Annotated in this window: 83 protein-coding genes (2 of these 83 cut by a window edge); 31 read left to right on the top strand and 52 right to left on the bottom strand. The window is 51.5% G+C overall.

The window, feature by feature from the left end:
- The 9 genes from ACTJJS_RS06365 to ACTJJS_RS06325 form a co-directional block, all read right to left on the bottom strand.
- Positions 1-106: the beginning of a glycoside hydrolase family 2 TIM barrel-domain containing protein gene (locus tag ACTJJS_RS06365; RefSeq protein WP_440662913.1), read on the bottom strand. Its footprint begins 1,955 nt before the window's first position; 106 of the gene's 2,061 nt are visible here — the first part of the coding sequence; it begins with the start codon at positions 104-106; the stop codon falls past the left edge of the window.
- A gap of 6 nt (positions 107-112) precedes the next feature.
- On the bottom strand, positions 113-1,699 hold the full coding sequence (locus ACTJJS_RS06360; protein ID WP_440662912.1) for a RagB/SusD family nutrient uptake outer membrane protein: 1,587 nt from the start codon (positions 1,697-1,699) through the stop codon (positions 113-115).
- 18 nt (positions 1,700-1,717) lie between these two features.
- Complete coding sequence (locus tag ACTJJS_RS06355; protein ID WP_440662911.1) at positions 1,718-4,969, bottom strand: TonB-dependent receptor; 3,252 nt, start codon at positions 4,967-4,969, stop codon at positions 1,718-1,720.
- A 318-nt stretch (positions 4,970-5,287) separates the two neighbouring features.
- The gene (locus ACTJJS_RS06350) at positions 5,288-6,448 is read right to left on the bottom strand and encodes a FecR family protein (RefSeq protein WP_440662910.1); all 1,161 of its coding nucleotides are present in this window, start codon (positions 6,446-6,448) and stop codon (positions 5,288-5,290) included.
- Positions 6,449-6,518: 70 nt separating this feature from the next.
- Entirely contained in the window at positions 6,519-7,112 is a 594-nt protein-coding gene (locus tag ACTJJS_RS06345; RefSeq protein WP_168868798.1) for an RNA polymerase sigma factor, read from the bottom strand.
- A 185-nt stretch (positions 7,113-7,297) separates the two neighbouring features.
- The gene (locus tag ACTJJS_RS06340; protein WP_440662909.1) at positions 7,298-9,019 is read right to left on the bottom strand and encodes an FAD-dependent oxidoreductase; all 1,722 of its coding nucleotides are present in this window, start codon (positions 9,017-9,019) and stop codon (positions 7,298-7,300) included.
- 117 nt (positions 9,020-9,136) lie between these two features.
- On the bottom strand, positions 9,137-10,831 hold the full coding sequence (locus ACTJJS_RS06335; protein WP_440662908.1) for a RagB/SusD family nutrient uptake outer membrane protein: 1,695 nt from the start codon (positions 10,829-10,831) through the stop codon (positions 9,137-9,139).
- Between the two features lie 3 nt (positions 10,832-10,834).
- Entirely contained in the window at positions 10,835-13,915 is a 3,081-nt protein-coding gene (locus ACTJJS_RS06330) for a SusC/RagA family TonB-linked outer membrane protein (RefSeq protein ID WP_440662907.1), read from the bottom strand.
- 485 nt (positions 13,916-14,400) lie between these two features.
- The gene (locus ACTJJS_RS06325) at positions 14,401-15,117 is read right to left on the bottom strand and encodes a DUF459 domain-containing protein (RefSeq protein WP_440662906.1); all 717 of its coding nucleotides are present in this window, start codon (positions 15,115-15,117) and stop codon (positions 14,401-14,403) included.
- A 107-nt stretch (positions 15,118-15,224) separates the two neighbouring features.
- On the opposite strand from ACTJJS_RS06325, the gene ACTJJS_RS06320 reads away from it, so the two are divergent.
- The 6 genes from ACTJJS_RS06320 to ACTJJS_RS06295 all read left to right on the top strand — a co-directional run bounded on the left by ACTJJS_RS06320 (position 15,225) and on the right by ACTJJS_RS06295 (position 25,407).
- Positions 15,225-15,890: an RNA polymerase sigma factor gene (locus ACTJJS_RS06320; RefSeq protein WP_440662905.1), complete on the top strand. Its 666-nt coding sequence runs from the start codon at positions 15,225-15,227 to the stop codon at positions 15,888-15,890.
- Positions 15,891-15,895: 5 nt separating this feature from the next.
- Positions 15,896-17,422, top strand: coding sequence for a DUF6630 family protein (locus ACTJJS_RS06315; protein ID WP_440662904.1), 1,527 nt, complete (start codon positions 15,896-15,898; stop codon positions 17,420-17,422).
- A 109-nt stretch (positions 17,423-17,531) separates the two neighbouring features.
- Positions 17,532-18,731 carry a FecR family protein gene (locus tag ACTJJS_RS06310; protein WP_440662903.1) on the top strand — a complete coding sequence of 400 codons (1,200 nt, stop codon included), beginning with the start codon at positions 17,532-17,534 and terminating at the stop codon, positions 18,729-18,731.
- A gap of 264 nt (positions 18,732-18,995) precedes the next feature.
- Entirely contained in the window at positions 18,996-22,190 is a 3,195-nt protein-coding gene (locus ACTJJS_RS06305; RefSeq protein ID WP_440662902.1) for a TonB-dependent receptor, read from the top strand.
- A gap of 14 nt (positions 22,191-22,204) precedes the next feature.
- Positions 22,205-23,593: a RagB/SusD family nutrient uptake outer membrane protein gene (locus tag ACTJJS_RS06300; RefSeq protein ID WP_440662901.1), complete on the top strand. Its 1,389-nt coding sequence runs from the start codon at positions 22,205-22,207 to the stop codon at positions 23,591-23,593.
- Positions 23,593-25,407, top strand: coding sequence for a redoxin domain-containing protein (locus ACTJJS_RS06295; RefSeq protein WP_440662900.1), 1,815 nt, complete (start codon positions 23,593-23,595; stop codon positions 25,405-25,407). The genes ACTJJS_RS06300 and ACTJJS_RS06295 overlap by 1 nt, the downstream gene beginning before the upstream one ends.
- Here ACTJJS_RS06295 and ACTJJS_RS06290 read toward each other — a convergent pair.
- The 5 genes from ACTJJS_RS06290 to ACTJJS_RS06270 form a co-directional block, all read right to left on the bottom strand.
- On the bottom strand, positions 25,393-26,130 hold the full coding sequence (locus tag ACTJJS_RS06290) for a hypothetical protein (protein ID WP_440662899.1): 738 nt from the start codon (positions 26,128-26,130) through the stop codon (positions 25,393-25,395). The genes ACTJJS_RS06295 and ACTJJS_RS06290 overlap by 15 nt on opposite strands.
- Positions 26,131-26,321: 191 nt before the next feature.
- On the bottom strand, positions 26,322-26,708 hold the full coding sequence (locus ACTJJS_RS06285) for a DUF3037 domain-containing protein (protein WP_168868809.1): 387 nt from the start codon (positions 26,706-26,708) through the stop codon (positions 26,322-26,324).
- Positions 26,686-27,489, bottom strand: coding sequence for a HipA family kinase (locus ACTJJS_RS06280; protein ID WP_440662898.1), 804 nt, complete (start codon positions 27,487-27,489; stop codon positions 26,686-26,688). Before ACTJJS_RS06280 ends, ACTJJS_RS06285 begins: the two co-directional genes overlap by 23 nt.
- Positions 27,490-27,562: 73 nt before the next feature.
- Complete coding sequence (locus ACTJJS_RS06275; RefSeq protein ID WP_440662897.1) at positions 27,563-28,564, bottom strand: HAD family hydrolase; 1,002 nt, start codon at positions 28,562-28,564, stop codon at positions 27,563-27,565.
- Positions 28,561-29,106, bottom strand: a complete 546-nt coding sequence (locus ACTJJS_RS06270; RefSeq protein WP_440662896.1) for a hypothetical protein — start codon at positions 29,104-29,106, stop codon at positions 28,561-28,563. Before ACTJJS_RS06270 ends, ACTJJS_RS06275 begins: the two co-directional genes overlap by 4 nt.
- A gap of 145 nt (positions 29,107-29,251) precedes the next feature.
- Here ACTJJS_RS06270 and ACTJJS_RS06265 point away from each other — a divergent pair, with 145 nt between their 5' ends.
- The 6 genes from ACTJJS_RS06265 (at position 29,252) to ACTJJS_RS06240 (ending at position 40,423) form a co-directional block, all read left to right on the top strand.
- A complete protein-coding gene (locus ACTJJS_RS06265) occupies positions 29,252-29,821 on the top strand; it encodes an RNA polymerase sigma factor (protein WP_343746932.1) in 570 nt (189 codons plus the stop codon).
- 144 nt (positions 29,822-29,965) lie between these two features.
- Positions 29,966-31,162, top strand: coding sequence for a FecR family protein (locus ACTJJS_RS06260; RefSeq protein ID WP_440662895.1), 1,197 nt, complete (start codon positions 29,966-29,968; stop codon positions 31,160-31,162).
- Positions 31,163-31,414: 252 nt separating this feature from the next.
- Complete coding sequence (locus ACTJJS_RS06255; protein ID WP_440662894.1) at positions 31,415-34,693, top strand: SusC/RagA family TonB-linked outer membrane protein; 3,279 nt, start codon at positions 31,415-31,417, stop codon at positions 34,691-34,693.
- A gap of 28 nt (positions 34,694-34,721) precedes the next feature.
- A complete protein-coding gene (locus ACTJJS_RS06250; RefSeq protein ID WP_343746929.1) occupies positions 34,722-36,359 on the top strand; it encodes a SusD/RagB family nutrient-binding outer membrane lipoprotein in 1,638 nt (545 codons plus the stop codon).
- Positions 36,360-36,596: 237 nt separating this feature from the next.
- Positions 36,597-37,544 carry an endo-beta-N-acetylglucosaminidase H gene (locus ACTJJS_RS06245; RefSeq protein WP_440662893.1) on the top strand — a complete coding sequence of 316 codons (948 nt, stop codon included), beginning with the start codon at positions 36,597-36,599 and terminating at the stop codon, positions 37,542-37,544.
- Between the two features lie 665 nt (positions 37,545-38,209).
- Complete coding sequence (locus tag ACTJJS_RS06240; protein WP_440662892.1) at positions 38,210-40,423, top strand: glycosyl hydrolase family 8; 2,214 nt, start codon at positions 38,210-38,212, stop codon at positions 40,421-40,423.
- A gap of 128 nt (positions 40,424-40,551) precedes the next feature.
- Here ACTJJS_RS06240 and ACTJJS_RS06235 read toward each other — a convergent pair whose 3' ends face one another.
- Complete coding sequence (locus tag ACTJJS_RS06235; protein ID WP_440662891.1) at positions 40,552-40,962, bottom strand: PQQ-dependent sugar dehydrogenase; 411 nt, start codon at positions 40,960-40,962, stop codon at positions 40,552-40,554.
- Between the two features lie 198 nt (positions 40,963-41,160).
- Here ACTJJS_RS06235 and ACTJJS_RS06230 point away from each other — a divergent pair, with 198 nt between their 5' ends.
- On the top strand, positions 41,161-41,568 hold the full coding sequence (locus ACTJJS_RS06230) for a response regulator (protein ID WP_168868820.1): 408 nt from the start codon (positions 41,161-41,163) through the stop codon (positions 41,566-41,568).
- Here ACTJJS_RS06230 and ACTJJS_RS06225 read toward each other — a convergent pair.
- From ACTJJS_RS06225 to ACTJJS_RS06210, 4 genes are all read right to left on the bottom strand, one after another.
- A complete protein-coding gene (locus ACTJJS_RS06225) occupies positions 41,561-42,055 on the bottom strand; it encodes a DUF421 domain-containing protein (protein ID WP_440662890.1) in 495 nt (164 codons plus the stop codon). The genes ACTJJS_RS06230 and ACTJJS_RS06225 overlap by 8 nt on opposite strands.
- 1 nt (position 42,056) lies before the next feature.
- Positions 42,057-42,530, bottom strand: a complete 474-nt coding sequence (locus ACTJJS_RS06220; protein WP_168868822.1) for an inorganic diphosphatase — start codon at positions 42,528-42,530, stop codon at positions 42,057-42,059.
- A gap of 97 nt (positions 42,531-42,627) precedes the next feature.
- Complete coding sequence (locus ACTJJS_RS06215) at positions 42,628-46,842, bottom strand: PAS domain S-box protein (protein WP_440662889.1); 4,215 nt, start codon at positions 46,840-46,842, stop codon at positions 42,628-42,630.
- Between the two features lie 59 nt (positions 46,843-46,901).
- Positions 46,902-48,113: an MFS transporter gene (locus ACTJJS_RS06210; protein WP_168868824.1), complete on the bottom strand. Its 1,212-nt coding sequence runs from the start codon at positions 48,111-48,113 to the stop codon at positions 46,902-46,904.
- A gap of 271 nt (positions 48,114-48,384) precedes the next feature.
- Here ACTJJS_RS06210 and ACTJJS_RS06205 point away from each other — a divergent pair, with 271 nt between their 5' ends.
- Positions 48,385-49,584 carry a sensor histidine kinase gene (locus ACTJJS_RS06205; RefSeq protein WP_440662888.1) on the top strand — a complete coding sequence of 400 codons (1,200 nt, stop codon included), beginning with the start codon at positions 48,385-48,387 and terminating at the stop codon, positions 49,582-49,584.
- Positions 49,585-49,819: 235 nt separating this feature from the next.
- Positions 49,820-51,412, top strand: a complete 1,593-nt coding sequence (locus ACTJJS_RS06200; protein WP_343746924.1) for an ABC-F family ATP-binding cassette domain-containing protein — start codon at positions 49,820-49,822, stop codon at positions 51,410-51,412.
- Between the two features lie 4 nt (positions 51,413-51,416).
- Here the strand turns inward: ACTJJS_RS06200 and ACTJJS_RS06195 are convergent, their stop codons facing one another.
- From ACTJJS_RS06195 to ACTJJS_RS06155, 9 genes are all read right to left on the bottom strand, one after another.
- Positions 51,417-52,604, bottom strand: coding sequence for a M20 metallopeptidase family protein (locus tag ACTJJS_RS06195; protein ID WP_440662887.1), 1,188 nt, complete (start codon positions 52,602-52,604; stop codon positions 51,417-51,419).
- On the bottom strand, positions 52,597-53,652 hold the full coding sequence (locus ACTJJS_RS06190) for a dihydrodipicolinate synthase family protein (RefSeq protein WP_440662886.1): 1,056 nt from the start codon (positions 53,650-53,652) through the stop codon (positions 52,597-52,599). Before ACTJJS_RS06190 ends, ACTJJS_RS06195 begins: the two co-directional genes overlap by 8 nt.
- 29 nt (positions 53,653-53,681) lie before the next feature.
- Entirely contained in the window at positions 53,682-54,701 is a 1,020-nt protein-coding gene (locus ACTJJS_RS06185) for an NAD-dependent epimerase/dehydratase family protein (protein WP_440662885.1), read from the bottom strand.
- Positions 54,698-55,489, bottom strand: coding sequence for a glucosamine-6-phosphate deaminase (locus ACTJJS_RS06180; protein ID WP_440662884.1), 792 nt, complete (start codon positions 55,487-55,489; stop codon positions 54,698-54,700). The genes ACTJJS_RS06185 and ACTJJS_RS06180 overlap by 4 nt, the downstream gene beginning before the upstream one ends.
- 75 nt (positions 55,490-55,564) lie before the next feature.
- Positions 55,565-56,755: an N-acetylglucosamine-6-phosphate deacetylase gene (gene nagA, locus ACTJJS_RS06175; RefSeq protein WP_440662883.1), complete on the bottom strand. Its 1,191-nt coding sequence runs from the start codon at positions 56,753-56,755 to the stop codon at positions 55,565-55,567.
- Positions 56,736-58,112 carry a sugar MFS transporter gene (locus ACTJJS_RS06170; RefSeq protein WP_440662882.1) on the bottom strand — a complete coding sequence of 459 codons (1,377 nt, stop codon included), beginning with the start codon at positions 58,110-58,112 and terminating at the stop codon, positions 56,736-56,738. Before ACTJJS_RS06170 ends, nagA begins: the two co-directional genes overlap by 20 nt.
- Before the next feature lie 105 nt (positions 58,113-58,217).
- Positions 58,218-59,558, bottom strand: a complete 1,341-nt coding sequence (locus ACTJJS_RS06165; protein ID WP_440662881.1) for a Gfo/Idh/MocA family oxidoreductase — start codon at positions 59,556-59,558, stop codon at positions 58,218-58,220.
- Positions 59,559-59,592: 34 nt separating this feature from the next.
- Entirely contained in the window at positions 59,593-60,606 is a 1,014-nt protein-coding gene (locus ACTJJS_RS06160) for a Gfo/Idh/MocA family protein (RefSeq protein WP_440662880.1), read from the bottom strand.
- Positions 60,607-60,897: 291 nt separating this feature from the next.
- Positions 60,898-61,461 carry a hypothetical protein gene (locus ACTJJS_RS06155; protein WP_440662879.1) on the bottom strand — a complete coding sequence of 188 codons (564 nt, stop codon included), beginning with the start codon at positions 61,459-61,461 and terminating at the stop codon, positions 60,898-60,900.
- 388 nt (positions 61,462-61,849) lie between these two features.
- Between ACTJJS_RS06155 and ACTJJS_RS06150 the strand changes: the two genes are divergently transcribed.
- From ACTJJS_RS06150 to ACTJJS_RS06135, 4 genes are read left to right on the top strand one after another with little or no spacing between them, the layout of a single operon-like run.
- On the top strand, positions 61,850-63,115 hold the full coding sequence (locus ACTJJS_RS06150) for an Nramp family divalent metal transporter (RefSeq protein WP_440662878.1): 1,266 nt from the start codon (positions 61,850-61,852) through the stop codon (positions 63,113-63,115).
- 21 nt (positions 63,116-63,136) lie between these two features.
- Entirely contained in the window at positions 63,137-64,687 is a 1,551-nt protein-coding gene (locus tag ACTJJS_RS06145) for a PQQ-dependent sugar dehydrogenase (RefSeq protein WP_440662877.1), read from the top strand.
- A 4-nt stretch (positions 64,688-64,691) separates the two neighbouring features.
- Complete coding sequence (locus ACTJJS_RS06140; RefSeq protein ID WP_440662876.1) at positions 64,692-66,056, top strand: putative oxidoreductase C-terminal domain-containing protein; 1,365 nt, start codon at positions 64,692-64,694, stop codon at positions 66,054-66,056.
- Positions 66,057-66,101: 45 nt separating this feature from the next.
- Entirely contained in the window at positions 66,102-67,172 is a 1,071-nt protein-coding gene (locus tag ACTJJS_RS06135) for a LacI family DNA-binding transcriptional regulator (RefSeq protein WP_440662875.1), read from the top strand.
- A gap of 9 nt (positions 67,173-67,181) precedes the next feature.
- On the opposite strand, the gene ACTJJS_RS06130 is transcribed toward ACTJJS_RS06135, so the two are convergent.
- The 13 genes from ACTJJS_RS06130 to ACTJJS_RS06070 form a co-directional block, all read right to left on the bottom strand.
- Complete coding sequence (locus tag ACTJJS_RS06130) at positions 67,182-68,753, bottom strand: SLC5 family protein (protein ID WP_440662874.1); 1,572 nt, start codon at positions 68,751-68,753, stop codon at positions 67,182-67,184.
- Positions 68,750-70,108: a hypothetical protein gene (locus tag ACTJJS_RS06125; RefSeq protein WP_440662873.1), complete on the bottom strand. Its 1,359-nt coding sequence runs from the start codon at positions 70,106-70,108 to the stop codon at positions 68,750-68,752. Before ACTJJS_RS06125 ends, ACTJJS_RS06130 begins: the two co-directional genes overlap by 4 nt.
- A gap of 12 nt (positions 70,109-70,120) precedes the next feature.
- A complete protein-coding gene (locus ACTJJS_RS06120) occupies positions 70,121-70,885 on the bottom strand; it encodes an SDR family NAD(P)-dependent oxidoreductase (protein ID WP_440662872.1) in 765 nt (254 codons plus the stop codon).
- Positions 70,886-70,895: 10 nt separating this feature from the next.
- Positions 70,896-72,074: a galactonate dehydratase gene (gene dgoD, locus ACTJJS_RS06115; protein ID WP_440662871.1), complete on the bottom strand. Its 1,179-nt coding sequence runs from the start codon at positions 72,072-72,074 to the stop codon at positions 70,896-70,898.
- Positions 72,071-73,393 carry an aspartate aminotransferase family protein gene (locus tag ACTJJS_RS06110; protein ID WP_440662870.1) on the bottom strand — a complete coding sequence of 441 codons (1,323 nt, stop codon included), beginning with the start codon at positions 73,391-73,393 and terminating at the stop codon, positions 72,071-72,073. Before ACTJJS_RS06110 ends, dgoD begins: the two co-directional genes overlap by 4 nt.
- A gap of 37 nt (positions 73,394-73,430) precedes the next feature.
- A complete protein-coding gene (locus ACTJJS_RS06105; protein WP_440662869.1) occupies positions 73,431-74,681 on the bottom strand; it encodes a glycosyl hydrolase family 28-related protein in 1,251 nt (416 codons plus the stop codon).
- 36 nt (positions 74,682-74,717) lie between these two features.
- Complete coding sequence (locus ACTJJS_RS06100) at positions 74,718-76,184, bottom strand: RagB/SusD family nutrient uptake outer membrane protein (protein ID WP_440662868.1); 1,467 nt, start codon at positions 76,182-76,184, stop codon at positions 74,718-74,720.
- An 18-nt stretch (positions 76,185-76,202) separates the two neighbouring features.
- Positions 76,203-79,277: a SusC/RagA family TonB-linked outer membrane protein gene (locus ACTJJS_RS06095; RefSeq protein WP_440662867.1), complete on the bottom strand. Its 3,075-nt coding sequence runs from the start codon at positions 79,275-79,277 to the stop codon at positions 76,203-76,205.
- A 370-nt stretch (positions 79,278-79,647) separates the two neighbouring features.
- Positions 79,648-80,286 carry a GntR family transcriptional regulator gene (locus tag ACTJJS_RS06090; RefSeq protein WP_440662866.1) on the bottom strand — a complete coding sequence of 213 codons (639 nt, stop codon included), beginning with the start codon at positions 80,284-80,286 and terminating at the stop codon, positions 79,648-79,650.
- 95 nt (positions 80,287-80,381) lie between these two features.
- On the bottom strand, positions 80,382-80,960 hold the full coding sequence (locus ACTJJS_RS06085; protein ID WP_440662865.1) for a TlpA family protein disulfide reductase: 579 nt from the start codon (positions 80,958-80,960) through the stop codon (positions 80,382-80,384).
- An 89-nt stretch (positions 80,961-81,049) separates the two neighbouring features.
- The gene (locus ACTJJS_RS06080) at positions 81,050-81,643 is read right to left on the bottom strand and encodes a hypothetical protein (protein WP_440662864.1); all 594 of its coding nucleotides are present in this window, start codon (positions 81,641-81,643) and stop codon (positions 81,050-81,052) included.
- A gap of 55 nt (positions 81,644-81,698) precedes the next feature.
- A complete protein-coding gene (locus tag ACTJJS_RS06075; protein ID WP_440662863.1) occupies positions 81,699-82,160 on the bottom strand; it encodes an SRPBCC family protein in 462 nt (153 codons plus the stop codon).
- A 24-nt stretch (positions 82,161-82,184) separates the two neighbouring features.
- A complete protein-coding gene (locus ACTJJS_RS06070; protein ID WP_168868849.1) occupies positions 82,185-82,514 on the bottom strand; it encodes an ArsR/SmtB family transcription factor in 330 nt (109 codons plus the stop codon).
- 99 nt (positions 82,515-82,613) lie between these two features.
- Here ACTJJS_RS06070 and ACTJJS_RS06065 point away from each other — a divergent pair, with 99 nt between their 5' ends.
- Complete coding sequence (locus ACTJJS_RS06065) at positions 82,614-83,387, top strand: DUF3658 domain-containing protein (protein ID WP_440662862.1); 774 nt, start codon at positions 82,614-82,616, stop codon at positions 83,385-83,387.
- Positions 83,388-83,469: 82 nt separating this feature from the next.
- On the opposite strand, the gene ACTJJS_RS06060 is transcribed toward ACTJJS_RS06065, so the two are convergent.
- The 3 genes from ACTJJS_RS06060 to ACTJJS_RS06050 are packed head-to-tail and all read right to left on the bottom strand — an operon-like array spanning position 83,470 to position 90,899.
- Complete coding sequence (locus ACTJJS_RS06060; RefSeq protein WP_440662861.1) at positions 83,470-86,229, bottom strand: glycoside hydrolase family 78 protein; 2,760 nt, start codon at positions 86,227-86,229, stop codon at positions 83,470-83,472.
- A gap of 18 nt (positions 86,230-86,247) precedes the next feature.
- Positions 86,248-87,753 carry a RagB/SusD family nutrient uptake outer membrane protein gene (locus ACTJJS_RS06055; protein WP_440662860.1) on the bottom strand — a complete coding sequence of 502 codons (1,506 nt, stop codon included), beginning with the start codon at positions 87,751-87,753 and terminating at the stop codon, positions 86,248-86,250.
- Positions 87,754-87,770: 17 nt separating this feature from the next.
- A complete protein-coding gene (locus tag ACTJJS_RS06050) occupies positions 87,771-90,899 on the bottom strand; it encodes a SusC/RagA family TonB-linked outer membrane protein (RefSeq protein ID WP_440662859.1) in 3,129 nt (1,042 codons plus the stop codon).
- Between the two features lie 322 nt (positions 90,900-91,221).
- Between ACTJJS_RS06050 and ACTJJS_RS06045 the strand changes: the two genes are divergently transcribed.
- On the top strand, positions 91,222-91,827 hold the full coding sequence (locus ACTJJS_RS06045; RefSeq protein WP_440662858.1) for a hypothetical protein: 606 nt from the start codon (positions 91,222-91,224) through the stop codon (positions 91,825-91,827).
- 5 nt (positions 91,828-91,832) lie between these two features.
- Here the strand turns inward: ACTJJS_RS06045 and ACTJJS_RS06040 are convergent, their stop codons facing one another.
- The gene (locus tag ACTJJS_RS06040; protein ID WP_440662857.1) at positions 91,833-92,198 is read right to left on the bottom strand and encodes a winged helix-turn-helix transcriptional regulator; all 366 of its coding nucleotides are present in this window, start codon (positions 92,196-92,198) and stop codon (positions 91,833-91,835) included.
- Between the two features lie 81 nt (positions 92,199-92,279).
- Between ACTJJS_RS06040 and ACTJJS_RS06035 the strand changes: the two genes are divergently transcribed.
- From ACTJJS_RS06035 to ACTJJS_RS06025, 3 genes are all read left to right on the top strand, one after another.
- Positions 92,280-92,756, top strand: a complete 477-nt coding sequence (locus tag ACTJJS_RS06035) for a group II truncated hemoglobin (protein ID WP_440662856.1) — start codon at positions 92,280-92,282, stop codon at positions 92,754-92,756.
- Between the two features lie 78 nt (positions 92,757-92,834).
- On the top strand, positions 92,835-94,367 hold the full coding sequence (locus tag ACTJJS_RS06030; RefSeq protein ID WP_440662855.1) for a sulfatase family protein: 1,533 nt from the start codon (positions 92,835-92,837) through the stop codon (positions 94,365-94,367).
- 75 nt (positions 94,368-94,442) lie between these two features.
- On the top strand, positions 94,443-95,726 hold the full coding sequence (locus tag ACTJJS_RS06025) for a hypothetical protein (RefSeq protein WP_440662854.1): 1,284 nt from the start codon (positions 94,443-94,445) through the stop codon (positions 95,724-95,726).
- Here ACTJJS_RS06025 and ACTJJS_RS06020 read toward each other — a convergent pair.
- Positions 95,723-96,127, bottom strand: coding sequence for an Hpt domain-containing protein (locus tag ACTJJS_RS06020; protein WP_440662853.1), 405 nt, complete (start codon positions 96,125-96,127; stop codon positions 95,723-95,725). The two genes, ACTJJS_RS06025 and ACTJJS_RS06020, sit on opposite strands and share 4 nt — an antisense overlap.
- Positions 96,128-96,288: 161 nt before the next feature.
- Here ACTJJS_RS06020 and ACTJJS_RS06015 point away from each other — a divergent pair, with 161 nt between their 5' ends.
- Positions 96,289-98,130: an ABC transporter ATP-binding protein gene (locus ACTJJS_RS06015; protein ID WP_168868858.1), complete on the top strand. Its 1,842-nt coding sequence runs from the start codon at positions 96,289-96,291 to the stop codon at positions 98,128-98,130.
- 182 nt (positions 98,131-98,312) lie between these two features.
- On the opposite strand, the gene ACTJJS_RS06010 is transcribed toward ACTJJS_RS06015, so the two are convergent.
- The 3 genes from ACTJJS_RS06010 to ACTJJS_RS06000 all read right to left on the bottom strand — a co-directional run bounded on the left by ACTJJS_RS06010 (position 98,313) and on the right by ACTJJS_RS06000 (position 101,714).
- On the bottom strand, positions 98,313-99,095 hold the full coding sequence (locus ACTJJS_RS06010; RefSeq protein ID WP_168871432.1) for a glycosyltransferase: 783 nt from the start codon (positions 99,093-99,095) through the stop codon (positions 98,313-98,315).
- Between the two features lie 515 nt (positions 99,096-99,610).
- A complete protein-coding gene (locus tag ACTJJS_RS06005) occupies positions 99,611-101,044 on the bottom strand; it encodes a DNA/RNA non-specific endonuclease (RefSeq protein ID WP_440662852.1) in 1,434 nt (477 codons plus the stop codon).
- A gap of 253 nt (positions 101,045-101,297) precedes the next feature.
- A complete protein-coding gene (locus ACTJJS_RS06000) occupies positions 101,298-101,714 on the bottom strand; it encodes a hypothetical protein (RefSeq protein WP_440662851.1) in 417 nt (138 codons plus the stop codon).
- A 194-nt stretch (positions 101,715-101,908) separates the two neighbouring features.
- Here ACTJJS_RS06000 and ACTJJS_RS05995 point away from each other — a divergent pair, with 194 nt between their 5' ends.
- The gene (locus ACTJJS_RS05995) at positions 101,909-103,411 is read left to right on the top strand and encodes a succinate CoA transferase (protein ID WP_440662850.1); all 1,503 of its coding nucleotides are present in this window, start codon (positions 101,909-101,911) and stop codon (positions 103,409-103,411) included.
- 72 nt (positions 103,412-103,483) lie between these two features.
- On the opposite strand, the gene ACTJJS_RS05990 is transcribed toward ACTJJS_RS05995, so the two are convergent.
- Positions 103,484-107,101: a gliding motility-associated C-terminal domain-containing protein gene (locus tag ACTJJS_RS05990; protein ID WP_440662849.1), complete on the bottom strand. Its 3,618-nt coding sequence runs from the start codon at positions 107,099-107,101 to the stop codon at positions 103,484-103,486.
- A 156-nt stretch (positions 107,102-107,257) separates the two neighbouring features.
- On the opposite strand from ACTJJS_RS05990, the gene ACTJJS_RS05985 reads away from it, so the two are divergent.
- From ACTJJS_RS05985 to ACTJJS_RS05965, 5 genes are all read left to right on the top strand, one after another.
- On the top strand, positions 107,258-108,496 hold the full coding sequence (locus ACTJJS_RS05985) for a multidrug effflux MFS transporter (RefSeq protein ID WP_440662848.1): 1,239 nt from the start codon (positions 107,258-107,260) through the stop codon (positions 108,494-108,496).
- A gap of 362 nt (positions 108,497-108,858) precedes the next feature.
- Positions 108,859-109,866: a hypothetical protein gene (locus tag ACTJJS_RS05980; RefSeq protein ID WP_440662847.1), complete on the top strand. Its 1,008-nt coding sequence runs from the start codon at positions 108,859-108,861 to the stop codon at positions 109,864-109,866.
- A 96-nt stretch (positions 109,867-109,962) separates the two neighbouring features.
- Positions 109,963-111,030, top strand: coding sequence for a serine hydrolase domain-containing protein (locus tag ACTJJS_RS05975; protein WP_440662846.1), 1,068 nt, complete (start codon positions 109,963-109,965; stop codon positions 111,028-111,030).
- A gap of 32 nt (positions 111,031-111,062) precedes the next feature.
- The gene (locus ACTJJS_RS05970; protein WP_440662845.1) at positions 111,063-111,449 is read left to right on the top strand and encodes a TfoX/Sxy family protein; all 387 of its coding nucleotides are present in this window, start codon (positions 111,063-111,065) and stop codon (positions 111,447-111,449) included.
- A gap of 117 nt (positions 111,450-111,566) precedes the next feature.
- Positions 111,567-112,802 carry a cation:proton antiporter gene (locus tag ACTJJS_RS05965; protein ID WP_440662844.1) on the top strand — a complete coding sequence of 412 codons (1,236 nt, stop codon included), beginning with the start codon at positions 111,567-111,569 and terminating at the stop codon, positions 112,800-112,802.
- A gap of 88 nt (positions 112,803-112,890) precedes the next feature.
- Here the strand turns inward: ACTJJS_RS05965 and ACTJJS_RS05960 are convergent, their stop codons facing one another.
- Both ACTJJS_RS05960 and ACTJJS_RS05955 read right to left on the bottom strand, forming a co-directional pair.
- Positions 112,891-113,961 (bottom strand): hypothetical protein, encoded by a 1,071-nt coding sequence (locus ACTJJS_RS05960; RefSeq protein WP_440662843.1) that lies wholly within the window; start codon positions 113,959-113,961, stop codon positions 112,891-112,893.
- A gap of 184 nt (positions 113,962-114,145) precedes the next feature.
- A protein-coding gene (locus tag ACTJJS_RS05955; protein WP_440662842.1) for a glycoside hydrolase family 3 N-terminal domain-containing protein crosses the window boundary here: on the bottom strand, positions 114,146-115,343 show its 3' portion. The gene runs 959 nt beyond the window's last position; the window shows 1,198 of its 2,157 coding nt (coding positions 960-2,157); its start codon lies off the right edge, out of view; its stop codon occupies positions 114,146-114,148.

Genomic DNA, 115,343 nt, shown 5'->3' with positions numbered 1-115,343 from the left:
GAAAAGACCAGCCATCATTGAAAGGCAGTATGCTGCGGCCTTCCTGTGCGTATCCCCGTAAAAACAGGGATACACACAGCATACCGGCCAGTGAAAATTTCTTCATAAAAAATTATTTCTGATAGCCGTCGTTCTGCGTCAGCACCGCATCTTTGTTCACATCGATCTCTGACTGCGGGATGGGCAGGTGTATATTAAAATCGGCGATGGTAGGCGCCACTTTCGGATTGTATTTGCGGACGCGGTCCACCAGTTTTTTAGTGCGTATCAGTGTGAGCCTTCTCAGTTCTTCTGCTGTCAGTTCACGGGCCCTTTCATCGAGCAGGTAGTCCATGGTCACTTCCGCAGGTTGTACCGGCGTAGCTTTGGCACGGCCGCGGATTACGTTGATGCTGGCCGCTGCATCGGCATTACGGCCTTGCAGCAGCTGTGCTTCTGCCATCAGCAGGTATGTTTCACCCAGGCGCATTTGTATGCGGTCTTTGTAGGATTGCGCCCCCTGGATGTCCTGCGGCTGGAACTCGTACCATTTTGTCGTATGTGCGTACATGTTCTGAATAGTGTCAAAGCCGGTAGGGAACACCTGTTGACCGTATTTCGCAAAAGCCGGATCGTTGTAATAGTACGTACGACGGATATTGTAAGGTGAATTACGCATATCGGTTTTCTCGTACAGTTCGTACGTCCACCAGTTGGTAGGCCTGATTCTGCCGATACCGCGGCCACCGAGGGAATCACATACTTTCATGCCCTGCACGTTCACATAGAAAGGTCCCCATTCGCGGCGACGCTGGTCAAATTCGGTGCTACCGCCACCGGGGATATTATACTGCTGCTCAATCACCCATATCGCTTCTGTATTGCCCTGGCTGCGTCGCATATTGCCGTAGGTGAACATGTCCGCGAAAGGATCGCCGGGCATCGATGCTTTGATACCGTACCGAGCGGTGATGAGGGTAAAGAACTTACTGTCAATTACCCGTTTGGCGGCAGCTTCCGCCTCAGCAGGTTTGTTGGCACGCAGCAGCGCTTCTGCCAGCAGCTGTGACGCGGCGAATTTATTGATACGGCCCTGTTTCTTTACGCTGGCCGGATCAGGCAGGTTAGCTTCTGCAAAAGTGAGATCGCTAATAATGAAATCTATCACTTCCGCTTCAGAAGCTCGGGTATAATCCGTACGTGGCACCGTTACCGGCTCTTTGATAATGGGCACGCCACCAAAGAGGATAGACAGCTGGTTATAGGCATATGCCCGGAAGAAGCTGGCTTCTGCTTTGTAAAAGGCGCGCTGCTGGTCGGTGAGCGTAGCCTTTGGATTAGCGGCATTGACGATGATATTGTTCGCTGCGTTGATCACGCGGTAGTTCCAGTTCCAGATGGTAGACAGGGAGCCGGTCTGTGAGTTGAGGTTGCGGTAATCTTCGTAGGGCGCCTGCACTGCGTTGGGCTGACCGGTAATGGCCATGTCTGTGCCTACATAGAAAGTGGCCAGCAGCCCCTGGATGTTGCCATAGTCATTACGCACGATGCTCTGCATGCCGGTGCTGGCCGCTTCAAAGCCCAGTTCGTCCACCAGCGTGTTGTCTGGCGCGTACTTGGATTTCAGTTCTTCATCGAGAAAGTGTTTGCTGCAGGATGTTCCGCCGGTGATCACCAGGCCTGCCAGCAAAATGCCATATATATAAGATGATTTCTTCATTGTCTTACCTGTTTAAAATTACAGACTGATGTTAACGCCAAATACGATAGTGGCTGTCAGCGGATAAAAGTCGGAGCTCTGAGATCCGCCTCCCTGGCCGTTGTTCAGACGGGTAGCGCTGGAGGTGGCTGAGGTAGGCGCTGTTTCCGGGTCCCAGCCAACCCATTTGGTAAAGGTGCCCAGGTTCCGGCCACTGAGGTACATCATCAGGTTACCGATTTTATAGCGTTCCAGCTTTTTCTTATCGAAAGTATAGCTGAAGGTGACGTCTTTAATGCGGATAAAGGAAGCATCGTTGGCATACTTATACCCTTTAGGGTTGTTATAGATCAGTGACGGGTTGGTGTTGATCTTGTTTTCTGACGTCCAGTAGGGTATTTCAGCGGGCAGGTTTACCGTCCCGCCCTGGTCGCGGTTATCCAGGATATAATTGGAACGGAGCACGCCATGTACGTCCTGGATAAAAATATTCAGCGAGAAGTTTTTATAGGTAAACGTATTGGTGAGGCCGGCGATGTATTTGGGTAATTGAGAGCCCAGGTAAGAGCGGTCGGCCGCATCTATTTTACCGTTACCGTCCATGTCTTTGAACTTGATGTAGCCGGCTTTTGCGCCAGGGTCTATCTTCATATCCTCGCCTTCCTGCCAGATACCAATCATGGTATAATCGTATATGCCTAACAGTGATTTACCAATGAACAGGTTGTTGCCGATGTCATCTTTATTATCTCCATAAAGTGATACCACTTTGTTTTTGTTGAAGGAGATATTGAAAGATGTCTGCCATGTGAAATTATCCGATTGGACGTTACGGCTGTTGAGTAATATTTCAATGCCTTTGTTGGCTGTTTTGCCGATGTTGTCGAACACGGAAGTATAACCGCTGACAGCTGGTATCTTCCGGCTCAGCAGCAGATCGTAGGTATTGGTGCTGTAAGCCTCGATGGTACCGCTTAAGCGGCTGTTCCACAGGGAGAAGTCGATGCCCACGTTGAAGCCTTTGGTGGTTTCCCATTTGAGGTTAGGGTTGCCAAGGGTGTCGGGCACTACACCGATGGTAGTTACACCGTCATAGATGTATTGCGCGGTATTCATTCTTGTCAGCGTCTGATAGGCGCCGATGGCCTGGTTACCGGATTTGCCGTAGGAAGCACGCAGTTTCAGCTGGGAGATCACCGGTGCGGTGGCCGCCATGAATTTTTCGTTGTGCACGTTCCACCCTACCGCTACGGAAGGGAATACACCGTATTTGTTGTTTTTGCCAAAGCCGGAGAATCCATCGCGACGGATAGTGGCAGTCACGAGGTAGCGACTGTCGTAGGTATAGTTGGCGCGGAACATCTGTGACAGCAGGCTGCCGCTGGAATAGCGGGATTCTGTTTTCTGTACCTGGCCGGCAGCGAGATTGTTGAAATCGAGGTTATCGTTGATGAACGAATTGGCTTTGAGCCTGGTGGAGAACAGTTCATCGCGCTGTGCACTGTACAGGGCGGTGAAGTCCAGACCGTGTTTATTGAAACTGGTAGCGTAGGACAGCAGGTTCTCCACGATCCACTGTTTGTTCTCTTCGTTGTACACTTCTGCGGAGCCCAGCTGGTCGCCGGCTTTGCGGCCAAAGTAATCCGCCGTGCGGGACGGCCGGTAGCCGTAAGAGCCGTTGACGCGGTATTTGAGGCCTTTCACGAAATCAGGTGCCACTTCCGCGTAACCGCTGACCGCCATGTTTTTGTTGCGGTTCAGGCCAGGGTTGTAGGTGTTCACCAACGGGCTTTGGTACAGCGTCTGTGGCGCAATCGGATACACCTCATAATCACCTTTGGCGTTGTAGAGCGTACCGTAAGGGCTCAGGGAATTGGCATCGAAAAGCGTGGCTTTGCCGCCGTCGCTGTTATTGTTGACGAGGAACATGTTCAGGCCTGTTTTCAGCCAGGAAGTAACATTCGCGTCTATATTGGCGCGGATGCTGCTACGGTTGAACTGGAACCCTTTAATAGTGCCTTCCTGTTTGAGATAGGTGCCGGACACATAGTATTTTACGTTGTCGGTGCCCCCGGATAGGCTCAGCTCATGGCTCTGGATATAGCCCTGCTGGCCGATTTCCTTTTGCCAGTTTACTTCCGGCACTCCGTTGGCGTAGTTCGTTTGTTCGGAGAGGTAAGGCAGGTCAGGCGCAGTAGGACGGCCAGCCTGAATATTGTACCAGTGGTTCTTGGTACGGTATTGTTCCCCGTTCATGTTCTTCATTACATTCGATTGAAATTCCGGGCCGGCATAAGCGTTATAGGAGATCACAGGTTTACCGGACTTCCCTCTTTTGGTAGTGATCATGATCACGCCGTTAGCGCCGCGGGCGCCATAGATGGCCGTAGCAGAAACATCTTTCAGCACATCGATGGCAGCGATATCGTTCGGGTTGATGTCGTTGTAGGTACCGCCGAAAGGCACGCCGTCCAGCACGATCAACGGGGCGTTGCTGGCGTTGATGGATTTCATGCCACGGAGATAAAATGCAGGCGAGCTACCTGGTTTGCTGGTATTGTTCACAATGTTGATACCAGCGGCAGAGCCCTGTACTGCCTGCAGTACGTTGGTCACAGGCAGATTTTTAAGACGTTCGGTAGGTACGGAAGAAATAGAACCGGTGACATCACTTCTTTTTTTGGTGCCATATCCTACTACCACCACTTCGTTCTGTTGTTCCACCGCCATTTTCATGGTGATATTAAGCGTAGCGCTGGCGGAAACCGTTACTTCCTGTGGCACCATGCCCAGGTAGGAAAACTGCAATACCACCGGGCCATCGGCAGGCACGCGCAGGGCGAAGCTGCCGTCAGTGCCGGTAGAGACGCCCTGTGCAGTGCCTTTCACCCTGACAGACACGCCGGGCAGGGGGTTACCGCTTTCGTCGGTAACCTTGCCTTTGATGTCCAGCGGCGCCACCGCCTCCATCGTGATGGAAGCCGTAGCGTGGTTGGTTGTTTTAGGAGAAATGAAAATGGATTTGTTTTCAATCACATACTTCAGCGGCTGGTCTCTTAATACCAGGTCAAGAAATTCCGCTACCGGCATATTCTCTGCCGAGATAGTGACCGGGCGCGCCTTCTGCAGCACGTCCCTGCTGGCAACGATGGTGTAACCCGATTGTTGACGGATGACACCGAAAATTTTTTCCACCGGCACATTCCGGCCGGACCAGGTGATCAGCTGGGCATACCCGGCGGCACTGGCTTGCAACATCACAGCGGTAAGAAAGAAAAAAGTCAGCTTCATGACTAACAGCATTTTGGTTGGCAACCATTGACGGACACGGCTTCCCATTGGTACAGGGGCATAGCACGCCTGGTTGCAAAGAGCAGTTTTTTGCATAACTTTGCAGCGGTTTGGCTTGTAAAAAATGGTGTTCTGGAACACTCAACGTTTTTGCATGGCTGTAACCATCCAGCCGGAAGTGGGTCGAAGCACTTTCGGTTTTCTATTACAGGCAGACATCTGATTGATATTTGAAATTGTTGTTCACTGTTTTTTCCATAACGGCCCGCCAGCGGGCACTATTACCGGTTGATTCAGATTTAGATGTATTTTGATTGTTTACTGTTTCCCTATGATCAATGTTCTGTTCTCCAAACGGAAGGCTACGCCCGATTCCCTTAAAAAAGTTAATACGCTTGACAGATTCACATCACTGCCTATCTCGCCCACAAAAGTAATGTCAGGCGGTGTGGAGGCATAAGTTACTTCTATATCGTACCAGCGCGCTATCATAGCGATAACGGCGGTTAGTTTTTTATCCTGAAAATTCATTACGCCGTTTCTCCAGGCCATCACAGCGGCGGTGTCCACATGGTTGTTCAGCGCAATGGTGCCGGCTTTTTTGTCAAACAACAACTGCTGGCCGGGTTTCAGCACACTGGGATGTTCCGGCACATTCACACGGACAGCGCCCTGCAGCAGCGTGGTGCTGATGCCAGGGTCGTCCGCATAGGCACTCACATTGAAATGTGTTCCCAGCACGGTGACGGATGTTTTACTGCTCAGCGCCACCACAAAAGGCGTTTTGCCTTTCGTTACTTCAAAATAGGCTTCTCCCGTAAGTTCCACTTTCCTTTCCGTACCGGTGAAGGCAGTGGGGAAGGTGAGGGCGCTGGCGGCGTTGAGCCATACCAGCGTACCATCGGGCAACTGCATTCTGAATTTGCGGCCTCTTGGCGTATGCAGCGTATTGTTGACAGGCGTCCCTGTTCCGGACGGCTGGTATTCCACCTGCCCGTTTTTTAATACCACCTGTGTGCCCTGCGCGGTAGTGATCAGGCCATCATCGCGGTTGTCCAGCACTACCTGCTGACCGTTGGCCAGCGTAAGCACGGCGCCGTTTTTACCGGGCAGCACATCGGCAGCTGCTATGGGTGCCGCCGGTGATGCATGCCGCTTATGCAGCAGCCAGTAACTTCCGGCGGCGGTGAGCAACAATACCACGGCGGCAGCGGCAGCCCAGCGGCGTATGCGGCCTATCGGACGTACACGGCCTGTATTCCCCTGCTGCAAAATACTTTGCAACACAGGCTCATACTCCGCCGGATCGTATTGCGGGTCTGCTTCGGTATGGGCATGCAACTCATTGAGCATCGCCACCCATTCCGCATCATCAGACTGTTTCCCCAGTTCGGCAAACAACTCCTCCTCCTCTGCCGGTGTGGCCATGCCAGCGCAATACCGCTGCAACAAAAACCTGTAATACTCTTTTGCTTCCACTGTAGGTCTCCCGCTTTTACTTCATCAGACGCTAAAAAAATAAAGGTGTACTACGCCGCCTGAAAAAAAATTAAAAAATTCTTAACAACATCCCTATCAGGAAGACAGGGAGACAATCACCGGTATGCTTCTCCAGATATTCCCGGATAAACTTCCGGGCGGTGACAAGTTGGTTTTTGACGGTATGCTCGGAGATAGCCAGCGCTTCAGCAATTTCCCGGCGGGACTTGCCCTCCTGCGTGTTCAGGATGAACACCTCGCGGCGCGAAGCCGGCAGCTGATCGATGGCATTCCGTATATGCAACTGTAACTCTTTGACCCGGAACCCCGAGGTCACATCTTCATTATCTTCTATATCATCATGCGTAATGGCTTCTACCCGGTACTTCTCCCGGGCAATTTTTCTGAGAGCGGAGAGGGAATAATTAGAGGCGATGGTGTACATCCAGCCGGCCGGATTGTCGATACCATCCAGCGTATGCCGCAGCTGCCATACCTTCAGGAACACCTCCTGGAGCACTTCTGTGGCGGCTTCTTCGGAACGGAGCATTTTCCGTACAGATACGGACAGCACTGCATTATAACGATGATACAGTATACGAAACGCTGCTTCATCCCCACCTGCAATCCGCGAAAAAAGTATCCTGTCCTCGTGTATTTTCACAGTGCTTCCAGATTTTTCTTTCCGGAAACAAGATAAAACAATTTGATCATTTGGGTATTTTGATATTTTGATATTGGGTGTCTTAGGAGCAGCCATCTGAAAAGCAAGGCTGCTTCTTATCAGGAAGCAGCCTTGCACACGAAAAGGTCAATATCAAAATACTCAAATAAAAAGATAAAAAAATATCACGGCCAGGCTGTCTCCACACCACGGGCACGGATATAATCCTGGAACTCCTGCAATAACGGCGCCTGTTCCCTCACCTGCCGCGGCGTCACGTTTTTACTGCGGGCAAAAGCCACCAGGTTGCCCACGGCCTCACCGATGCTCCATTCTGTTGGGTGAAGACGGTAACAGCCATTGGTGATATGAGTAGTGCCGATGTTCTTATTGGCGGGCAACAGGTTCTCCATCCGTTGTGGCAACAAGGCCCCCAGTGGGATCTGGTAAGGCAGCGAACCGAAGTCTACATAGTTAACGCCGGCACAACTCGGATGCAGGTCTATATGGTAATAGCCTATGCCAACGCTGTCGTGGAAATTGGCGGCAGTCGTTTTCTCTGTCTGGCCGCTTTTCTGCGCCCGTTGCTGGGCGCCTACATGTTCTTCCAGTACGGTGAATACCGCTTTGATACGCCGCGACTCCCGGATGTATGGATATTTGGCCATGCCGTCGGCGGTGCCCATGATATCTTTACGGAAACGGATGCCAGGCCATCCCTTGCCGCCGTCGGGACGGGGCGCTTCGGTCTGCAGCCAGTAGATAAGCGATAAATTGAGCTGCTTGGCCCGCTCCACGTGATAGTGGAATTTCTCCGGACTGGCGCCGATCAGGTTGCCCAGCATATAATCATTCTGTGGCCAGTTAACGATGGTCACATCACCGCTGTAGGTTCCCGCCTCAAAGTTGTCCTTGTTGATAATACGGCGGTAGTTCCACAGGTTCAGCTTATCGCCGGTGGCGATGCCTTCAGGATGGAAGCCCAGCAATTTAGGCTTCAGCATACGCGGATCTGAATAGTGCAGGTCCAGCTGCCTGCCGGACCATGCGGGCGTAAGCGCCGGCACATGGTTCTTCCAGAAATCATACTCCGCCGGCTTCTCAATGATGAAGTTACCGCCAGGCACATAGTCCAGCGCAAAACAAACGGTGAAAGCCTGGTTGTTTTCCGGATTGCCTTTTTCCGGCGCATGCAGTTCGCCCGTTTCCTTTCCGGACTCGGTGCCGGTCACGAATTCGGTGCCGGTCAAAGGCAGCAGGTCCCCCATTTCTGTGGCGTCCGCAAAGTAGCTGCCCTGCAGGGTCAATTCCCGCTGATGACGCAGGTCCTGTGCCGTGAGCGACAGCACTTTGTTGCCAGATACGTTCGCCCGTACGACTTTAGTGTCTGTCAGCAGCACCAGTTTACCGCTGCTGATAAAAGGCGCCAGCATATCCAGCATCACGGCCAATGCCACTTTGGGCTCGTGACAGAGCCTGGACACGGAGCCGTCGCCCGGGTTGAGGTGCGTTCGTTGCCGGGCATCGGCCGTGAGTGGATAGTTGCGGACATAGTATTCACGGATACGGTTTCTCAATTCACGGTAACGGGCAGGCGCTCCATGCGTTTCAATCCACGGATGCTCGTCCGGCGGTACGCCCTGCTGGGTAAGCTGGCCGCCTATCCAGTCTGTCTCCTCGGTGAGCACCACTGTTTGCCGGTTATGCAACGCAGCGAGTGCTGCTGACACGCCTCCCAGTCCGCCGCCGGCAATCACCAGGTCGGCGGTGATAGTTTCCCGTTTAGTGTTTCCCTTTCCTTTGGCGCTCCCCTGCGGCTTCTTCTCCTGTGCCAGTCCCAGCGCAGGCTGTGTGATAACGGCGCCGCTACTCAGCGCCAGCATCTCTAAAAAATTCCTCCGTTTCATTATGTTAATATTTTTTCATGTTGATATTTTGATGTTTTGTTGGGCTGTCACCTATCATTCATCTCTTTAAAATATCATCAACAAAACAACCCTCTTCATCAATCAGCGCCATCACACTTACCAGCCTTCGTTCTGCGTCAGCCCCGGATTAATGTCCCTTTCTGCCTGCGGTACGGGCAGCAGCATCAGCTTTGGCGTCCAGAAGCGGGTTTCACGGGTATAACGCAGGTCCAGTTGCCCAGTGTAATCAGGAATGCTGTTCAGGTCATGCACGGCCGTCTTTTTGAAATTGGGCACGGGCGGCATGGCAGCAGGACTTTTAGCAATGCCCACTACTTTGCCCGGCATCACCAGGTCTGCTATGCCCCAGCGACGGATATCCAGCCATCGGAAACCTTCTACGGCAAATTCCACGGTACGTTCCCGTCGGATAAGTTTCCGCATTTCATTCTGATCTGTTTCGATGGCTGCCGGCACTGGCGGCTGTCCGGCCCGTTGCCTTACCTTGTTGATAGCGGCAGTAACAGTGGCGTCCAGCTGTCCCTGCTCTATTTTGGCTTCGGCGTAGGTGAGCAGTACTTCCGCATAACGCATCAGGATAAAGCTCACTTTGGCGAGAAACACGTTCTCATCGGTCATGGTGTATTTGGTCCACAGGTAACCCACACCGCTCTTCGCCGGACCGAAAGCATTGTCATAGTCAGCATTGCCTTTCACTGACCAGCTGCCATCCGCATTTTTAAAGGAGGTAGACGATTTATAGATGTCGTACACAAACGTGATGTTGTTCATGCTAAGCGTGTCTCCCGGCAGCGCTACGGTGTATTTCAGGCGCAGGTCCCTGTTTTTGGAGGGCTTTTGCGGATCATATAAGGGAGATTCATCAATCCTTTTACCGTCGGTGCATTCAAACTGGTCCACCAGGCGCTGGGTCGGGAAACGGCCCGATTGCCCGCCTGCGGCGCGGGAGCAATTGCCCAGCGGCAGGTAAGTGATAGAACCCGCAAGGGCATCGGTGTACAGTATTTCCAGCATGATCTCGTTACCGGCATTGGGTTTCTGGCCGCTGCGGGTAAACAGGTCCTGGTAACGCGGATTGAGCGACAAGCCGGATTTGTCTATGACCTGCCTGGCAGCATCTGCGGCAACGGCGTAGTCTTTGTTATACAGTGCCGTCCGGGCTTTCAGGCCGAGGGCCACGGATTTGCTGACCCGTCCTCTTACGGCGGGCATCCAGTCGAGCGACTGCGACGCGGCATCCAGCTCGTCATAAATGAACTTTACCACCTCTTGTTTGGGAGCGCGTTTCTGATTGTAAAACTCCGCGGGCTGCAACGGTTTGGTGATCAGCGGCGCATCACCGAACATGGCGGTGAGATAAAAATAAGCCCATGCACGCAACACGCGCGCTTCCGCTTCCATGCGGTTATAGGTGGCCGGCGCCACACTGGGTTTGGCTTTCACCATACCGTCCAGCATGGTGTTGGCCCGCTGGATGGTAGTATAGGCAAACGACCAGATGGCTGCCGGATGTGCGTTGTATGTATCAAAAGTGCCTTCTCCCAGTTCGTTGGCGCGCAGGATGGCGAGGTCTGTCCAGCCCTCGCTGCCCGACTGGTAAGGCACCAGCCCGAATTCCCATTTGATGGAACCATATACGGCCGTCAGGGATACGTTGATTTCATTTTCGTTGTTGAGGAAAGTGCCGGTGGCCGGCGCGCTGAGCGGCGCCCTGTCCAGGAATTTATTACACCCTGACATACCTGTCAGGAAAAAAGTGCAACCGATGATGCTATAAAAAAGTTTTCTCATGGCTTAGAAGTTTGCGTTAAGGCCGATAGTGAAGGTTCTCATGATCGGGTAAAATTCGCCTGCGGTATTTGTCTGTTCCACATCGAAACCGGGGAAGAATTTATCCCAGGTCAGCAGGTTCTGGCCACTGGCGTAAATTCTTACGGAGCGCAACCTGGCATTGCTGGTCACGGTTTTGGGCAGCGTATAGCCGAGCACCACGTTCTTCAGGCGCAAGTAAGCGCCGGAACGCATCCAGAAAGAAGAAGTGACGTAGTTATTGGCGATGCTGTTGGGCGTCAGCCGTGGATAGGCGGCGTTCGGATTATCCGGCGACCATGCGTCTTTCTGATGTTCGAAGATGGTGCCCTGGAAGTTGGCGGAATAGAAAGGCTGCGCGCCGGTGCCGGACATATAGTTGTTCCGTTTGCCTACGCCCTGGAAAAAGATGTTCAGGTCAAATCCTTTGTACTGGCCGTTGAGAGACAGGCTGTATTCATAGCGAGGGAATGAATTGCCCAGCACCACACGGTCATAGGCGTCGATTTTGCCGTCGGGCTTACCATTGGGGCCGCTCATGTCGGCATAACGGATATCTCCCGGTTTGGTGTTGGCAAAATGGAAAGGCGCTTTGTCGATTTCATCCTGTGATTGGAAGAAGCCTTCCGCTCTATAGCCATAATAGGAATTTAGCGGATTTCCTTCGCGCATGATGAGGGCGCCATTGATATATTCTTTACCACCCAGGCTTACCACTTCATTTTTTACATCAGAGAGATTGGCCTGTACGGAGTATGTGAATTCACCGGCGCGGTCTTTCCAGCCGATACCCAGTTCCCAACCGGTGTTGCGCATGGAGCCGATGTTGACAAAAGGAGCGCCCAGCCCTACGTAGGTGGGTACGCCATCCAGCTGCAGCATGTCCGTGATGTTGCGTTTGAAGTAATCGGCCGTTATGGTGAGGTGGTCGTTGATAGCGGTAAAGTCGATACCGGCATCCAGTATTTTGGAAGTCTCCCAGCGGATAAGCGGATTGGCGGCGGTTGTCAGCCCATAGCCACCATTCACCACGTTGTTGAAATAGTAGTCAAACGAGCCGCCGGTGCTGTACATGGCGTAGGTAGGGTAATAGTTGGCCACACCGTTCACCACCAGGTCCTGGTTGCCAAGGGAACCATAAGAACCTCTGATCTTGGCGCTGTTGATCACGTGGCTGATGGCTTTCCAGAAGCTTTCTTCAGAGATGCGCCAGCCGGCGGATACGGAGGGGAACAGCTTCCACCAGTTTTCTTTCCGGAAGCGGGACGACGCATCGAAGCGGCCGTTGAGCTCCAGCAGGTATTTCTCTTTGTAATTGTAGTTGATCCTGGAATAGGCAGATGCCATCGCATATTCACTTTGTGCGCCTGACATGGTTTGTCCCAATGGATCTGCCGCATCCAGGTATGGCAGTGAAGGAGAGATCAGGTTTTGACGTTGTGTGTTGACGTAGCTGGTTTTAAACAGTTCGGTGGTGAAGCCGCCCAGTACTGTGAAGCCGTGCTGTCCCATGTTCCGGTTGTAGCTTGCCTGGGTGCGGAACACGTTGCGCGTGGTTTGTGCGTTGTTGTCGATCAGCGAGTTGTTGGCCGGCCAGTTGCGTGCAAACAGCAGTTTGTTGTTGGCGATGTCCGGTGTATAAATTTTATATTGATTGGTCAGCTGTCTGGCGCGCCCATTGGCGGTATTGGAGCTGTAGCTGGCCAGCAGCTCCATGCCTTTGACGGGTTTGTAGGTGAGTGTACCGGTGAGTATGCGGGAATCGGTGACGCGTTTGTCCCAGCCGCCGTCTTTGGCCTGCGCGGCGGGGTTCATATTGGACCAACCTTCGCCCCATTCGCCGGTATTGAATTGTCCGGGCGCAATGGCCGGCAGGCCTATCATGGCGCGGATAATGCCCTGTGGTGATGATTGGCCGGGCCAGTTGCGTTCTGTTCTGTTCACCACGATATCCGCCGCGGCAGACAGTTTGCTGGTGATGGCAATGTCTGTGTTAAAGCGCAGGTCCAGGCGTTTGAAATTAGTATTGGCGGTTAGGCCGTTCTGGTCCAGGTATCCGCCGGAACCGAACACTTTGATTTTTTCGCTGCCGGCAGACAGGCTCAGGTTGTGGTTGTGCATGATGCCGTTGTTCACCAGTATCAGGTCTTTCCAGTCGGTGTTAAAGCGAGCGAAATTATCCGGTCCCAGTTTTTCATAGTCTGCGATCTGTTGGGTGAAAGCTGGTGGCAGTCCGGCGTTCACCTGTGCGATGTCCCACAGTTTCATATGTTCCAGTCCATCTACTTTTTTAGGCAGATTGGTAGGTGATTGTTTGGCCACGTAGCCGTTATAGCTCAGGCTGACGCCATTGATGCCTCGTTTGGTGGTGACGAGGATAACGCCGTTGGCCGCACGGGAGCCATAGATGGCCGCTGCCGCCGCATCTTTGAGTACAGAGATGCTGGCGATGTTATTAGGGTCTATCGCGTCGAGGCTCATTTCGATGTTGTCGATGAGCACCAGCGGGTTCTGGCCGGCGTTGATGGAGCCGATGCCGCGGATGCGGATGGTGCCGGCGTCGCCGCCAGGCACGCCCGACTGCTGGGTGACGGTCACGCCGGGAGCCGCACCCTGTAAGGCCAGCGATGCAGAGGCCACAGAGCGCGTCGTCATTGTTTTACCTTCAATCACCGAAACGGCGCCGGTAAGGTTTACCTTTTTCTGGGTGCCATATCCTACCACCACCACTTCTCCGATTTGTTTGTTGGCCGGTTCCAGGAGGATGTTGACCACCTGCTGGCTGTTGACTTCCAGCTCCTGTGATTTATAACCCACAAACGAAAAAACGAGTGTAGCCGTTTCCGTTGTACCGGCAAACTGAAAATCGCCGTTGGCGTTGGTTGTGCCTCCTTTGGTGGTGCCTTTCAGCACCACGTTGACACCAATAAGCGGCGTACCGTCTTTATCTTTTACGCTGCCTTTGAACAGGTAGCTTTTTTGCCCGAAAGCATTCGGCTGTTGCAGGATGACGAGGAGCAGGAGCAGAAAGCTGCTCAGTCGCCAGTGACGGGTAAATTTTCCCATACAAAACGAATTTTGATTGATAAAAAGCTTGATTAAAGATGAATGGTTGACATAGCCGGCCTGCATGCAGCCGGAGACAGTAACTACAGGTGTTGTTGATGGTTTAGTGTTCGCGCATATAGTTGATAGCTGTTCCCCTGGCCATGACCGGCATACGCAAAGCATAGCAACAGCCCATGGCTGGTGACTGGTTGTTTTAGTTTCATCAGAACGTGTATAGAGTTTGGTTGCGTTTATAAAATATATGGCTGTAAAAAGCCTACTTTATAATAAATGCCCTGGCGGAGACTAAAATAGTAATTCTTTTAAATAATCAACCTATAATTAATTAATTTTTTTAAAAACAATATTAAAACACAGACTGGAAGGGGCTTTAAATTTATCAAGCAAACATTACAGGATATAAAAAGTATAGAAGACCGGCACATAATCACCAGCCACCATGGCTAACAAGGGTCACGGACGCGCTAAGGTCTCTCCCAAAATCATTTTAAAGAATGGTCTAACAACCGCTTTAAGACCGCGGGATAAGTATCTCCGCTGTCAGTACCTGCGCCGTCCATAAATGCGCCGTAGGTAATACTATCACCGAAACAGAGGATGCGGTGATGGCGGCGCAACAGGCGATGCGCCTTCAAATAGGCATACAGTTCAGCCGCGATGAACCGGTAGCCCGCAGCGGTAGGATGTACCCCGTCTTCCCGGCCCATATTGGCCGCATTGACAATCAGGGAAGCGGCCGTTCTGCCCGGCTCACCACGGTCCACAAAAACCTGGTGCAGATCGAGACAGTACACTTGCTCCGTAGCGGCTATTTCCTGTACCACCGCCCGGGCACTGTCTATCCGGCGGTTAGGGTCCATATCGTACAATCCGCGCTGGTGGCGCATAAAAAGGTATCCGGTATCTACAGGCAGAGGAGTTACCAGCACCACAGCGGCACCGCTTTGGCGGACACGCCGCACCAATTGCCGGTATTGTGCTGCATACTGCACAAACGGCACCAGTTTCTGCGAATTGACCATATCATTAGTCCCTGCCATCATGATCACCAGATCAGGTCTGAGCGCCACTACATCTTTCTCCACCCTCGCCAGCAGGTCGGAAGTACTGTTGCCGCCGATACCTTTGTTGATGACGGTATACGGACGGGAAGTGCAGGCCACACAGGCCATCAGACAGTATAAGAGCCAAAAACGCATGATCAATTACGAATTACGAATTGGATTGAATTGGATGGATTGAATAGGATAAAGATATAGTGCCGCCTTCGTAATTCGCAATTCGTAATTCGCAATTCGTAATTGATTTGGTATTTTTATGGTTCAATTATTTCAGCGGCACAGGGATGAGCGAACAGCATAACAACTATACAGAGGATGCATTTATAGCGCAACTGGCGGCGGGAGACCAGCAGGTGTTCCGTCAGCTGTTCGACTGGCACTATAAAGCCCTGTGTTATTTTGCCGGTTCCATCATTTCTCACACACATGCAGCAGAAGACCTGGTACAGGAGGCTTTTTCCAAACTATGGGACAAGCGCGGCGATTTTCAAAGCACCGCCAGCATCAAAGCATTTCTGTTCATCTCCACGCGAAATGCCTGCCTGAATTACCTGAAACAACAAAACAGGCTGACAGAACGGGAACAGGAATTCCTGTACCATCAGGATGGCCAGACCACTCCCCTTCCTGCCGGCTTCGACCCGCTGCTGGCGGAAACGGAGCTGCTGCAGCACCTGTATGCCGCCATTGAACAACTACCCACACAATGCAAGCGGGTCTTTAAAATGGGTTACCTGGAAGGCCGCAAAAATGAAGAGATTGCCACCGCGCTTAATATCTCCTATAATACCGTACGGACCCAAAAACTACGCGCCATCAAACTGCTGCGCAGCAGCGTGCTGAAAAAACAGGTGCTGCCATTGTTGCCACTTTACCTCACGCTGTTGAGATACTATGACTATAAAGGATAAAACCAATGTTCGAGAACGTTAAACCCATTACACTGACGCTGGATGACGCTATCCGGCAAGGGCTGACAGCCGGCCTCTCCTACGATTTTGAATTCCTTTCCGAAGAAGTTCCCGGGCTGAAAGTGCTGATTTTTGAAGAAGATGTACACTCCGCCCAACTACTGGACCTGTACGATATTTATGTGGAGCAGGATATCGCCGGAATGATTTTCCGGGGCAACTTACAGGTGGACAATTCCATCATCGATTATGAACCGGACACCTACGCCTGCTTTCTTTGGGTAGATGGTGACCTCACCTGCCGCAACCTCATTGCCGGCTGCGTTCCCATACACGTAAAAGGCAACGTCACCGTGCAGCAAACTTTCATCGGGTATTACAATCACGGCGAGGTGACCATCGGCGGCGACCTGCATGCCCGCCTGTGGATAGAAGACGGCCACCAGACCATTGTGCAGGGCAGGGTAAATGCCATCACCTTTGGGCCGGATGAGCAGATCACCACGCCGGACTATACCAGCTGGCACGATGTGCTGCTGCCGGAAATGGCCGCTCAGCTGCTGGAAGACGGCTACCTCTTTGCCGGTAATGTGGAACTGATACGGCTGATTGAAGAAGGGAGGCCCGTCTTCAAACAGGACCTGGTACGCACCAGCATTTCTTCAGATGATTTTTACCAACTGCTGCATAACCCGCTGTTTGCGCCGGGGCTCGACTTCCTGACAGTCACGCAAAAGACATGGGCACTGCGTTTCAGCCGGTACGGCGACAGGCCGGAAGACTGGAAACTGGACACGCTCTATATGAGCAATGAAGAAGAGGGACGTGCTTTTTTTATTTCCACTGCACCGGGGAAGCCCTTGTCTTTTTATGAAGAAGTGGCCGAAAACGAGTTTAAAGAGATCACCGATCTCACCACTGAAGCTGGACAGCAGTTATTCCGTTACTTCAACAAAGCCCGCTCCGTCGTTAGCGCCAAAACCACCTGGAACGGGTATTACAAAAAAGAGATTGACAAAGAGCAACTGTGGCGGCTCATCTGGCTGTTTAATCCTACCAATGACACCGACAATTTTACGCCGGTAGCTACCGCTATCTTCCAACGGGTGATGCTGGCGGCGGAATATCCCTACACGTATATCCATAGCCGTTATCCCGAAGACAGTGAGCTGCGCGGGCTGGACGAGGCACCCGGCGCCACCCTGCCTGTATCCCTGCTGGACGGCCTGCTGGAGCATGGGCTGATCGCGGAACTTTCTTACAAAAAGCCTGTCTCAGCGGAGATACACAAACTGAACGAAATAGGGCAGCTTTACTGGAATACCAGCTTTGCAACGCCGCCACCTTATGCAGAAAATCCGGTCAGCGACGAGTACCTGCATTTTGTGAACGCCGAGCTGCAGTCACATGGTGCCATACTGGTTAGGGTAAACGCCGGCATGGGCAACTACCTGCTGGCCTGCATGCCGGTGGCCAACGTCCCGCAGCTGCAGCAATGGGCAGAGACGTTGGACGTAACCGTGGAGTTCTAAACGCTTATGTTCAAACAGTTATCCATTTATTAAAAAAAAATTCCAAAATTTTTATCTTTTCCTTTCATCGAAACTATCAAGTTGTTGTTTCTATAGTAAAACATCAACTTTGGGAGTACCTGACAGCCAACAACCAACTACCTTTTTACAACGGGTCGCCTACCTGATCAGCCGGCACCAGCAGGACCAGCTCACCGCCGGTGAAGCCGAAGAGCTGCGCGCATGGCTGGATGCCACACCAGAGAACCGTCGTTTTATGGAACAATGGAACGATACCCAATGGCTGGCCAGCAAACTGCAAAGTTATTCCCAACCTGATGTCAATACCGCGTGGGAGGCCTTTCGGGCCAAACACCTGACCGATGCCAACTTTGAACGTGCACCACGCAAAACCTTCCGGCTGACATGGCGCCACTGGAGCGCCGCAGCAGCGGTGGTTTTGCTGGCAGGCACCGCCTGGTATGTCCAGCGTTCCCGTCCCGCCGCGCCTGTCGCCCGGCAGCAACAGCAACAAACACCCGTGCTGCCCGGCACCAGCAAAGCCGTGCTCACACTGGCCGACGGCTCCACCATACAGCTGGACAGCGCCGGCAGGCAGGTGATTGCACAGGGCGCAGCCAGCATCCACCAACAGAACGGGCAACTCCGCTATGATATACAAAACCCGGACGCAGCGCCGGCACTGAATACACTGACTACTCCCCGCGGCGGCCAGTTCAGGGTAATACTCCCCGATGGTACCACCGTATGGCTCAACGCCGCTTCTTCCATCACCTACCCCACCGCCTTCCGCGAAGGCAACAGACAGGTAAGCATCACCGGTGAAGCTTACCTGGAAGTAACATCAAAAGCCAACCATCCATTCCAGGTCAAAATCAATGACCACACCACCGTAGACGTACTGGGCACCAGCTTCTGCATCAGCGCCTATGCCAACGAAAACACCATCAGCACCACCCTGGTGAGCGGTACGGTAAAAGTCAACACCGGCAATACTTCCCGCACCCTCACCCCCGGGCAACAGGCACAGATCACCAACGGCAACATAGTAGTCAGCCCAACAGACACCGCCGCCGCCATCGCCTGGAAAAACGGGGAGTTCTATTTCAACAATGCAGACATACCCGCCATCATGCGGCAACTGGAAAGATGGTACGACGTACATGCGGTATACGAGGGCAGTATCCCCGTCCGCACCTTCCAGGGCGAAATACAACGCAACCTGCCATTGGAAGACATACTGGAAGGCCTACAGTCAACAGGCATCCGTTTTCATATGAAAGGAAGAAACATTATTGTACAACCATAAATTGTCATGATTCACAACGAACGAAACCAGCCATCTATCAGCTATATGCGCTTACACTGACCTAAAACCGGCAGTCCGTCCATAAAAAAACCGGAGGTGATTGGACCCACCCCCGGCGAATGTCCGGACGAAGACTGTCATTATTAAGCTTGACGACTTAAATACTGATTTTTTACATCCAAACAATGCAAATCTATGCAATTGAATCTTTATGCAAAGACTCTTTCTATACCGGGGTCTTTACCAACCAAAATTGCACTAACAATGAGATTAACAGTGATGTTACTGATTGCGGCCACACTAAAGGTTTCTGCCGGCGCTTCTGCGCAGACGGTGTCGCTTTCTGCGCGCAACATCTCCATGGAAAATGTGTTTACGGCGGTTAAAAAACAGACCGGCTATCTCTTCTTTTACGACCGGACACTGCTGCGCAGCACCCGGCCGGTCAGCATCCAGGCCCAACAACAGCCGCTGCAGGATTTCCTGACCGAAGTGTTTAAAGACCAGCCACTGGACTACACGATCAAAGACAAAACCGTTTTCATTAAACGGCGCGACCTGCCTGTCAGTGCACCTGCCGTACAGGCGCCCGTGACCGGCACCGTGAAAGACGCCGCCGGCGTGTCCCTGCCAGGCGTAACGGTCAAGGTAAAAGGCACCAGCACTGGTACCATCACCGATGCGGAAGGCAAATTCAGCATCAAAGCCCATGCAGGCGATGTGCTGGTGATCACCTATGTAGGATTTGAACCGAAAGAAATTACCGTTGGCAGCAGCAGCACCATCCCGGTGGAATTACAGCCCGCCGTCAATGCCCTCAATGAAACGGTGGTTATTGCCTATGGCACCACCAGCAAACGATTCAATACCGGTTCTGTCAGCAGTGTAAAAGCCGGTGATATTGCCGCTAACCCGGTAATGGACCCGCTGTCTGCTTTACAGGCCAATGTGCCCGGTCTGCTGGTCACTTCCAGCAACGGGCTGCCCGGCTCCGCTTTCAACATCAGCATCAGAGGCCAGAATTCAGTATTACAAGCCAACCAGCCGCTGTTCATCGTCGATGGCGTGCCTTTCATCACAGACCCCCTCAATGAGTTCACCTCCGCCAACGGCAATCAAAGCCCGCTGGCATCCATTAACCCCGCCGACATAGAACGGATCGATGTATTGAAAGATGCAGACGCTACCTCCATCTATGGCTCCAGAGGCGCCAACGGCGTGGTGCTCATTACTACCAAACGCGGGAAAGCCGGTAAAACAAAGACGGAGTTCAATGTTTATACCGGCGCCAGCAAGGTAGTGAACATGGTAGACATGCTCTCCACCCCGCAGTACGTGCAGATGCGTAAGGAAGCCTTTAAAAATGATAACAAAACCTACGATACAGAAACGGCGCCCGATCTGACGCTCTGGGACCAGCAGAAAACTACTGACTGGCAAAAACTGATGATCGGCAACACCGGTCATCTTACGGAAGCTCAAGGCAGTGTGTCCGGTGGCAATACCCAGACGCAGTTCAGGCTGGGCGGCACCTTCCGCAAAGAGACCACCGTCATGCCCAACAACCTCGGCTTCACCAAAGGCGCGGGCAGCTTCAGCATCGACCATAGCAATAAAGACGGCCGGTTTCATATAGGCGCTGTCGCCAACTACTCCACGCTGCGCGATAATTCCATCGCCGCCAGCCTGGCCGGTTTCACCGACATGATCCCCAACTATCCGGTCTATGACTCCACCGGCAACTACTACTGGAGACCCGACGGCCTTAACCCGATGGCTTTCCTGCTGCGTAGCTCCGATACGCGCACCAATAACCTGGTGGCACAAACGGACATCCGTTACACCCTGCTACCGGGCCTTAACCTGAAAGCCAACGTTGGCTATACCCGCAGCGATATGCAACAAACGCAGCTGGTACCGCTGAAAAGCAACAACCCCAATACCACCACTACCAGTATGGCTAATTACGGCAACACACAAGCCAATACCTATATCATTGAACCGCAGATCGATTATACCACTCATATCGGTAAAGGCGACCTGCAGGTGCTCGTTGGCGGCAGCTGGCAGGAAGCGCTCCGCAAAGGCAACTGGGTGGTGGGCGAAGGTTATTCCAGCGACGCCATGCTGGAAAATATGAACGCCGCCGCCAAACTGACCTCCAAATCCAATACGTACGCCCTTTACCGTTATAACGCGGTATTTGGTAAAGTGAACTATAACTGGGACGAAAAATACCTGGTCAACGCTACGTTCCGTCGCGACGGTTCCACCCGCTTCGGCCCGGGCAACCGCTTCGGCAACTTCGGAGCAGTAGGCGCCGCCTGGATTTTCAGTAAAGAATCCTTCATGCCCAAAGGGTCTGTGCTTAGCTTCGGTAAACTGCGCGCCAGCATCGGTACTTCCGGCAATGATAATATCGGCGACTATAAATACCTCGACAGCTGGACATCCACCTCTTTCCCCTACGATGGCATTACGGGGCTCACTCCTTCCAGGCTGGCCAATCCCAACTACCGCTGGGAACTAAGCCATAAAAAAGAAGCGGCCCTTGAACTGGGCTTCTTCAACGACCGGCTGCTGATCAATACCAACTATTACCACAATATTTCTGACAACCAGTTACTGGACTATAAACTGTCTCCACAGACAGGGTTTCCTTCCGTCACCCGCAACTTCCCGGCGAAAGTGCTCAACAGTGGATGGGAATTTGAAGTCAACACCATCAATATCCAACGGAAAGATTTCACCTGGAACACTTCCTTCAATATGTCCATCAACAAAAATGAACTGAAGGAATTCCCGAATATTGAATCTTCTTCCTATAAAGATTTGATGGTAGTGGGTAAACCGCTGACCATTCAGAAAGGGTTCCAGTTTGCCGGCATTGACCCGCAAACCGGTCTCGCCCTTTTCCAGAGCACCAAAGGCGGCACTACCACCACCCCATCAGAACCGGATGATTTTGTGGTCCTGGGCAATAAGCTCCCGAAGTTCTTCGGTGGCCTGCAAAACAGTTTTTCCTATAAAGGCATCAGCCTGCAGTTCCTCTTCCAGTTCGTGAAACAGGAAGGCACTTCTTTCAACTATGGTTATGGCATTCCATATATCGGTTCGGCCAGCAACCAGAGCTTGTACGCGCTTGACCGGTGGACGGCTGCAGGAAACAATGCCGGCGTACCCAAGGCCACAGTAGGCTCCGGCGCCGCCAACTTCCGCAGCTACGCCATCTCTACCGAACAGTGGGGCGATGCTTCTTTTATCCGGTTGAAAAACCTCTCCCTGCGTTATGACCTTTCCAAATACGTACAAAAATGGAAACTGGCCGGCGCCAGCGTATATGGCCTCGCACAGAACCTGTTTACCATCACCGGATATGAAGGTTATGATCCTGAAACACAAGGCAGAATGATGCCTCCGTTGAAAACATATACCATAGGATTACAATTGTCACTCTGATAAAATAAACTGACATGAAACGCATTTATATATATATCACCTTACTCGCCATCACCGCCACTATGGCTTGTAACAAGTATGTAGACACTCCCCTGCCGAAAAACGAGCTGGTGTCCGAACTGGTGTTCACCGACGACAAAACCGCTACTGCGGCGGTAACAGGCCTGTACACCGATATGAACGGATTCAATTACCAGTTTGCCAATGTGCTGCTCAGCTTTTTATCAGCCATGCAGGCCGATGAAATGTATTATTTCTCAGCATTCGAGAACTACGACGTTTTTAAGGACAACAGACTGGTGCCCAGCAGCCAGTATGTAAAGAGCATGTTTGCCGACCAGTATGGTTTTATTTATCATACCAACGCCTGCCTGGAAGGGTTACAGAAAGCCACCGGTCTCTCTCCCAATATTAAAAACCAGCTGTTGGGCGAGTCTTACTTCATGCGTGCCTTCTTCTATTTCCACCTGGTCAATATGTATGGTGATGTGCCGTTGATCACCACCACCAACTACGAAGAGAACGGCCTCAAACCACGTGCAACAAGGGCCGCCGTTTATGATAACATCATCAAAGACCTGACTGATGCCGTGTCGCTGATGGGCAACGATTATCCGACAGGCACACGGGTACGCCCTAACAAAGCTGCCGCCAACGCCCTGCTGGCAAGGGTATATCTGTACAACCAACAATGGGCGCTGGCAGAAGCTACCGCGGGCCAGGTGATAGCAGACAACAAATATTCCCTGCTGACAGACCTGAACAAAGTATTCCTCGCCAACAGCGGAGAAGCTATTTTTCAGTTGCAACCCGTGAACGTGGCAAGTGGCCGCAATACCTGGGAAGGCTTCACCGCCGCTCCTGCCAATGCCACAGCCACCGCGGTGTTCCGGCTGGACACCTTAAATTTTATCCGCCGCTTCGAACCCAACGATCAACGACTGGCCAACTGGACCGGCTTCCGCAAAACGTCTACCGGCGCTACCTACTATTTTCCCTATAAGTATAAAATCAGAGTAGGCACCCTGGGCGTAGTGACCGAATACTCCATGGTGATGCGCCTCGCCGAACAATACCTCATCCGCGCCGAAGCCCGCATCCAGCAGGGCAAACTGGACGAAGGCCGCGCCGACCTGAACGCCATCCGTGTTCGTGCAGGCATTCCCGTATTGTCCAATACGCTCAGCAAAGACGACCTGCTGAAAGCCGTGGCCAAAGAAAGACACCTGGAACTGTTCACCGAATGGGGCCACCGCTGGTTTGACCTGAAACGGACCAAACAATCTTCCATCGTGCTGAAACCCATTAAAGGCGCCAACTGGCAGGATACAGACACCCTGTATCCCATCCCTGTAGACGCCACCAGCACCAATCCCAACCTCACTCAAAACCCGGGATACTAATGATGCGTACTTTTTCATTTGCCATATTGTTCCTGCTGTTGATGACCGGCGCTGCTAACAGCGCCTGGTCACAGCAACGGGTCGCCATCGCGCCGCAATACCCGCAGCGCGGTGATGTTGTCACGGTGACATACGACCCACAGTCACCGACAGCTGTTATCCCTGACAGCGTTTCCGGTGTCACGCTGGTATTCTCCTACTCTAATTTTTATGATGTAGCCACCAGAATACCCATGCACCGACAGGGCCACAAGTGGACGACCTCCTTCCGCCTGGCAGGTTTTGCCACCTATGCTACCTTTTACCTGGAAAGCGGTGAGCTCATTGACAAGCCCGCAGCAGACAGCCACTACGCAGTCACCGTATACGCCGGCCATCAACCGGTGGAAAACGGACTGCTGTACAAAGCCTATAGTCTGTCTGCACAAAAAGGCAAGTCACCCGGGCTCGCCGCCGCACAGGCCTCCCTGTATCAACAGGAGCTGGACCTGTACCCCGGTAACTATGAAGCTAAAGTACGCCTGCTGCAGTACAATATGCAGCACGCCCCTGATGCCAAAACCCGGGAAACATTCCGCCAGCAGGCATTGCAGGTGATCGCACAAAAATTTAACAACGCCCCCTCCGACCCCGGCAATCTCAACAAGGTGACCATGGGCTATCTCATTATCGGTGAAAACACCCGGGTAGACTCCATCCGCCAGGTAGTGATGAAACGTTTTCCCGGCAGTGAACCCGGCATAGAACAACTGGCTTCCAATATCCGCAAAGAGAAAGATACCGCCACCCGGATAAAACTGCTGGAACAGGCGCTGCAAAAAGAAACGCCGCAAAACGCCAACGCCTATACGGGCATACATGAACAACTGTTCCAACTGTACGCCGCACAACGACAGACCGAAAAAACGTTGTACCATGCCCGTAAGGTGGCCAGTCAACGCCGCAATCCCTGGACAGCACAAACGCTGAAAGAACTGGCCACTACGCTGCAAAGCAACCGGCTGGCACCTGATACTGCCCGTTACTATGCAAAGCTGGCGCTGGCACAGGCCGACAGCTTTCCGGCCGGCATCATCCGGTACTTCCCGGAAACAGGCTACATCTACCCGTTTGTCGATGACAGCACCCGCCAGGCCGTAACCCGGAAGGCACAAGCCAATCTCCTTTCCCTGCAGGGCCTAATAGACCTCCAACAGGCACGCCTGCACGAAGGCGCACGGCTGACAGACAGCGCCCTGGTCATCTCTCCGGACAATGAAACGCTCAACAATGCCACGCTTTTCTACACCCAAACCGGCAACCAGGAAAAGCTAAAAACCTTGCAACAGCTGCGGGAGAAAATACTGCTCGATAAAGCACGGCGCCAGCTGATCAGCCGCCCTGCCCCTTCCCTGCAGGCTTTCGTGGACATGAAAGGCCAGCCGGTACCAACCGCCGCGCTGAAAGATAAAATTATACTGATTGATTTCTGGGCCACCTGGTGCGGCCCCTGCATGCAGGAAATGCCCTACCTGCAACAGTTGTACGAGGCTTACAAAGACAATCCCAAAGTGGTGTTTATGGTGGTCAACAGCGGCGCGCGCAATACCCTCGCCGATGCGCAGGGCTGGTACGGCCATAAAAAATATACCTTCCCGGTATATTACAACACCGATCCCGACGTGGGAGAGAAATTCCGTTTCAATATTATCCCGGCTACCTACATCATAGATGCCAAAGGCAATATCCGTTTCAGCAACATCGGTTTTGAAGGTCCTGAAATTGCCGCTAAACTGAAGCTGCAACTGGAACTGGTGGAATCAGCCTCCTTCTGATTCCAATATGCCGGCAATAGCTTTGATCAGTCCCTTGTCTGTTACCCCATTCATTTTCCAGCCGCTTTTCATCTTCCGGATAATACCCTTGCTTTCCTCGTTCAGGTAGACGTCCCACTCCACACAATCCCCTTCCTTACAGGTTTCCATCACCGGGACGGCCTCTCCTTCATAGTCAGTGCCCTTATAGGAAAATTCCAGTCTTGTGGAAGCGGCTTTCAGCTGGGTGATCATATCTTCCAGAAAACTGATCATGCGTTTACGCTGATTGGCGAGAGAAGCGCTCCACTTATTTTTGGAAGCGCGCTTATGGGCTAACTTGAATTTAAAGCCGGACATTTTTGTCGTATAGTCGTCGGCGTTAATTTTGTCTACCTGCTGGTTCGCGACGATGTACCAGTGATAACCAGTCCCCACCGGTACACCGGACCCTTCCGGGGCATGACCGGCGCGGCGTTTGACAACATCGTAGGAAATTTCCCATAAATCGGGCGTGATCTTGGTTTCACGCCATACTCCGGCATCATAGTTCCATTTATGGCTCCGGCCGATTTTCATGCCGGTATATTGCTGTCCTTCAAATTGTTTCCACGCATTGTAACTGCCAGCAACAGGCACTTTCTTTTTCGCAACGGCCTTTTTCGCTGCCGGTTTTTTCTTTATCGCAGTGGGTTTGACGGCCTTTTTACGGGAAGGCGCGGTAACCGTTCTGGTTGCTGCCATCGTACTGGGTTTAACAAGACGGCATCAATAATTAATCCAATTACGAATTGCGAATTACGAATTACGAATTACGAATTGAGAGTCCGCTTTTGGAAAGGTTATTAAATAACCGCTCTGTAAGTAAGCCCCAAATTCGTAATTCGTAATTCGTAATTCGTAATTCGTAATTCGTAATTCGTAATTCGTAATTATTATAACAGTACCAGTTGTTCATACAGGCGCTGCAATGTAGCGGCCGCATCTGTGCACAAGCCGCCATGGGTCCTTGACGTTTGCACAATAGTGCTACGGGTGGCAGTCAGCCAGCGGAAACGGGAGGCCAGGTCCAGCATACCGATAGGACCGCCCTGCGGGCCGCCGGCACATATTTTTTCGATGGCGCAGAGATATCCCGCCAGTTCGGCAATGTCAATAGCCGGACATAAGGCACGCAGCCTGGATTCATCCAGCGTATAACGCATCTGCAGGAATTTCTGTTTTTTACAGTAGAGCATGACACCTACATTGAGAAACTCTTCCCGCTCTACCCGTGGCACTACGCGTATAACGGCGTACTCATATAAGTGTTGATCTTGCATATACTGCTTCTTTTACAAAAATTTCGGAAGAGGCTACCCTCCTGGTTAAAAACTGTGCATATACTTCGCGTCTTTCCGCTGCGGAAACACCTTCCTGACCGGTCAGCCACTCTTCCGGCACCAGGTCTACAATGGCACGGATACGCTCCGGTGTAAGAATGGCCCGGAAAGCGCTGTCCACTTCGGCGATCCGGGTGGCCTGTGGCAGCAGCACATGGTCTTTCACTTTAGCGAAAGGCCGGGTGGCCTGCTCTTCCCAGTTGTCCCAGGAATGATGGAAATACAGCGAAGCGCCGTGGTCTATCAGCCACAGTTCCCGGTTCCACATCAGCATATTGGTATTGCGGACGGTGCGGTCCACATTGGTGAGCAGACAGTCGAGCCATACTATTTTAGAGGCAAGGGTTTCGTCGATGGTAGTCACCACCGGATCGAAAGTAATAGCGCCGGAGAGGTAGTGCAGCGCCAGGTTCAGTCCCACGCTGGACTTTAACAGGTCCTGTATTTCCTCGTCACCTTCGTTGCGGCCATAGTCCTGGTCCAGTGAGGCAAATACGATTTCCGGCACTTTAAGGCCCAGCGCCCGGGCCACTTCCCCGCCGATCAGCTCTGCGATGAGTGCTTTTACGCCCTGACCGGCGCCTCTGAACTTCAGCACATACAGGAAACCGTCATCGGCTTCTGTAAGTGCAGGCAGGGAACCACCTTCCCGCAGAGGGGTCACGTAGCGGGTTACCTGTACGGTCCTGAGTGAATATTGATGATTGTTTATACCTGACATAACTGTTTCCATCCTGTTGTAAGGACGGCCCAAATTAGCTCATTTTTTTCAGAATCAGGTATGGTGCGGCATTTCAGGGCGTGGGACCAACAAATATATGCTGCCAGTCGTTCTTCATGCTGATAACTCCCCAGCCATAGCGGTGCGCATTGTTCAACGATTCGTTGTCATCTTCTTCATAGGCAAATTCCCTTTCTATATCATCATGATGCACCAGCAGTTGCAGGGACGGGTATTTGTTGCCCTGGCAGAAACGGAGCATGCTGACATCCCCACCGCCGCCCACATTGCCACAGGCCAGGATAGGGCGTTTGCCGATGTAATACTGTATGTTGACCGGCTTTTCCTTTTTATCGTTTAATGGATTGAGGCCTTTCAGCCGCATGATGTCATTCACACCGGCACTGTCCACATAGGTGTAATGAAACGTGGTGCCGATCACCTGCTCCGGCGGGATACCATAATATTTTTGGGAGATGGCCCGGATAAACTCTACCGTTCCTCCGGAACAGATATAGACCTTAAACTGATTATCACGCAGGTAGTTCAGCAGCTCCAGTTGCGGCTGATACACCAGTTGCGCTACCGGCACGCCTAATACGGGGTGTTTTACCACAGCGAAGAATTTCACAACGGCATCGTGGAAATCGGTTTCCGTCATGCCTGTATGTGTGAGGTCCATCAGGTCCAGCAGCCCTTTGCGGCCAATGGTCTTAAAATACGCCCTGTTTTTCTCGAGCACGGCTTTATAGGGCTGTTTGTTGCGCAGCGCCGGAGTTTGTTTTACCAGCTGAATAATACGGTATACTACGAACTGTTCCTGTATCACCGGTTTTTCCGCCCACAGGGTGCCGTCATTGTCGAAAGTGGCAATACGGTCTTCCGGCGGGACATATTGAGTAGATTGTTCATTGGTGATGGTTGATACAAACCGGATAATGGATTGTTTTACCGCGCCGCTGTTCCAGGAAGGCAGCGGATCTCCCTGTGCCTGGGCCCTGAGGGGCAGCAGTTGGATGACTATGATCAGCAGCCAGCTGCTGTCCCTGATGAGAATTCTGAATAAAGGGCTCATTTTCTTTCTTTAACGAATTTGCCGTCTTTATCGAAAAAGAGGCGCCTGAAATCATTGTCTTTTACCACCATCACTTCCCATTCCGCTTTTATTTTTTTGGGGGAGATCAACTGGTGGACTTTATCTTTTACCACCTTGTAGCCGGGATAGTGATCGGCCAGGTACATGCCGATGCTTTCCGGCAGTTTCGCGTCTATCGCTCTTTCCCGGGCCCTGATCAGGTGCCCGTTGCGATCATACAACGCTTCAATGTCCAGCTTGTCGCCGGTCATGCTGAGGGTGTAATATTCGTCCTGGAGACTGGGTTTATTCTCCTCGTCCACCTGCCAGTCCCGCTTATATAACCCTGTCGGTATCTTCATGATCTGGTTCAGACTGACATTGGGAAAACGTTTCTGGAAATCTGCCAGTATTTCCGGGGGCAGGTTCTCCTTTTTCACCCTTTCCGCTTTCAGGATGGTCTCTTCGTCCTGTGCCGCCACATATAGTGCAGGAAGTGCAAACAGCAGCAAAAGGAGCCGGAATGCCTTCAGTGTCTTCATACAAAATCATTTAAAATGTGATGAATACAGTGACTGTTGTAAGAACAGCCGGCAGTGGTAAATAGTTTAGCGGCCGCTTTTGGCCGCAAGGCCCCGATTCCGAATTGTTTCCTATATTTAGGCGGAAGAAAAAATCTGATACATATTGTCAAGGTCATCTATCCCGGATGAAAGAGAGCAACTGACAGCGATAGCAGCAGGTAACGAGGCCGCCTACACGCGCATGTTTAACGCCTACAGCCAACAGGTGTTCAACGCTGCTATGCTATATCTGAAAGACCATACCGCCGCCAGCGAAGTAGTGCAGGAGATCTTTATGAGGGTATGGTTAAAACGGGAGATGCTGGACACTGTCGATGATTTTTCCGACTATCTGTTTATACTGACCCGTAACCATATCTATGACAGCTTTCGCAGGCAGCTGGTAAAAGAGAAGGCCATGGCCTATCTCGGGATGCAGGACCCGGGCTATGCCAATGATACAGACCATGTGGTGCAGGAACACCAGTACCAGCAAATACTGCATAACGCCATCGACTCGCTGCCGCCGGCGCGCAAAAAGATATATCTCGCCCGCAAACAGGGGCTGAGCAACGAAGAAATCTCCCATCAGCTTAATATCTCCGTACACACCGTTAAAAAACAATTGCAACTGGCCCTGCGGTCTTTACGGTCTATTATCAAACAGCAGTTACATAACTTCTGGTTTTTTTGACAGAAAGAATGTGCTGGTCTCACAGGATGTTGTCATCCAAAAATTCTCCCGGTTAAAAAAAATTTAAATTTTTTTTAACGGAGGATACTCCTTTTGTTTCCATCGTTCGTCTTTATCCCTGTCACCATTTCTAAAGTCGCAATAATGACCGTCGCTGAAATCAGGCAATTACTGGAAAAATACAAGCATCAGCCGCTGAGCCCGGATGAGCTGGCACAACTGCAACAAGCAGTGGCCAGCGGTGCTTTTGAGGAGGAAATCAAGGCTGATATCCTGCATACCCTGCACGCGCAGTCAGCCCCTGAAGTGGAATGGCCGGAAGCAGAGAAGGCCGCTTTATTGCAACAGGTACTGCAAACTTCATCCTTACAGCCTGTACGTGGCCCCTATGCCCGGAAACGCTGGACCTATGCCGCAGCAGCGGTACTGGCAGCCGGCATTATCACCAGCGGCGTGTTCCTGATGCACCGCCCTGCCACGAAAGCCCCCATGGCCGCCGTGGTGAAATCCAATCCACTGGCACCGGGCAGCAACAAAGCTATGCTCATACTGGCCGACAACAGCACTATTACGCTGGACAGCAATAACACCGGCGCGTTGGCCGTACAGGGCAATACACAGATCAGCAACTCCAACGGCGCGCTGACCTATAAAGGTAACGGTGACAATAAACAGCCCTTGTACAATACCGTGGCCACGCCACGCGGCGGTCAATACCAGCTTACGCTGGCCGATGGCAGCAAAATATGGCTCAACGCCGCCAGCAGTATCCGTTTCCCGGCGGCATTCACCGGAAACGAGCGACTGGTAGAGATTACGGGAGAAGTGTATTTTGAAGTGGCCCAACAGGCTGACAAACCGTTCCGGGTAAAAGTCACCACGCCTGGCATGGAAGAAATGAGCATCACCGTACTGGGCACCAGTTTTAACGTGATGGCCTACGCCGATGAACAAGCGGTCCGCACCACCCTCGTGGACGGCGCAGTGAAGGTGGCCCGCGGCGCCCAACAAAGCCTGCTCAAACCCGGCTATCAGGCCAGTATTGAACCTGATGGCGGCACTTTTACCACCAGTACCGCCGATGTTGAACAGGCCCTCGCCTGGAAAGAAGGCAAATTCCGCTTCCGTAACACCAACATCCGCACCATCATGCGGCAGCTTGCCCGCTGGTACGATATAGAGGTAGCTTATGACGGCAACGTGTCTGACATTGACCTCACGGGCGTGATCTCCCGCCGGGAAGATGCCGATGCCCTGCTCAAAGCCCTCGAAACCACCCAACGCATAAAATTTACAGTGGACGGGCGTACTATCACCGCCAAACCGGTGACGCCACACTAGCACTTATACCTGTAACAATTATGTAACGTTTAAAAGATTTTCATGTTATGGACACTTAATTAACTATCAACCATTATGGTAGAAAAAACCGGACCCCGATTGCAGTCAGGGCCCGGCAAAAATGGCTACCAATTTCACGAGACAATTAGAAACTGATTATTTAAAAGCCACGAACACAAAAGTATGCAACAACTTACTACTGGCAAAGCCTGCCGCCCGGCCCGGCCTTTGCTCCGAAAATTTCTGTTGGTTATGAAATTAACTGCCACCCTTCTATTGGCTGTCACCCTTCACCTCAGTGCTAAATCGTTTTCCCAAACGGTCACCCTGAAAGGTAAAAGACTTGCCCTGTACGACGTGTTCAATAACATCAGCAAACAAACCGGTTACGAGTTTGTCTATGATGAAAAGCTACTGCAAGGCTCCGGCCCTGTCAATATGAATGTCAGCAACGCCCCGCTCACAGACGTGCTCGACAAATGCCTGAAAGGCAAACCGCTGGAATACGCGATCGTGAACAAGATCATCGTCATCAGCCCGAAGCCCGTACCCGAAACAGTGCTGCAGGCAGCGCCCATCAAAGGCACTGTTACCGGTGCTGACGGTAAACCGTTGTTCAACATCAGCATACAGGTGAAAGGCACTACCCGCGGCGCCATCACCAATGAACAGGGCGGTTTCTCCATTCAGGCAGGGCCGAAAGATGTGCTGGTATTCAGCTCCATCGGCTATGAAACTAAAGAAATCACGGTAGGCAGCAACACCAGCCTGTCAGTAGTGCTCAGCGCCTCCAATACCCAGCTGACCGGCGTCATGGTAACAGCTCTCGGCATCAAACGCTCCGAGAAAGCCATTACCTATGCCATGCAGCAGATAAGCGGCGGAGAGCTCACCAAAGCCAAAGACCCTAACCTCATCAATACCCTCAACGGTAAAGTGGCCGGTCTTTCCATCTCCCCCAGCGCCTCCGGCGTAGGCGGTTCCGCTAAAGTGGTGCTGCGCGGTAGCAAATCCGGTATCGGCAGCAATCAGGCACTGTATGTGATTGACGGGGTGCCCATGAACAACAGCCTCACCAATCAGCCTACCAGCGTTTATGGCGGCAGCAACGCCTACGATGGCGGCGACCCTATCTCTAATATGAACCCGGAAGACATCGAAAGCATCTCCGTGCTGAAAGGCGCTTCAGCAGCTGCACTTTACGGTAGCCAGGGCGCCAACGGCGTAATCATGATCACCACCAAAAGCGGTAAATCCGGTAAGGTGCAGATCAATTTCTCTTCCGGCGTAAACCTCGCACAGGCAGCCTACAAACCGGAATTCCAGAACAACTATGGTCCTGCTAATGCCGCCTCTCCACAAAGCTGGGGCGCCAAACTCAACAGTCCCGCAGCCAACAATATGTCATCCTTCTTCCAAACAGGTCAGACCTACACCAATTCCATCAGCCTGTCTGCCGGCACGGAACAACTTCAGACTTATTTCTCTTTTGCCAATACAGCCGCCACCGGTATTGAGCCCGGCAATAAACTGGGCCGCAATAATATCAACTTCAAAGAAACAGGTCACTTCCTGAACAATAAACTCACTGTTGAAGCGGACGTGAATTATGTCACTCAAAAGATTGACAACACGCCACTCTCAGGCTTTTACTTAAATCCACTGACCGGTTTATATCTCTTTCCCCGCGGTCAGGACATCCGGCCTTTCAAAGACCAGTTTGCGATACCCGACCCCTCCCGCAACTTCCTGCCTGTACAGAATTGGACCTACCTGGAAGATATCCAGCAGAACCCCTGGTGGATCACCAACCGCAACCCCAACTCACTGAACAGGAACCGCCTGCTGCTCAATGCCAATGTGAAATATGAAATCAATTCCTGGCTCAGCGTGCAGGCCCGCGGTAGCATTGATCGTATCAACGACGTATATGAACAGAAAATGTACGCCGGCACTTACAAAGTGTTGTCTCCCGCCAATGGCGTGTACAACTACAATAACGCCACTACTACCCAGCAATATGGAGACCTGTTACTGAATTTTAATATTCCGATCAATAAAGACTTCCGCCTTACCGGTTTGGTAGGGGGCGCGCTACGGGACCTGAAAACTTCCGGTGTGAAATTTAACTCCGCACAAGACGGCCTGAAAATCGCCAATGTATTCGTCATACAAAACTTCAACACACTGAATCCGCTCAATTCCGGAACACTGCCGGAAAACCACGGACAATATCAGTCTCTCTTCGGTAGCGCCAACCTTTCCTTTAAAGAAATGGCCTACCTGGATTTCACCACCCGTAACGACTGGGCCTCCAACCTGTCTTATACCCCCAGCAACAACTACTTCTATCCCTCCGTTGGTCTCAACCTGATCCTGAGCCAGATGATGGAGATGCCTAAAGCGATCAGCTTCCTGAAAGTAAGAGGTTCGTATGCAGAAGTAGGCAGCTCACCCGATCCCTACAAAAGCCATCCTGCTGATAACATCTTTGGCGTGGGTAGTGCTTCCGCCAATGTTCAAACACCTTTCACAGACCTGAGACCGGAGAAAACCAAATCGCTGGAATTTGGTATGGAATGGCGGTTCTTCGATAACAGGCTGACTGCAGATGTTACCTATTACAAAACCAACAGCCATAACCAGACATTAAGCATCGAGGCGCCATGGGCTTCAGGCAACCAGACCTTTTACTTCAATGCCGGCAATATCCAGAACAAAGGCATCGAAGCAATATTCCGCTATGATGTGTTCCGCGGTGGTAAATTCCAGTGGAATACCGGTATCAACTACTCCGTCAATGACAACCGTATTGTGGAACTGGCAGAAACCAATCCGGAGTTTGTGCTGAGCGGCGCTTCCGGCGCCAACTTCGTGTCCAAGTTCAAAGTCGGTGGTTCCTTCGGCGATATTTATGGTACCGTGTTACAACGCGATGAACAAGGACGTGTCAAAATAGATGATAAAGGTTCGCCGATCAAACAAGGCGGCGATTTTGTATACCTGGGCAATGCCAATCCGAAATGGCAGCTGGGCTGGAACAACAATCTCTCTTACGGCGATTTCACGCTGTCTTTCCTGATAGATGGTAAATTCGGCGGCCAGGTAATGTCCGTGACACAGTCAGTGATGGACCAGTACGGCGTGTCCAAAGCCACCGGCGATGCACGCGATGCAGGAGGCGTAGCGGTGAATGGCGTCGGTCCTGACCAGAAAGCCGTTACCAGCGTAGATCCGCAGAAATGGTACAGCACCATTGGCGGCCGCGAAGCCGTGTCCGGCGAATACATGTACAGCGCCACCGTGGTACGCCTGCGTGAACTGTCGCTCGGCTACACCGTTCCGGTAAAAAACAGCTGGATGAAAGCGCTGCGTTTCTCCCTCACCGGCCGTAACCTGATCTACTTCTACAAAAAAGCACCATACGATCCGGAAATGACCATGTCTACCGCCAACGGCCTGTCCGGTGTAGACATCTTCATGCCGCCGGCCACCCGCAACTACGGCCTGACGCTGAACGCCACTTTCTAATCTATGCTTCCACCGTAAAACTGAAAACATGAAACGTATCAATATATTTTCCGGCAAATACCGCCTCCCGGCCATCGCAGCAGGACTGCTGCTGGCGATGAGCGCCTGCACCAAAAACTTTGAACTGTACAATACGGACAACACCGGTATTCCCAACGGTATGCTGGAAGCAGACTTCTATAACCTCAGTTACCTGAAGACTGCCACCATGGCTATCTACAACTTCTCCGGTGGTGGCGATCCCAACTCTTTCCAGTTACAACAAAACCTGAACGCCGACTGCTTCTCCGGCTACATGGCCTCTGCCACGCCTTTCAATGGCGGCAGGAATAACCTGAGTTATTTTATGATGACCGGCTGGAACGGTGAAACCTTTAAAGCCGGATATCTGAGCGTGATGGGGCAACTGGCCAAACTGCGCCAGTCCAATATCCCGAAAGATTTCCCGGCTGTATGGGCCGTGGCACAGATCGTGCAGGTGACCGCCATGAGCCGCGTAACTGATGTGTATGGCCCTATTCCCTACAGCAAGGCCGGCACCAGTAAAACCAGCATCGAGTATGACAGCCAGCAGGACGTATACGCCCGCTTCTTCAAAGAGCTGGACACTGCCAATACCACGCTCCGCGATTTTATTGCCAGCGGTAAAACGCTGCCCTTTAAATTCGGTGACTTTGACCTGGTATACAATGCCAACTTTACCAAATGGCTGCAGTTCAGCAATTCGCTTCGCTTACGTTTAGCCATGCATGTTATCAAGGCTGACCCGGCGCTCGCCAAAGCTGAAGCAGAGAAAGCCCTGGACCCTGCCAAAGGCGGCGTGATCACCAGCAACGACGGTAACATGACAGTAAGGATTCCCGGCGCCGGCTATACGAACCCGCTGATATTTATTGCCAAGAACTGGAACGATATCCAGATCAACGCGTCTTTACAATGTTACCTGACAGGCTACAAAGATCCACGCCTCAGCAAGTACATGTCGAAGTCTACCGACGCCGCTATCCCTGCACAATACATCGGTATCCGCCTGGGCAGCGTCACCAGCGCTAACGCCAAGAGCGATTATGTGGGCTACTCTGCCATCAACTATACGGGCGACGATGCATTTACCCTCAATACCCCGGTACAGCTGATGACCGCTGCGGAAGTGTATTTCCTCCGGGCAGAAGCAGCACTGAACAATTTCGCCAATGCCGGCGGTACCGTGCAAACGCTGTATGAGCAGGGCATCAATACCTCCCTCGATCAGTGGCATGCAGCTGATGCCAATTACATCAACAACAGCGTGAACACGCCGGACAAATACATAGACCCGAAAAATGCGCTGAACAACATCGACACGCCCACGCATATTACCGTGAAGTGGGTGGAAACCGCTACCCCGGCAGAAAAACAGGAACGTATCAGCACCCAGAAATGGCTGGCCATGTTCCCTGAAGGACAGGAAGCGTGGACAGAGTTCCGCCGTACAGGGTATCCCAAACTGTTCCCGGTAGCCAACAACAACAGCGGTGGCACCATCAGCTCCACCCTGCAGGTGAGAAGACTCCCCTTCCCACAGAATGAATATAACACCAACAATGCAGCTGTCACCAAAGCCATCGGTTTACTCAGCAAGCCGGAAGATAACGGCGGCACCCCGCTCTGGTGGGACAAACGATGACGTGATAGCGACGTGGTAATGATATCGCAGGATAACAGTGTAGTTTGGTCATGATGTAATCATCATCGTACACTCTAAAAATTTGATGCTCCTGATGAGCAAAGCGCAGTCATACAAAAAAGCATTTTCTGCTTAGCGCCCGGCTTGTTCCGCGCCATCCCCGTAAATGATCCGCGCAGCTCACTGCTCATCAGGAGCATCAGTTATCATCATATCAATCACCGTTAAAATTTACGTATGAAAAAACAATTCCGCGTATGGTCATCCATGCTGATGCTGACCTCCTGTTCAACCCTTCTGTTCATGGCATCCTGTAAAAAAGACGGGGCCGTACCCAACAATCAGCAAACCAAAACTGGACCCACGGTGGAAACCGTCACTAAAGCAGGTGGTAAATCTGTCTGCTATGTAGAAGTCAACAGCAACAGCCTGCTCAATACCGGTAAGTATACCCTTACCACCGGCGGGCAGCAACTGTTTGACATTGCCATCATTTTTGCAGCGAACATCAATTACAACACCACCACCGGCAAGGCCGTACTGTACAACAACCCGAACGTGACCAATGTACTGGTCAACAAAGCCACACAGATCGTCCCGCTGCAAAACAAAGGCATGAAAGTATTATTATCTATCCTTGGAAACCATCAGGGCGCCGGCTTCTGTAACTTCACCAGCCGTGCAGCTGCCAAAGCATTCGCCCAGCAGTTGGCCGATACCGCCAACTACTACGGCCTGGATGGTATTGATTTCGACGATGAATATGCCGACTATGGCAACAATGGCCTGCCGCAACCCAATGACAGCTCATTTGTAATGCTCCTCGATGAGCTGCGGAAACTGATGCCGACCAAGATCATCTCGTTTTATTACTATGGTCCGGCAGCTTCCCGTCTTTCCTGGGGCGGAAAAAAGGCAGGTGATTTTGTCAACTACAGCTGGAACGCCATCTATGGCTCGTATTCCGTGCCTAATGTGGCCGGTCTGCCCAAGTCCAACCTCGGTCCTGCTGCGGTAGATATTCAGGCTACCAGTCAAAGCACAGCTAATTCGCTGGCCACACAAACCAAAAACAATGGTTACGGCGTGTACCTGTGGTACAATCTTACCAGTACCGATAAACATGTGTATTTCTCCGGTGTGTCCAACATCCTTTATGGCAGCAGCGTAACCTATACGCCCTGATGCCCTGTTTACAATTGTCTTGAGGAAACGGGCTGACTATTTTTGGTCAGCCCTGTTTTATGCCGGCTGGCCACCTAAAAAAATTTTCTCTCTAACCCTGTCATTATCAATCCCATCCATCCGGAGGGTTTATTATTTCCGTCTGTCACTTGACAAATTCAAAAAAAATCACTTATCTTAACATTATAGTGCAATCGATTGATTGAAGTAAACAGACTATAGGCGGGACTATTACACGGAAAAAGATAACCATTTATGAAAACGATTGCATTATAGCAGCACTGTAAGCACAAAAAGGAGAACACAGCAGCAGCCCGGCCAAACCCGACGAAGACCCTCTTGTAGCGGAGCAACAACGAAACACAAACAAAAATACCAGGTAATACAGCCACCTACAACGATATAAAACACTGTACCAGCGCGGAAACTATGACAAGACGGAAACAGTACCCAGATATCGCCTGTAATCACCTGAAAAATATACAATAATGAAAACGGAGACAACGCCTGCAACCAGGCGATGCCCCACTGTACCGAAACGGAGATGATGTAATGGAAACCTGTAACCAGACGGAAACCACTGTGCCCGGACACTTTTAACGGAAACAAACTATGTAGCATACCAACATCTTTTCTTTAATCACTCACCCCTAAAACAAACCCTTATGACCAAACATTTATTGTTTTTGTTGGCCGGTCTGTTGAACGTAGCCGGTTTTTGCGCGCAGGCACAAAACAAGCCTTTCCCGCAAGCCATCAGCTATCCTAACTGTATCAAGCCCAACAACGTTACCCAGGCTGCCATGAACGCCAGCGTGGCCAGTTATTACGATTACTGGAAAGCCACCTATCTGAAGAACAATCTTACTTCATTGCCGGGCGGCTACTATGTAAAAGGCGAAATCACCGGTAACCCGGACGGCTACAAAGCACTGGGCTCTTCAGAAGGACAAGGCTATGGCATGGTGATCGTAGTCCTGATGGCCGGCCATGACCCCAACGCACAAACGATTTTTAATGGCCTGTTCAAGACCGCACGGGCATTTCACAGCTCGGAAAACCCCAAGCTGATGGGCTGGGTGGTGGCCGATGCCGCCAGCGCGCAGGGACATTTCGGCTCCGCCACCGATGGCGACATCGATATCGCCTATGCACTGATCCTGGCACACTACCAGTGGGGCTCCAACGGCGCCATCAACTACCTCGCAGAAGCCAAAGACATGATCAACAACGGACTGAAAGTAAGTTATGTGACGACCAACAAACGCCTCAGTCTCAGCGATTCCGATTCCAAATCCACATACGACACCCGTCCGTCTGACTGGATGATGGACCACATGCGGGCCTTCTACCAGGAAACTGGCGACGCCACCTGGACTTCCGTGATCAACAACCTCTATAGCGTATACTCCCAATTCTCCGCCACTTATTCCTCCACCACCGGCCTCATCTCTGATTTCGTGGTGAAAAATCCACCAGAACCGGCCCCTCAGAATTTCCTGGACGAGTACCCGGAAACCAACGAATACAACTACAACGCCTGCCGCGTACCCCTCCGCATTGTGATGGACTACGCCATGTACGGCAACAGCAACGCACTGACCATCACCAACAAAATGGTGAACTGGGTGAAAACAAAAACCAACAACAATCCCACTGCTATCGTAGACGGTTACAAACTGAACGGCAGCAACCGTGGTTCCGGCCAGGAAGCCGTATTCATCGGGCCTTTCGTGGCCGCTTCCGTGGTGAGCAGCAACAACCAGGCTTTCCTCAACGCCGGCTGGAACTGGTTAAAATCCGCCAAAAGCGGCTATTACAGTGACTCTTACGGGCTTCTTTGCCAACTCTTCATCTCCGGCAACTGGTGGATACCCGGCAACTCCGGCCCTGTTAACCAATCGCCTACCGTGAGCATCACCGCACCGGCTAACAATACCGCCTATACGGCGCCGGCCAGTGTAACCATCAACGCTGATGCTGCCGACAGCGACGGCACCGTGAAAAAAGTGGAGTTCTTCAACGGCAGCACCAAACTGGGCGAAGACACTACCAGTCCCTACTCCTACACCTGGAACAATGTGGCCGCCGGTAGCTATGCTCTTACCGCCAAAGCCACTGATAACGGCAACAACAGCACCACCTCCGCCACCGTTAACATCACCGTGGCCGCCACGCCCGGTTGCAACCCGGTAGAAGCCAGCGGCGACGATGGCAACGTGGCCGCCAATGTACTAGACAATGATTTTAACACCCGCTGGTCTGCCAGTGGTGAACAGTATATACAATTCTGCCTCGGCACCGCACAAACCGTTACCGGCGTAGACATCGCCTTCTATAAAGGCGACAGCCGAAAAGCGAAATTCGATATCCTCGTTAGCAGCAACGGCACCAGCTGGACCACCGTAGCGGCCAACAAAGTCAGCAGCGGCACCTCCACTGCCTTCGAATCCTTTAATTTCACCGCAGTAACGGCCAAGTATGTACGAATTGCAGGACATGGCAATGATGTCAACGCATGGAACAGTTACACCGAAGTGAAAGTTAAAACGCAGGCCGCACTGGCAGCCACTTCTGCGGCTATCTTCAACCCCGTGAACGATGCGCCGTCAAAAGCCGGCAAGCTTAACGTGGACGCCTACCCTGTTCCTTTCCGGGAAGACCTGCATGTTACCTATACGCTGGATAAAGCCGGCGTCGCCAGCCTGATTGTATACAACCTCGCCGGTCAGCCGGTAGCGGTACTGGTTAACGGGCAGCAGTCCGCCGGCACTCACCAGGCCGTTTTCCATGGCGGCCGCCAACCCGGTGGTGTGTATATCATCAAACTGGTACAGGACAATAATATAGCGGTTAAAAGGATTGTGAAAGAACAATAAGTCCATTTAAGGATTTTTTGATTTTCCGGATGATAAAAAAGCGAAGACCAAAGCAAGTAATTAATCGCTTTGGTCTTCGCTTTTATTCGCAAAATCAAAAAATCGCAAAATCAAAAAACCCCTAAATATCAATGGTGGTGTATCCGCCAGATCACATTGCTGACATCATCCGTAATCAGTAAATCGCCATCGGCCAGCATGGCGATCCCTACCGGGCGGCCGTGTACCTCACTTTGGGTCTGATTTGCCACAAAACCGGTCAGAAAATCTTCCGGGGGGCCCGCAGGACGGCCGTTTTGGAAAGGAACAAAGACTACTTTATAACCGGAGATAACAGAGCGGTTCCAGGAGCCATGCTGCGTAATAAACGCGCCATGATGGTATTTTGACGGAAATGATTTGCCCCGGTAAAACAATAGGCCCAGCGAGGCGGTATGAGAGCCCAGCGGCACATCCGGCGTTATCACCGGCTGCCTGGGCGCCACGTGACAGGCCGTCCAGAACAACGACCACAACAACAAACGGTGAGTGATCTTCATAAGATAACTATTTACAGGATTCCTGATTATCCTTGCAAATAAAACTCCAATCGGCTTTAGCTGTCACAACAATATATTACGTATATTATTATTTGATTTTATCTATTAAATGACCGATATTTATAACCCTATGAAAATATCAAACTGAGAAATTTAGATTGGAATTTTTCACTTGTAAACCTGATTTAACCATATAACATGAAGCCACACACCCTCCTGGTCATCGATGATGACGCTGATGACAGGATTTTTTTCAGTGAAGCCATCAAGAAAGTCTCGCCCGATGTGGAGACCCACTACTGCGAAAGCGGTATCCAGGCCATTGATATGCTCTTTACCAGAAAAATTGTCGATCCGGATTATATATTCCTGGACATGAACATGCCGATGATGAACGGCAAGGAGTGTTTGCGGGAACTGGGGAAACTCATTCACCGAAGCATTACCAAAGTAGTGGTCCTCAGTACTTCCGATATGGTGGAAGATGTACAGGAATCCATGGCGCTGGGCGCCCGCCTGTTTGTCACCAAGCCGGATTCTTTTGATGCCCTCTGTCGTATTTTAAAAGATGTGCTGGAAGAAAAATGGCACAAGTGTTTTAAGTAGACTTCTTCAGCAGGAAACTGATTCTTCCGTTCGTTTCCATATACGCCTTCTCTATCTTTTCCAGTGAGTCTTGTTTCGTCTCCAGTCTGAGACTTTCCATCAGGTCCGATTTACTTAACGCTGCTACTTTCATATTATCCCAGTGCATCTGGCCATTCTCATACAGCAGCAGGCGTTTTCCTTTTATTATATCGTTAACGGCGTCATTGGCGGCGCATGACCATGCCATGATACGATTGATGACGACCATGGTGGCGGATGCCGCCACCGTGGACCAGAAAGGTGATGCCCCAATGACTCCCCTGGCGAGAATAGCGCCCATCATAATGATAATGATCGTATCAAACGGAGAACGTTTGCCAAAGATCCGCATGCCTCCCAGCCGGATCAGGAGGAAGGCAATAAAAAACATACAGACGGCGCGGACAGACATCTGCAAAAGGTCCAGTTTCTCTCCGTCGCCCCACAAGACAACAGCGATATCCATATCAAACGAATTTTATCTGCTCATAGGCCGGGGCCGCGTCCAGATAGCCGGCCGGTTTAAACAGCCTGCCTTCCAGTCCGTGGTAGGCCACAAAAAAGCTCTCCAATTCCCGCACCAGTTTATCCGGCACCACGTCCACTTCCTTGTAGACCCTTGACAAAAACGGCACGGCAATATACCGGTCCATCCGTACCTGCGCCCCGTCGGGCTCATACACAACGGCCTTAATGGCGCCGATTAACCGGCATTTAATCATACAACCGGTAAAAGTTTTGAATTCGGACAATACCATCACGTTCAGCGGGTTTCCATCTTCTGCCCTGGTGCCGGGAATGAAGCCCATGTCAAACGGGAACATCATGCCGGCGGGCAATGCCTCGCTTAAAACAAAGAAGCGTGACACCGGATCAAAATCATATTTTTCACTGCTCCCTTTGGGTGTTTCAATCACCACATGCAGCTCTTTTATAATCATGTATTCGCAATTAACCTGGTCAACGATAAAAGAGATAAATAGGCGGACAGCTGCATCGATCAAAAAAAGTACCAATCGAAGGAGGCCGGGTTAACATTTACATGGCAGGCAAAACAACGTTAAAAACGGCGCCCTCGCCCGGAATGCCAAATGCGCGGATACACCCCTTGTGGTTAAGGGCGATCTTGTTGCACAACGCCAGCCCGATACCGGTGCCTTCATAAGTGGTACGGTTGTTCAGGCGCTGGAAAATCTGAAAGATCTTATCTTCATACACCTGGTTAAAACCAATACCATTGTCTTTTACAGAGATCTCATAATAGCTGCGGCTGCTGTCCAGTTCAGGATAAACGGCAAAGTCCTCCGGCGTCAGCAATCGTGCGCTGACGCGTATTTCCGGGGCACGGTCTTCTGCGGTGAACTTTAATGCATTACCGAGCAGGTTGTACAGCAGCTGGTTCATCTGTAACGGCACCGCGGTTATAACGGGCAACGGATCAATCGTCACTGTAGCGTTTTTCTGCCCTATCGCCACTTCAAAATCATTGATCACATGTGTCATCACCTCATGAAGGTCGGTGGGCACAAAAGGATCATCCGTACGGTTTAGACGGGAGAAATTCAGCAGGTCATGTATCAGCTGTGACATACGCCGGGCGCTGATCATCATCTTTTCCACGTACAATTTGCCGGTATCGCTTAACATGCCCTGTGTGGAATCACTGAGCAGACCGGCGAACGTATGAATTTTCCGCAGCGGCTCCTGCAGATCATGACTGGTCACAAATGCAAACTGCTCCAGCTCCTTATTGGATTTTTCGAGATAATAGTTGGCTTCTGTGAGTTCGAGCGTACGCTGGGCCACGATCGCCTCCATTTCCTGCGCCACCTGCATGTAACGCGCTTCGCTTTCCTGGAGGGCGGAGAAAAGTTTTCGCTGTTCGGTGATATCCCGCGCTATCTTAGATGCCCCAACAATACGTCCCTGTGCGTCTTTCAGGGGAGATACCGTCAGGGAGATGTCCAGCAGGCGGCCATCTTTTGTTTTGCGTTGGGTTTCGAAGTGGTCAACAACCAGTCCTTTCCTGAGCCGGTTTATAATTTCTGTTTCTTCCTCTGCACGGTCTTCCGGTATCAGGATCATGATCGATTGTCCTATGGCCTCCTGGCTGGTATAACCAAAAAGTTTTTCTGCGCCGGGGTTCCAGCTGGTAATGATGCCATCGAGCGTTTTACTGACAATGGCGTCGTCGGAGCCTTCCACGATGGCGGCCAGGCGTGCCATATGTATTTCTGCGGCCCTCAGGTCGGTGATATCGATCAGCATATTAACGGCGCCGGTTATACGTCCCTGCTCATCGAAAACGGGGTCAGGGTAGGGCTGCACATGTCTGCGGGTGCCGTCAGGTCTTTCCACGATGATTTCTGCCCCGCGGATAGCCTCTCCTGTCTGCAATACCCGGGCCATCGGACAAGTGTCCAGTGGTACCGGCGTAATGCCATCGATATCAAAAATTTTCCAGGAGCCGCACCACATGTCTTTTCCGACAACAGGTGCACGGCCCCATAATTCCACGGCGGCTTCATTATACCACAGTATGCGGCCGTCCGCATCGCAGGTATATATTGCTGCCGGCAGGCCTTGCAGCAGATGACGGTAGTACCGTTCGCTGCTTTCCACCCGCCGCAGGGCATCTACTGTTTCCGTCACGTCCACCGCCACCATCATGATGCCGGTAATGCCTCCGTTATAATCCCGCACGGGGTGCAGCACATAATTAAAATATTGTTTGACGTGACTACGCTGACGGATAAACGTTAATTCCTGTGCTTTGCCTTCATAGGGTTTACCGGTATGCAGCACTTTGTCCAGTATTTCACGGTACCCGTTGGTGTTCAGCGCTGGCACGATGTCCAGCAATGACCTGCCCACCATTTCTGTTTCTTCCATGCCTACTGTTTCGAGATAACGGTTGTTGGCCAGTTCCACGATATGGTCCGGCCCCTGCAATAGCAGAATGGCTACGGGCGCCTGCCTGAACAGGTCGCGCAGTTGGCTGGCCACATAGTTGCGGGCTTTTGCCGTATTGATATTCGCATCTACCCTCGACATCAGTTCACGGGAAGAAAAGGGTTTGGCCAGGTAATCGTCGGCACCGGCGCCCAGGCCTTCCACCGTCGCTTCTTCGCCGGCCCTGGCAGACAACAGCAGTACCGGCAGGTGCATGGTGGCCGGGTTTTGTTTCAGTAGTTTCACCAGTGCAAAACCATCTATCAGCGGCATCATCACATCGCTGATCACCAGATCGGCAGGACGGCGGGCAATGGCTTCCAGCGCGGCGGCTCCGTCGCCTACGGCTACTACTTCATAACGGTCGCCCAGCAGTTTTTTAATATACTCCCGCATGTCCGCATTGTCATCGGCCAGCAGGATATATGGCTTGCCTTCTTCGTTACCTGCCGGCTTAAAGGAGGTGGTGCCATCCCACCGGGAAGCTTCTTCCACAAAGGCATGCCGGCTGTCGAGACCTCCATGGCCCGTTGCGTCATGTTTTACTTTGTCTGCCGGAAGATGGGCATATCCCAGCGGTATACTGACGGAGAAGATGGACCCTGCGCCTTCCTGGCTGCTGACGGTGATATGCCCACCATGCAGCCGTACCAGCTCATGCACCAGTGACAGGCCAATACCGGTACCTTCCTGGCTTCGGCCGTTTTTGTTATATACGCGGTGGAAACGTTGGAAAAGATTGGGCAGTTCAGCAAACGGAATACCTACGCCGGTATCTTCCACTATCAGCACCATACAATCGGTATGTTCCCGCAGGCTGATGGTGATCTGTCCTTCCAGCGTATATTTAAATGCATTGGAAACGAGGTTCAGTACTATTTTCTCCCACATGTCCCTGTCCACATACACTGGTTGTGAAAAGTGGTCGTAGTCTGTCACCAGCGTGACACCGGCTTTACGGATGGCCGGCTCGAAATTGCTCACCAGGTCACGGACAAATGAGGCCATGTCTACGGGGCAATAATTTGCGTGTATTTTACCGGCTTCGATACTGGAAAAATCCAGCAGGGAATTCACCAGCTTCAGCAGGCGCCTTGTGTTGCGTTGCGCCAGTTGCAGTTCTTCCACCATACCGTCAGGCAACTGGTCTCCCCGGTCCAGCATATCTTCCAGCGGGCCTAACATCAGGGACAACGGCGTTCTGAATTCATGGCTGATGTTACTGAAGAAAATAGTTTTGGCGCGGTCTATTTCCAGCAAGGCATTGACCCGTTGTTGTTCTTCTTCATACGCCCTGGTAGCTGCAATGGCGCTCCCGATCTGATCGGCCACCATCCGGAAAAACGCCAGGTATTTTTCATCAGGTTGCCGGTGTGGGTTCAGACCAATGATCAATACACCATAAGGCGCACCCGAATTGCTGTCCAGCACGGGTACTACCAACGCTTTGTCGGGCGATAATTTCCAGGCGCCGGACGGCAGTGGCCCTGCTTTACTCCGGAGCTGGTCTGTCAACACCGGCTTATGGCTTTGCAGCACCTCGGCCAGCGGCCATACCAATGTGTCGTTGTGTACGCCCGTTTCTGCCGGGAAGAAATTTTCCGGCAGGTCATTAGCTGTATAACGATTGAGATACTCCGGCTCATTATCGAGCACATAAAAACAAGCAAAAGGGAAATCGTATTCATTTTCCTTTAAAGCCAGGAGGCTGTTGGTATATACGTCCCGTACCTGTTTATTGTTCAGGTTGAACCGTGCGAGGTCCTTCAGCGTGCGCATCTGACGGGCAGATATGATACGCTCTGTATCGTCGGTGTTGGCGCACAGGATACCTCCGGGCTCGCCATCGTCACCGGGAATCGGGCTGTATGAAAACGTATAGTAGGTCTCTTCCGGATAGCCGTTGCGCTCCATGATCAGCAGCAGGGCTTCATCGTAGGTGCCTTCGTTGTCGCGCATGCACTGTTCCACACGGGGCTTGATCTGGTCCCAGATCTCCGACCATACCATACGGGCCGGCTGGCCGAGGCTGGCCGGATGTTTGCCGCCGACAATAGCACGGTAAGCATCATTATAAAAATTGAGCAGTTCAGGTCCCCACCATACAAACATGGGTTGACTGGAAGTGAGGATGATCCTTAAACAGGTTTTCAAGCTTTGAGGCCATCCATCTACCGCGCCTATCGAAGTTTGCTCCCAGGGATAGTTTCTGATGAGGGCGCCGGTTTCACCACCACCGGCAAGAAAGGGATACCTGTCTGCATTAACTGTATCAACAATGGCCATCAGCGATATTTTCATTTAAATCCGCTATAAATATAAGGATTTAAACGTTCCGGCTAACACGAAATGGTTACGGATCAAGCCGCCACGGCCTTTTTCAGGGACAGGCGCCATAGTCCTACCGCACAGATGATACAAACAACGATCAGTATGGACCACAACATAACAAAGCCCCAACGTTCCGCTACCAGCGCGCCGCCACCCGGTCCTATCACCTGGGCCACCGACCAGGTCAGCGCATATGCCGCTGCATAACGTCCTCTGTTCGTGTCATTGGAGCGGCCCATGATCACCGCGTTGATAAAAGGAAACGCCATCATCTCCCCGACGGTAAAAAACACTACCCCCAGAAAAGCAAATATGACCGGCACCACGGGCGGCACCAGGAAAAACAGGTAACCAACCGCTGTTACCACCACACCGCCCACAATATAGTACAGCGATGATTTGCGGCTCTCCCATCGTCTTACCAGCACCATTTCAAACAAAGCGATGATTACGCCGTTCACCCCCAGCAACAGTCCTATCAACGACTCGTTCATATGCCAGTCGTTTTTCCAGTAGATCGGCACCAGACGGAAAATAAGCCCGAAAGAGGCGGTATAGATGGTGACCCAGATCAGGAAACGGAACAGGAAAGGATCTTTCCAGATGGGAAGCTCGCCGGTAACATGACTGACAGTGGCGGTGCGCGGCGCTCCTTTGTAGGCCGGCAATAAAAAGGTGATCAACAGTCCCACTAAAATATATACGCCCCCTTCTACCCAGAACAACAGGTGATAGTTGATGGCCGCCAGGATACCACCGATAGAGCTGCCCAATGCCCAGCCAAGGTTCATCGCAAAGCGGTTGAGCGAATAGGAACGGGTCAGGTTCTCCGGTTTGGAATAGGCGGCAATGGCTGCCCCGTTGGCAGGTCTGAAGGCTTCCGCCACAAAGCTCAGTACGACCGTCATCACACAGAGGACGGAAAAATGAGTGATATAACCAAAGGTGATGAACAACAGGCCACCGGCAATGGAGGTAAAAATCTGAACGGCCCGGAAACCCAGTTTATCAATGAAGTAGCCGCTTGCCAGCGATCCCAGTACAGCACCGACCCCAAATAAGGTTATAATAAGGCCCGCGTCGGCAATGTCGCGGTGCAGGTTCTTCGTCAGATAGATGCTCAGAAACGGCGCCACCATGGTACCCGTACGGTTAATCAATATCACCAGGCTCAGTAGCCAGGTTTCCCTGCTCAGTCCACTAAATGAAGACCGGTAGGTCTGCGTAATCTTTGCTAACATTCTCCTTTCTTGGTTTCTTTAAATGATTCGCTGAACCCTTTTTTAAAATATGGTACGCTTTTTAGTAAGTAAATTTCACATTAAGCTGCTATTTTTAATTAGTCCAGTTTGGAGATTTGAGGTAGACCAATTCTTTCCTGCTATTTATTTTTAGCTTTGCCACATGCCACCGTCTATGAGAATTGACTTTAAAAAGCAACTGCAAGAGAAACTATTATACCTTGTTGGCCCACCGGAACAAGTAACCCTGGAAAATCGCATTTTCAACTCTATGTGCCTGATCGCAATGGCAGTAAGCGTTGTACAGATGCCGTTCAATTATTTCACCGGCCTCAAAATGACCGGATATATTTTCGGACTGCTGCTGGTGGCATTGGCAGGCCTGTATTACCTCTCGCGTTTTAAAGACCGTTCCGCGCTCAGTATAGCCATTTCCGTTGTACTGGTCAATTTGTTGTTTGCCTGGATTTATTTTGTGAGCTCCGGCATCTCCGGGGCCAGCCTGATGACCTTCACGCTCACCTTCTTTCTGGTGATGATTGTGGCGCCCCGCGGACAATACGTGCTATGGCTGACCTTCAACCTGTTGCTGGTGACAGCCGTTATTCTTATCGAGTACTATCATCCTGAACTGGTGCCTAATATGTACCCGGACCGGGAATCGAAGATAGTGGACCTCTCTGCTACTTATATCACCAGTGTGCTGGTGATATTTTTCGGTACCATCTACCTGAAAAATGCGTATAACAGCGAAAAACAACAAAGAGAAGAAAAAACAAGGGTGCTGGAAGTGCTGAACACAGAGAAGAACAAACTGTTTTCCATCATCTCCCACGATCTGCGCAGCCCGATGGCCTCCATCCAATCTTATCTTGAACTGATGAAAGACATACAGCTGCCGCCTGAGCAGAAGTTGCAGCTGGAAGCAGAACTGCTGATGATGGTCAATAATACGCAGGACATGCTGTACAACATGCTGTTGTGGTCCAAGAGCCAGTTGCAGGGACTCACCGTACACCTGGCGCCGGTGAATGTTCACAAAGCCGTGATGCCGGTGCTGGACATACACGCTACATTTATCACCAACAAGCGGCTGCACCTCACCACTGATATTGATAAAAATATCATGGCCATGGCCGACCTCAATATGCTGCAGCTCATCGTCCGCAACCTCGTGGGCAACGCCATCAAATTCACTGCGCCCGGCGGACAGATCACGCTGGACGCCCGTCAGGAAAACCAGCATTGCCTGATCACCATCCGTGACACCGGCACCGGCATAGACCCTAAGCGGGTACCGGAAATCTTTTCGCTGAAAGCCCGCTCCACCTTCGGCACCGGCAACGAAAAAGGCATCGGGCTGGGCCTTTATCTCTGCAGCGAATACACTGCAGCCCAACATGGCCGCCTATGGTTCCAGAACAATCCGGACAAGGGCTGTTCGTTTTTTCTGTCATTTCCTTTGGCCTGATCCGGGAAAATCGTATCTTTGCCCCATCATGTGAGAATTACCCACGCACATATAATCTTCTGTTCCGCTCCGGAACCTTGCGCCTAGCAAGCATTTCATCATATTTTTTATTTTCTGGCTTAAACAAATCGCACGGCATGCCCGGTGATTATTCGTACATCTAAATTTAAACCCATGAAACAAGTAGCACACACAGCCGCCCGGAACCTTAATGTTTACACGACAAACAAAACGCATGCTACTCACCGCACAACACCTCCATTTTCAACTGCCGCCCAACAGGGTATTATTTGACGACCTGCATTTCACACTGGACAAAAACGAACATGCCGCTATCACCGGCGACAACGGCGCCGGTAAATCCACCCTGCTGAAAATACTGGCAGGCCAGCTGGCGCCGCAAAGCGGAACGATTGTGCGGAGTGCGCCCCTCTATTATGTGCCACAGCATTTCGGACAGTTCAACGACCGTACCGTGGCCCAGGTACTGGGCATCGACGCCAAAATTCACGCGCTCCAGGCCATCCTGGCCGGTGATACGCAGGAAGCCCATTTCGACGCCCTGGGCGACGACTGGGACATCATGGAACGATGCGAACAATTGTTCGCCCGCTGGGACATCGCCCATATTCCGCTGACAGCGCCCTTCTCGCAGCTCAGTGGCGGAGAAAAGACAAGGGCCTTCCTCGCCGGCAGCGATCTGACCGCACCAGCGGCCATCCTGCTGGACGAGCCCACCAATCACCTTGACAAAACCGCACGGTCACAGCTATACGAATGGGTGGCCCGCAGCAGCAAATCCCTGCTCGTGGTAAGTCACGACCGGCAACTGCTGGAACTGTGCAACCCTATCTGGGAGTTGTCCAATGCACGCCTGCAGGTGTATGGCGGCAACTACGCTTTTTATGAAAAGAAAAAAGCGGAAGAAACAGCCGCCCTGCAACAACAAATCGCCCATGCGGAGAAATCCCTGAAAGAGGCGCGGGCAGCACAACAGCAGGCTGCTGAAAGGCAGCAGCGCGAAAATGCGCGCGGGCAGAAAAGCCGCGCCGAAGGGAATATTCCCAAAATCCTGATGAACGGCCGCAGGGACCAGGCTGCCAAAACCACTGCCCGCACCCAGGAGGTGCACGCAGAAAAAGTAGCAGGCCTGCAAGCCACGCTGGACGCAGCTTCTGCCAACGACCAGGTGGCACGTATCATGAAAGGGCATTTTGCCACGCCTCCCGGCCATAAAGGCAAAATACTGGTACAGGCCGAAGCACTTAATTATGCCTGGGCCGATGGCGCGCCACTATGGCCGCAACCACTCGATTTCATCATCAAAAGCGGCGACCGGCTGGCCATTTCAGGTAACAACGGCAGCGGTAAATCTACGCTCATAAAACTCATTACCGGCCAGCTGCCGCCCCAACAGGGACGCCTATACGTAGCACCGTTCAGCAGCCTGGTGCTGGACCAGGACTACAGCAGTATAGACCGCAGTAAAACCGTACGGCAGCAAGCCGCCGCCAACAATGACATCAAAGTGGACGAAGGTAAACTCAATACCATGCTGGTGCGGTTTCTCTTTGGCCCCGATGACTGGGACAAACCCTGCAGCGCGCTAAGCGGCGGAGAAACACTCAGGCTGGCGCTGTGCTGTATGACGCTCCGGAGCCAGTCGCCCGATATGATCATCCTGGACGAACCGACCAACAACCTGGACCTGACCAACATCCAGATGCTGACACAGATATTCGCCGCGTACCAGGGCACGCTGGTCGTGGTATCGCACGACGCCCGCTTCCTGGAAGAAACGGGCGTCACGGAAACATTGCAATTATAATTTCTTAATTGCCCAGTGTTTTCAGGGCGAGGTAAGCCATCAGGCCCGCGCCGGTTTCCAACGCCTGCTCATCGGCATCAAAAGTGGCGGTGTGCAGGCCGGACACAATGCCGCGGGCCTCGTTGCGCACGCCGAGGCGGTAGAAACAGGCATCCGCCTGCTGGGAGTAATAGGCAAAATCTTCCGCCGCCATCCAGATATCAAGGTCCACTACATTATCCGCGCCGAGGAACTCTTCCGCATAGGTGCGGGTAATGTCGGTTAATTTTTCATTGTTGATCAGCACCGGGTATCCCTGATGTATTTCAATATCGCAGGCTGCCTCCATGCCTTCGGCTATAGAGACGGCCATCTTTTTTATTTTGGCATGCGCTTCCCTTCTCCACTTCTCATCGAGAGAACGGAAAGTGCCTTCCAACCGCACTTCGTCCGGGATCACATTGGTGGCCCCGTTGGCCAGCATCTTGCCAAAAGAAAGCACAGATGGCAGCAACGGGTTCACACGACGGCTCACGATCTGCTGCAGGGCTATCACGATATGACAGGCCACCAGCACCGGGTCTATGCCCAGGTGCGGCATCGCGCCATGACCGCCTTTGCCTTTCACTGTAATAAAAATCTCGTCATTGCTGGCCATGTAACGGCCGCCTCTGAAGCCCACTTTGCCGGCAGGCAGTTCAGGCATGGTATGTTGCCCCAGTACATGATGCGGGCGCGGGTTTTCCAATACGCCTTCTTTGATCATCATGCTGGCGCCGCCGGGGATCAGCTCTTCCGCTGGCTGGAAGATGAGTTTCACGGTTCCCGCGAAATCGTCTTTCATCCTGCTGAGGATAGTGGCGGTGCCCAGTAACGATGACGTATGTACGTCGTGCCCGCAGGCATGCATTACACCGTCATGTTTGGACTTATAGGGCACATCGTTCAGTTCCCGGATGGGCAGGGCGTCGATATCCGCCCGCAGCGCCACCACCTGGCCATTTCCGGGCTTATTGCCTTGTAACAGGGCCACCAGACCGGTATTGGCTATTGGTTCAAAGGAAATGTCCAGCTCCTTCAGTTTGCCGGCGATAAAGGCAGCCGTGTTCACCTCCCTGTAGGACAGTTCCGGGTGCGCATGCAGATAGCGCCGGTTGGCGATCGTTTCTTCCTGGATATGGCCGGCCAGCTGCCGGATTTTTTCTTTAAGCATTGACGATATTTTTTTCCTTTTCAAGGAAAGCTTTTACGAAACCGTCGTCTGTCAGCTGCGGATAAGCGGCCGCCACACGGTCAATTTCTTCCAGCTGTCCCGGGGATAAAGTCTCCCTTTCATCCAGGCACCAGATGCCCTCCAGCAGGCCCTGTCGCCGCAATACCTCATGGATACCGGCGATGGAACCGTGGAAAGCGTTGGAAGGGTCAAACAGCGCCGCATTCATGTCGGTGACTGCTATCCCTTCTGTCAACAGTTTTCCTGCGCCCGAATAATCCTCAATGATACACTTTTTTATGCGATCGAAGAGCGGCACTACCTGGCTGGTCCAAACCGACCAGTGGCCCAGCAGTCCGCCCGCAAAACGTTTAGTCACCTCGCGGCCGTTGACTGTAAAGCGGTACGCCGTCAACAGGTCTGCCACAATATTATCATCGTTGCCGGTATACAGCGCAATATCATCGCAACGGGAGGAATGACAGACCGCCCTCACCACGTCGAGGGTTTGATACCGGTTGAACGGCGCCGTTTTAATGGCCTTCACGCCGGGGACCTCCACCAGCTGCTCCCAGAAACGATAGCTCAGGATACGGCCGCCCACAGAGGGCTGCAGGTAGAAGCCAAAAACCGGGATGATTTCCGATACTGTCCGCACATGGGCTATCAGCTCCCCTTCCGACAGATGGTTTAAACCGCCCAAACTTAATAAACCCAGATGGTAACCATATTTCAGTGCCGTCCGGGCTTCATCGGCCGCTTGTGCCGTAGGGCCGCAAAGACCGGCCACTTTGATAAAAGGGCGTGCCAGCTGCGCGGCGTCTATTTCTTCTGCCGCCAGTCGCAGCACGGTCTCATATAAACCTATTTTGGGATCGCGGATGGCAAACTGGGTCGTATGTACGCCCACCGCCACACCGCCAACGCCACTGGCGATATAATAACGGGTAAGCCGGCGCTGACGGCGTTCGTCGAGCTGCCTGTGCGGGTCCAGCGCCAGCGGGTGCGCCGGGATAACAGTGCCGCTGTATAATAAATCCGGTATCATGATGGGTTGATTGTAAAAGATGATGAAGATTAAAACTGCCCTTCCCTTTCCTGGAAGTGTGTAGCCTTGGAGATGGTGCGGCCGCCCTGTTGCAGCCACGCCGCGGTGAGGCCGATCATTTCCTTCAGCGATACTTTCGGATAGCCGAACAACCGGAAGCTCTCTGCAGCGTTGCTCAGCAAAGCGGTAGGTTGTTCTTCATTCACCAGGATAGGTTCTTTTCCGAGCAGCTTACCGAACTCTTTGGCTATCCATCGTACCGGCGCTGTTTCCGGGCCGGTGATGTTCAGCAGTTTTGCAGGCGCGGAGCAATGCGCGAATGCGCGTAAAGCCATTTCATTGGCATCGCCCTGCCAGATCACGTTCACATGGCCCATGCGCAGATCGATCGGTTTTTCGTCGCGTACCGATTTGGCTATTTCCAACAGTACGCCGTATTGCAGGTCGTTGGCATAGTTGAGCCGGTACACCAGCACAGGCGTATTGTATTTGTTGGAGAAATGCTGGAACACCCGTTCCCTGCCGAGGCACGACTGGCCGTACTCCCCTACCGGCGCGGGCGCCATGGATTCATCCGCGCCACCGTCCAGCACCGGTGTCAGCGGGTATACGTTACCGGTAGAATACACCACGATACGGGAGTGGCGGTATTTCTCCGCCACTCTTCCGGGAAGGTAGGCATTCATGGCCCAGGTAAAGGCCTCTTTGCCGGTGGTGCCGAATTTGGTACCGGCGAGGTACAATACGTTTTTTACGTCCGGCAGTGCGGCGAGGTCGTCTTCATTCAACAGATCGGCGGCAATGGTTTCGATACCGTCCTGTTCCAGCTGTTCTTTTAAACCCGGTTCTGTCAGGCGCGACACGCCGATGACCCTGCGGGGCACACCGGACTTGTCGATGGCCTGTTTGGCCAATTTCGCCAGGCTGGGACCGATTTTGCCGCCTACGCCCAGCAGGAGGATATCGCCATCCAGGGCCGCCATGGCCGCTACCAGTTCGTCTGATGGCTGCAGTAACGCTGCTACTGTTTCCTGTATGTTACCTGTCATATGGTTGGTTTTATGTTGAAAGATGATAGATCGGTATGCGCGGCACTGTCCCTGTCGAGATAGAGGACGGCCGCGGGATGTGTCCGTAACACAGAAGAAGGACATGCTTCCCGGACAGCGCCCTGTACGGTGTGTTGCACAGCCGTAGCTTTCTTTTCACCAGGCACCATGCAGAAGAGATAACGGCCACGCATCAACGCAGGAACGGTGAGCGTGAGGGCATAACGCGGCACCTCGGCTATCGTCGCAAAACAGCCGTCATTGACCTGTTGCCGGCGGCAGGCCTCATCCAGGTCCACCATCTTGACCAGCACAGGATCATTAAAATCAGCCACATGCGGGTCATTGAAGGCGATGTGGGCGTTTTCGCCGATGCCCATGTTCACTATGTCTGTCGGATATTGCTCCAGCAAGGCGGCGTAGCGGCGGCATTCGGCCACCGGGTCTGCCGCCTGTCCGTTGAGATAAAACACTTCCCGGAACGGAACTTTAGAAAAAATACGGTCCCGCAGAAAATTACCAAAACCCTGTGGGGCATCGGCCGGCAGGCCTGCATATTCGTCCATATGGAAAGCATTTACCCGTTGCCAGTCGATACCCGGTTGTACCGCCAGCGTTTCCAGGAATTCCTGCTGCGAAGGCGCTGCAGCAAAAATGATGTTGACCACAGGCTGCACTGCCAGCAAGCGGACAATGGCCGCTGCGGCTTGTTCAGCCGCGGCCGCACCCATGATCACGCGCGTGGGGTGTACCTGCACTTGTAACTTATCTGCAAAAAATTGAATCATGTTCACGCAAAGGCACTAAGCAGCAAAGTCATTTGCTACTAGGCCTGTCTTTTTTAAGATGTGATTATCGTTGGTTCATTGCTCCTTCGCTGCCTGCATCCCTTTGAGGAAAACCGAGCTTACCCTGATTTGTTCGTCGAAGAAAATGATGTCAGCATCTTTTCCTTCTACCAGCGAGCCGGTATGGCTTGCGATGCCGGCGATAGCAGCAGGTGTAGCGGTGGCCATGCGTACCGCCTCTACCAGCGGCACCTCCGCCATATTGACCATGGTGCGCACCAGTTGGTCGGCCGTGGCCACGCTGCCGGCAAAAGAGCTGCGATCGGGCAGTTTGGCTACCCCATCTTCCACAATCACCGGGATACCGTTGTCCAGCCCTCCGAGGATGCTTTCTCCTGGCCCCATGCCGGCGGCGCGCATAGCATCGGTGATGAGAGCGGTTTTGCCCGGCCCTTTGATTTTATACACCAGCTTTAACAAAGGCGCCGGCAGATGTACGCCGTCGGCAATAATCTCCACCGTCATTTCATCGATCAGGTAGGCCGCTTCAACAGCGCCGGCATAACGGAAAGCATTGCGCCGTGTTACGCCCGACATGGCGGAATACATATGCGTAATATGCGTATAGCCGTTCTCGTATGCTTCCAGCATTTCTTCGTAAATCGCGTCGGTATGGGCGGCGGCTGCAAGAATTCCTTTAGATCGCAGGTAACGGCCGAAAGGCAATGCCCCCGGTAGTTCCGGCGCCGCGCTCCAGCGTGTCACCACATTGGACGACGCCAGTACTTCCATATACTCCGCAGCGTCCGGGTTACGGATGTACTTCGGGTCCTGTGCGCCCCGCTGGTTCATGGCCACATACGGCCCTTCCAGGTGAAGCCCCGCGAAACGCGCGCCTGTGCCATTCTGTTTGTCCGCCGCTTCATATAGTGCTATTGCTCTCAACAGACTGGCCTTGTCGCTGCTCAGCGTGGTCGGCACCATGGAAGTAGTACCAAACTCACGGTGTTTGCTGGCCACCGCCAGAAAAGCCTCCACGGTGCCATCCATAAAATCATGGCCACCGCCGCCATGCACGTGCAGGTCCACAAAACCCGGTGACACATATTGACCTCCGGCATCTATCACAACAGCATCGGGCATGTCCACGTCCCGTTCACTGACAGCGAGGATACGCCCGCCTTCCGTGATCAGGGTGCCATTACGGATAACCCGGTAAGGCGTGACAATATGCCCGTTGACAATCTTAAACTTTTTCTGTTCCATGTAATTCTTTTTCAGGGTGTACTTTCAACGAACGCGCCACAGGCCTCCAGTGCCTGATCCTATGCCCATAGAAAGCGTAAAATATCAGGTACAGGTAACAAGGGAATAACACCCAGTAAGCATGACGCACATCATAGTGGTCAGCGAAATAACCGTATAAAGGCGGCAGCATGGCGTTACCGCTCAGTCCCATGATCATCAGTGAACCACCCAGTTTGGTGAACCGCCCCAGCCCGTCCAGCGCCAGCGGCCAGATACCTGCCCATACCAGCGAATTGGCAAATCCCAGCAACACCACAAACCAGATAGACACGTCAGTGGTATGGCCTAACAGCCTCACTTCGCCCCGCATATAAATAATACCGATGGTGAACAACGCGCCTAATAAGGTACAGATACGCAACGCATTCACCTGGCTGAGCAACTTCGGAATAGTAACGATCCCCAGCAGATAACCGCAGATGGTCACAAACAACGTATAGGACGGAAACGTCTTCGCTTCCATCAACGGAATATGCATGGAAGTCGCATATCCGATAATGGTATCGATCGCTACCACCTGTGTGCCCACATGAAGAAAAATAGCCACCGCGCCAAGTATCAGGTGCGGAAAACCAAAGATGTTCTTTTTACCGGCATTGGCAACCGCTACATCACCTTCCTCCTTCTCCGTGTCGATATCCGGCAGCGGGGAATAACGAACCAGTAGTCCTAACAAAAACAATACGACGGCCACAATACTGTAGGGCGTAATCACGCGGCGGATCAATTCGTCCAGTGCGGCTTCCTTCACGGCGCCGGTCATATGCTGCAATTGCGCAAACAGCGTGCTGTCGGTCGGTTTCAGGATCACCGCCGCAAAAATCAACGGAGCAATAATACCCGCGCCCTTGTTGCAGATGCCCATGATACTGATACGTTGGGCAGCACTTTCCTTTGGCCCTAAAATGGTGATATACGGATTGGCGGCGGTTTGCAGCACTGCCAGTCCCAGTCCTATGGTGAACAGCCCCAGCAGAAATACTTCATACGTGCGCGTGTAGGCCGCAGGGATAAAAATGGCCGCTCCCAGCGCCATCGTCCAGAACCCAATCATGATGCCTTTCTTAAAACCCACTGCTTTCAGCAGGTAGGACGAAGGCACCGACATAATAAAGTAAGAAATGTAAAAAGCGAAGGCTACAAGATAAGACTGGAAGTTCGTCAGCTCGCAGGCAATCTTAAAGTACGGTATCAGAATAGCGTTGACCCAGGTGACAAAGCCGAAGATAAAAAACAGCAGCCCGATGATCAGGATGGAGATAAATGTATCTCTGCGGCTCAGTTGTCCCGGGTCAACCCGGTTAGTGTTTTTCATAAATTACGAATTACGAATTACGAATTACGAATTGGCGCTTACTGATAGAATCGTTCTGTTAGAGAACTCTTCATTCGTAATTCGTAATTCGTAATTTGTAATTGATTACAAAGTCGGTTCCCACCCTTTCTCATACTCACGCTTCCAGTATTGTTGGGCTTTAGCATCGTTCAGGATATGCCCATTGCTGGTATCGATATGCAACGCGTTGCCGGAACGGAGCGAGATATTGCCCAGCTGGCATAACAACGTACTTTGGTATCCGCCCAGGATGTCCGCATTGAGTTTAGCGCCGTTACGGATGCCTTCGAAGAAGTTCTGGATATGCAGCGCATCGAGGCTTTCCGCAGGGTTCATCAGGTTACGGGGGTCAATGATCGCCTGGTTCTTCACTTCTTTCACCACTTTGTTGTCCAGGTCAAAAATCGTATAGGCGTTACCGTCAATCAGCAGTGAACCTTTTTCACCGTAGAAGATAACGCCGACGGAGTTGCCTTCCACCGTGCGGCCGTTGCAGCTGCGGCCTTCCCAGGTCATACTGGTATTGTTGGGAAATTCCAGCGTGATCACCTGGGTGTCTGGTGTTTCCCAGTCGTCGGAGTAACGGTAACGGCCCCCCGCAGAAGTAACGCGGCTGGGATAATTTACTCCAAGGCCCCAGCGCATCAGGTCTATCATATGGGTGCCGTTGTTCAGCGCTTCTCCGGTGCCCCAGTTCCAGAACCAGTGCCAATTATAATGTATCAGGTTATCTTTCAGCGCGCGGCGGGGAGCAGGCCCCTGCCACAGGTCATAGTTGAGCCATTCCGGCACAGCTATTTCCTTTCCCCGGCCGATAGATTCACGGTTATTGGTATACCATCCTTTGGCGAAATACGCGCGGCCGATAGTGCCCTGGTGCACTTCGCGGACAGCCGCTTCCACATTAGGCCAGGAGCGGCGTTGGTTGCCCATCTGGATAACGCTTTTATATTTATCCGCTACTTTTACCAGCAGTTCACCTTCGTGAGGATTGTGGCTGCAGGGCTTTTCGAGGTATACATGTTTACCGGCCTTGGCCGCGAGGATAGCCGCCGGTGCATGCCAGTGGTCCGGCGCCGCCACGATGAGGGCGTCCATGTTTTTATTTTCCAGCGCTTTGCGGAAATCCGGAACATCCTTTGGTTTCTTCTGCGTGATCTTAAATACACTTTCAATACACTTTGCCGCCGCGCGGGTATCCACGTCAGACACAGATACCACTTCACAGTTCTGCTGACGGGCATAGTTGTTGGCCAGCGCCAGTCCGCGGGAGTTCACGCCCATCATGCCTACCCTCACCCTGTCATTGGCTCCCAGGATACGGGCGTAACTGGCGGCGCTGATACCGGGCAACATACTGCCCAGCATCATCGCAGCGGTGCCTTTGGTTGTTTTCTTCAGGAAGTCTCTACGGGACGCCTTCATAAGCTATCAGATTTTTGGTATTGGAATTACAGGTTTATATATTGGATGTATTCGGTAATGCGATGGTTTTTCCCCCCTTGCGTTTGCTCTCTTCCGCCGCTTCCATAAAGGCCAGTATCTCCAGCGTTTCTTCCGGTTTCACCGGCGCCACGCCTGTGCGGAAAAAAGACGCAATCTCCTGCAGCAACGCCTCATAGCCTTTAAAAGGGCCCAGCAGCAGGTTTCCTTTTTCGCCGAATACGCGGCCGCCGAAATCATCCGGACTGTTGCGGGTGCCTCTGAAGGTGCCGATGCGGTCATCTGCCCACTGTCCTACCACCACATCGCTGCCGGGCGTGTTAAAACGTGTGACCATTTTACAACCGCCGCCCATTACCGCGAAAAGAGTTTCCACTCCGTGGATGCCGTACCAGAAAAGATCGGGATGTGTTTTTTCCAATGCAGCCGGACTAAAAGTGTCTGCGCCGGTTACTTTCCCGATAGCGCCCTGTTTCACCTGCTTCACGCTGTCCATGAAACGTAATGCGGAAGAGGAGAACACCGGCACGTTATATTTTTTCGCCGCTTTAACGATGGCGATGCCGTCTGCCAGCGAGGCGGCCAATGGTTTGTCGATAAACACCTTTTTGCCGGCCTTTATTGCCGGCAGGGCCTGTGCCAGGTGCGGCCGGCCATCGTTGGATTCCACCAGTATCACATCCGACTTATCGAGCAGCGCCTGCATGGAGTCAACGATCTCCACGCCCATGGCTTTCACCTGTTCTATATAACCCGGCAGTCTTTTTTTATTTAGTTCGATATCAGGGCTCGTTTGCGGAAAGGCCGCCACTACCCGCATATTTTCCAGTCCGGGCACCGTCACCGGATTATTGAAACTTTTGGTGAACGCGATAGCATGGGAAGTGTCCAGTCCGATGATGCCAATGCGTATCCCGTTCATTTGTTGTACCGGGCTCCTGCCATAGAGGGGCCGGAGGTTTCCCAGTAGTCCTGCTCCTATACCTGCCAGCGCGGTGTTACGGATAAAAATGCGGCGACTGCTTTTCATGTAAGAATTTTTACGGTTGCTTTTTAATTGGTACGGACGAGCTGATGAATGTCCTTATATATAGAATTAACAGTTGGCCTGTTATCGAAAATTTCAGTTGATCGCTGCGCCGCCGGAAGCGTTAAATTTCATTTTCCGGGTACGTACCCGAAAAATAGTTCTTTTTTTGACAACACACAATGTTTTTTTATGAGCGTGTGATTTTCAGGAATGCAAACGGGGGACACAAATGGTCCCCCGTTGAAAATAAATAAAGCTACCTGGCTCCCGCCAAGGCATCAGCAGATCAGTTTATTGAACGTAGTCATCAAAATAGGCAGTCCCCATGAAAGTACCTTTCGCCTTTTCTTCTTCTATAAAATCTTTATAGGAATAATTTTTCCCCTGATGCTCAGGCTTCTGCTTTTCTTTCAGATACTCACCATAGTAAGAGAAGCCACCGCCGGAAGTAAACCATGCCAGGAAAACCGGGCTTTGCTCGCTGATGACGGTCCAATCACCGGTGATGGTTTTCTCACCTAAATTCACCACAGAACTATTGGTGGTAAGAAGATAATAGGCACCGTCTTTATGCCACACCTGGTGGGTAAATTCCTTGCTCCGGTAGTGATAGTCTGTTTTACCCATTTTCTCATTCACGAGCTTGTCTAAAGCGGCGGTTTTGTCTTTTGTTTCCGTATGAAGCGCATAGGCGCCCATTTTATTGTTCTCCGGGGTCAGGAAAAAGGTTACATAATTGGAGAAGCCTTTGCTGTCTTCGCTCTCCGGCCCCATGCTACCAGTGAAAGACTGCCCGTATAAATGCAGCAGGTCCGGCTGCTTTGACGTATACCAGACACATTCCTTTATCTCCATATCTTTTTTCAAATGATATTTACTGATCATACTGGTATCAGCCGGTAAGGAGAGGGTTGATAAATCAAAATTATTCTGTTGACATGATAACATAAAAACACACAACAAAAGATACAGAACATTTTTCATTTTATATATAGATTAAATCAGCGGGCAATCTGTGTTACGTCATGCCTTCACTGAAGGGTTAAGCGTTAAAAATATCACTTTCCCTGCTTTTTTTGATACTCACACGAAAAAATTCTTTTCTTTCCCGAAGATTGTGCCTATCTTTCGGTAACGTACCCGGAATATAGCCGGTCTTCATCCAAAATCAATACTACAGAGGATTACATACCTCTTGCAGCCAATATCAGCAACACATCCGAAAATCGTAAAAATCAACCTGATGTCATCTACCGGACCAACAATGGAAAAAGCGCCCGTCACCGAAAAAGGCAGCGCAACAAAAAGCAGTCAATATAAGGCATGGCTACAGTCACTCGGCCCAGGGTTGATCACGGCCGCACTGGTATTCGGTCCCAGCAAGGTGACCATCGCCTCTATCATGGGCGCCAGCTACGGATTTTCCCTGCTATGGATCGTGGCAGTGGCCATTTTCTTCATGATCATTTTCACCACCATGGCAGCCCGGGTAGGCATCGCTACCAACGAATCCCTGCTCAGCACCATCAGTCGCAAGTGGGGACGTCCCGCCCGTATTGCTATCGGCGTAGGCGTGTTCCTGGTGACGGCCTCCTTTCAGGCAGGCAACTCCATCGGGGCAGGTATTACACTGGCAGAAGCCACCCATACCAATAAAACCATCTGGATCATCGCCTGTAATGTGGCCGGTATCAGTATCCTGTTTTTCCGTGCTTTTTATAAGATGCTGGAGAAAATCATGATTGCGCTCATCATCATGATGCTCTTTGCGTTTATTGTGACCATGGTACTTTCCCATCCGCCTGTGGCGGGCATCGCTTCCGGCTTTGCCCCCTCCGTGCCTGCCGGTTCCCAGAAACTGATCATCGCGTTTATGGCTTCCTGCTTTTCGATAGTCGGCGCCATCTACCAATCGTATCTTGTACAGGAGCGTAAGCGCCTCCGGCCGGATGTAGCGCAGACGGGCAAAGAAACGCTGCCCGGCATGCTGATACTCGGCTTCATGAGCGCCACCGTGATGATCTGTGCCGCCACGGTGTTACATCCTGCCGGCATTAAAATCACTACTGCCACCGATATGGCCATTGCGCTGGAACCGGTGTTCGGCAACGCCGCCGCCGCGCTTTTCCTCATTGGCCTGTTCGGCGCCTCCTTCTCCTCCCTGCTTGGCAACGCGGCGTTGGGCGGCACATTGCTCGGAGATGCACTGGGATATGGCGGGCAGCTCAGCTCCCGCATGGTACGTACATTCATTGCCGTGATCATGCTCATCGGTGCGGGCGTGGCCATCACTTTTGGTAAACTGCCACTGGAACTGATTGTGCTGGCGCAGGCAGTCACCATCTTCATTGTGCCTTTTATCGGTATCGCCCTGTACCTGGTGGCGAACGATGCGGCCATTATGGGCAAGATGAAAAACAATACTTTTACCAATATCGCCGGCGCCATAGGGCTGATCGTCATGTTACTACTGGCTGTCAGCAACGCCATCACGCTGTTCTTTTCTTAAACCAACCACCTGTTACCACGTATGAAACGTACCGGTATTCTCTTTTTGATTGTCGTGATATTGGCCGCCGGCACTTACTGGCTGCTACGGCCTGCATCCACCATTGACTTTGACCAGCCTGTTGAAGCTACTTTGCAACTGGACAAAACCAACCTGGGCATCAGCACTATCGCCTCAGATCTTAACGTGCCCTGGGAAATAGCCTGGGGGCCGGACAACCAGATCTGGTTCACCGAACAAAGCGGCACCATTAGCAAGGTAGATCCACATACCGGTGTCAAAAAACTACTGCTGACAATCCCTGATGTGTATCGCCAACGCACGCTCGGCCTGCTGGGCATGGCCATCCATCCCGATAAGAACAAACCATATGTGTTTGTAGACTATACCCATCTCAACAAAGACTCATCTATCGTGTCCCGGCTGGTGCGGTACACCTATGCGGCCGATACGCTGAAAGATCCCTTATTGCTGCTCGAACTTCCCGGCAACACCGGTCATAACGGCTCAAGGGTGGCCATTTCCCCGGACGGCAAAGTGCTGCTCTCCACCGGCGACGCCGCCCGTGACCAGAATGCCCCGGACACCGCATCACTAAACGGTAAAGTGTTGCGCCTGAACACAGACGGTACCGTGCCTGCCGATAATCCCTACCCCGGCAACTATATGTGGTCCAGAGGCCATCGTAACATACAAGGACTGGTGTTCACCGATAAAGGACAACTCTTCGCTTCCGAACATGGCGATGCCACCGACGATGAACTGAATCGAATTGAGAAAAGCGGTTACTATGGCTGGGCGCGCATCGAAGGATATGCGGACCGGCCGGACGAAAAAGCCCACGCAGATTCCTTCCCGTTCATAGCGCCGCTCAAAGCATGGACTCCTACCATTGCGCCCGCGGGCATCGACTACTATCATTCCGATAAAATTCCTGAGTGGAAAAACTGCCTGCTGCTGGGTACCCTCAAAGCGGCCAGTCTGCATGTGCTACACCTGAACGGCGCACAGGACGCCGTCACAGCCGAAGAAATACTGTTCGCCGGAAAATACGGGCGCCTGCGTGATCTCTGCGTTTCCCCGGAAGGTGATGTATATATCGCCACCAGCAACCGCGACTGGAACCCGGGCAAGGGCTTTCCGTTACCACATGACGACCGTATCCTGCGCATCGCAGCGCTGAAGCCAGGCCAGTCGGTACCAACCACGGCTATACGGGAAACGGCTCAACAGACGCCGGCACCGGCTGCCACTACCAGCGGCGCCACCCTGTATAAAAACTACTGCGAAGCCTGCCACAAGCCGGATGGTAAAGGAGTGCCCACCTCCTTCCCTCCCCTCGCCGGTAACCCGCTTGTCACCGGCAGCGCCCCGCCACTGGTGCAGACCATCCTGCACGGCCGCACAGGCGACACCAAAAACAAGAACAGCGCCTATGGCGAACAGATGCCGGCCTTCAATTTCCTGAAAGACGGAGAAATCGCCGCCATCACTACGTATATCCGTAACAGCTGGGGCAACCATGCCGACAGCATCGGCGTTACCGCCATCACCAAAGAAAGACAACCCTGACACCATGAAGCAAAACATTATATTTGCCGGCATAACAGCAGCGTTGCTGTCATGCGGCACCACCCGACAAAAACAATCATCTATGCATCTGATCGCGCTAGATCCCGGGCACTTCCATGCTTCACTGGTACACCAACAGATGTACCCCGGCATAGATTCCACTATTCGTGTGTTTGCTCCCGAAGGGCCCGAAGTAAAACAATACCTCGCCAGCATCGAACGGTTCAACCAACAGTCCGGCCCGCCCGTACACTGGGCCACTGATGTGTATACCGGCACCGACTACCTGGAGAAGATGCTGCAACAGCCAGCCGGAAATATAGTGGTCATCGCCGGCAACAACCGGCTTAAAGCCACTTATATCCGCCGCTCCGTCAATGCCGGTCAACATGTGCTGGCCGATAAGCCCATGGCCATCGATACAGCAGGCTTCGATTCGCTGCAGGCGTCTTTCCGAGAAGCAGCAGCGAAAAAAGTACAGCTCTATGATATCATGACTGAACGGTACGAAATCAGGAACACGTTGCAACGCGAGCTGGCACAATTGCAGGAAGTCTTCGGCACGCTGGAAACCGGTACTGTGGACAATCCCGCCGTGGTAAAAAACAGTGTTCACCATTTCAAAAAACTGGTGGCCGGCAAAACCATGGTACGCCCCGCGTGGTATATGGATGAAACACAACAAGGAGATGGCATCGTGGATGTGACGACTCACCTCGTAGACCTGGTGCAGTGGACCTGCTTCCCGGAACAGACCATCGACTTCCACCATGACATACAGATAGACAGCGCCCGTCGCTGGGCCACCACTATGAGCTTACAGCAATATGCAGATATCACCGGGCAAACCGGCTTTCCTCCTTATCTGACCAAAAACGTCGATAAAGACAGCATGTTGCATGTATACGCCAACGGCGCCTTTGACTATACCATCAAAGGCGTTCACGCCAACATATCCGTTACCTGGAACTACCAGGCGCCGGAAGGCACCGGCGACACACATTACTCACTGCTCCGCGGCACCAGGGCATCGCTGGTGATCCGGCAGGGAGCGGAACAGCAGTACAAACCTGTGCTGTACATTGAGTCCGCCCTTCATAACGACACCGCCTATGCGAAAACGGTCGAAGCCCATATCGCCACCCTTGCCCCAAAATATCCGGGCCTGGCGCTGAAAGCCAATGACAAAGGCTGGGAGATAGTCATACCCGAAGCGCTGGCGAAAAAACATGAAGCCCTTTTTGGCAAAGTGATGCAACAGTTCCTCGAATACGTGCAGAACAACAATATGCCCGCCTGGGAAGTGCCTAATATGCTGGCCAAGTACTACACTACCACGCAGGCGCTGGCGCTGGCTAAAAAGCAATAACCCGGCATTATAGTATATTTGGAAAAATTATAATCATCAACCGATATGAAGAAAAAAACGGCCGAACAGCCCCTCGGCGTCAAAGAGATAGCACGAAGGGCCAATGTGGCCATCGCCACTGTGGACAGGGTTATCCATAACAGGCCTGGTGTTTCCCCCAAAACAAAAAGTAAAATAGAAGCCATCATACGGGAACTGAACTATCAGCCCAATATACTGGCCAGAAGGCTGGCATCCCGCCACGTGCTCCGGCTGGCGACCGTTCTGCCGAAAGTGTCCTCCCAGGAAACTGACTTCTGGACACTTCCGGTAGCCGGCATCCAAAAAGCGGAAGAAGAAATCAAACAGTTCGGCGTTAAAGTAGAACCTTTTTATTTTGACCTCAACGACCGGAAGTCTTTTGGCAAAGTCACCCGGCAGTTGCTCAAAAACCCGGTGGACGGAATCTTGCTGGCGCCTTCCTTTATCGAAGAATCCATTACGTTTATCCGTTCCTGTAAGGAACTCAATATTCCGTATGTTTTTATCAATTCAGATATCCCGCACCAGGAAAGCCTTTGTTATATCGGCCCCGACCTGTTCCGCAGCGGTTATCAGGCAGGACAGCTAATCCATTATTGCACGCCCCGCAACGCAAAGGTACTGGTGCTCAATATCTCCCATGAGATAGAAGACCATCACCACCTGCTCCGTAAAGAAGAAGGGCTGCGGGCTTACTTCCAGGACACCAAACGTCCGATTGTAAAAAAAGATGTCCGTCAAACAGACCAGGCATCGGTTGAAAAAGAACTCTCGAAAGCTTTGCAGCAACATGCGGACGTGCGCGCTATTTTCGTCACCAACTCCAGGGTGGCCGCCGTTTCCCGTTACCTTGAAAAAAAAGGTATCGATAAAGACATCCTGCTCATTGGCTATGACTTCACCAAAGAAAATGTATCACGCCTTGATCAGGGGCATATCGATTTCCTCATCTGTCAACAACCGCAGGAACAGGGCTATCGTGGCATTATGGCGCTCTACCAGCACCTCGTGATGAAAGTGCCGGTAGAGAAAACGCATTTTATGCCTATTGATATTATCACTAAAGAGAACCATGCTTTTTATATTCAGCCGTAGCTTCCACGGTTACGCATATACGATATAGAAATACAGTACCACACCCGTTATCAATGCCCACCACAACGTTGGGCTACGCAATCCTTTTGACTGCTGCAACAGGTCGGCGGGCAGCTTCAGGCTTTCGCGGTTCCATATGAGTCCTTTCAGTTGTGCTTCCGGTACCGGTTTAGTCAACAGGCTCACAACGATGCACAGCACCACGCAGGTCCAGAAAACAATGCCGGTGCGGTTAAAGAAAGGCATCGCCGGGAAGATGACCTCCATGGCAATAGACATCGGGATGGTGAGAACGCCTGCTGCCAGCGCACCTGCATGCGTGGTACGTTTCCACAGGATGCCCAGCAGGAACATCGCCGCGATGCCGGGCGTAAACAACCCATAGGCATTCATCAGGTACAGGAAGACCGGCTTTTTGGATTGTGTCAGGAACAAGCCGGTACACAGGATGCCAATCACGATGATCACGGCGCCGGCCCAACGGCCAAACCGCACCGCCTCCGCTTCTGTGGCTTTTTTACGGAAGTAGGGCAGGTAAATATCTACCGTCAGGATGGTAGTACATGAATTGATAGCGCCGGAAAGATGCGACATCACCGCTGCAATGAGACCCGCCATCACCAGTCCGACAAGGCCTGTAGGCAATAACTTCTCCACCAGCGTGGGAAACAGCAGGTCCGGTTTTTCCAGGTCAGGAAAAAGTTTAGGCGCCACCAACGCCGGCACCGTAATGATCAAAGGCACCAGGAACTTCAGGTAATCACCAAACACCACGCCCATGCGGGCATGCCATTCGTTCTTCGCCGCCAGTACCCGCTGCACGATAAACTGGTTCGTAGCGCAATAAAATACACTGATACACAGTACCCCGCCGAGGTACATCGTCCACGGGAAATCGGGGTCGTTGGCCGGCAGGATAAGGTCCCAGTCCTTCATGGTGTCAGTAACGGCACTAACGCCGCCTGCCGCATTTACGGTAGCGATCGTGAGTGCAATGCCACCCATCACCAGTACGATCAGCTGCAACATCTCCGTGTATATCACCGCCCGCAATCCGCCTGCAATGGTGTAGATACCGGTGATGACAGCCAGTATCACCACACAGGTCATAACGGATATGCCTAACAGTGAGTGCAGCGACAACGCGCCCAAGTATAATACGGCACTGATTTCCACAAGCACGTAGGTCAACAGGATCAGGCCTGCATAGGTAGCTCTTGCGGCCGTACCGAAACGTTTTTCCAGGAACTCCGGCACCGTATAAAAACCGTTGCGGATATAAAAAGGCAGGAATATCCACAGTAGTGCATTAAATCCCATCAGGATAGCGCCCCATTCCATGGCGATGGCCACAAAGCCACGGCTGTAAGCCATGCCCATAGCGCCCACCAGGTGATGGCTGCTGATATTGGCAGCGATAATACTGCCGCCGATCATCCACCAGGGCAGTTTATCGCCTGCGAGAAAATAATCGCGTTTAGTCTGCTGCGCTTTCCGGGAGGCATAAATACCCAGACCAATAACACCCAGGATATAAGCGCCGAAAATAACAGCATCGAGCAAAGTCAGGTTCAGGTTCATGCGGTTCGGATCATTCGTTGTGAAATAGTAGTGGCGGAGCGTATAAGCCGCTCCAGTGAGCCTTTCTCAAAAGGCGTTTGCCATACCGCATAACTTTGATGGCTAAACGATGCCGCCGGCGGCAGGTAACCGGCATAACCGTTGACGATGTTCATAACGGCCACCGCTGCCAGCGCCAGCTCACGGCGCAGCTCCAGCTGGAAGCCGGAATACGCTTCATTTGGCTGGCCCGCCAGTATCGTGTTGCCCAGTCGCCATATCCATAACGGCATATAGGCCACCGCGCCCTCTCCCACTGTTTTGCGGATACCGCGTTGCCGCCATAGCCGCTCTTTCATCACATGGTCTTCACAGGAAGCCCAGGCGGTTTCTATCTCCGCGAGGGAAGGCATCGGTTTCAATACCATTTCCACTGTTGCCATCTCGGCCATCAGCGTAGTGTCAGCAGGCGCAGGTGATTTCTTCCAGATGGCGAGTGAAGCGCCGGATTCCACTACCCCGGTGAAGGCCAGCGCCGTATCAGGAGGTAACATGCCTTCCAGCGTTGACAATACCGCAAATCCCAACTGGCGGCCGTAGCCGTCGGCCAGCGATGTATCCCCGCTGTATTGCTCGGCAGGCGACAGTTCACCGGAAGCACCCTGCAAAAACAAACAGGGAGCGCCGGTAGTCGGTTCCACCACGCTGCGCATGCCACCGATATAGTCGGGCGACAGTAGCTGATTGTCCCACGCCAGCGTAGTGGGATGACACGCATAGTTCACGATGGTGCCGGTAATCTGACCTGCCATGTTCGTGATACGGCCCACCAGCACCGTGTCGTCCGCAGTAGCGGCAGGGTTGTAGCCTACCACCAGCCTGTCTCCGCCGGGTTCAGGAAAATCGCGGTTCACCGCCAGGGTGCAATGGCCGTATTGCCAGGTAAGGGTGGCCGGCTGGGCCGCAGCCATTGCGTCGCGGGCGGCCTGGGTAGCTGTTTCCTGCAGCTGTTGCAGGAAAGGAATAATCAGGTGGCCGCCCGGCTTGCCAGCATCTTCACTGAAGGTGCTGGGGCCGGCATGGGTATGTGTCAGACAGAACATCAGCCGTTCTTCCGGCAATGACAAGGCTTTCAGGATGCCATGCCGTAAATTTCTTTCGTCCGCGGCGCTCTTCCACCATCCCAGATCAGCGGAAAAGAGCACCAGCGGCAGCGTATTTTTATCTGTCTGAAAAGTAATACAGGTAAGTGTCAGCGGCATATGCACGCCTGCCGCCACATCGTGTGTGGCAGCGCCCCAGTTGCGGGCAAAGATGCCCACCGGCGGCGTAATATCAGCCCTGGCAATGCCTATGATTCCGTGATAGTTCGTCATATCGTGGGTTTGTTACAAGAGTGACAGGCCACCGTCCATCAGCAGCACGCTGCCGGTGATATGCCTGTTTTCCGGATCGCAGAGGCGTACCACTTCCCGGGCCACCTGCTGCGGTGTGATGAGTTGCCGTACCGGTGTTTTGAGACGCGCCTGCTCTTTCTGCTCAGGCGCCTGTTCCCACACGACACGGCTAAGCCCTGCATCTACATACCCCGGCGCGATCTCGTTGACCATAATACCGTGTGGCGCCAGTTCCAGTGCCATACATTTGGACAACATACGCAGACCGGCCTTGGAGACGGAATAAGCAGGGATATGGCTATGGGCCACTTCCGCCGCCCAACTGCCCACGAATACCACGCTGCCGGTTATACGTTGTTCCAGCATACGGGCCGTCACTGTACGCGCCACATGAAAAGCACCGTCCAGGTTCACCCGCAGCTCTTTGCTCCACTGCTCCGCCGTGATCTGGTAAAGTCCCGATATCGTGACAGTGGCAGCATTGGCGACCACCATACTCACCGGTCCCAATGCCGCTTCCGCAGCCTGCAGCCAGCGGCCCACCGCCACGGCATCAGATACGTCCACCGATGTATAGTGACAACGTGTGCCCATTGACGTTAGCTCCTGTATTAATGGTCCCGCTGCTGCTTCGGGTTGTATATCACCCAGCGCAACGCCGGCGCCCTGCGCTGCAAACGCAAGCGCTACAGCCCTGCCAATGTCGCCAAGGGCGCCACTGACCAGGACTGTTTTTTTCTCCAATAGTTTTTCCATAACTGCTGTTTTACCAGTCACCCACACTGCCATCTTTATAAAACGTCCGCTGTAACACCTCCTGTTGGAAAGGATGTTTTTTCACAGCATCTTCGTTGATCTCTATGCCCAAACCCGGACGGTGATTCGGTTTTACGGTCCGTCCCTTTTTCTCTACGGTAAATCCTTCACTCACCACTTCCTCACGCCACGGCACATCGTTGTGCACACTCTCACAGATAGCATAGGAAGGAGTGGCAAAGCCCAGTTCAATAGATGCCGCAGTGCTCACCGGTCCCTGCGGGTTATGCGGCGCTACCGCTACACGGTACGCTTCTGCCAGGGCCGCTATTCGCCGTACTTCGCTCAATCCGCCGCAATGGGTGATGTCCGGCTGGATTACGCTGACAGCACGCTTCTCCAGCATGTCCCGGAAAGCGTGTACGCCTACCAGTCTTTCACCACTGGCAATCGGCGTTTTCACCGCGCGCTGTATCCTCGCAATGTCTTCCATCGTTTCCGGCCAACACGGCTCTTCAAAGAAATACAAACCATAAGGCTCCAGCGCTTTCGCGAACTGTAGCCCCATCAGCGGGCTGGGACGGGCGTGACAGTCGACCATAATGTCAATGTCTTCGCCAACGGCATCCCGCATGGCGCGCACGCAGGCTTCTGCATAACGAACAGGCTTCAGTCCTTCCAGTGGCATGGTTTCCGGTACGGCCATCGACTTAAAGGCTGTAAAACCATCTTCCACCGCGCGCGATGCCAGTTCACCGAAGCGGGCGGCATCATCCGGACGGGTTTCGTAAAAGTCCTCCATCTTGCCACCGCCCAGATGGCAGTACAGACGGATATAATCCCTTACACGGCCGCCCCACAGTTCATGACAGGGCACACTATGTATTTTGCCGAGGATGTCCCAAAGCGCGATATCAATACCGCTGATAGCCGTGCCGCGAACGATACCGTTGCCATGCCAGAAATGCTGGCGGTACATCATCTGCCACAGGTATTCAATGCGGCGCGGATCTTCTCCAATCAGCAACTGGCTGATATCTTCCACAGCACCTACAACGGCCCTGGTATGCCATTCCAGTGTGGCTTCGCCCCAGCCCCACAGGCCAGGCTGGTCTGTAATGATTTTGATGAAAATCCAGTTACGCATCCGCGCGTGGCAAACCTGTGTTTCTATCGCCGTTATCTTCATAGCGCTGACAATATTGATTTGGTTTTCTCTAATGTTTCTTCGATGTCTTTGGTCGTATGTGCGTAAGAGATACTGCCCTGTTTGATCGGTAACGGGAAGTTAAAGATTCCTTTTTCGATCAGCTTCAGACGGTATGTTTTATCAAACGCAAAATCGTGGTGTTTCAATATGTCATGATAATCCACCGCAAGATGGTCCATAAAATACACACAAAAAGCGGAACCCTGGCGGGCAACCTGAAAAGGCCGGCCGGAGGTGCTGAAAATATCCTTTAAACCGTCTTCCAGCATCTGCCCCAGCGCGTTCACATGATCATATACTTTAAACTCGGCGGAAGCCAGCTTCCGCACGGTGGCAATGGCAGCTGCCGTTGTCAGCGGATGTGCATTAAAAGTGCCCGCTATCAGTACTTTTTTGCTTTTATCGGGATGGATAAAATAATCCATGTATTTTTTCTTCCCGGCGATCACTCCTACAGGATAACCGTTGGCCACGGCTTTTCCGAAGGTGCTCAGGTCCGGCGTAACGCCGCACAGCTGCTGATACCCCCCCAGCGCATGGCGGAAACCTGTTTTCACTTCATCGAATATCAGCAGGAAACCATGTTCATCTGCCAGCCGGCGCAATCCTTCCAGGTAGCCGGGCTGTGGTTTCACCACGCCGATGTTCTGCAAGATAGGCTCCAGCAGGATGCCCGCCACGGGATAACGTTGCAGGACATACTCCACAGAAGCGAGGTCGTTATAGTTGATCACATGTACCAGTTCAGCATGTCCTTCCGGGATACCGGCCGACAGGGAATCGAACGGATATTCACCGGGGCTTACCCGCTCTCCCACATCAGCCAGGCTGCTGATCACGTTGCAGGCCACATCATTGTGCCAGCCGTTGTAACCACCCTGCATCACAATGATGTGATTTTTTCCGGTAACGGCACGGGCTATACGAATAGCGTGATAGGTGGCTTCAGAACCGGTGGTGGTGATTTCGATGCTTTCCGCGGAAGGCACGCTGTCACAGAAAAGCTGTGCAAACTCACCTTCCAGGTTGGTGGGACCGGCGCCCATCAGGAGCGTGGCATTGTCCAGTGCGGCACGTACCGCCCCGTTGACATCGGGGTCGTTATGTCCCAGGAACGAGGCGGCAAAGCCGGCCTGATAATCGATGTATTCGTTGCCTTCCAGGTCAGTGACCCGGCTGCCTTGTCCGCTGACAAAACAAATATTGGGGTCCGACTTACGGTTGAGTGATACCACACCTCCGGGTATCCATTGTTCATTGCTCTTTAAAAGCGAGGATGATTTGGGCCATGCGTTCATAATAGCGATGCTGTTAAAATTTTATGTAAAATCTCACCTATTCCCTGTTCTGGATGGACACCCCGTTTATACGGCTGTTTTTAATGACCGCACCGGCCGACTGTAACAGCAGGTTGCCCTGTATATGCCGGTGCCGGATGTCTACCTGGTTGATATTGAGAGAATCGATAACTGTATTTTCGTCAAACAAAAACTGCGGGTTGGCGTAGCGGTCTTCCTCCCGGCTAACCTGGCTGATGTCCAGCCGGTCCATTACGGATTGTTTTACGCTGATAATGCCGTATACCACGGGCAATTGCGGCTGTGTGGAACGCCCGTACACATTGGCGCCCGACACGTCCCTGATCGTTACACTGGAGAAATAACCGGTCTTGCCGAAAAGGCTGTAAAACAGCACTGATGCCATGGCCGTATTACCATGTACTTTTTCAATCATGATGTTGCTTACTTTCCTGTTCTCAAACGTGTAAAAAGCAACTGCCTTCAGCGCAGGAATGGAATCGTAAATATTTTCGGGGCTGATGTTCCTGACAGTCACATCGTGATAATCCACCGCGGGGAAAGGCGACATCTTTCCCTGGAAAGACGCGCCGCCGGCCGCAAAGGCCACCAGGTCGTCGTTGGTGAAACCGGAGATGTTTTCAATGAGCACATGGTTGCCGCCACCGGTGACACCGTCGCCGTTCTGCATCAGCGCGCTGGTCTGCCGCGTATCCCTGAACGGATTTTGCTGAAACCGTATGTCGTGTATATGCACGGTATCACATTCCATGTAGGCGATGCCCCAGCTGCGGGTACTGTCTATCTGCAAATTTCCGACTTCCAACCGGCGCACTTTATAGAACAGCATACCGAAACAAAAATCGGAGCTGTCTACCGTGCTGCGGATGGTACGCGTCTGTGTCCAGCCGTTGCCGTTCCATTTGCCGCCGGTCACTTTAATATGTGCGTTACCGTTAACCAGGTCTTCGTTCTGCAGCAGGCACTGATTACAGGAAGGCTTCAGCTCGATGTAAGCGTCCGGGCTAGCTTCCAGCGTAAAGTAAGAGGGCAGTTTAATGGGCCGCGCGATCAGATAGTGCCCTTTCGGAACGAATATTTTGCGGGTACCGTTCTTTTGGGCTTGTACAATTGCTCGTTGAAAAGCTCTGCTGTCGTCTGTTTTACCATCCGCCAGGGCACCATGAGCGCGCACGTCGGTCACATGCTGGGCACGGGACATTATACCACAGAGCATCACTATGCTGATGAGTATTATCCGTCTTACGATTCTTTGCTGGTATAACATCCCGTACAGTTAAACTATGGTTGGTTGTTGATGATATTAATATCCTTCATTTTGTTTCAGCACGCCAGGAGCGTACTGATCGATCTGGCGTTGTGGCACCGGGAATACCGCCATGGTGGCTTTGGGCAACAGCGCCACTTTGGTGGCCGCGCCGGTAGCCGGATTATAGTCTCTTTCTTCGCTTGTCATGACGGTCAGGAAACGGCCGGTACGTACCAGGTCAGGCCAGCGTTCATTTTCGTAGGCCAGTTCTAGTTGTCTTTCGAGCAACAGGATATCCAGGAAACTATCGGGAGTGGCAATATCGGCAGCAGTGTAATCATGGGCCGCATCGCCGAAAGCCCTTTCCCTGATGGTGTTCAGCTGTGTCAGCGCACTGCCTTTATCGCCGCTGTTGTAAAGGGTTTCAGCGTAAAGCAGGATAACATCTGCCAATCGCAGCACCGGCAGGTCCTGACCGGAAGTGGCCCCGGTGAATTTGGTGGCGTACTTTTTCACGTAAGGGCCCCATGCCGGCGGATCATTCGGGGAGGTGGCCTTCACCACGTAGTCAGAAATAGTGGATGCTTTCCGGCTATCGCCGGTGATATATTTTTTGTTCAGGCTCCAGGACGGAAAAGCGTACTGGTTGCCGGAGCCTACCACACCGGCAATGCCGCCGATAGGGGCAAAATCAATGCCCAGCGAGTGGCCGTTGGCACCATCGGTATATTTGATGGTGAAGATGATCTCTTTGTTGTCTTCCGAAGCGAGGCTCCACAATGTAGCAAAGCCAGGCTCCAACTGATAGCCAAAATCACGGATGGCTTTTTCCAGGTAAATCTTAGCATTGGCCCAGTCTTTCCGGTATACATATACCTTACCAAGAAGACCGGTGGCTGCGCCTTTGCTGGCACGTCCCCTGACAGCGGAGCCGGGTGCAGGCAACAGGTCAATGGCTGCTTTCAGGTCGGAGATGATCAGCTCATATATCTTGTCGGCCGATTCGCGCGGCATATTCTTCGCTTCGCTGATACCGGGTGTTTTAGTCACCATCGGCACACCGCCAAACAATCTCACCAGATCAAAATAAAAGAGCGCACGCATGAATCTGGCTTCACCGGTGAACTGCTCCTTTTTGCCGGAGGCATAGTCCACAGGACGGTCTATATTTTCCAGCACGGCATTGGCACGACCGATACCATAAAAACTTTTCTCCCAGAAATCCGCCACAGCAGTGTTTTCCGGGTTAACGGTCAGATAGTCCAGGTCATTCACGCCGGGCATGGCGGTGCCCATATACAGGTTGTCTCCGGGCATCTCCATCAGCAGATAGTCCTTCGGTTTACGGTCCTGCATACCACTGTAGATACCGATGACTGCCTGGTCCATATCATTGGACGTTTTATAAAAATTGTTGGTGGTCAGGGAAGAATCGGGCGTCATATTCAGCAGGCTGTTGGTACAGCTGCTGCCGGCAAGCGCCAGTAGTAGGATTGGTATATAAAGTTTGTTTTTTCTCATGGAATACGCTTTTGTTGGTTAGAAGTTAAAATTGAATCCCAGCGCGTAAATGCGGCTGATTGGTTCTGCCCCGTAGTTAGCGCCCGGCATGCTGGCAACGCCGTTCACCTCTCCTTTCGTATACCCTTCAGGGTTATATCCATGGAATTCTTTTTTGGTGAAGATGAACAGGTTGCTGGCAGAGAGGTATACCCGGAAGTTGGTCACCCGTAGTTTGCGGACCAGTGTTTCAGGCAGGGTATAGCCGAGGTTTACGTTACGAATGGCGAGGAAGGAGGCGTCTTCTATATAAGCGTCAGACATAGTCTGGAATCCCAATGTATTGAGTGCGCTGGCCGGCACTTTACCGTTGCCCGGGTCAGTGGGCGACCACCACTGGTTTTCCACCAGGGAGCGGCGCATCGCGCCCAGCAGGGCGCCCTGGTAGAACTGGTTTTCGTAGTTGTACATCTTAGCGCCGAGCGATGCCTGCATGGCAATGCTCAGGTCAAAATTATTGTAGGAGAAATTGTTCACCATTCCCAGGATGGCTTTGGGCTGGAAATTGCCCAGTATCTGTTTGTCGTTGGCATCAATCTTTTTATTGCCATCGGTATCTTCAAACTTTGGGTTACCGGGGCGGGAGCCCGCGATACCCGGATTGGCCGCCACGTCAGCGGCATCTTTGTAAATACCGTTGATTTTGTAACCATAGTAGGAGAACATCGGTTCGCCCACACGGAGTATCCAGTTCATATTGGAAGAAGGGTCAGCGATGATCACGTTGTTGACACCGCCCAGGTCCTCCACGGTGTTACGGTTGCGGGAATAGTTGAAAGATGTCTGCCAGTTGAATTTACCGACGATATTACGGGTGTTCACTTCAAATTCTATCCCGCGGTTACGTATCTCCCCGATGTTGGTCATGGTAGTACCAAAGCCTGTAGTGGCCGGCACCGGCATGCTGTACAGCAAGTCGGTGGTCCGTTTGTCGTAGTAATCAAACACGATGCTGATGCGGTTATCCAGCACAGACAGTTCAGCGCCCAGGTCGATGCCTTTGGTTTTTTCCCAGCCCAGTTGGCTGTTGCCGTAGCTAACGGCTGCCTGGCCTTTGGTCACCACGTTACCGGGCGAATAGAAGGTATTGCCCATCAGGCCGAGGTATTGGAAGTCGCCGATGTTGAAGTTGCCCGTCACGCCCCAGCTGGCCCTTACTTTCAGGTCACTGATAGGTTTGAAGTCTTTCAGGAAACTTTCCTGTTTCACGCGCCAGGCGGCAGACACAGAGGGGAAATAACCCCAACGGTTATCCGGGCCGAAGCGGGAGCTGGCATCTGTACGGATGGAGGCTGACAGCAGGTATTTATCTTGATAACCATAGTTCACACGCGTGAAGTAGGAAATAAGCCCCCATTTGCTTTTGAGCGTATTGCTGTTGGGCGCCAGTGTGGCGTTGCCCATCGTGTGTATGATATCGTTATTATAACTGCCGGCCACAGCGTAGAGGTTCACCGACTTGCTGTCGTTACGCTGGTAGGACGCGCCTGCGATGGCAGAAAGATCGTGGCCGCCTTTAAACGTAGTGTTGTAGCTCAGTACGTTTTCATTGAGCACATTGATATTGGTGCTGGTGATGTCCGTGCCTGAGTTTTTGGCGGCGCTGGTAGCCCAGGAGGCCTGGAACTCGTCGCGGTTACTGAAGTCCATGGTAGTACCTACAGAAGAGCGGAAGCTCAGTCCTTTGGCGAGGTTCAGTTTCAGATAGGCTTCACCGATATTGCTGATGCTGCTGCCGTAGTATTCAGAGCCCTGCAGGGTGGCCATCGGGTTTACCTGTCCGGTCACCACGGCGCCCCAGTATTCGCGCGCCGTAGGGTAGGTACCGTTAGGGCGCTGCACATCTACAAAAGAAGGATATTTGGAATAGTTAGGTATCTCGGATGGATTATAACGGCGTTTGGAATAGGTAGGGTTGAGCATGAAGCCTACGCTCACCACTTTGCTGGCCTGCACGTCCACATTGGCCCTGAGGCCATAGGTTTTAAACCAGGTGTTGACCATGGCGCCCTGTTCGTCTTTGTAGGTAGCAGCCACGTAGTAGGTGGCCTTATCTGTGCCGCCGCTGGCGGAAATATTATAGCTCTGAATGGGTGCCGTGCGCATGACAGCGTCCTGCCATACAGTATGACCGGTTTTGAGCACGTCGCTTACCTGGTAGGCAGCGGGCCTTCTGGCATCACCCCATACCGGCAGACTAACGTCACCGCCTACCCAGGCGTATTCCCGGTTCTGGTATTTGACTGCATAGTTGTAGTATTCATCGCCGGTGATCCAGTCGTTGTGTACGATCGCTTTGCCCAGGCCTGCGTAGCCGTTGAAGTTAAATTTCGGTTTACCGGCCACGCCTTTTTTCATGGTGACGAGGATAACGCCGCCGGCTGCACGTGAACCGTAGATAGCTGCGGACGATGCGTCTTTCAGCACTTCCACCGACTGTACATCGTTCATATTGATCATACCGAGGTTGCCGCCGGGGATACCGTCGATCACTATCAGCGGGTCATTGCCTGCGCTGATGGAACCGATGCCGCGGATGCGGATGGTGGGCGCAGATCCTGCCTGGCCGCGTGACTGGGAGATGTTCACCCCTGCCATACGGCCTACCAGTGCAGCTTCCGGACGACCAGCAGGCACCTGGTCGAGTATTTTGTTTTCCACTTTAGCCACGGAGGCGGTCACAGAACTTTTCTTTACCGCGCCATAACCGATGACAACTGTCTCATTCAATGTGGTTTTGCTTTGAGCCAGGGAAATAAAAATATTATTGCGGTTGCCGATGGCAGTTTCTTTTTTATCATAACCGATGTAGGAGAAGGAGAGCACGTCGCCACTGGCAGCACGGATGGTAAAGTGTCCTTCCGCATTGGTGGATGCGCCGGTCTGTGTGCCTTTGATAAATACCGTAACGCCCGGAAGTGCAACCTGGGTAACGCTGTCCACCACTGTCCCCTTAATCTCCCTGACCTCCTGTGCTATCAGCTTTTGTGGCTTGCAAAGACCTGCAGCGAGTAACAGCAGGGTTGCAAATAGGTAAAGGTGTGTTCCTTTCATAATTCTGGTTAGATAAAATGGTTAGATAATCCCGTGCGTATGATAGCCATGCGCCGGTTGCTGTTGACATGTCATCCGCAGATACAGATTTTAGTGCAGGATGAGTTTTTCGCGTTTTATTTTATTAACCGTTCACTGTCCTAAATAACAGAACACATGTCGGCATTACAGGTTGATAAATACGGGCACGGTTACACGATGCGTTGGCACTGCCCGCGAGTTCACATAACGTTAGCTTTAGTACCGGCCGGGAACGGTCAGTTGTTCGCCACTCTGTTTACAAATATATTTAAATTTTGTAAACAAAAAAATATTTGCGAAAAAATATGGGAAGGGGTAAATCCGGGGACGTCCAATAAAAAAGAAGGGGTTATTCTACTTCCAGGGTAGTCACTTCTCCACGCAGCAAATGCTTTACCAGCGCGTCTTCCGCCTTTTTAAGGTCTTTATTTTTCAGGGCCTGAAGGATAGCGCGATGCTCTTCATCAGTCTGTTCATAATCGTCCATTTGCACCAGCATCTTGCCCAGCTTCATGTGGAACAGGGGGATATTGCTGGACTGGTATATCTCCATCAGTTTGGTATTGCCGGCGAGAGCTATCAGCGTTTCGTGGAACTTCATATCTGCTTCACAGGCGCCGCCCATGTAACCGCTTTTTACCATATTGGTAAAGTCGTCACAGATTTTCTCCAGTGCGGTGATATCGGCCTTGCCGATCTTGTGGATGGCCACCCGGATGGCGCCCAGCTCCAGCAGCTCGCGCAGCTCCCGGATCTGCCGGATATCTTCGGCGGTCATGGACTTAACAAAGTAACCGCCTTTCTCCCCGAATACCACCAGATTCTCGCCCAGCAACCTTGTCAACGCCTCCCGCACGGCCATGCGGCTCACTTCCGTTTTCTTGGCCCACACGTCTTCTTTCAGGCGCATGCCCGGTACCAGCTGATTGGAAAGGATCTTACGACGCAGTTCTACATACACTTTATTGGCTAATGAATCTGTTTTCATAGTAAAAATTGTAAACGAAATATTTATTCAAAAGTAAACAATTTTAGGATAGCTATACCGTTTCAGCGGTAACCATACCCAAAATTTACAAAAAACTATTGCTTTTCAGCCAGTAACTGTTGAATATATTCTTCCATGCGGTGACTGCTATAGTCTGCCGCGCCGGTTTCCCGGAACACGATCCGTCCCGCTTTATCTATAATGAGCGTAGTGGGCAGCGTGCCGTTGTATACATTTTGAGGCACATTTGCGGTCAACAAAGCAACGGGCAATTGGTACCCATGGTCCCGCATAAACGCAGCGGCCTTGCCAGGCTCACTATCAGCGTCCACGATCAGGAACACGATACCGGGGTTATCTTTCCATTGGCGGTACAGCCGGTCCACAGAAGGCATCTCCGCCCTGCATGGCGGGCACCACGTAGCCCAGAAATTAATAAACACCACCTTCCCCTTCAGGGAAGACAGCGCCACTGGTGCGCCCGTAGCGTCGCGGAAAAGCATCTCGGGCGCCGGCCAGGCGTCTTCATTTGTTTTGGGCACTGAGGGCTGCAACAAGCCCACCTTCATCAGCTGCTGCATAAACCATACCTTTCCTCCGGGAATGAACAGTATCGCCAGCAGCCCTGTTAACAGCAGTGTGTAAATAATATTGGAAAAGGAAAATCGGCGCATAAGGGGCAAGATAATAAAATCCCGGGCATCGCGAAGGCCCCAGGACTAAAGTCCTGCGCTACCAGGCCGGAATATCGGACAGCGCCGGTTTACGAGGAAGTTAAGCCGGACTCAATATGCCTTTTTGCCACCTGTAAAAACTCGTCTTTAGTCATATATTTTTCCAGGAAATCTTCCAGTGTGCCCTTGTTATCTATCTCCTGAAAATATACTTCATGGTCAGTACTGTAAACAATGGGATTTTCGGGGTCGGGATCAGTCAGGCATACAAAATAGTGATCGGGGAAACCGTAGGAAGAAAAGATGCACATAAATTCCATGTCATTGCCTTTAACAACCGCCCTGACCTCTTCCTCCTCAACAAGCCCGTCCAACTCGCCTTCATCGCCAGAACCGGCTTTAAACGGCGTAAACAGCCAGGAACGGAAGAAGTCTTGTCCATAGGGAATCTCATGATCAGAGAAATAATGCGCCAGCAGGTTGTCATAAAAGGTATCCGGACTGGTGTTATACAAAGCCTTATGTTCTTCATAAAATTCATCAAGCCCAAAGCCTTCCCAGTCTCTTGTCCAAAGCGGGTGACTAAAAGTAATTCCCTGCCATATGTCCTGAAGGGTGGCACCATTCGCCCGTTGAATGTTGCCACCCAGCTTTGTTATCTTATCTAAAATTGTTTGCTTCATCCTTCAAATGTAAATCCTTCAGCGCGAAAACCGATCGAAGCAGGGAATTTCGTTCTTAACACTTTGTTTCACTCTCCGGTGTTGGCACAAATTCAGGATCAAGATACTTCGGCAAAGCATTGTTGATAAAGTAATTCCAGCCACCGGTGAAGCTCTCCCGGGTAAAGGACTTCAAATGCTGCGGGAATGTTTCCAGTCCCTCATGCGTCAACGTTAGTCTTGTCTTATCTCCTTCCGGCTGCAATTCAAAAGTCAGTAAGGACTCTCCTTCATAATCCCTGTACGTCCAGGTGTAGGACAGCTTCCTGTCAGGTACCACAGCTGTTACTACACAATTGTGGACATATTCAATGCCCTGGTCTGCGGCCACAAAACTAAACGCAAACCCTACTTCCGGTTTAAAATCAGATACCTCAAAGTACCATGCTTTCATTTTTTCTTTTACGGTCAATGCTTCCCAAACTTTGCGGACAGGCGCATTCAGTAGCCGTTCAACGACCAGCGGTTGATTTTTCATAACACATGATTTATAAGTGATGGTTTATTTTTTTTTCTTTTTCTTCTTACTGTCCTCTTCCAGGAAAGCTTCCAGCGCGTCCAGTTTCTTGTTCCAGAACCGGCGGTAATTTTCCACCCATTCCGATACCTCTTTCAGCTGATGCAGGTTGGCTTTGCAATGACGCTCCCTCCCCTGCTGCTGGATAACAATAAGCCCGCACTCCGTCAGTATCTTTACATGCTTGGATATAGCGGGACGGCTGATATCAAAATGGTCAGCCACCATATTCAGGCTCAATGACCTGTCGGCCAACAGATGAATAATCTCCCTCCTCGTAGGGTCTGCTATCGCCTGAAAAACATCTCTGCGCATAAAATTTTAATTTGTAACCGTTCAGTTACAAATATAAGTAACCGATTGGTTACAAAAAAATAAAAAAATGAGATGATCGGTTTTACTTATATTCATTATATGTCAGACTTACATCTTACAGCCTCTCTCTCCACCTCCGGCGCTCTTTCTGCCGCCATCAGGCAACAGCTGCTTACCGGCGAAACCTACGCCATCAATGACATTCCCGGTACCGGCCCGCTACACGACGGATTGATAAGAAAAGAATTTCTGCGTAGCCTGAACTACGTAAAAAAAGGCACCAACTGGTCAGATGACGAACCTGATGCCTTCGCCCCCTGGCTACAGTTAAGAGCCCGGTTATCAGATAACCCCGTAGACAGACTGGTCATATGGGCGGCCACTGACGGAGATGATTATATTTTCCTCAGAATGGCCTGCCACTGGCCGGAAAACATACCCGTTAACGTTATACAGGTGAAAGCACCGCCGATACATGGCTCGCACAGTCTGGTCCTTTATTCCACGGAGCAACTGGCGCCATTGATCAACCAGGGCGTATTGCTGAGCAATGCAGCACGCTACGCGCTGGCCCGGGAATATGAAACCATCGTGGCCCGCCCGGAAATGCTCAGGGAATGTGATGAGCATGGCGTACTACAGTTCCTGGACATCTCTGCACATGACCACGAAATCATGGCGCAGTGCAATGGCCGTTGGAAACCTGCGGCCAGGGTAATTGGTCAGGTGCTTGGATTCAAAGACCCGCGCAACAATCTTAATGACGCCTTCCTCAGCTCCAGGCTGGAACATCTGATCGTTACCGGCCGCATAGAAGCCGATGCCCCTCGCACTTCTATAAGAGACTTCCAGGTAAGGCTTGCGAACCAATAACATCAACCATAACAAATGCCCCCACTGGCACACAGCCAATGGGGGCAATATTCACCGCTCTTATCTCCTCGCATCAGGAGTATTACAAATCAACCTGTATATCATAGTTCCCCGAAGGAATTTCATACACCGCATAACCATCCTCCGTTCTTAAGAATTTCACGTCTTTGTTGTCAGACATCGGCTTTCCTCCTTCCTTTACATTTTTGGCGTCTTTGGACGGCACATATACGGTGGCCCGCGTATTAACCGGAACGCTTATACGCCATTTAAAAGACTGGCCTGTTTTCTCCCAGTGGCTGCGTATCATGCCATATCCTGAATAATAGGAAGCATCTACCTTTTTTAAATCCCCTGTCACCAATGGTTTCATGATGATATGCTTAAATCCTGGTACTGCAGGATCAGGCTGTATAGCGCCGAGATTCTGATAATACCATACCACCAGGTCGCCCAGCAGCATCACATGATTACCGGAGTTCATGGCAGGATCGGCTGTATTGCCGTTCCATAGTTCCCATATAGTAGTGGCGCCTTCTTTGGCCATGTATCCCCAACTGGGATAAGTGGTATTCGTTGCCAGTTGGTAGGCGATATCTCCCCTGCCATAGTTCGTGAGTGTGCGCATCAGCCATTCCGCACCCACCAGGCCGGTGCTGATATGACCTTTGTAATCATTAAGCGTTTTATCCACAATGTGCTGGAACACCTTCTTCTGCCGGTTTTCCGGGGCCAGCTGATATGCCAGCGAGAAGATGTTGGCCGTTGGTGTGTTATTGGCATAATAACCGCCTTCTTCGTTCAAAAATTTCTTATTAAAAGCGGTCTTCACCTTTTCTTCCTGGCTTTTGAATGTGGCCACATCTCCGGTATTGCCGGTAATGGTAGCAAAACGTTCCATCAGGGTCAACAGATGATAGTAGAAAGACGTTCCCAGGAAATCACCGGCTGTCTTGCGTGCAGGGTCTTTGGAATGGATCAGTTCCGGGGACTCCGGCGGCATACACCAGTCGCCGTAAGTGTCTTTGGTCATAATATCATCCTTCATATACTTGTCTTTCATGTAAGCCATCCATTTTTTCATGGAAGCGTAGTGACGGCGGATAGGCTGATCGTCGCCATATTGTTCATACATCAGGTTGGCAATGATCAGGTAGGCAGCGGGCCAGGTCATGTTATCAGAATACATGCGCCAGTAAGACGGCGCTACGTTAGGCACACTGCCTTCGGGCGTTTGAGCGTCTTCAATGTCCTGCAACCATTTCGCGTACAACAGGTGGTTGTCGAAAATAAAGCTTTCTCCCCTGGCGCCCACGGCGCGGTCTCCCAGCCAGCCCATGCGCTCATCGCGCTGCGGACAATCGGTGGGCATTCCACGATAGTTACCCCGTATTCCCCAGTAAGCATTTTTGTAAATCTGATTAATCACTTCATTGGACGTTTCAAAATGACCGGTAGTGGCCATATCGTCATATACTACCCTCCCTTCAACTGCCCCAAGGTCGGGCTTTCCGGGATAACCGGTTACTTCTACATAACGGAAACCGTGGTACGTAAAACGTGGTTCCCAGTCTTCCGTGCCTTTTCCACTCAGTGTATACTTGTCCGTTACCTTTGCGGACCGCAGGTTGGCCATATACAAAGTGCCATCGTCTTTCAGCCTTTCTGCAAACCGCAGGGTTACCTGTGTTCCCCTCTGGCCTTTCACTTTCAACCGCACCCACCCCACGAAATTCTGGCCCATATCGTAGATGAACACGCCTGGCTTTACTTCTTTCACCTGCCGCGCCTTCACGGTGTCCATTACACGAATATTATTGTTCATCTGCGCTACCAGCAGCTCACCGGGTTTGGACACCAGTTGTACCGGCAACCAGGAAGCGGCATGGAAGCCGGGCTTGCTCCATCCCGGCATTTCTTTGGTGGCGTCATATTCTTCGCCGTCATATTCATTGTTGGCGCCTACCGGTCCGGCCGCGGTCACCTTCCAGCTGTTGTCGGTAACAATTTTTTCTGTAGAACCATCTTCATAAACCACATTCACCTGACAGATCATTTTAGGGTAACCAAAATTGGTAATCGGCGGCAACCCTGAACCATTGCCTCTCATGGAGAAATAACGTCCATTCCCGAGGATGGCGCCAATGGCATTGTCTCCCTGCTGCAGTTGAGACGTCACATCATAGGTATTGTAAAACGTGCGTTTGTTATATTCTGTAGGACCGGGAGCCAATACGTCTCTACCGGTTTTGCTGCCATTGATGTATAGTTCGTACAATCCTACCCCGCTGATATAGGCCGTTGCCTTTTTTATTTTTTTAGGGAGACGGAAATCTTTTCGCAGGTACCTGGCCGACAAACGGGTAAAGGTATCCGTGGGCCGGTCGCCCGCGAAAGCGCTGTCCAGGCCTATCCACACCGCCTGCCAGTCAGATGGCCGCAGCAGCCCCATAGACCACGATGCCGGCATGCTCCAGGCGGATTCTTTGCCGTCGCTGGTCCATACTTTCACTTTCCAGAAACAGGCATCACCGCTGCCCAGCGGTTTACCAGCGTAGACAACGCCGAGCGACTGGTCTGAGCTGATTTTACCGGAATTCCACAGGTCTGCTTTATCAGCTTTCAGGTTTGCCAGGGAGGAAGCCACCATCACCTGATAGGCCTGTTGCATCAGGTTGCGTTTGTGGCTGGTGATCTCCCAGCTCAGCCGGGGCGTGGTGGCATCGATGCCAGCCGGGTTTTCACGGTATTCACAACGCAAACGGCCCAACGTTGGCTGGCCTGTTTGTGCGGTACAGGACACCGTAATAAACAATAACAAAAGAACAATCTGTCTGATCATGATAAAGGATTTTGAATACTATTGCGGGTTTTGAGTCAGGTTATCTAAGTTGATATCAGTCTGTGGAATGGGCAACAGCAATCGGTTCGTGGTCACCTGATAGGCGTTGCCTGGAATATAGTTTTTCTGTTGCTTCTCACGCAGTCCATGAGCGTTCATAGTTTCCACCGCTTTACCGGTACGCACCAGATCGTACCAACGGTGGTTCTCAAAGGCCAGCTCCACTTGTCTTTCATGATACACCGCTTTGCGGAAGTCTTCCTGGCTGGCGATGTTCAGCGCCGGATCGGGGTTTCCGGCCGTCTTTCCTGGCAAACCGGCTCGCTGCCTCACCTGGTTCAACAAGTCAAAGGCTTCTCCATTGGCCACAAAAGCCTGTTCATTCAAACACTCTGCTATCATCAGCAGTACATCGGCATAGCGGAGCACCGGGAAGTTATCGTTGGTACGTCCAACCTCCGTATAGCCGTGGTTGTATTTTTTCACGTAGGGGACCGCCACAAATGCGCCATTGGCCGCCTTGTAGCCCTCCGCCATAGATACGCCCTTTCGCTTGTCGCCCGGCTCATAGGCGCTGATCATATCGGCTGTAGGGATATTCCATCCGGAACCACTGCCGTTGATGCTGGTCTTACTGTCACCGGTGACCGCACTACCGGAAGTGTATGGCGCAAAGATGTACATAAACGTGCTGAACAGGCCTGTCTGCGCACCCAGGTATTGTATTTCGAAAATCGATTCCGGCCCGTTCTTTTTTCCCGGTTCAAAAATATCCGCATAATTAGGTACCAGGCTATAACCCAGCGTGGTCACTTTTTTGAGGGCGGCCAGCGCCTCACTGTATTGGTGGCGGGTAAGGTATACTTTGCCGAGCAACGTATAGGCGGCGCCGGAAGTGGCCCGGCCAATGGCAGCACCGGTATAGGCAGCCGGCAGTTTGGCAGCAGCATCGGTCAGATCGGCGATAATACGTGCATACACCTCATCCACCGACGCCCGCCCTTTCGACAGCGCACCACCGGGAGCTACCACGGAATGTTCCCGCAGCGGGACCCCACCAAACTGGCGCACCAGGTTAAAATAATGAAAAGCCCGCAGAAATTCTGCTTCCCCCGTATATTGGTCCTGCGTACCGGATGAAAATGATTTGATGTTGGGAATATTATCCAATACGTCGTTGGCCCTGGAGATACCGACATAACTGTTTTTCCAGAAATTGGTAATGCATTCGGCTGTAGCGCCCACCAGGAATTCATCCACGAACTCCCACTGCTCATGTCCCCTGTCGGCGGTATTGTACTGGAACGCGGTATTGTCGGAACGCATCTCTCCGAAAATCCAATAGCTCTCGGTACCTAACGGCTGCAGAATATTATAAGCCCCGTTGACCGCCTGTTCTATCTCTCCTTCTGACTTATAGAAAGCAGCACCGTTGATGGACGTTTCCGGGTTAAGGTCCAGGAAGCTTTTACCACAGCTGCATAAACATATGCTGATAACTAAAAAATATCGAACCCTTTTCATGAGATACATTTTTTCTTTTAAAAAGACAGGTTAATGCCCAGTGTGTAAGTCCTTGCCAGTGGATAATTGGTAAAATCCTCTCCAGGCGTCAGCGCGGTGCTGGTGGCATTGCCGGACACCGTTTTACGGCTCACTTCCGGGTTGGCGCCGGAATAACGGGTAAACGTATGCAGGTTCTGCACGCTGGCGTATATACGTGCCCGTGAAATAAACCGCGTCCGTTGCAGCCAGGCTTTGTTCAGGTTATATCCCAGCGTGATGTTCTGTATGCGCATAAACGACCCGTCTTCTACCCAGGAGGAGTTGACATCGCGGTAAATCACGCGGGCGCCATTGGTGGTAGGTGTATTACCATCACCAGGATTTTGGGGAGAACGCCAGCGGTTCAACACACTTCTGTCTGTATTAAAGATCCCGTCAATGTTCTGCAGGTATTGGTTGGCCGTTTTCAGTACCTGTCCGCCTTGTGCGCCTGTCAGCACAATCCCGAGATCAATGCCCTTAAAGGAAAAATTATTCGTCAGTCCCCATACAAATTTGGGATTGGGATCACCGATGATGGCAAAATCATTGACCGGTTCTATCACACCGTTGCCATCCACGTCCTTGTATTTGATCGAACCCACGACGGAAGTAACATGTTTGGGCGATTTATTCAGATCGTCCTGATCTTTATAAATCCCTTCTACCACATAACCATAAAATAACCCTACCGGCTTGCCCACTTCGGTGATATGGGTAAAAGAACCTTCACCGCTCCTGCCGCTGTAGATAGGGTCATTACGATCATTCAGCGCCAGTACCTTGTTCCGGTTGAAGGCAATGTTCGCGTTGGTGGTCCAGGTGAAAGCGCCACTCATATTCTCACTGCTCACACCCACTTCCAGACCGTGATTCTCCACCTTCCCGGCATTGATGATTACATTGGTGTAACCGGAAGACAAGGGTATCTCTGAATTATATAGCATGCCTTTGGTGAGACGTTTGTAATAATCCACGGTGACGCTTATACGATTACGGAAGAGGCCTATGTCAACCCCTGCGTCCAGCTGGGAAGACTCCTCCCAGGTAAGGTCCGGGTTACTGAGCGAGGAAGTGGCGCGGCCGCTGGCAATCTGATTGCCCAGCACGTAGTTGTTGGTCACTACATTGGACATGTACGTATAGTTGCCGATGTTATAGTTGCCGGAAAGGCCGTAGCTCAGCCTCGCTTTCAGATCGCTGAGCCAGGAAACCTGCTTCAGGAACGGTTCTTCCGAGGCCCTCCAGGCGATGGCGGCGGAAGGAAAGGTGCCGTAGCGGGTGTTATACCCGAAACGGGAGGAGCCGTCGGAACGGACCGTAGCGGTGAACAGGTATTTGTCTTTGTAAGCGTAGTTCACCCGCCCCAGGTATGAGAGAATAGCCCACTCCTGCACATCCTGGGAGTAGGACGGAATAGTGGCCGCAGCCCCGATGGGCTTAATCAGGTCGTCCGGATAATTGCTGGCATTGATCACCAGCACATCTTCGCGGGATTTCTGGGCGGTATAACCCAATACCACGTTCAGCGAGTGGTCCTTATGAAAAGTACGGTCATAGGTTAGCAACATCTCGCCCAGCCAGTTCAGGCCATTAGCCTTCGATTGGGAAGAATTGGGGATGCCGGGTGGCGGATTGTTCACGCCTCCCAGGAACGATGGATTAAAGACGAACGTAGAGCCGTTGCCGTAACTCACATTAAAACTGCCTTTCGCCTTCAGGCCGGGGATGATCTCATATTCCGCATAGGCGGTGGCCAGACCAGTAAGCGATTTTATTTTAGTGGCGCCATATTCGAGGGAGTTGAGCGGATTAGCCGCGCTGAACATTCCCGGAGAACTGATATAAGGCGTGCGTGCGCCGTTTTTATCTGTCACCGGTATCAGCGGGCTTAACCAAAGGCTGCGGGTGAGCACATCAGTAAATCCGTTCTCGAAATCGTTGACGGCCTGCGTATGGTAAGTTGGCGCGAGGTTCAGGCCTATCTTTACTTTACGTCCGATATTACTTTCGATGTTAGCCCTGACCGTATACCGGTCATAGCCTGTATAACGCAACACTCCGTCCTGTTTAAAATATCCAAAGGAAAAATAATACCGGGTATTTTCCGAACCGCCACTAACGCTGACGGTTGTATTATGCTGGGGCGCCTGGCGCAATACTGTATTATACCAGCTGGTGCCTTCGCCGTATTGTTCAGGGTTCCGGTACTCCTCGGGAATGTCTGCATCAATGGCTGTCTGGCCGCGGGAAGCAAAATCATCAACGATAATATCTTTTCTGAACTGCGCAAACTCGCGCGCATTCAACATTTGCGGCCTCCCTTTCTGTGGCACTTCCTGTATGCCGTAATAACTGTTTACCTGCACCAGCGGCTTACCCTTTTGGCCTCTTTTGGTGGTGACGATCGCTACGCCATTGGAACCGCGGCTGCCATAGATCGCCGTAGAGGATGCATCTTTCAGTACCGTGATGTTGTCAATATCATCCGGATTGATGAAGCCCAGCGGGCTTGCCTGTTGGCCGAAGCTGGCAGCTATCGGGAAGCCATCTATGACAAAGAGGGGATCGCTGCTGGCGCCGAAGGAGCCGGAGCCGCGGATTTTAATGGCAGCGCCGCCGCCAGGCGTACCGGAAACAGTGCTGACCTGTACACCGGGTATCTGGCCGGTCAGTTTCTGGTCTACGCCAGCTACGGGCAGGTCCTGCATTTGTCTACTGCTCAGCGTTGCCACGGCGCCGGTGAGATCTTTCTTCTGGCGGGCGCCATAGCCGATCACCACTACTTCGCTCAGGCCGGCCGTATTGGACGTCAACAGCACATTGATCACTGCCTGTGCTCCCACTACTACCCTCTTTTCTTCATAACCGATAAAGCGGAAAGCCAGTGTTTCACCAGGTGATGCTGTGATATGAAAGGCACCTTTTGCATCGGTTTGTGTGCCGATGGATTTCCCCACTACCTGCACTGTTACGCCAGTGAGGGCGCCAGAAGCAGAATCTGAAACGATGCCGGTAATCTGTTTCTGCTGGGCCAGCAGGAGCTGGCAGCATAGTAGCGGCAACAGGCCGCATAGCCAGCCACGGCAATGCCATAGCCGTAGACGTGCGTAACGTTTAGACATAACGTGAAATCTTTTGTTGAACAATAAGTGTTTGACTATTGGATAATTTCAGGCACAACGGCTCCGGCACGGGCTACAGCCCCGTGTAACAGCAACGGTTATACGACACAGTATTTTATTTCGGATAATGGCTATCGCAGCCCACTGGTTGATACGGTTAATGGCATCTCTGGCATAACGTGGAATTTTATCATGCAGTAATACGAAAGGTAAATTAGGGCAAATATCCCGGGCAACTATCCTGTCCCATGCTGAGACGGTTAAAAGCAACATACGGAGGCATAATTGTTGAAGCATTTCCCGTGTAACAATCTGTAGAATTATGCATCCGTCATTAGCAGCAAGCGGCCTCATTCCGGAGCAGCGTCAGGGAGGGCAGTCCAATACCAGCTACAGCCGGCATACGGCCAACCATGAGGCGTCCGTTGCATTATATGAAGCGGCACGGCGCAGATTGCTCGATGTAAACCAGTGGCAGCTGCTCACCGGTCCCCTCGGTGCCAGCTTCCAGCTCGTGAATGCAAACGGGGAAGCAGTGGACCGTTTTGCCCATCAGGGAGATTATATCCGTATTAACCTCCCCGGACCGGGCAACCGTACCGGACAGGGTTTCGACTGGGTACAGGTAGAGCAGATCAGCAGCCAGGGTGATGCCTATACCGGCATACGCGTACGTCCGTTACCGTTGCCCCACGGTGCAGACAGGGAAACAGCGCATTTCTTTAAACGCTACGCCACCAGTTCCTTTATTGTAGAGAAAAACGGACTGACAGTAAAAGCCAGTGTATATGGCAGAAATGAAATTCCCAATACAGGAGTCCGGGGATTGCTTGACAAAATCAGGAATTTATTTATCAGCATAGGCGCCATCCTGGGCCTGTCGAAAGCCCAGTGGGGTGGCCTGGTGAGAGGCATCATCGAAGGTTAAATGTCCTATTTATACAAATGCTGGTCCTGGATATAATCCACCCCGTGTTTCTTCAGGTACCCTACTCCCCATCCACTCATAAATTCGTATAGTGGTGCGAGTGATCTGCCTTCTTCTGACAAAGTGTAATGAACGCGGTAAGGTTTGTGCGATACAATGTTTTTTGTCACCAGTAAATCCCTTTCCAGTTCTTTCAGCTGCTGGCTAAGCATTTTTTCCGATATCCCCGGCAGGTTCTCCCGCAATTTGGCATAGCTGCTCTGCTCCTGCCAGTGCAGGTGTGACAATATCAGCAATTTCCATTTGCCGCCAATGAAACCGAGGGTAACGTCCACCGGACAGGTATATGTTTTATCGTTGAGTGTGATCATGGCTCCCTACTTTTTGGTAAGCTATTGCTCCTGATACGCCGCTTGCATACATTTGAAAGCAATTTTCACTAAATTAACAAGATGACAAACGATAAAAAAATTCCCACCTTATATGAATGGGCCGGTGGAATGCCTGTGTTTGAAAAGCTGACAGGCATTTTCTACAAAAAAGTGCTGAAAGACCCGCTGCTGGGACCCGTTTTCAAACACATGAGCCCGGAACACCAGCAGCATGTGGCCCATTTTATGGCGGAAGTATTGGGCGGCCCCAAAACATACAGTGACAGCGAAGGTTCCCATTATCACATGGTACACAAACATCTGGGCAAACATCTCACCGAACAACACCGTAAAAGATGGGTGGAGCTGCTGCTGGAAACAGCTGATGAGCTGGGCCTGCCGGCAGATCCGGAATTCCGCTCCGCCTTCGTGGGTTACCTCGAATGGGGCACCCGCATCGCGGTGATCAATTCACAGGAAGACAAACTGGAAATGGACAAGGAACAACCCATGCCAAAATGGGGATGGGGAGAGACAGGCGGACCGTATATACCCTGATCATCTCAAATTAATTACCTGGCTGACCAAATAATAGATATCTTTATCTGCCACCATTCCTTTTTAAGCAGAACAGATATGAAAACAATGAAACGCCTCTCCTGGCTGTTGCTGGCATTTGTTAGCCAGGCAGGCTTCAGCCAGCAGCAACCACAGAAGCAACCGAACATCATCTTTATCTTCTCAGATGACCACGCCTACCAGGCTATCAGCGCTTATGGCAGCAAACTGGCACAAACGCCCAACATTGACCGCATTGCCCACCAGGGAGTGCTGTTCCGCAACGCGCTGGTGACCAACTCCATCTGCGGCCCCAGCAGGGCCACCCTGCTGACAGGCAAGTACAGCCACATCAACGGCTATACGCTGAATGAAAAGAAATTTAACGTCGGTCAGCAACTGTTCCCGAAACTGCTGCAACAAAATGGCTACCAGACAGCATGGATTGGCAAATGGCACCTCGGCAACCTGCCGGAGGGATTTGACTTCTGGCGTATCCTTAATAATCAGGGACAATATTATAATCCGGACTTCATCGGTCCCCGGGATACTACCCGCGTGGAAGGTTATGTGACCAATCTGATTACCCAATTCTCCGTTGACTGGCTCAATCACCGCGACACGTCCAAACCCTTCTTCCTGGTAGTAGGCGAAAAAGCCACACACCGCGAATGGCTGCCCGATATCCAGGACCTCGGCGCATATGATGACAAAACATTTCCGCTGCCGGCCACTTTCCGCGACAACTACAAAAATCGCATAGCCGCGCAGAACCAGGACATGACCATCGACAAGACCATGCGCCTGAAAGAAGACCTGAAAGTACATGTCAACTACGAAAAAGGTATCTATGGCCGGTTTACGCCAGCACAAAAAGAAGCGTTCAAAGCATACTACGAAGGAAAAGTCAGCAAAGAATTCGACGAGAAAAAACTGAGCGGCGATGCACTCGTGGAATGGAAATACCAGCGTTACCTGAAAGACTATCTCTCTACCGCCCGCTCGCTCGACCGCAACATCGGCGCGCTGCTCGATTACCTGGATAAAAACGGCCTCGCAGAAAACACCGTCGTTATCTACGCATCTGATCAGGGCTTCTATATGGGCGAACACGGTTGGTTCGACAAACGTTTTATGTATGAAGAATCCCTTCGCACACCATTTATCATCAAATATCCCGGTGTTACAAAACCAGGCACCACGGTGAATCAGCTGATGCTGAACATCGACTGGGCACCTACCATCCTGCAGATGGCCGGCGTACCGGTACCGGCAGACATACAGGGAACTTCCTTCCTGCCATTGCTGGAACAAAACCCCAACAAAGCGGCATGGAGAAAAGCAGCTTATTATCACTACTACGAGTTCCCCGAACCACACCATGTATATCCTCACTTTGGTGTGCGCACTGAACAATATACACTGGTACGCTTCTACGGGGCCGGCGACAGCTGGGAACTGTATGACCTGAAGAAAGACCCGCAACAGGTGAATAACATCTATGGCAACAAAGGCACGGAAAAAATTACCGCCGGCCTCAAGGCCACACTGAAAAAACTGATCCTTCAATACAACGACCAGGAAGCATTGAAAATACTGGAGTCTCACTGATCCTCCCACCTGTCACGTAAAGTATATGCCTTTGCGTGACAGGTCCCTCCATGGAAAAAACCGTATCTTCGGCCCATGAAGAATCCCCCTGCCTGGCAGTTTAACATCGTTGACCAAAAACGAGGCATCTGGAGTTTTGCAGCAACCATGCTGGCCTTCTTCAGCACTGTAGTACCCGGCCTCCTGCTTGACCTGAATATTGGCATCATCATCACCGCCATGCTGGTCGTCGTGTTTACCGTTCTCTTTCTTACCCTGAGATGGACATGGAGAAAAGAAGCCCTCACGCTGTTTCCCGACCGTATTGAGTCCGCCCTGTATGGCACCATCTATTTCACCGATATCCGTAAAATATCCCGGCCCTGGGGAGCCATGAGCCCCGCCATCAGGCTCCGGCTAAAAGACAGGCGTGTTTCCTGGAGCATGGTCCGCAGCAATCGCGCGCTGGTACAAAACACGCCGGAAGAAGTGATGGTCTTTGAAGACTTCCTGCAGCAGCTGGAAACAGCGATGAACAAGCAGGGCCCTCAACACGTCAGGCCTCAGTTCAAAACCGATGATACCAATCCCCATGTAACACCGGCCGAACAGTTAAGTCAAATCAACCGTTCCCGCAATAACAACGCCGGCCTCATCATAGGCGCTACCATTGTCATAGTAATACTAATGGGCGTAGGCACCTGTGTCACCCGTTCACGGACACCGGATTTTAAACGCATGAAAGCCGCTTCAGAAGAGCGTTTCTACAGGGGTAAACAAAAGGTGGAAGAGCTGGTGGCCCAACGAATAGAGAAAGAAGGAGGAGCTTTCCTTTATACTAACGATCACGCAGCAACGATCAAATTGTTCCCGTATATCAATACAGACAATCCGCTGAATATTGAGCTGTTTCAGTATACCGGGGCCAACAAAGATATTGATGCCATCCTCGCTAACCCCGACTCTGTGCAACTGGACATCTATGTTATCAGTGGGGATTCCGCTGTTCGCAGGATGAGGCCCGGCACTTCCGCCCGGCAGTTTTTTTTCCGTGCCTATGATCCCAAACAACGGATACGCCCGGCCAATGTACTGCCCGATGATACTACAGGCCAGGAAAACTATCCTGTGCTGGATATCAGCTGGCGGGTACCGCTACAGGACACCACCAATATGCAGTATGCCATGGACCGGAGTATTCCCGGCATGGACCTCATGCTTGCCCAGGTAAGGCTGCGACCCACCTTTTACCTGTATATGACGGGCAAAGTGAACCAAGGCATGAACGAACCGGCTTTCAGGGAGGCTATCATTACGCTGAATAAGCTGTTGCACCGCAACCATGTAGACACCAGTACGTTTGTTATCCGCCGGATTTAAGGCTCCCGCGATTGCAGGAAGGCCCGGAGCCTTTCAAACTCCAGCCGCACCGGCTGCATCGCCTGCCGGATATCGGTGCTGATTTCCCCGAAAAGCTGTGCTATCGTATCGGGACTGCCAGCCATACTGCAACATTCCAGTCGCTCCGAAGTGGACTGGACGCCCGTAAGCCCTACAATACCGGTAAAAGCCCTCAGCTGGTGCGCATAATATTTGACCTGCTCCCGGTTGTTCTCTGCAATTGCATTGCCCAGTTGTGTTATCCGGGCACCGATCTCTGAAAGGAACCCCTCAAACATATCAAAAGCGTACGAAGGCTGATGCTGGTAAAGTCTTTGCAGATACGCGACATCCAACGCCTGATGGCGGAATTCAAAAGAAATGGCGGGTGCTTTTTTCATAAGGGGTATTTTGGGGGAAGATGACTACTATAAAGATACCTATTTGCCCTTAAATTCTTTGTCAATTCCGGGCAAAACCCTTAATTTTGCCCGCTGTGAGAGAAGCCGCATCAGCTTTGCTTTGATGCGGCTTTCTTTATAGATAGTTATTATACAGTGATATGAAGACATACTTCCGACTCTTAGCTTTTGCCAAACCTATTAACAAATTCGCTATTCCCTATATACTCTGTACGCTGCTGTCGATTATCTTCAGCACCCTGAACCTGGCGCTGCTGGCTCCACTGCTGGCTACCATTTTCAGTAACGTAAAAGAGGTCCCGGCAAAACCTCAAAACTGGTTCGATATCTTCGCGGTTTTTAACTACTACACGGCCTTTGTTTTTAACAAGTATGGCGCGATACAAACACTCCGTTTCGTATGTGGCTGTATTGTGGCGTCTGTATTACTGGGCAACCTGTTCCGGTACTTTGCAGACAAAATCATGGAAAGCCTGCGTATCCATACCCTCCTGAACCTGAGAAAGGCTGTTTTCAACAACGTCATGGACCTCCACCTGGGATATTTCAGCAATGAACGCAAAGGGGACATCATCTCTAAAATCGCCAGCGACGTTCAGACCGTACAGTATACAGTGACCGGCACCCTGCAGGTGATCTTCAAAGAACCGGTGGCCCTGCTGTTTTACCTGGTAATGTTGTTTATCATCTCCTACAAATTGACGCTGGCCTCCATGCTGATCATACCTGTAGCGGGCTTTCTCATTTCCAGGATCGTTAAAAAGCTGAAACAGCATGCAGAGGAAGCCCATCGTACCTACGGCCTGATGATCAGCTACCTGGACGAAGCCCTCCATGGCATCCGCATCATTAAAGCCTTCAACGCAGTGAAATTCACCACCGACCGTTTCAATAACGAAAATGTCCGCTACTCTAAAATTGGACGCGCCATGGCCAGCAGGCAACAACTGGCCTCGCCGGTGTCTGAAACGCTGGGCGTAATGATGGTGGCCGGTATCGTATTGTATGGCGGCACCCTCGTACTGTCCAACCAGGGTGATCTCAGCGCGGCGGCCTTTATCGCCTATATTGCCCTGTTCTCCCAGGTGATGAGACCCGCCAAGGCCATCTCCACTTCCTTCAGCAACATTCACTCCGGCGTGGCCGCCGGTGAAAGGGTACTGGAACTGATCGATGAGAAACCAGCCATCGTGGATGCCCCCGATGCAACTGTCATCACCGGCTTTGAAAAAGATATTGAATTCAGAAATGTGTCTTTTGCCTACGGCGAAAAAACCATTCTCAAAAATATTAACCTGATCGTACCAAAAGGCAAGACAGTTGCACTGGTAGGTCCTTCCGGCGGCGGTAAGTCCACCATGATGGACCTTATCCCTCGTTTTATAGAGCCGCAGTCCGGTAGTATCCTTATCGATGGCCGTCCGCTGCAAAGCGTGACCATGGAGTCTTTACGCGCGCAATTGGGCCTGGTCAACCAGGAGTCGATTCTTTTCAACGACAGCATCTTCAATAATATCGCTTTCGGCAAGCCTGATGCTTCACCTGAAGCAGTGGAGGCAGCTGCCCGTATCGCCAATGCCCACGATTTTATTATGGGCACGGCCGAAGGTTATCAGACCAATATCGGCGATAAAGGCTCCAAACTTTCCGGTGGCCAAAGGCAACGTATCTGTATCGCCCGTGCTGTACTGAACAATCCGCCAGTCATGCTGCTGGACGAAGCCACTTCCGCCCTTGATACAGAGTCTGAAAAAATGGTGCAGGATGCGCTTAATAACCTCATGAAGCACCGTACTTCCCTTGTTATTGCCCACCGCCTCAGTACCATTCAGAATGCCGACCTCATCGTTGTGCTGGAAGACGGACAGATCGTGGAGCAGGGCTCACACCTCGATCTGATCGCCAGCAATGGCCTCTATAAGAAACTCATCGATATGCAGACTTTCGCCTCTGGTAAGGAAGATGCAGTAACAGAAGCGTAAATAGATTAAAAACATTTACATATTAATATGACCATATATATTATGGCTATTACCAAAAAGGCGCTATCAATATGATAGCGCCTTTTTCATTTGAGGGAAATAAAAAAGGGGCTTGCTAAAGAAAAGCAAGCCCCTTAAGTATATTAACCTGTGGACAATCGTAGATGTCCCGAATGATAATGTTAGTGATGATAACCGTTAGTACAATAGGTGATCCCTTTTTTTAACGTGTCCAGGTAAACCCTGTAGTTAACGTTCTCATGCACCCGGTCATTGAGAGGATGGTGCAGATGATAACAAACCGCTTTCATCTTTACCTTTTTCTGGCTCAGGCCAGAGTTAATAAACCGTGCGGCCAGTTCGATATCCTCATGGCCCCACCCTTTTAGTTCATTATTATAGCCATTCACACGCAGAAAGTCCTTCTTCCAATAGGCGCAGTTAGCACCGATAAAATTATTGGAACGTTTGCTTTTCTTAATCAGTAACGGCGCGAGGAGCGGAATACGAACACCGTTAAACCGGTTCTTTATACCACGGCCAAATATCGTCACATTGCCGAATTCACCGGAGCGCAGAAAATAACGGGTTTTGTCTTCCGGCAGCAATACGCGGCTGCCACGGATATAATACCCTTCTTCCGCTTCATTGATATGGTCCCTGATAAAGTTCTCATTCAGTACAATATCACCGTCTATCTGTATAATATAGTCAGATTCTGTACCGGAGATAGCCTGGTTGATGATGATGGTTTTTCGGAACCCGTCGTCCGGATGCCAAAAATGTTTTACCGGAATAGTAGTACTCCGCTTGAACGTTTCAATGACATACCTGGTAGTGTCGCCTGATCCGTCATCTGCGATGATTACCTCATTCGGCAAAACAGTTTGCCTCAGCACACTTTCAAGAACGAGCTTTAACGCTTCTGGCCAATTGTAGGTCGTAATTAATAAGGCCACGGACATCCTATCACCCATATAATCTGAACTTATATAATTTTTATTATTTTTTAACGCTGTTTTTCGTCGAGCACCAGCTGATACCTGTCTGGTATAACGCCTGTCTTCTTACGTTTATTACAGCTGCACTCTCCCCCTGCCTATGGCATTAGAAGCAATGGGTGCTGCAATCAGTGAAAAGTGTAGGTCTTTGTCAGTTTCAAACTATGCTCGTTATCTCACCAATCATTCTCTATTGTTAGCTAACGAATTAAGGTCTTCAAATGTTACACATACATAAATACAAAAGGTTAAAATTCTTCAATAAAGTAAAATACTAGTATGGCCAGGTGACAATTAGCGTATTTTTTACCTTTATATTTTACTCTGTTAAAGCGATAAAAACATTATCCCGCTAAAAATATGTCAATTTTATGCAATTTATAATTAATTATTACAATGTCCAATATTTTTTTATGCCGTTCCTTTTACCTGTTTTCCGTTAGCGGGATTTTAACCCTGCAACATTCATGCTAACCTCATTATTCACCGGTATCTATCTTCTTCACCAACTCCTGCCGCACCGCCGCCGGCACATTGGACAATAGTCTGTAACCAGTAGCTTTTTCAATCTCTTCCACAGAAGTTAGGTATGCAGACCACTTAGTGTTCACCTCATTATCATTAGGCGTATTAACGGCAATCACACGCGTCTGCCGGGACACCCGCTTCAGGTCATTATTACCCTCCGGCAACACCACGATCACCTTCCAAATCCGTGCAGGCACATTCACCCGGCTGCCGGCAATTCTTCTCGACATGCCCTTGCTACCGGCACCACCACTGCCATAACTGCCCATGATCACATATACCTCGTTGCCGTCTTTCACCAGCGAACGGGTGTACCCCTCCAAATTGGACCATAAATGCTGGTTGTGATTAGGCGCCTGAGGAATCATGTTCGTCATCAGGAAAGTAGCCTCATTGGCATCCCGCGAAGCGGTCCGGTCGCCCGAAGGACAGTTATGCCCCCGGTCAAACCCACTGCCACTATAGCTGAACTGCGTCACCTGGAACCAGCCCTGCGGAATATCCGCATCAGGCCTGAAATCATTGCCTCTGGCCATACGCCCCAGATCACTGGCAGAGACATGCCAGCTTACCCAGTTAGGTGTACCATTATCGCGGTTGTAGGACAAGGTATAGTAACCTTTATCCATCAGGTAGTTGTTGGGCATCACCACGGCAGGCGTGGCATTGCTGGGATTGCCCAGCAAAAGGTTGTCATCATCTCCACCTACGGCCCCTTCCCCTTTCTCCGGCTTCACCACCGGCGCTTCTTTGCCGCCTGCGCTTACCCGGATGGCGTCTATATTAAGACGGCTCCCGCTTTTGTCCGTTTTCCGTATCCGGAAACGGATAGTGGACGAGGTGGTAGCGGTGAAACTAACTGTCTGCAAACTATTGGAGCTCACCTCCACGGTATTGCCTACTTTGGTAAAACGCTGTCCACGGTTCACGGATGCCCATAATTCCCAGGCGCCTTCTTTGTCCTTGCCATACAACGCATACTTCATGCTAACCGTTACAGTGCCATTCACCACGATATCAAAATCCATAGTGGCCATCCCGTTATCACGGATACGCAACGCCTGCGCGCCCGTTTTATGGTCTTCATCCAGACTGCCGGTCACGGCATCTTTGAACTCCCAGCTGCCGCTGGACAGCTCCACGCTTTCTGAATTGTAATTGGTCTTGTTGCCTTTTTCGAAATCTTCCTGTAACAGGTATTTGTTGGTCTTCTTTTTAGCATGCGATTTCGAGGCAGTCTTCCGTGGAGGTTCTTTTTCCTTTCTTCCGGCTATCTTCCGGGAGCAGGTAGTCACAGCAAAAGTGACAAGTATAAGTATAACGGCTACGGCTAAACTATTATTCGTTTTTTTCTTCTTCGGTGTCTTCTTCTTTGGCTTTGGCATAGGGCCGCGAAGATAATAAAGAAGATGTTTCTCGCAAAGGCGCCAAACGGCAAAGAAGGTAAAGATTTTTTCAAGATAAATAGCTCGCAAACGTGCCAGACAGCAAAGAGCACTGTGTTTATGTTTTAAATAAAAAAACAAAGGAGCAAATATCAGATTTGACATTCGCTCCTTTGCTTTTTTTGCTCACTGACATCATTCTTTGTATGCTTTGTTCCCTGGTGCCTTTGCGAGGCCCCTTTACGGAAAGAAACTAGAAAAACAATTGCGACAACACGTTGGTCGCATCATTGGTTTTCGGCTTTAGCCCCAGGAATTTGGTGTACTGGGCCGCTGTCAGCAACAATTTGAGTTTGGAGAAAAGACCGCCTTGCAGGCCGGCAAACTTGGAAGCATAAGACGCAGGATTGCTCTGCTGCAGGGGAAGAATGCCCGCTTTCTGCTTCAGGAAACCTGTCACCAGGTCGGTCACTTTCGGTTTCTGTACTTCCGTCAGCCCCAGGGCCGGCGTGAGCTTCGACAGAATACTGCTGGCTACTCCGCTGTAATTGGCTAAAGGATTCTGTACACTCCCGGCCGTCTTTTTTGCCTGGTCCAATATACTCTGCGCCTGCACGGAGGCTGCAGTAAAAAAGCAAACACATAACAAAGAGAGGAAAACTTTTTTCATGTTGCAGGATGGTTTATGTAATGGAAATGAAAGTGACAGTCTACACACTATAAATATAACGATAAAAACAGTGCCCCGGATTGGCCGGAACAAATAAAAGTTTGTCCCGGATGCACCAACCAGCCACCTGAAACCGTCCTAATATTGTACCCGCAATCAGCAAGCTACATTTGCCTTTGCCACATTCCTGCACCATGTACGAAGAACGCATCAAGAGAAGAGACTTACTACAGAAGATCACCAGCGCCGAACAAGCTGCCACGTTGTTTAAAGACCGGATGATCGTGGCCTCCAGCGGTTTTACCAAAGCGGGAGATAGCAAAGCGGTATTAAAGGCACTGGCATCAACAGCTCCTGCTAAACCTCTCAGAATAACGCTGCTCACAGGCGCCTCACTGGGTCACGACACAGACGGGGCCCTGGCTGAAGCAGGCATACTGCACAAACGAATGCCGTTCCAGGTAGATCCTGCCTTACGCAAAAAAATCAACAACGGTGAAGTTCTCTTTATTGACCAGCACCTCGGTGAAAGCGCCTCCTTTGTGGAAGAGAAAATCATTCCCCGCGTAGACATCGCCGTCATCGAAGCATTGCTGATAGAGGAAGACGGCAGTATCGTACCCACAACTTCTGTCGGCAACTCCGCGGCGTTTGCCGCTGCGGCAGACAAGATCATCATTGAAATAAACCTTTCGGTGCCCCTTTCCCTGTACGGGGTACATGATATTTTCTCTGCCGGCATATGGCCTGACAAACAAATCATTCCTATCACCCATGCCGGCGCCCGCGTAGGGCGGCAGTCCATCCCGGTTGACCCGGAGAAAATTGTGGCGGTAGTACTGACCACCACCACCGACAGCCCGGCATCTATCAATGAAAGGGATGAAAAAACCACCGCCATCGCCGGCCATCTGCTGGAGTTCTTTTCGCATGAAATCAGCAAAGGCAGGCTGCCACAGTCACTCCGGCCATTACAGTCGGGTATCGGCAAAGTAGCTAATGCGGTCATGGAAGGCTTTATGGATGGCAATTTCCATCATCTCACCATGTACTCAGAAGTGATACAGGACAGCGCTTTTAACCTGATTGACGCAGGTAAACTGGAAGTAGCGTCCGCCTCTTCCATTACGGTGTCCCAGGCTTGCTACAACAGGGTTTTCAACAATTTCGACAAATACAAACCGCATATTGTCCTGCGGCCACAGGACATCAGCAATGCCGCGGAGGTCATCCGCCGGCTGGGCGTCATCAGCATCAATACGGCCATTGAATGCGACATCTACGGTAATGTCAATTCCACCCACATTGGCGGCACCGCCATGATGAACGGGATCGGCGGCTCCAATGATTTCGCACGCAACGCATACCTGAGCATATTTGTAACACAGTCATCTTCCAAAGCCGGCGGCATTTCGCACATTGTTCCAATGGCTTCCCATATAGACAATACTGAACATGATGTAGATATTATAGTGACAGAGAACGGTCTGGCCGATTTACGGGGACTAGCCCCCCGGGAACGGGCAGGACTGATCATATCCAAATGCGCGCATGCCAGCTACAAGGACGAACTGAACAACTATTTTTCCAATGCCTGCAGCCATGGAGGCCACACCCCTCACCTGCTGCAGGAGGCACTTAGCTGGCATAGCCGCTTTAACGAAAACGGGACCATGCTTAGAACTGTTCATGTATAGTGTGTGTGAAAGGATGAAAAAAACCGGCTCTTCACTGGGAGCCGGTTTTTCTTTTTATAAGCTGTTCAACTGTTACCGTATAAGCGTCACCGTTCCTTTTATCAGTTTGACAGTACCATCTATATATTCCACTGTCGCGAAATACACATAGGTGCCCATATCAGCTTTCTTTCCATTTACCAGCCCGTTCCAGCCATAGCTCCGGTCGTTGGCAGGCGTATTCACCGCTTCAAATACCTTGTTGCCCGAGCGGTTAAACACCGACAGGTTACGCACCTGGCGGATATCCCAGCTGCCAATTACATAGAAATAATCATTCTGCCCATCGCCATTGGGAGAAAAAGCATTTGGCATGCTGATGCCTGCATTGACGAAAGTCTGTATCTGCACACTGGCCGTATCGGTACACCAGTAGTCGTTGGTGGCCGTTACCACATAACGCATGGAGGAAGTGGCGGCCGCCACCGGATAAGGACAGGTTGCGCAGGACAGCCCCGATTGCGGCTCCCAGGCATAGGACGAAGCCGGTCCACCGGTAACGGTTGTACGCAACGGCACGTTGGCTGGCCTCGGCAGTGATATCAATGCCGGCGCAGCGCTAACGGAGAAGGCCTCATAATCTACCGCGCTCCGGTTGTTGGTATAGTCCGTCTCCGCCCATACAAATCCGCCTTTGTCATTTACCACAGCCACCACCTCTGCAGTACCAGGCGCACTGAGCACATGGGTAAACTCCCGGCAGTCACCTTCTTTGGCCACCGGCGTATAAAACAACGGTTGTAGCAACGTGGTGCGTTCGTTACCGGGATCGCCGTTATAAAATGATACCGGTATTTTTTGGAAGATGGTATCGTAGCCATTGGCTACACATACTTTAAACTTCACGAGAATATGCTGGTTGTCGTAACAATGCGCCGATAACAAGTTGACGGTAAGGTCCGGCGGCACCAGGTGCACATATTCCTCTCCTGTCAATACACAGCCGTAGCGGTTCGTCAACTTCAATCCTATCCGGCTGCTGTCCAGCATCTGAACAGATGGCGCCGGACAAATACCACAGTCCATCGTATAGGCATCACTGTTGTCCCACCGGATCGTGACCGGATCAAAGCCTTTCACCTCATAATAAAAATGAAACGGCGCTTTACGGAATACCGTGGTGTCTTTCGGCAATACCGTCAGCACAGGTGCTACATAATTGGCTGTATAATTATTATTGGTATAATCTGCTTCATTCAGCCCCGTGGCCGGCGGAAATGGCTGACGGTCTTTGTTTACCACGGCCACTACCTGTCCGGTGGTGGTATTTCGAAGGTATTGCCCATAAGTGCCACAAACGCCAACAGAAGACAGCGGCGTCAGAAAGGTATTGCCCAGCCTTATGGCAGCAGGATCAGCAGGAAGACGGTCATAAAAATCTACCTGGAGGCCGATAGGTATATCGCCTTTAGCATATGCATTACACAAGGAGAACGCCACATGCAGGCTGTCACCAGCGGAACAATCCACTTTGTCCAGTTTTATCGTATAGTCGTCTACCGGAGGGATGTGTATGGTGGCCATCGTATCTGCAAAGCAGGCGTATTGTGTATAGCCCCGCACTTTCACGGTAGTGATGGTATCTTTGCGGTAAGGCGCGGTAAACGTAGCATTGATGCAGGTAGTGCAGTCCAGGTAAGGCGACGGGTCCCAGGTGGCGCTGGTCAGGGTACCTCCTTTGGCCGTGGGCTTCAGCACCAGTTGTTGCTGTGGCGTCAGGGTATAGTCGCCCGGTGCAAGCGACACATGAAACCGGAAGCCTTTCTTAAAGCTGACATTATTGGTGTAATCGCTTTCTGTTACGCCTGTATTGGGAAATACCAATGGAAAAACAGTCCCGTTGTCATTCATCACGGTCACCAGCGTATCGATGCCTTCGCGGCCGGCGTCCACAATGGTGGTGTAGAGTACCGACACACATTTACCGGGCAGGTCTGCGGGCAGCAGGAATGGTGTTCCCAACCGCTTGCCCTTTCCCAGCCGCGGATCATCGTCATAAAAAGAGACAGGGGTATTTTTAGGGATGGTCTGATATCCTTTGTTTTCAAAGTAAAGCTTTACCCGCAGCTTGTTCTGCTGGTAACACTCCACCCCGGACACGTACACCACGCCATCGGCGGTAGGATCGTCCACTACAATGGTAACGGGATTGGTAGTGTCTTCGCAATGCCCGTCAGTAGCGTATAGCCGTACCTTATAATTAGCGGGCGTGTTAAATATATAGTCCAGCTGTTCATTAGTGCTCACTACTGTTTCGGCCATTCCTTTATCGTTGCTGATCAGCCATTTCCAGGAGGTGGCGTTGCGGGAGCGGTTGGTAAATACCACATGGTCTGTCTGTATGCCGAGTTTGGAGGCGATCTTGCGTTTATCCGGATAGAAGCGGGCCACCACGCCGCAGCTTACCGCCATGGCATCGGTGGTGGAAGCATGACAGCCGGTTACGTTGTCGGTTACACGCAATTCCAGCTGATAGGTTTTCTTTACTGTCACGGGCAGTGCCAGGGTAACGCCTGTCCCGGCCGGCGCGCCGTCTACCAGCCATTGTACCGACTGCCCCGCTGTAATGGTGGCGGTAAAAGTGACCACATCCCCGACCACCGGATAAGCGATGTCACGGCTGAAAGCGGCGGTGACGGCACTTGCACAGGGATCGTTGCAAACGGTGCTGGCCTGCATCAGCGGCAGGGCGGCGGCGATAAAGTTACGCATGCGGGTGGTCTGGCCGGCGGTGAAGCCGAGCACGCAGCCGGTGCCCTGGCCATAGTCCATGAAATTGTCCGGCAGGTCAGGCACATCAACCGTGAAACCGGACAGCGTATCGGTGCTACAGGAGTTTTGAGGGGCGCTGCAGGCATAACCGCCGGTGATGGTCCTTTCCGGCGGGGTGTCGCAAACCATATCGCCGTCAGTGAGACAGTCATCATTTTTACAATCGCGGGCGGCAAAGGTATGCAGCAGGCTGAGGTAGTGCCCCATTTCGTGGGCCAGTACACCTATGCCCAGTCCGGCCACCACAATATCGCCGCCGGCGCTGGCATATCCGCCCATGGTGAGGCGGCTCCAGTTGCCGCAGCTGAAGTCCTGCATATAGTCGGAGCGGATAGTGGACACCACCCATATATTGATATAACGGGTACGGTCCCACGCTCCCATGTCCGTTACTTCCCCTCCTTCCATGTCCACATCAAAATCGTTCAGGTAGGTATAGGTACGAACGATGCCGCTGGTGCGACCGCCATCGGGTGCCGTTTTAGCGAGGCAGAACCGTATTTTGGTATCAGTGCGGCCGCCGGTAAAAGCGCCGGTGGCGCCGTAAGCGTCATTCAGCTGCTGGAGGGCGTTGGCCACGTCCAGGTCCGTATAGGCGTTGAGGTTTTCGTTGAGTATATGCACCACCACTGGCAGGGTGATGATGGCGGGATCGGCCGCAGGCGCTCCGGGCACCGTCACATAGTGACGTTGCAGCAAGGCCTGGTTAATGGCCTGTTCCCGTGCCAGGAACGAAGGGTTCCGGCGCCATTGCTGTAGTAAAACGTCTGTGCCACAGGGACGTACCGTGGCAGGCATTCCTTCCTGGGCATAGATCATAATGGGGACCAGCAGCAGCCATAACACTGCTACCAGGTTTTTCAATGTGGTAGTGCTCATCTAGACAATAATAGGACGCGCAAATATATATTAATTTATTATAATCAATAGTTATCATTTCCCTCTATAGGGTCATCAATATTATCATTCTGCAAAAGAGCAACAGGAATAAAATGGTTGTTCTACTTTTACGGCTTGATACTAAACCAACAGACTGTGACACAAGAACATACCCGATCCGGCTATTTTTTCCTGATATTGATACTTGGCTCTTTGACGGCTTTAGCGCCGTTTTCCATAGACATGTACCTGCCGAGCTTTCCTGCGATCGCTAAAGATTTTGGCGTAGAGCAGGCCCGCGTGGGACTGTCCCTCTCCAGTTTTTTCATCGGCATTTCAGCCGGGCAGCTGCTGTATGGGCCATTGCTGGACCGTTTTGGGCGTAAAGTACCGCTCATACTTGGATTATTGGTATACATCGCTGCCTCGCTGGGCTGCGTATATTCGGCCACGTTAAACAGCCTGGTCATACTTCGTTTTATCCAGGCGCTGGGCAGCTGTGCCGCCACTGTGGCTTCCGTGGCCATGGTCCGCGACCTGTTCCCGGTAAAGGAAAACGCGAAAGTGTTTGCCCTGCTGATGCTGGTAGTAGGCGCCTCCCCCATGCTGGCGCCCACAATTGGTGGTTACGTGGCCGCCGCTTTCCACTGGCATGCCGTATTTATTGTATTAGGCGGTATAGGCCTGCTGTTACTGCTGGCCACCATCTGGTGGTTACCGGAAAGCTACCGGCCGGATACCACGCTATCGCTCAAACCGGGGCCCATCATTCAGAGCTTCTGGACGGTGGCCACTACGCCACAGTTTTATACCTACGCTTTTACCGGCGCCATCGCTTTCTCCGGACTGTTTGCCTATGTGTCCGGTTCTCCGCAGGTCTTTATGGACGCCTACCACCTCGATGGCAAGACCTACGGCTGGATTTTCGCCGGACTGTCCGTTGGTTTCATTGGTTGCAGCCAGGTCAACAGCCTCCTGCTGAAAAGATATGAAAGCCGGCAGATAGTGCCCGTAGCACTTACCTTGCAGGGTATCATCGCGGTGGTGATGGCTGTCAGCGCCTGGAACGACTGGCTCGGTCTCACCAGCCTGCTGGTGTTGTTGTTTTTATTCCTTTGTTGTATGGGCTTCATCAATCCCAATACAGCAGCGCTCTGCCTGGCGCCGTTCACGAAAAACGCCGGTACCGCTTCTGCCCTGATGGGTGCGCTGCAAATGGGCGTTGGCGCGTTGGCCGCCACCGTAGTGAGCCTGTATAACACTCATAATGCCGTTCCCCTCGCTGTTACCATGTGTGGTACGTCTCTTCTCGCGGCAGTCGTGCTGTTTATAGGCCGCCGGCAGATCAAAACCACCGTTGCCGCCGAAAAAGGCAGCGCCGTTTTGTCCCACTAGAAAAAATCAATAAAAAAAGTCCGTCTCCCTGCACGCAGGGAGATGGACATACGCTTGCTTTCCCCGATCTTTGCTCTAAGAAAAAACTGTAGTCGTCGTTGAATCTGCCCGCGGAGAAAAAAATTTCTCCGGACGAAAGAAAGATATTAATTTATCAACATATTTAAAGACTGGATAAATAGTCTTCTATTTTGTTTGAAAAAAACCCAAATTTGACATAGTACTTTTCTGCGTGATACCCTGTTTTAAATAATGACATAAATAGAGTATCTCAGGCACAAAATAACCATGACATTTTAACTGACCTATTCCTGTCAAATAAGGATTATGTATTGACATTCAGTTTTAATCGTATAAGTTTTATGGATGACCAAAATACCATCAAACCCACGCCCGAACGCAAAATACTTCTGATAGAACGCGATGACCAGTATTTTACCCCTTTGGAGCTGATCCCGGACGATTTCAACGATACCGTGATTCCCTTTGCCCGTCAGTATTTCAAGCAGGACGCGGATTGCGATATGTTCTGCCAGAATATCAAAGTAAGGGATTTTTCCATCTGGCACCACGAAGTGCTGGCCAAAAGAAACATTCTGCTCACGCCCTATTCGCCGCGGCATATCCTGGCCCTTCACTTCAACCAGGCCGATGCTGTGGTGGCCAATATTCACGGGAGAGGCGACTTTAACATGATAGGGCGTCAGATCTGCCTGTTTAACCTGCCGGAGCAAATGCACACCGTTCCCGTTATTCCTGGGATACAGATCAGCAGCTTTCATATCAACATTATACCTGGTTGCATGGGCGCACTTGTACGGGAATTCCCGGAACTCAAAGGCCTGCTGCGCAAAAGAATCAGCGACCAGAGCGAACCGCTCAATCAGCGTGACTGTACCACCAATATCGCTATCCAGCAGTTGCTGGACATTATCAAGGAATGCCGACTGATTGAAGATCAGGCTGAATGCCTCCTGCGCCGCTGCTGCGTGGCTATCTTCAGCAACTACCTCTGCCAGGACGCCACCCCGGAAAATATCCAGCGCCCGGTAGATGATGCCACACTGGTACGTGTCTTTCAATACCTGAAAGATAATGTAGAACTGGAATCGCCCCTGATGCACACCGCCTTTCTGTTTAACCTGCCCAGCGCAGTACTGGCTGGCGCATTTGAAAACATGTTCTACATTCCCCTGGAAGATTTTGCATTCCAGCAGAAAATGCTGAGAGCTTATCATCTCCTAGTATATAAAAATATCACCCTCGCTGAAATCGCTCACAGCATTGGCCTGCCAGACGAGGAGGTATTCACGATAGCATTTATCAACTATTTCCATTGCGATCCGCTGTACATACGGAACGCCCAATGACCATGTCCTATTCATATATCCGCAGTCGCCTGATTTTTTTCAGGCGACGAGCGGTATTTCCCCCCGTTTTCCCGTCCTTTGCACAAATCTTTTTTCATGCGTGCATTCCTGTCAGCATCATTTCTGATGCTGCTCTTTGTTACTTCCGCCGCCCAGTCGCTTCATTCCTTCGCTGATAGTCTCCGGCAAGCCCATCGTATCCCGGCACTCGGTTATGCTGTCGTATCATCAGATACCATTTTCGATATTGACATGACAGGCTTCTGTAAAATCAATTCTGACATTCCGGCCACCATAGATCATCAGTTCCGTATTGGCTCCAACACCAAAGCCATCACCTGCATGATCGCGGCCATGCTGGTGCAACAACACCTGCTCTCCTGGGACACCCCCTTCTTTACACGCTTCCCTGACTGGAAAGCCGGCAGTAATAAGGCATATCATCACCTCACCCTCCAACAGCTGTTAACCTTCCGAAATAACCTTGCGCACTATACGTATACTCATCCTCATCCCCGCCCGGAGGAAATTACCGGCAGTGAAGCCAGCCAGCGCCAGCAATTTGCGCGCTGGCTGCTACAACAGCCACCCGTCGCTGACACAGGTCTTAACCTCACCAACAGTGGCTACGCCCTCGCCGGTCTCATGCTGGAAAAAGCCAGCGGCAAAAGCTATCCTCAGTTGCTGGAGGCACTAGGTCTACAATTACATATCCGGTTTGGCCTTGGCAGTCCTAACGTTAGCGACACTACGCAACCATGGGGCCACGATGCACAAGGCCGTCCTGAAGCACCGGCCTATAATCCCAGGCTTAACTGGCTGCAGGTGGCCGGCAACATCCACGTCAGCCTGCGGGACTATAGCCGGTTTATACAGGAACAACTGCGCGGCCTCGCTGGGAAATCTCCACTGCTTCCAGCCAGTATTTTCCGGCAATTACATTTTGGCCTCCCAGGCTTTGCCTATGGCTGGTTCACAGACATCAACGCTAACGCGCACCCCATATCGTACAACAGCGGTACACCAGGCACTTTCGTCACCACAGTGAAAGTGATCCCTGCTGTCAACCGCGCTTATATTGTTTTCACCAACATACAACAGGAAAACACCGCGAAAATTGCCAACATGCTCCTGCATGCGCTCGAAACGAAATATGGATATTAACCTGTATCTTTAATACACACAAAACCTCTCCCATGGCTTTTGATGAAAAAATGGCCGATCGCGTCAGAGAACTGATCGCACCTGCGTCGGCCAACATTGAAGAAAAGAAAATGTTTGGCGGTCTCTGTTTTATGGTCGATGATAAAATGTGCGTAGGCGTAAAAGCCGACAACATCATGCTGCGCATTGACCCGGCGCTGACAGACGCCGCGCTGGAGGAAGAAAGTTGCACGCCCATGGTGCATGGTGGCAAAATAATGCCGGGGTTTGTATACGTGGACAACTCCGCCCTACGCACGAAAAAGCAACTGGAACACTGGGTAAACAGGGCTTTGGCATATAACAAAGTAGCTACTCCGTCCAAAAAGAAAACTGCTGCCACACCGAAAAAGAAAGCTGCAGCCGCTAAAAAAAAGTAATTGTTCATGGCCGCCGGTAGGCCGGTTTACAAATGTTTTTCTATCTTTAGCGCCCCCTATAGTGATAGCATTATCATTTTTAAATCTGTATTCTTTAACTGGCATTATCTGGAAGCTATGAACACTTTTACAATTATTACGGCTTTAATCACTATCAGTGCGCTGATTTCGTACATCAACAACCGGTTTATCAAACTCCCCGGCACCATAGGCGTGATCGTGGTTTCGCTGTTGTTGTCCCTGCTGATTTTGTTTACCGGTAAAATTTTCCCCGACGCCTACGCGTTTATCAAAGACCTCACCAGCAGTATTGACTTTACACAAACACTGCTGGATATTATGTTAGGCTTCCTCCTGTTTGCGAGCGCCCTGCAATTCGACTTTCAGAAACTGAAAGAACAACGTTACCCGGTGCTGATACTCAGTACCGTCGGGGTAATCGGCTCTACCTTTATCTTCGGTTATCTGCTGTATTGGGCCACAGGCCTGCTGCATATTGAACTGCCGCTGCTTTACTGCCTGCTGTTTGGCGCGCTCATTTCACCTACCGATCCGGTGGCCGTAATGTCTGTACTGAAAAAATCAAAAGTGCCTTCTTCGCTGGAAACCATTATCGGTGGAGAATCCCTCCTGAATGACGGTACCGGTATCCTGCTCTTCGTTATCCTGAAGGAACTGGCTGCCAGCTCCGACGCGCATGTTTCTTTTTCACATACGGTCGCTCTGTTTTCACAGGAAGTGTTCGGCGGCATCCTGTTAGGCGTTATCTCCGGCCTGGTAGCTTATCGCACCATGAAACGGGTGGACGACTTCCAGATCATCGTCATGGTGTCATTATCCATGGTAATGGTGATATCCGTACTGGGCGCCATGTTGCACGTGTCTATTCCGCTGGCAGCAGTTTCTGCCGGCCTTATCCTTGGCAATACCTCCCTGGGCACCAAACAATCAGAAGACATGCAACGCTACTTTCATAACGTATGGCATTTGATAGATGAACTGCTCAATACCATTCTCTTTGTGATGATCGGGCTACAAATTGTACTGATGCCTTTCCTTAAAAATTACTGGCTGACAGGCCTCTTCGCAGTACTCTTCGTACTGGTGGCCAGGGCAATGAGTATCTATATCCCGTCACTACTACTGAAACGTTCATTGAAAACAACCTATAAAGGCATTACGATACTGGTATGGGCCGGACTTCGTGGGGGCATCTCCGTGGCACTCGCCATGTCACTCCCTGAATCGCCCTACAAGGAAATTATCCTCTCGGGAAGTTATTTCGTGGTACTGTTCTCTATCATTATACAAGGGCTTACCCTGAAACGGGTGGTCAACAGAATGATCGCTTAAACGGTTATACACAAAAAGAAGAGGACGTCTCAGTTTAGTTTGAGACGTCCTCTTCTTTTTGTGCACAGTGTATAACCTGCACGGGTAATTACTTCCCCTCCCTGCTTTCCAGCTCCTGAATTCTTTTTTCCATTTTGATCATGTGTAAGGTCATCTCTTCTATTTTCTGCAGCAGCAGTTTATTCATTTCACCTACGTCCACCCCCTTTTCAGCAACTTCTTTTTCGGAAGGAATATCAGGCAGACGTTTGTTGACTTTGATGAAGGCTTCTGTTTCCTGTAAAGAAGGGAGTTTATAATCATCATGAAAAACAAAATCGGCCCAGGTACCTTGTGCCACCTTTATTCTACGGGCACCCAGCGAGCCTTCCACGACCATTCTGAAACCAGTCACCGGCTCCGTCCCTATGCCCATTTCCCCGTTTTCGTTCATAATTAACCGGTAATTGGGGACTTTGCTGGCGTCCTCCACATCGGTCGTAAAGAGATAGAGTTTATTGCCTACGCCACCCAGGCCAATCTTTGTTGTGCCTGCATCGAAAGCTATTGCCTGTCCTGCTGGCAGCCGGAGGGGCTTTCCCCAGTTGTAGGCTGTCCAGCTAACACTACCAAACAAATACAATGAACCTGTCGACTTACCCTGGCTGTTTACATAACTATCCACGGAAGTCTTAAACGTATGGGGAGGTTCATTCAGTATCGTCAACGGCAGGGGATTCGCTACGCCATCGAATACAGCAGGCGCCTCTATCGCATAACGGGATGTATAGGAGTAAGACGTACTTCCCCTCAGCCAGATAATGATTTCATTCGTGTTATTACCGCCGGTAGCATCTCTCCAGCCAGCGATAAATTCATGGTCAGACCCACCCTGGTGAATATCCGCTTCAATAAAATCAGACCGGTTTCCCCAGTTGGTAACATGATAACGAAATTTCGCCAGCATAGAACCTCTCCAGGGACCATCGCGGTGGACATCCGCCCTTCCTATTTCCAATTCTGAAGCAGTATTGGTAAACCAGCCGTTGTCTTTCCATACAACCGGATAAAACTTGTCAAGGTCGCCACCTACAACAAAAGTGCCCGATGTTTGCGCCGATGCTGTGGCAGCAACCACCAACAAAAAAGACCATAATAAAGCAAGGGAAAAATATTTCATAGATATCTAAGGTTTTAAAAAATGCGGGATGGGTATAACAATTTTATGACTACAGTTACAATATGGTTCGCAATATAATAAACTTTGCATCTGAAACAAACCGGAAGGTATTTGTTGCCGCCTGGTACAGAAATTAAACAGCAGGTGCCTTCCGGCTACAACCATGGAAGACACCCGCTTCTTCTTATTTTACAACAATGTTGCGCGTCAGCTTAAAATCTGTGGAAGATGGTCCAACGTGTACGCCATATGTTCCTTTATAAAGCTTCCAGCGTTGCTGTGACAGGTCCCATTTCTGCAACTCGGCCATGGGTATTTCCAGCGTCACAGCAGTGGTATTGCCCTGTTTTACCGACACCCGCTTAAAGGCTTTCAGCTCTTTCAACGGCATCCTTTCCTGGCCCGGATAGGTGATGTATGCCTGTAATACTTCATCTCCGTCCATATTACCGGTATTGCGCACGTTAACGGTCATACGAATGGTATCATTCGGTTTATAACCGTTGGCCGGCGCCTGTTGCCAGTCATACGTAAACGTGGTATAGCTGAGACCGAAACCGAAAGGATAAGCTGCCTTACCCTTAAAATAACGATAGGTGCGGTTTTTCATGCTATAGTCCTTGTAGTCCGGGAGGTCTTTCACCGACTGATAAAAGGTGACCGGGAGGCGCCCTGCGGGCGAATATTTTCCGAAGACGATGTCCGCGAGCGCAGTACCGCCTTGTTCGCCAGGGTACCATGCCAGGATGATCGCATCTGCGTAAGGCTCAATGGCAGTAACATCTACCGCGCTGCCGGCGGTAACGACTGCTATGATCGGCTTTTTATGCGCAGCCCTTAACTTCTGCATAAAAACCACCTGCGAACGGGGAAGGCTCAACGAATTTTTATCACCACCGGAGGCAGACAGGAAAGCATCTCCTTCCTCCCCTTCCAGCAAAGGCGTAAGTCCTATCACGGCAACTGTCACATCACAGTTCTGAGAGGCCCAGATACCACCGAAGTGCAGCGTATCTGTAAAATCACATCCCTGGTCATATTGAGTGGCCATGCCCGGTCCGGCTGCTTTGCTGAGGCCGGCGGTGAAGGTCACCATATTGCCGGACACGCCGTGATAGTTGCCCATCAGCGCTTCCAGCGAAGCGGAATTGGAACCGGTGACCAGCATAGAGGCGTATTTGTCTTGTTGCAACGGCAGCACACCGTTATTCTTCAGCAATACCATGCTTTCTCTTGCGGCCTGGAGCGCCAGTGAAGTATGCCAGGCATTGTTCACGCTGTCGGCCCCGTAACCGCTGTAGCGGCTGTGTCCCGGCGCATCGTACAGCCCGAGCTTCATTTGGGTACGCAGACTGGCGCTCAGCGCACTGTCTACGTCCGCA

The organism is Chitinophaga sp. 22308, from assembly GCF_052045305.1.
Classification (GTDB): Bacteria; Bacteroidota; Bacteroidia; order Chitinophagales; family Chitinophagaceae; genus Chitinophaga; species Chitinophaga varians_A.
Note: the sequence above shows the minus strand (reverse complement) of the source record. Positions and strands in the feature narration are given on the sequence as shown.

Coding starts and splice junctions, on each gene's coding strand:
- ACTJJS_RS06330 (WP_440662907.1), bottom strand. CDS start 13,915: ATGGGAAAATTTACCCGTCACTGGCGACTGAGCAGCTTTCTGCTCCTG.
- ACTJJS_RS06140 (WP_440662876.1), top strand. CDS start 64,692: ATGAAGCAAAACATTATATTTGCCGGCATAACAGCAGCGTTGCTGTCA.
- ACTJJS_RS06170 (WP_440662882.1), bottom strand. CDS start 58,112: ATGAAAAACACTAACCGGGTTGACCCGGGACAACTGAGCCGCAGAGAT.
- ACTJJS_RS06270 (WP_440662896.1), bottom strand. CDS start 29,106: ATGAAGACACTGAAGGCATTCCGGCTCCTTTTGCTGCTGTTTGCACTT.
- ACTJJS_RS06120 (WP_440662872.1), bottom strand. CDS start 70,885: ATGGAAAAACTATTGGAGAAAAAAACAGTCCTGGTCAGTGGCGCCCTT.
- ACTJJS_RS06165 (WP_440662881.1), bottom strand. CDS start 59,558: ATGAAGGCGTCCCGTAGAGACTTCCTGAAGAAAACAACCAAAGGCACC.
- ACTJJS_RS06150 (WP_440662878.1), top strand. CDS start 61,850: ATGTCATCTACCGGACCAACAATGGAAAAAGCGCCCGTCACCGAAAAA.
- ACTJJS_RS06205 (WP_440662888.1), top strand. CDS start 48,385: ATGTGCCTGATCGCAATGGCAGTAAGCGTTGTACAGATGCCGTTCAAT.
- ACTJJS_RS06160 (WP_440662880.1), bottom strand. CDS start 60,606: ATGAAAAGCAGTCGCCGCATTTTTATCCGTAACACCGCGCTGGCAGGT.
- ACTJJS_RS06050 (WP_440662859.1), bottom strand. CDS start 90,899: ATGTCTAAACGTTACGCACGTCTACGGCTATGGCATTGCCGTGGCTGG.
- ACTJJS_RS06335 (WP_440662908.1), bottom strand. CDS start 10,831: ATGAGAAAACTTTTTTATAGCATCATCGGTTGCACTTTTTTCCTGACA.
- ACTJJS_RS06325 (WP_440662906.1), bottom strand. CDS start 15,117: ATGCGTTTTTGGCTCTTATACTGTCTGATGGCCTGTGTGGCCTGCACT.
- ACTJJS_RS05995 (WP_440662850.1), top strand. CDS start 101,909: ATGTACGAAGAACGCATCAAGAGAAGAGACTTACTACAGAAGATCACC.
- ACTJJS_RS06315 (WP_440662904.1), top strand. CDS start 15,896: ATGTTCGAGAACGTTAAACCCATTACACTGACGCTGGATGACGCTATC.
- ACTJJS_RS06260 (WP_440662895.1), top strand. CDS start 29,966: ATGACCGTCGCTGAAATCAGGCAATTACTGGAAAAATACAAGCATCAG.
- ACTJJS_RS06055 (WP_440662860.1), bottom strand. CDS start 87,753: ATGAAAAGGGTTCGATATTTTTTAGTTATCAGCATATGTTTATGCAGC.
- ACTJJS_RS06110 (WP_440662870.1), bottom strand. CDS start 73,393: ATGAACGCATGGCCCAAATCATCCTCGCTTTTAAAGAGCAATGAACAA.
- ACTJJS_RS06215 (WP_440662889.1), bottom strand. CDS start 46,842: ATGAAAATATCGCTGATGGCCATTGTTGATACAGTTAATGCAGACAGG.
- ACTJJS_RS06105 (WP_440662869.1), bottom strand. CDS start 74,681: ATGTTATACCAGCAAAGAATCGTAAGACGGATAATACTCATCAGCATA.
- ACTJJS_RS06030 (WP_440662855.1), top strand. CDS start 92,835: ATGAAAACAATGAAACGCCTCTCCTGGCTGTTGCTGGCATTTGTTAGC.
- ACTJJS_RS06000 (WP_440662851.1), bottom strand. CDS start 101,714: ATGAAAAAAGTTTTCCTCTCTTTGTTATGTGTTTGCTTTTTTACTGCA.
- ACTJJS_RS05960 (WP_440662843.1), bottom strand. CDS start 113,961: ATGAAATATTTTTCCCTTGCTTTATTATGGTCTTTTTTGTTGGTGGTT.
- ACTJJS_RS06225 (WP_440662890.1), bottom strand. CDS start 42,055: ATGGATATCGCTGTTGTCTTGTGGGGCGACGGAGAGAAACTGGACCTT.
- ACTJJS_RS06200 (WP_343746924.1), top strand. CDS start 49,820: ATGCTACTCACCGCACAACACCTCCATTTTCAACTGCCGCCCAACAGG.
- ACTJJS_RS06185 (WP_440662885.1), bottom strand. CDS start 54,701: ATGACAGGTAACATACAGGAAACAGTAGCAGCGTTACTGCAGCCATCA.
- ACTJJS_RS06240 (WP_440662892.1), top strand. CDS start 38,210: ATGACCAAACATTTATTGTTTTTGTTGGCCGGTCTGTTGAACGTAGCC.
- ACTJJS_RS06360 (WP_440662912.1), bottom strand. CDS start 1,699: ATGAAGAAATCATCTTATATATATGGCATTTTGCTGGCAGGCCTGGTG.
- ACTJJS_RS06235 (WP_440662891.1), bottom strand. CDS start 40,962: ATGAAGATCACTCACCGTTTGTTGTTGTGGTCGTTGTTCTGGACGGCC.
- ACTJJS_RS06040 (WP_440662857.1), bottom strand. CDS start 92,198: ATGATCACACTCAACGATAAAACATATACCTGTCCGGTGGACGTTACC.
- ACTJJS_RS06190 (WP_440662886.1), bottom strand. CDS start 53,652: ATGATACCGGATTTATTATACAGCGGCACTGTTATCCCGGCGCACCCG.
- ACTJJS_RS06035 (WP_440662856.1), top strand. CDS start 92,280: ATGACAAACGATAAAAAAATTCCCACCTTATATGAATGGGCCGGTGGA.
- ACTJJS_RS06340 (WP_440662909.1), bottom strand. CDS start 9,019: ATGAAACGGAGGAATTTTTTAGAGATGCTGGCGCTGAGTAGCGGCGCC.
- ACTJJS_RS06285 (WP_168868809.1), bottom strand. CDS start 26,708: ATGCAAGATCAACACTTATATGAGTACGCCGTTATACGCGTAGTGCCA.
- ACTJJS_RS06275 (WP_440662897.1), bottom strand. CDS start 28,564: ATGAGCCCTTTATTCAGAATTCTCATCAGGGACAGCAGCTGGCTGCTG.
- ACTJJS_RS05975 (WP_440662846.1), top strand. CDS start 109,963: ATGCGTGCATTCCTGTCAGCATCATTTCTGATGCTGCTCTTTGTTACT.
- nagA (WP_440662883.1), bottom strand. CDS start 56,755: ATGGAACAGAAAAAGTTTAAGATTGTCAACGGGCATATTGTCACGCCT.
- ACTJJS_RS06020 (WP_440662853.1), bottom strand. CDS start 96,127: ATGAAAAAAGCACCCGCCATTTCTTTTGAATTCCGCCATCAGGCGTTG.
- ACTJJS_RS06155 (WP_440662879.1), bottom strand. CDS start 61,461: ATGGAGATAAAGGAATGTGTCTGGTATACGTCAAAGCAGCCGGACCTG.
- ACTJJS_RS06295 (WP_440662900.1), top strand. CDS start 23,593: ATGATGCGTACTTTTTCATTTGCCATATTGTTCCTGCTGTTGATGACC.
- ACTJJS_RS06130 (WP_440662874.1), bottom strand. CDS start 68,753: ATGAACCTGAACCTGACTTTGCTCGATGCTGTTATTTTCGGCGCTTAT.
- ACTJJS_RS06025 (WP_440662854.1), top strand. CDS start 94,443: ATGAAGAATCCCCCTGCCTGGCAGTTTAACATCGTTGACCAAAAACGA.
- ACTJJS_RS06305 (WP_440662902.1), top strand. CDS start 18,996: ATGAGATTAACAGTGATGTTACTGATTGCGGCCACACTAAAGGTTTCT.
- ACTJJS_RS06080 (WP_440662864.1), bottom strand. CDS start 81,643: ATGAAGCAAACAATTTTAGATAAGATAACAAAGCTGGGTGGCAACATT.
- ACTJJS_RS06095 (WP_440662867.1), bottom strand. CDS start 79,277: ATGAAAGGAACACACCTTTACCTATTTGCAACCCTGCTGTTACTCGCT.
- ACTJJS_RS06100 (WP_440662868.1), bottom strand. CDS start 76,184: ATGAGAAAAAACAAACTTTATATACCAATCCTACTACTGGCGCTTGCC.
- ACTJJS_RS06135 (WP_440662875.1), top strand. CDS start 66,102: ATGAAGAAAAAAACGGCCGAACAGCCCCTCGGCGTCAAAGAGATAGCA.
- ACTJJS_RS06210 (WP_168868824.1), bottom strand. CDS start 48,113: ATGTTAGCAAAGATTACGCAGACCTACCGGTCTTCATTTAGTGGACTG.
- ACTJJS_RS05990 (WP_440662849.1), bottom strand. CDS start 107,101: ATGAGCACTACCACATTGAAAAACCTGGTAGCAGTGTTATGGCTGCTG.
- ACTJJS_RS06125 (WP_440662873.1), bottom strand. CDS start 70,108: ATGACGAACTATCACGGAATCATAGGCATTGCCAGGGCTGATATTACG.
- ACTJJS_RS06230 (WP_168868820.1), top strand. CDS start 41,161: ATGAAGCCACACACCCTCCTGGTCATCGATGATGACGCTGATGACAGG.
- ACTJJS_RS06015 (WP_168868858.1), top strand. CDS start 96,289: ATGAAGACATACTTCCGACTCTTAGCTTTTGCCAAACCTATTAACAAA.
- ACTJJS_RS06180 (WP_440662884.1), bottom strand. CDS start 55,489: ATGATTCAATTTTTTGCAGATAAGTTACAAGTGCAGGTACACCCCACG.
- ACTJJS_RS06005 (WP_440662852.1), bottom strand. CDS start 101,044: ATGCCAAAGCCAAAGAAGAAGACACCGAAGAAGAAAAAAACGAATAAT.
- ACTJJS_RS06070 (WP_168868849.1), bottom strand. CDS start 82,514: ATGCGCAGAGATGTTTTTCAGGCGATAGCAGACCCTACGAGGAGGGAG.
- ACTJJS_RS06065 (WP_440662862.1), top strand. CDS start 82,614: ATGTCAGACTTACATCTTACAGCCTCTCTCTCCACCTCCGGCGCTCTT.
- ACTJJS_RS06010 (WP_168871432.1), bottom strand. CDS start 99,095: ATGTCCGTGGCCTTATTAATTACGACCTACAATTGGCCAGAAGCGTTA.
- ACTJJS_RS06060 (WP_440662861.1), bottom strand. CDS start 86,229: ATGATCAGACAGATTGTTCTTTTGTTATTGTTTATTACGGTGTCCTGT.
- ACTJJS_RS06145 (WP_440662877.1), top strand. CDS start 63,137: ATGAAACGTACCGGTATTCTCTTTTTGATTGTCGTGATATTGGCCGCC.
- ACTJJS_RS06255 (WP_440662894.1), top strand. CDS start 31,415: ATGAAATTAACTGCCACCCTTCTATTGGCTGTCACCCTTCACCTCAGT.
- ACTJJS_RS06220 (WP_168868822.1), bottom strand. CDS start 42,530: ATGATTATAAAAGAGCTGCATGTGGTGATTGAAACACCCAAAGGGAGC.
- dgoD (WP_440662871.1), bottom strand. CDS start 72,074: ATGAAGATAACGGCGATAGAAACACAGGTTTGCCACGCGCGGATGCGT.
- ACTJJS_RS06300 (WP_440662901.1), top strand. CDS start 22,205: ATGAAACGCATTTATATATATATCACCTTACTCGCCATCACCGCCACT.
- ACTJJS_RS06085 (WP_440662865.1), bottom strand. CDS start 80,960: ATGCGCCGATTTTCCTTTTCCAATATTATTTACACACTGCTGTTAACA.
- ACTJJS_RS06250 (WP_343746929.1), top strand. CDS start 34,722: ATGAAACGTATCAATATATTTTCCGGCAAATACCGCCTCCCGGCCATC.
- ACTJJS_RS06090 (WP_440662866.1), bottom strand. CDS start 80,286: ATGAAAACAGATTCATTAGCCAATAAAGTGTATGTAGAACTGCGTCGT.
- ACTJJS_RS06355 (WP_440662911.1), bottom strand. CDS start 4,969: ATGAAGCTGACTTTTTTCTTTCTTACCGCTGTGATGTTGCAAGCCAGT.
- ACTJJS_RS05965 (WP_440662844.1), top strand. CDS start 111,567: ATGAACACTTTTACAATTATTACGGCTTTAATCACTATCAGTGCGCTG.
- ACTJJS_RS06245 (WP_440662893.1), top strand. CDS start 36,597: ATGAAAAAACAATTCCGCGTATGGTCATCCATGCTGATGCTGACCTCC.
- ACTJJS_RS06075 (WP_440662863.1), bottom strand. CDS start 82,160: ATGAAAAATCAACCGCTGGTCGTTGAACGGCTACTGAATGCGCCTGTC.
- ACTJJS_RS05980 (WP_440662847.1), top strand. CDS start 108,859: ATGGATGACCAAAATACCATCAAACCCACGCCCGAACGCAAAATACTT.
- ACTJJS_RS06195 (WP_440662887.1), bottom strand. CDS start 52,604: ATGCTTAAAGAAAAAATCCGGCAGCTGGCCGGCCATATCCAGGAAGAA.
- ACTJJS_RS06290 (WP_440662899.1), bottom strand. CDS start 26,130: ATGGCAGCAACCAGAACGGTTACCGCGCCTTCCCGTAAAAAGGCCGTC.
- ACTJJS_RS05970 (WP_440662845.1), top strand. CDS start 111,063: ATGGCTTTTGATGAAAAAATGGCCGATCGCGTCAGAGAACTGATCGCA.
- ACTJJS_RS06045 (WP_440662858.1), top strand. CDS start 91,222: ATGCATCCGTCATTAGCAGCAAGCGGCCTCATTCCGGAGCAGCGTCAG.
- ACTJJS_RS06280 (WP_440662898.1), bottom strand. CDS start 27,489: ATGTCAGGTATAAACAATCATCAATATTCACTCAGGACCGTACAGGTA.